This is a genomic window from Vescimonas sanitatis (assembly GCF_049060325.1).
Taxonomy (GTDB): Bacteria; Bacillota; Clostridia; order Oscillospirales; family Oscillospiraceae; genus Vescimonas; species Vescimonas sanitatis.
The window spans coordinates 111382-226080 of the sequence record NZ_JBMGPW010000001.1; the positions used below are offsets into that span (position 1 = coordinate 111382).

113 protein-coding genes, 1 other RNA gene, 1 riboswitch and 2 other annotated features (2 of these 117 cut by a window edge) are annotated in these 114699 nt (G+C 62.0%); of the genes, 86 read left to right on the forward strand and 28 right to left on the reverse strand.

Annotation, left to right across the window (positions count from 1 at the left end):
* Positions 1-426 carry the 5' end (the start) of an ASKHA domain-containing protein gene (locus ACOMDU_RS00630; protein ID WP_421128574.1) on the reverse strand. It extends 1083 nt beyond the left edge of the window, so only the first 426 of its 1509 coding nucleotides appear in the window; it begins with the start codon at positions 424-426; the stop codon falls past the left edge of the window.
* 75 nt (positions 427-501) lie between these two features.
* Here ACOMDU_RS00630 and ACOMDU_RS00635 point away from each other — a divergent pair, with 75 nt between their 5' ends.
* Both ACOMDU_RS00635 and ACOMDU_RS00640 read left to right on the forward strand, forming a co-directional pair.
* Positions 502-1047 (forward strand): DUF2284 domain-containing protein, encoded by a 546-nt coding sequence (locus ACOMDU_RS00635; protein WP_421128575.1) that lies wholly within the window; start codon positions 502-504, stop codon positions 1045-1047.
* 1 nt (position 1048) lies between these two features.
* Positions 1049-2755 (forward strand): cobalamin-dependent protein, encoded by a 1707-nt coding sequence (locus ACOMDU_RS00640; RefSeq protein WP_421128576.1) that lies wholly within the window; start codon positions 1049-1051, stop codon positions 2753-2755.
* A 211-nt stretch (positions 2756-2966) separates the two neighbouring features.
* Here the strand turns inward: ACOMDU_RS00640 and ACOMDU_RS00645 are convergent, their stop codons facing one another.
* On the reverse strand, positions 2967-3152 hold the full coding sequence (locus tag ACOMDU_RS00645) for a hypothetical protein (RefSeq protein WP_022135810.1): 186 nt from the start codon (positions 3150-3152) through the stop codon (positions 2967-2969).
* A gap of 225 nt (positions 3153-3377) precedes the next feature.
* Here ACOMDU_RS00645 and ACOMDU_RS00650 point away from each other — a divergent pair, with 225 nt between their 5' ends.
* The 25 genes from ACOMDU_RS00650 to rpsU all read left to right on the forward strand — a co-directional run bounded on the left by ACOMDU_RS00650 (position 3378) and on the right by rpsU (position 27890).
* Positions 3378-4043, forward strand: coding sequence for a site-2 protease family protein (locus ACOMDU_RS00650; protein ID WP_421128577.1), 666 nt, complete (start codon positions 3378-3380; stop codon positions 4041-4043).
* Positions 4044-4045: 2 nt separating this feature from the next.
* Positions 4046-4828: a segregation and condensation protein A gene (locus ACOMDU_RS00655; RefSeq protein WP_022135812.1), complete on the forward strand. Its 783-nt coding sequence runs from the start codon at positions 4046-4048 to the stop codon at positions 4826-4828.
* Between the two features lie 19 nt (positions 4829-4847).
* Complete coding sequence (scpB, locus tag ACOMDU_RS00660) at positions 4848-5432, forward strand: SMC-Scp complex subunit ScpB (protein ID WP_421128937.1); 585 nt, start codon at positions 4848-4850, stop codon at positions 5430-5432.
* Between the two features lie 36 nt (positions 5433-5468).
* Positions 5469-6212: a DUF2953 domain-containing protein gene (locus tag ACOMDU_RS00665; RefSeq protein ID WP_421128578.1), complete on the forward strand. Its 744-nt coding sequence runs from the start codon at positions 5469-5471 to the stop codon at positions 6210-6212.
* Between the two features lie 2 nt (positions 6213-6214).
* Positions 6215-6604 (forward strand): spore germination protein GerW family protein, encoded by a 390-nt coding sequence (locus tag ACOMDU_RS00670; protein ID WP_421128579.1) that lies wholly within the window; start codon positions 6215-6217, stop codon positions 6602-6604.
* Between the two features lie 66 nt (positions 6605-6670).
* Positions 6671-7513, forward strand: a complete 843-nt coding sequence (locus ACOMDU_RS00675; RefSeq protein ID WP_421128580.1) for a D-alanyl-D-alanine carboxypeptidase family protein — start codon at positions 6671-6673, stop codon at positions 7511-7513.
* Positions 7510-8229, forward strand: coding sequence for a pseudouridine synthase (locus tag ACOMDU_RS00680; RefSeq protein ID WP_421128581.1), 720 nt, complete (start codon positions 7510-7512; stop codon positions 8227-8229). Before ACOMDU_RS00675 ends, ACOMDU_RS00680 begins: the two co-directional genes overlap by 4 nt.
* The gene (locus ACOMDU_RS00685) at positions 8222-9085 is read left to right on the forward strand and encodes a MurR/RpiR family transcriptional regulator (protein WP_022135817.1); all 864 of its coding nucleotides are present in this window, start codon (positions 8222-8224) and stop codon (positions 9083-9085) included. Before ACOMDU_RS00680 ends, ACOMDU_RS00685 begins: the two co-directional genes overlap by 8 nt.
* 1 nt (position 9086) lies before the next feature.
* Positions 9087-10331 (forward strand): BaiN/RdsA family NAD(P)/FAD-dependent oxidoreductase, encoded by a 1245-nt coding sequence (locus ACOMDU_RS00690; RefSeq protein WP_421128582.1) that lies wholly within the window; start codon positions 9087-9089, stop codon positions 10329-10331.
* On the forward strand, positions 10328-11011 hold the full coding sequence (cmk, locus tag ACOMDU_RS00695; RefSeq protein WP_022135819.1) for a (d)CMP kinase: 684 nt from the start codon (positions 10328-10330) through the stop codon (positions 11009-11011). Before ACOMDU_RS00690 ends, cmk begins: the two co-directional genes overlap by 4 nt.
* The gene (locus ACOMDU_RS00700) at positions 11008-11610 is read left to right on the forward strand and encodes a lysophospholipid acyltransferase family protein (RefSeq protein ID WP_421128583.1); all 603 of its coding nucleotides are present in this window, start codon (positions 11008-11010) and stop codon (positions 11608-11610) included. The genes cmk and ACOMDU_RS00700 overlap by 4 nt, the downstream gene beginning before the upstream one ends.
* Positions 11601-13547: a bifunctional 4-hydroxy-3-methylbut-2-enyl diphosphate reductase/30S ribosomal protein S1 gene (locus ACOMDU_RS00705; protein WP_421128584.1), complete on the forward strand. Its 1947-nt coding sequence runs from the start codon at positions 11601-11603 to the stop codon at positions 13545-13547. Before ACOMDU_RS00700 ends, ACOMDU_RS00705 begins: the two co-directional genes overlap by 10 nt.
* Before the next feature lie 195 nt (positions 13548-13742).
* Positions 13743-14060 (forward strand): lipoprotein, encoded by a 318-nt coding sequence (locus ACOMDU_RS00710; RefSeq protein WP_022135822.1) that lies wholly within the window; start codon positions 13743-13745, stop codon positions 14058-14060.
* 175 nt (positions 14061-14235) lie between these two features.
* The gene (locus ACOMDU_RS00715; RefSeq protein WP_421128585.1) at positions 14236-14637 is read left to right on the forward strand and encodes a hypothetical protein; all 402 of its coding nucleotides are present in this window, start codon (positions 14236-14238) and stop codon (positions 14635-14637) included.
* 154 nt (positions 14638-14791) lie between these two features.
* Positions 14792-16141: a butyryl-CoA:acetate CoA-transferase gene (locus tag ACOMDU_RS00720; protein ID WP_421128586.1), complete on the forward strand. Its 1350-nt coding sequence runs from the start codon at positions 14792-14794 to the stop codon at positions 16139-16141.
* An 81-nt stretch (positions 16142-16222) separates the two neighbouring features.
* Positions 16223-16918, forward strand: coding sequence for a ClpP family protease (locus tag ACOMDU_RS00725; RefSeq protein ID WP_421128587.1), 696 nt, complete (start codon positions 16223-16225; stop codon positions 16916-16918).
* Between the two features lie 115 nt (positions 16919-17033).
* On the forward strand, positions 17034-20612 hold the full coding sequence (gene smc / locus ACOMDU_RS00730) for a chromosome segregation protein SMC (protein ID WP_421128588.1): 3579 nt from the start codon (positions 17034-17036) through the stop codon (positions 20610-20612).
* An 18-nt stretch (positions 20613-20630) separates the two neighbouring features.
* Entirely contained in the window at positions 20631-21500 is an 870-nt protein-coding gene (ftsY, locus tag ACOMDU_RS00735) for a signal recognition particle-docking protein FtsY (protein WP_421128938.1), read from the forward strand.
* Positions 21501-21512: 12 nt separating this feature from the next.
* On the forward strand, positions 21513-22235 hold the full coding sequence (gene rph / locus ACOMDU_RS00740) for a ribonuclease PH (RefSeq protein WP_421128589.1): 723 nt from the start codon (positions 21513-21515) through the stop codon (positions 22233-22235).
* Complete coding sequence (locus tag ACOMDU_RS00745; protein ID WP_022135830.1) at positions 22232-22822, forward strand: XTP/dITP diphosphatase; 591 nt, start codon at positions 22232-22234, stop codon at positions 22820-22822. The genes rph and ACOMDU_RS00745 overlap by 4 nt, the downstream gene beginning before the upstream one ends.
* Before the next feature lies 1 nt (position 22823).
* The gene (gene yhbY, locus ACOMDU_RS00750) at positions 22824-23141 is read left to right on the forward strand and encodes a ribosome assembly RNA-binding protein YhbY (protein ID WP_022135831.1); all 318 of its coding nucleotides are present in this window, start codon (positions 22824-22826) and stop codon (positions 23139-23141) included.
* A complete protein-coding gene (gene nadD, locus ACOMDU_RS00755) occupies positions 23138-24331 on the forward strand; it encodes a nicotinate (nicotinamide) nucleotide adenylyltransferase (RefSeq protein WP_421128590.1) in 1194 nt (397 codons plus the stop codon). Before yhbY ends, nadD begins: the two co-directional genes overlap by 4 nt.
* Positions 24328-24696 carry a ribosome silencing factor gene (gene rsfS, locus ACOMDU_RS00760; protein WP_421128591.1) on the forward strand — a complete coding sequence of 123 codons (369 nt, stop codon included), beginning with the start codon at positions 24328-24330 and terminating at the stop codon, positions 24694-24696. The genes nadD and rsfS overlap by 4 nt, the downstream gene beginning before the upstream one ends.
* Before the next feature lie 90 nt (positions 24697-24786).
* Positions 24787-25013: a binding site (T-box leader), on the forward strand.
* A gap of 64 nt (positions 25014-25077) precedes the next feature.
* Positions 25078-27504 (forward strand): leucine--tRNA ligase, encoded by a 2427-nt coding sequence (gene leuS / locus ACOMDU_RS00765; RefSeq protein ID WP_421128592.1) that lies wholly within the window; start codon positions 25078-25080, stop codon positions 27502-27504.
* Positions 27505-27704: 200 nt separating this feature from the next.
* Positions 27705-27890 carry a 30S ribosomal protein S21 gene (rpsU, locus tag ACOMDU_RS00770; protein ID WP_022135835.1) on the forward strand — a complete coding sequence of 62 codons (186 nt, stop codon included), beginning with the start codon at positions 27705-27707 and terminating at the stop codon, positions 27888-27890.
* Positions 27891-27936: 46 nt separating this feature from the next.
* On the opposite strand, the gene ACOMDU_RS00775 is transcribed toward rpsU, so the two are convergent.
* The gene (locus ACOMDU_RS00775) at positions 27937-28662 is read right to left on the reverse strand and encodes a glycoside hydrolase family 18 protein (protein ID WP_421128593.1); all 726 of its coding nucleotides are present in this window, start codon (positions 28660-28662) and stop codon (positions 27937-27939) included.
* Between the two features lie 74 nt (positions 28663-28736).
* Between ACOMDU_RS00775 and ACOMDU_RS00780 the strand changes: the two genes are divergently transcribed.
* The 7 genes from ACOMDU_RS00780 (at position 28737) to ACOMDU_RS00810 (ending at position 34809) form a co-directional block, all read left to right on the forward strand.
* Positions 28737-29246, forward strand: coding sequence for a YqeG family HAD IIIA-type phosphatase (locus ACOMDU_RS00780; RefSeq protein ID WP_421128594.1), 510 nt, complete (start codon positions 28737-28739; stop codon positions 29244-29246).
* Positions 29247-29375: 129 nt separating this feature from the next.
* A complete protein-coding gene (efp, locus tag ACOMDU_RS00785) occupies positions 29376-29942 on the forward strand; it encodes an elongation factor P (protein ID WP_022135838.1) in 567 nt (188 codons plus the stop codon).
* 37 nt (positions 29943-29979) lie between these two features.
* Positions 29980-30405 (forward strand): CD1247 N-terminal domain-containing protein, encoded by a 426-nt coding sequence (locus tag ACOMDU_RS00790; RefSeq protein WP_421128595.1) that lies wholly within the window; start codon positions 29980-29982, stop codon positions 30403-30405.
* A gap of 173 nt (positions 30406-30578) precedes the next feature.
* Positions 30579-32030: a nicotinate phosphoribosyltransferase gene (locus ACOMDU_RS00795; RefSeq protein WP_421128596.1), complete on the forward strand. Its 1452-nt coding sequence runs from the start codon at positions 30579-30581 to the stop codon at positions 32028-32030.
* A 48-nt stretch (positions 32031-32078) separates the two neighbouring features.
* The gene (gene cls / locus ACOMDU_RS00800) at positions 32079-33632 is read left to right on the forward strand and encodes a cardiolipin synthase (protein ID WP_421128597.1); all 1554 of its coding nucleotides are present in this window, start codon (positions 32079-32081) and stop codon (positions 33630-33632) included.
* A gap of 58 nt (positions 33633-33690) precedes the next feature.
* Positions 33691-34311 carry a thiamine diphosphokinase gene (locus ACOMDU_RS00805; protein ID WP_421128598.1) on the forward strand — a complete coding sequence of 207 codons (621 nt, stop codon included), beginning with the start codon at positions 33691-33693 and terminating at the stop codon, positions 34309-34311.
* A gap of 6 nt (positions 34312-34317) precedes the next feature.
* Positions 34318-34809 (forward strand): DUF4430 domain-containing protein, encoded by a 492-nt coding sequence (locus ACOMDU_RS00810; protein ID WP_022135843.1) that lies wholly within the window; start codon positions 34318-34320, stop codon positions 34807-34809.
* A 36-nt stretch (positions 34810-34845) separates the two neighbouring features.
* Here ACOMDU_RS00810 and ACOMDU_RS00815 read toward each other — a convergent pair whose 3' ends face one another.
* A complete protein-coding gene (locus ACOMDU_RS00815) occupies positions 34846-36114 on the reverse strand; it encodes a bifunctional folylpolyglutamate synthase/dihydrofolate synthase (RefSeq protein WP_421128599.1) in 1269 nt (422 codons plus the stop codon).
* The gene (locus ACOMDU_RS00820; RefSeq protein WP_421128600.1) at positions 36101-36694 is read right to left on the reverse strand and encodes a folate family ECF transporter S component; all 594 of its coding nucleotides are present in this window, start codon (positions 36692-36694) and stop codon (positions 36101-36103) included. The genes ACOMDU_RS00815 and ACOMDU_RS00820 overlap by 14 nt, the downstream gene beginning before the upstream one ends.
* A gap of 62 nt (positions 36695-36756) precedes the next feature.
* A riboswitch (THF riboswitch) is annotated at positions 36757-36854 on the reverse strand.
* A gap of 141 nt (positions 36855-36995) precedes the next feature.
* Between ACOMDU_RS00820 and ACOMDU_RS00825 the strand changes: the two genes are divergently transcribed.
* The 6 genes from ACOMDU_RS00825 to ACOMDU_RS00850 are packed head-to-tail and all read left to right on the forward strand — an operon-like array spanning position 36996 to position 42473.
* Positions 36996-38807 carry a formate--tetrahydrofolate ligase gene (locus ACOMDU_RS00825; protein WP_421128601.1) on the forward strand — a complete coding sequence of 604 codons (1812 nt, stop codon included), beginning with the start codon at positions 36996-36998 and terminating at the stop codon, positions 38805-38807.
* A 10-nt stretch (positions 38808-38817) separates the two neighbouring features.
* On the forward strand, positions 38818-39435 hold the full coding sequence (locus ACOMDU_RS00830) for a cyclodeaminase/cyclohydrolase family protein (RefSeq protein WP_421128602.1): 618 nt from the start codon (positions 38818-38820) through the stop codon (positions 39433-39435).
* A gap of 15 nt (positions 39436-39450) precedes the next feature.
* Complete coding sequence (locus ACOMDU_RS00835; protein WP_421128603.1) at positions 39451-40317, forward strand: bifunctional 5,10-methylenetetrahydrofolate dehydrogenase/5,10-methenyltetrahydrofolate cyclohydrolase; 867 nt, start codon at positions 39451-39453, stop codon at positions 40315-40317.
* Positions 40314-41132 carry a formate/nitrite transporter family protein gene (locus ACOMDU_RS00840; RefSeq protein WP_421128604.1) on the forward strand — a complete coding sequence of 273 codons (819 nt, stop codon included), beginning with the start codon at positions 40314-40316 and terminating at the stop codon, positions 41130-41132. Before ACOMDU_RS00835 ends, ACOMDU_RS00840 begins: the two co-directional genes overlap by 4 nt.
* Positions 41133-41138: 6 nt before the next feature.
* On the forward strand, positions 41139-41867 hold the full coding sequence (locus tag ACOMDU_RS00845) for a putative ABC transporter permease (RefSeq protein ID WP_421128605.1): 729 nt from the start codon (positions 41139-41141) through the stop codon (positions 41865-41867).
* Between the two features lie 24 nt (positions 41868-41891).
* Entirely contained in the window at positions 41892-42473 is a 582-nt protein-coding gene (locus ACOMDU_RS00850; RefSeq protein ID WP_421128606.1) for a flavodoxin family protein, read from the forward strand.
* Positions 42474-42512: 39 nt separating this feature from the next.
* Here ACOMDU_RS00850 and ACOMDU_RS00855 read toward each other — a convergent pair whose 3' ends face one another.
* Positions 42513-43286: an SDR family NAD(P)-dependent oxidoreductase gene (locus ACOMDU_RS00855; RefSeq protein WP_421128607.1), complete on the reverse strand. Its 774-nt coding sequence runs from the start codon at positions 43284-43286 to the stop codon at positions 42513-42515.
* Between the two features lie 127 nt (positions 43287-43413).
* A complete protein-coding gene (locus ACOMDU_RS00860) occupies positions 43414-43638 on the reverse strand; it encodes a hypothetical protein (protein ID WP_421128608.1) in 225 nt (74 codons plus the stop codon).
* Positions 43639-43803: 165 nt separating this feature from the next.
* Between ACOMDU_RS00860 and ACOMDU_RS00865 the strand changes: the two genes are divergently transcribed.
* Together ACOMDU_RS00865 and buk are read left to right on the forward strand one after the other, a co-directional pair.
* A complete protein-coding gene (locus ACOMDU_RS00865) occupies positions 43804-44682 on the forward strand; it encodes a LysR family transcriptional regulator (RefSeq protein ID WP_022135854.1) in 879 nt (292 codons plus the stop codon).
* A 102-nt stretch (positions 44683-44784) separates the two neighbouring features.
* Positions 44785-45867 (forward strand): butyrate kinase, encoded by a 1083-nt coding sequence (gene buk / locus ACOMDU_RS00870; RefSeq protein ID WP_421128609.1) that lies wholly within the window; start codon positions 44785-44787, stop codon positions 45865-45867.
* A gap of 34 nt (positions 45868-45901) precedes the next feature.
* Here the strand turns inward: buk and ACOMDU_RS00875 are convergent, their stop codons facing one another.
* The 4 genes from ACOMDU_RS00875 to ACOMDU_RS00890 are packed head-to-tail and all read right to left on the reverse strand — an operon-like array spanning position 45902 to position 49490.
* Positions 45902-46501: a class I SAM-dependent methyltransferase gene (locus ACOMDU_RS00875; RefSeq protein ID WP_421128610.1), complete on the reverse strand. Its 600-nt coding sequence runs from the start codon at positions 46499-46501 to the stop codon at positions 45902-45904.
* Positions 46502-46511: 10 nt separating this feature from the next.
* Positions 46512-47681 (reverse strand): ABC transporter substrate-binding protein, encoded by a 1170-nt coding sequence (locus tag ACOMDU_RS00880; protein ID WP_421128611.1) that lies wholly within the window; start codon positions 47679-47681, stop codon positions 46512-46514.
* Complete coding sequence (locus tag ACOMDU_RS00885; RefSeq protein WP_421128612.1) at positions 47671-48441, reverse strand: ABC transporter ATP-binding protein; 771 nt, start codon at positions 48439-48441, stop codon at positions 47671-47673. The genes ACOMDU_RS00880 and ACOMDU_RS00885 overlap by 11 nt, the downstream gene beginning before the upstream one ends.
* Positions 48435-49490, reverse strand: a complete 1056-nt coding sequence (locus ACOMDU_RS00890) for a FecCD family ABC transporter permease (protein ID WP_421128613.1) — start codon at positions 49488-49490, stop codon at positions 48435-48437. Before ACOMDU_RS00890 ends, ACOMDU_RS00885 begins: the two co-directional genes overlap by 7 nt.
* A gap of 198 nt (positions 49491-49688) precedes the next feature.
* Here ACOMDU_RS00890 and ACOMDU_RS00895 point away from each other — a divergent pair, with 198 nt between their 5' ends.
* A complete protein-coding gene (locus ACOMDU_RS00895) occupies positions 49689-50564 on the forward strand; it encodes a LysR family transcriptional regulator (RefSeq protein ID WP_421128614.1) in 876 nt (291 codons plus the stop codon).
* Between the two features lie 37 nt (positions 50565-50601).
* Here the strand turns inward: ACOMDU_RS00895 and ACOMDU_RS00900 are convergent, their stop codons facing one another.
* The 12 genes from ACOMDU_RS00900 to ACOMDU_RS00955 all read right to left on the reverse strand — a co-directional run bounded on the left by ACOMDU_RS00900 (position 50602) and on the right by ACOMDU_RS00955 (position 59966).
* Positions 50602-51315 (reverse strand): B3/B4 domain-containing protein, encoded by a 714-nt coding sequence (locus ACOMDU_RS00900; RefSeq protein ID WP_421128615.1) that lies wholly within the window; start codon positions 51313-51315, stop codon positions 50602-50604.
* Positions 51316-51426: 111 nt separating this feature from the next.
* On the reverse strand, positions 51427-51972 hold the full coding sequence (locus ACOMDU_RS00905) for a 2-oxoacid:acceptor oxidoreductase family protein (protein ID WP_421128616.1): 546 nt from the start codon (positions 51970-51972) through the stop codon (positions 51427-51429).
* Positions 51972-52724: a thiamine pyrophosphate-dependent enzyme gene (locus ACOMDU_RS00910; RefSeq protein WP_421128617.1), complete on the reverse strand. Its 753-nt coding sequence runs from the start codon at positions 52722-52724 to the stop codon at positions 51972-51974. Before ACOMDU_RS00910 ends, ACOMDU_RS00905 begins: the two co-directional genes overlap by 1 nt.
* Positions 52724-53800 carry a 3-methyl-2-oxobutanoate dehydrogenase subunit VorB gene (gene vorB / locus ACOMDU_RS00915; RefSeq protein ID WP_421128618.1) on the reverse strand — a complete coding sequence of 359 codons (1077 nt, stop codon included), beginning with the start codon at positions 53798-53800 and terminating at the stop codon, positions 52724-52726. The genes ACOMDU_RS00910 and vorB overlap by 1 nt, the downstream gene beginning before the upstream one ends.
* Before the next feature lie 12 nt (positions 53801-53812).
* On the reverse strand, positions 53813-54016 hold the full coding sequence (locus ACOMDU_RS00920) for a 4Fe-4S binding protein (RefSeq protein ID WP_022135865.1): 204 nt from the start codon (positions 54014-54016) through the stop codon (positions 53813-53815).
* A 12-nt stretch (positions 54017-54028) separates the two neighbouring features.
* Positions 54029-54712, reverse strand: coding sequence for a hypothetical protein (locus ACOMDU_RS00925; RefSeq protein WP_421128619.1), 684 nt, complete (start codon positions 54710-54712; stop codon positions 54029-54031).
* A 161-nt stretch (positions 54713-54873) separates the two neighbouring features.
* Positions 54874-55581 carry an ABC transporter ATP-binding protein gene (locus ACOMDU_RS00930; RefSeq protein ID WP_421128620.1) on the reverse strand — a complete coding sequence of 236 codons (708 nt, stop codon included), beginning with the start codon at positions 55579-55581 and terminating at the stop codon, positions 54874-54876.
* A complete protein-coding gene (locus ACOMDU_RS00935) occupies positions 55578-56378 on the reverse strand; it encodes an ABC transporter ATP-binding protein (RefSeq protein ID WP_421128939.1) in 801 nt (266 codons plus the stop codon). Before ACOMDU_RS00935 ends, ACOMDU_RS00930 begins: the two co-directional genes overlap by 4 nt.
* A gap of 41 nt (positions 56379-56419) precedes the next feature.
* Positions 56420-57415, reverse strand: coding sequence for a branched-chain amino acid ABC transporter permease (locus ACOMDU_RS00940; protein WP_421128940.1), 996 nt, complete (start codon positions 57413-57415; stop codon positions 56420-56422).
* Between the two features lie 10 nt (positions 57416-57425).
* Complete coding sequence (locus tag ACOMDU_RS00945; protein ID WP_421128621.1) at positions 57426-58304, reverse strand: branched-chain amino acid ABC transporter permease; 879 nt, start codon at positions 58302-58304, stop codon at positions 57426-57428.
* A gap of 97 nt (positions 58305-58401) precedes the next feature.
* Complete coding sequence (locus ACOMDU_RS00950) at positions 58402-59631, reverse strand: ABC transporter substrate-binding protein (RefSeq protein ID WP_421128622.1); 1230 nt, start codon at positions 59629-59631, stop codon at positions 58402-58404.
* Between the two features lie 122 nt (positions 59632-59753).
* Positions 59754-59966 (reverse strand): hypothetical protein, encoded by a 213-nt coding sequence (locus tag ACOMDU_RS00955; RefSeq protein WP_421128623.1) that lies wholly within the window; start codon positions 59964-59966, stop codon positions 59754-59756.
* A 340-nt stretch (positions 59967-60306) separates the two neighbouring features.
* Between ACOMDU_RS00955 and ACOMDU_RS00960 the strand changes: the two genes are divergently transcribed.
* The 33 genes from ACOMDU_RS00960 to rnpB all read left to right on the forward strand — a co-directional run bounded on the left by ACOMDU_RS00960 (position 60307) and on the right by rnpB (position 94832).
* On the forward strand, positions 60307-61320 hold the full coding sequence (locus tag ACOMDU_RS00960; RefSeq protein WP_421128624.1) for a FecCD family ABC transporter permease: 1014 nt from the start codon (positions 60307-60309) through the stop codon (positions 61318-61320).
* The gene (locus tag ACOMDU_RS00965; RefSeq protein ID WP_421128625.1) at positions 61317-62102 is read left to right on the forward strand and encodes an ABC transporter ATP-binding protein; all 786 of its coding nucleotides are present in this window, start codon (positions 61317-61319) and stop codon (positions 62100-62102) included. The genes ACOMDU_RS00960 and ACOMDU_RS00965 overlap by 4 nt, the downstream gene beginning before the upstream one ends.
* Entirely contained in the window at positions 62095-62805 is a 711-nt protein-coding gene (locus ACOMDU_RS00970; RefSeq protein WP_421128626.1) for a class I SAM-dependent methyltransferase, read from the forward strand. Before ACOMDU_RS00965 ends, ACOMDU_RS00970 begins: the two co-directional genes overlap by 8 nt.
* Positions 62802-63905 carry an ABC transporter substrate-binding protein gene (locus ACOMDU_RS00975; protein WP_421128627.1) on the forward strand — a complete coding sequence of 368 codons (1104 nt, stop codon included), beginning with the start codon at positions 62802-62804 and terminating at the stop codon, positions 63903-63905. Before ACOMDU_RS00970 ends, ACOMDU_RS00975 begins: the two co-directional genes overlap by 4 nt.
* 56 nt (positions 63906-63961) lie before the next feature.
* Positions 63962-64930, forward strand: coding sequence for an XdhC family protein (locus ACOMDU_RS00980; RefSeq protein ID WP_421128628.1), 969 nt, complete (start codon positions 63962-63964; stop codon positions 64928-64930).
* Positions 64911-65396, forward strand: a complete 486-nt coding sequence (locus ACOMDU_RS00985) for a nucleoside-triphosphatase (protein WP_421128629.1) — start codon at positions 64911-64913, stop codon at positions 65394-65396. Before ACOMDU_RS00980 ends, ACOMDU_RS00985 begins: the two co-directional genes overlap by 20 nt.
* A 206-nt stretch (positions 65397-65602) precedes the next feature.
* On the forward strand, positions 65603-68914 hold the full coding sequence (locus ACOMDU_RS00990) for a PD-(D/E)XK nuclease family protein (RefSeq protein WP_421128630.1): 3312 nt from the start codon (positions 65603-65605) through the stop codon (positions 68912-68914).
* On the forward strand, positions 68907-72467 hold the full coding sequence (gene addA, locus ACOMDU_RS00995; RefSeq protein WP_421128631.1) for a helicase-exonuclease AddAB subunit AddA: 3561 nt from the start codon (positions 68907-68909) through the stop codon (positions 72465-72467). Before ACOMDU_RS00990 ends, addA begins: the two co-directional genes overlap by 8 nt.
* A gap of 107 nt (positions 72468-72574) precedes the next feature.
* Complete coding sequence (rpmE, locus tag ACOMDU_RS01000) at positions 72575-72778, forward strand: 50S ribosomal protein L31 (protein ID WP_021859148.1); 204 nt, start codon at positions 72575-72577, stop codon at positions 72776-72778.
* Positions 72779-72888: 110 nt separating this feature from the next.
* A complete protein-coding gene (gene hflX, locus ACOMDU_RS01005) occupies positions 72889-74196 on the forward strand; it encodes a GTPase HflX (RefSeq protein ID WP_421128632.1) in 1308 nt (435 codons plus the stop codon).
* Positions 74193-74825, forward strand: a complete 633-nt coding sequence (locus ACOMDU_RS01010; RefSeq protein ID WP_421128633.1) for a YigZ family protein — start codon at positions 74193-74195, stop codon at positions 74823-74825. The genes hflX and ACOMDU_RS01010 overlap by 4 nt, the downstream gene beginning before the upstream one ends.
* 92 nt (positions 74826-74917) lie before the next feature.
* Positions 74918-75172 carry a putative Se/S carrier protein gene (locus tag ACOMDU_RS01015; RefSeq protein WP_421128634.1) on the forward strand — a complete coding sequence of 85 codons (255 nt, stop codon included), beginning with the start codon at positions 74918-74920 and terminating at the stop codon, positions 75170-75172.
* Positions 75169-76290, forward strand: coding sequence for an aminotransferase class V-fold PLP-dependent enzyme (locus ACOMDU_RS01020; protein ID WP_421128635.1), 1122 nt, complete (start codon positions 75169-75171; stop codon positions 76288-76290). The genes ACOMDU_RS01015 and ACOMDU_RS01020 overlap by 4 nt, the downstream gene beginning before the upstream one ends.
* A gap of 99 nt (positions 76291-76389) precedes the next feature.
* The gene (cdaA, locus tag ACOMDU_RS01025; protein ID WP_421128636.1) at positions 76390-77286 is read left to right on the forward strand and encodes a diadenylate cyclase CdaA; all 897 of its coding nucleotides are present in this window, start codon (positions 76390-76392) and stop codon (positions 77284-77286) included.
* Positions 77267-78622, forward strand: a complete 1356-nt coding sequence (locus tag ACOMDU_RS01030; protein WP_421128637.1) for a CdaR family protein — start codon at positions 77267-77269, stop codon at positions 78620-78622. The genes cdaA and ACOMDU_RS01030 overlap by 20 nt, the downstream gene beginning before the upstream one ends.
* Before the next feature lie 21 nt (positions 78623-78643).
* A complete protein-coding gene (locus tag ACOMDU_RS01035) occupies positions 78644-79048 on the forward strand; it encodes a SoxR reducing system RseC family protein (protein WP_421128638.1) in 405 nt (134 codons plus the stop codon).
* Between the two features lie 3 nt (positions 79049-79051).
* Positions 79052-79951 carry a DUF5685 family protein gene (locus ACOMDU_RS01040; RefSeq protein ID WP_421128639.1) on the forward strand — a complete coding sequence of 300 codons (900 nt, stop codon included), beginning with the start codon at positions 79052-79054 and terminating at the stop codon, positions 79949-79951.
* On the forward strand, positions 79944-80609 hold the full coding sequence (locus ACOMDU_RS01045; RefSeq protein ID WP_421128640.1) for a J domain-containing protein: 666 nt from the start codon (positions 79944-79946) through the stop codon (positions 80607-80609). The genes ACOMDU_RS01040 and ACOMDU_RS01045 overlap by 8 nt, the downstream gene beginning before the upstream one ends.
* A gap of 57 nt (positions 80610-80666) precedes the next feature.
* Positions 80667-81545: a YicC/YloC family endoribonuclease gene (locus ACOMDU_RS01050; RefSeq protein WP_421128641.1), complete on the forward strand. Its 879-nt coding sequence runs from the start codon at positions 80667-80669 to the stop codon at positions 81543-81545.
* 10 nt (positions 81546-81555) lie between these two features.
* Positions 81556-81819, forward strand: coding sequence for a DUF370 domain-containing protein (locus ACOMDU_RS01055; protein WP_022135892.1), 264 nt, complete (start codon positions 81556-81558; stop codon positions 81817-81819).
* Positions 81820-81822: 3 nt separating this feature from the next.
* A complete protein-coding gene (gmk, locus tag ACOMDU_RS01060) occupies positions 81823-82425 on the forward strand; it encodes a guanylate kinase (protein ID WP_022135893.1) in 603 nt (200 codons plus the stop codon).
* A gap of 83 nt (positions 82426-82508) precedes the next feature.
* On the forward strand, positions 82509-82724 hold the full coding sequence (rpoZ, locus tag ACOMDU_RS01065; RefSeq protein ID WP_022135894.1) for a DNA-directed RNA polymerase subunit omega: 216 nt from the start codon (positions 82509-82511) through the stop codon (positions 82722-82724).
* A 1-nt stretch (position 82725) separates the two neighbouring features.
* Positions 82726-85137, forward strand: a complete 2412-nt coding sequence (gene priA / locus ACOMDU_RS01070; protein ID WP_421128642.1) for a replication restart helicase PriA — start codon at positions 82726-82728, stop codon at positions 85135-85137.
* A gap of 24 nt (positions 85138-85161) precedes the next feature.
* Positions 85162-85683, forward strand: a complete 522-nt coding sequence (gene def / locus ACOMDU_RS01075; RefSeq protein ID WP_421128643.1) for a peptide deformylase — start codon at positions 85162-85164, stop codon at positions 85681-85683.
* Positions 85683-86603 carry a methionyl-tRNA formyltransferase gene (gene fmt / locus ACOMDU_RS01080; RefSeq protein ID WP_421128644.1) on the forward strand — a complete coding sequence of 307 codons (921 nt, stop codon included), beginning with the start codon at positions 85683-85685 and terminating at the stop codon, positions 86601-86603. The genes def and fmt overlap by 1 nt, the downstream gene beginning before the upstream one ends.
* A complete protein-coding gene (rsmB, locus tag ACOMDU_RS01085) occupies positions 86600-87928 on the forward strand; it encodes a 16S rRNA (cytosine(967)-C(5))-methyltransferase RsmB (RefSeq protein ID WP_421128645.1) in 1329 nt (442 codons plus the stop codon). The genes fmt and rsmB overlap by 4 nt, the downstream gene beginning before the upstream one ends.
* Positions 87929-87946: 18 nt before the next feature.
* Positions 87947-88978 (forward strand): dual-specificity RNA methyltransferase RlmN, encoded by a 1032-nt coding sequence (rlmN, locus tag ACOMDU_RS01090; protein ID WP_022135899.1) that lies wholly within the window; start codon positions 87947-87949, stop codon positions 88976-88978.
* Between the two features lie 38 nt (positions 88979-89016).
* Complete coding sequence (locus tag ACOMDU_RS01095) at positions 89017-89757, forward strand: Stp1/IreP family PP2C-type Ser/Thr phosphatase (protein ID WP_421128646.1); 741 nt, start codon at positions 89017-89019, stop codon at positions 89755-89757.
* A 4-nt stretch (positions 89758-89761) separates the two neighbouring features.
* Positions 89762-91720, forward strand: coding sequence for a Stk1 family PASTA domain-containing Ser/Thr kinase (pknB, locus tag ACOMDU_RS01100; protein ID WP_421128647.1), 1959 nt, complete (start codon positions 89762-89764; stop codon positions 91718-91720).
* Complete coding sequence (gene rsgA / locus ACOMDU_RS01105; RefSeq protein ID WP_421128648.1) at positions 91717-92598, forward strand: ribosome small subunit-dependent GTPase A; 882 nt, start codon at positions 91717-91719, stop codon at positions 92596-92598. Before pknB ends, rsgA begins: the two co-directional genes overlap by 4 nt.
* A gap of 66 nt (positions 92599-92664) precedes the next feature.
* Positions 92665-92823: a hypothetical protein gene (locus ACOMDU_RS01110; protein ID WP_022135903.1), complete on the forward strand. Its 159-nt coding sequence runs from the start codon at positions 92665-92667 to the stop codon at positions 92821-92823.
* Positions 92824-92971: 148 nt separating this feature from the next.
* Entirely contained in the window at positions 92972-94435 is a 1464-nt protein-coding gene (locus ACOMDU_RS01115) for a DUF3794 and LysM peptidoglycan-binding domain-containing protein (protein WP_421128649.1), read from the forward strand.
* Positions 94436-94479: 44 nt separating this feature from the next.
* Positions 94480-94832, forward strand: an RNA gene (rnpB, locus tag ACOMDU_RS01120) — RNase P RNA component class A.
* 46 nt (positions 94833-94878) lie between these two features.
* On the opposite strand, the gene ACOMDU_RS01125 is transcribed toward rnpB, so the two are convergent.
* The 3 genes from ACOMDU_RS01125 to ACOMDU_RS01135 form a co-directional block, all read right to left on the reverse strand.
* Positions 94879-95649: an amino acid ABC transporter ATP-binding protein gene (locus ACOMDU_RS01125; protein ID WP_421128650.1), complete on the reverse strand. Its 771-nt coding sequence runs from the start codon at positions 95647-95649 to the stop codon at positions 94879-94881.
* A 13-nt stretch (positions 95650-95662) separates the two neighbouring features.
* Complete coding sequence (locus ACOMDU_RS01130) at positions 95663-96319, reverse strand: amino acid ABC transporter permease (protein ID WP_421128651.1); 657 nt, start codon at positions 96317-96319, stop codon at positions 95663-95665.
* 130 nt (positions 96320-96449) lie between these two features.
* Positions 96450-97253, reverse strand: a complete 804-nt coding sequence (locus tag ACOMDU_RS01135; protein WP_421128652.1) for a transporter substrate-binding domain-containing protein — start codon at positions 97251-97253, stop codon at positions 96450-96452.
* A 257-nt stretch (positions 97254-97510) separates the two neighbouring features.
* Between ACOMDU_RS01135 and murD the strand changes: the two genes are divergently transcribed.
* The 10 genes from murD to ACOMDU_RS01185 all read left to right on the forward strand — a co-directional run bounded on the left by murD (position 97511) and on the right by ACOMDU_RS01185 (position 112984).
* Positions 97511-98896, forward strand: a complete 1386-nt coding sequence (murD, locus tag ACOMDU_RS01140) for a UDP-N-acetylmuramoyl-L-alanine--D-glutamate ligase (RefSeq protein WP_421128653.1) — start codon at positions 97511-97513, stop codon at positions 98894-98896.
* A gap of 69 nt (positions 98897-98965) precedes the next feature.
* Positions 98966-99661, forward strand: a complete 696-nt coding sequence (yunB, locus tag ACOMDU_RS01145; protein WP_421128654.1) for a sporulation protein YunB — start codon at positions 98966-98968, stop codon at positions 99659-99661.
* Positions 99662-99671: 10 nt separating this feature from the next.
* Positions 99672-101639 (forward strand): NAD-dependent DNA ligase LigA, encoded by a 1968-nt coding sequence (gene ligA, locus ACOMDU_RS01150; protein ID WP_421128655.1) that lies wholly within the window; start codon positions 99672-99674, stop codon positions 101637-101639.
* Between the two features lie 13 nt (positions 101640-101652).
* Entirely contained in the window at positions 101653-102918 is a 1266-nt protein-coding gene (locus ACOMDU_RS01155) for an alpha-amylase family glycosyl hydrolase (protein WP_421128656.1), read from the forward strand.
* Positions 102919-103081: 163 nt separating this feature from the next.
* A complete protein-coding gene (nifJ, locus tag ACOMDU_RS01160; RefSeq protein ID WP_421128657.1) occupies positions 103082-106594 on the forward strand; it encodes a pyruvate:ferredoxin (flavodoxin) oxidoreductase in 3513 nt (1170 codons plus the stop codon).
* Between the two features lie 234 nt (positions 106595-106828).
* The gene (locus ACOMDU_RS01165) at positions 106829-108178 is read left to right on the forward strand and encodes an acetyl-CoA hydrolase/transferase family protein (protein ID WP_421128658.1); all 1350 of its coding nucleotides are present in this window, start codon (positions 106829-106831) and stop codon (positions 108176-108178) included.
* Positions 108179-108261: 83 nt separating this feature from the next.
* Positions 108262-108490, forward strand: a binding site (T-box leader).
* Positions 108491-108550: 60 nt separating this feature from the next.
* Positions 108551-111181, forward strand: coding sequence for a valine--tRNA ligase (locus tag ACOMDU_RS01170; protein ID WP_421128659.1), 2631 nt, complete (start codon positions 108551-108553; stop codon positions 111179-111181).
* A 333-nt stretch (positions 111182-111514) separates the two neighbouring features.
* The gene (locus tag ACOMDU_RS01175; protein ID WP_421128660.1) at positions 111515-111820 is read left to right on the forward strand and encodes an anti-sigma factor antagonist; all 306 of its coding nucleotides are present in this window, start codon (positions 111515-111517) and stop codon (positions 111818-111820) included.
* A gap of 16 nt (positions 111821-111836) precedes the next feature.
* On the forward strand, positions 111837-112280 hold the full coding sequence (spoIIAB, locus tag ACOMDU_RS01180; protein ID WP_421128661.1) for an anti-sigma F factor: 444 nt from the start codon (positions 111837-111839) through the stop codon (positions 112278-112280).
* Positions 112277-112984, forward strand: coding sequence for a sigma-70 family RNA polymerase sigma factor (locus tag ACOMDU_RS01185; RefSeq protein ID WP_022135919.1), 708 nt, complete (start codon positions 112277-112279; stop codon positions 112982-112984). Before spoIIAB ends, ACOMDU_RS01185 begins: the two co-directional genes overlap by 4 nt.
* 169 nt (positions 112985-113153) lie before the next feature.
* Here the strand turns inward: ACOMDU_RS01185 and ACOMDU_RS01190 are convergent, their stop codons facing one another.
* The gene (locus ACOMDU_RS01190) at positions 113154-113951 is read right to left on the reverse strand and encodes a TIGR03915 family putative DNA repair protein (RefSeq protein WP_421128662.1); all 798 of its coding nucleotides are present in this window, start codon (positions 113949-113951) and stop codon (positions 113154-113156) included.
* Positions 113948-114699 carry the 3' portion of a putative DNA modification/repair radical SAM protein gene (locus ACOMDU_RS01195; RefSeq protein WP_421128663.1) on the reverse strand. Its footprint extends 529 nt past the window's final position, so the window shows 752 of its 1281 coding nt (coding positions 530-1281); its start codon lies beyond the right edge, outside the window — the gene reads right to left on this strand; it ends in the stop codon at positions 113948-113950. The genes ACOMDU_RS01190 and ACOMDU_RS01195 overlap by 4 nt, the downstream gene beginning before the upstream one ends.

Here is a 114699-nt window from a genome sequence, read left to right on the forward strand (position 1 = left end):
ATACTGGATGCGTGTGATGACATCCGCGCCGTAGGGGGCCAGAGCCGTCCAGTCGGCGCAGGTGGCCAGGGCGTGGCCGGTGGCCAGGTCGTACAGCCGCAGCGCCGTGGTGGTGGTGCCCAGGTCGATGGCGGCGGCGCAGCCTGTCTCGCCGGTGGGGACGGCGGGGGGATCCAGCGTCTCGGTGAGGATGCGCCCGCCGGCGGCGGGAGGGAGGACGATCTCGTCGCCGTCCTCCGGCACCACACGGCAGGCCAGACGCGGCACGCCGTTGACGCTGACGCGGCATTTGCCGCAGCGGCCGTGGCCGCCGCAGGCGGCGGGCAGGGTACAGCCGGCGCGGCGCAGCAGAGCCAGCAGGGTATCGGTATCATTGCAGGGGAGGCGAAAAACATCTCCGCCGCGGGTCACGCGGATACTTGACACGGGCAACACCCCTTTTTATAATAATTCCACTACTACTTTTATCAGCCCGGGGCGGCTTTGTCAAGAGGATTTGCCATGAGAACAAAACTGATGACGCTGGCGGCGGAAAACGGGTTCTCCCACGCCGCGCCGGTGGACATGAACGCGCTGACGCCCCGGCGGGAGGTGCGGGAGATGTGCCGGGCGGACCGATGCGGGAAGTGGAACGCCAACTGGGCCTGCCCGCCCGGCTGCGGGACGCTGGAGGATGCCGCGGCGGCCATGGGGCGCTTCGATGCCGGGGTGCTGGTGCAGACCACCGGGACGCTGGCGGATGACTTCGACTACGAGGGGATGGAGGCGATCCAGCGGCGGCACAAGCGGGCCTTTGCGGACTTTGCGCGGCAGGCGCGGCTGCTGCTGCCGGACTGCCTGCCTCTGTCAGCGGGGGCATGCACCGTGTGCCGCCGGTGTACCTGTCCGGACCGACCCTGCCGGTTCCCGGACAAGCGGATGTCCTCCATGGAGGCCTATGGCCTGCTGGTGGGGGACGTGTGCCTGCGGTCCGGGCTGTCGTATAACTACGGACCGCGAACCATGACGTATACATCGTGCCTACTCTATACCGAAGAGGTGAAATGATATGATGACGCCCAAGGAGAACTTTCTGGAGCTGCTGAAGCCAAATGGCCAGCCGGATCGCCAGCTGTGCCAGTACGAGGCGCTGCACATGTGCCTGAACGATCCCATCAACACCTATCTGCGGGGCAACCGGAAGCGGGGGACCGTCAGCAAAGACCGCTGGGGCACCACCATCAGCTTTCCCGCCGACGCGCCGGGGCCTATGCCCGTTACCACGGACGGCCTGGCGGTGTGCCCGGACATCACCCATTGGCGGGAGACGGTGCACGCGCCGGACATCGCCGCCTGCACCGAGGGCTGGGAGGCGTGCCGCGCCGCGGCACGGGCGGCCTGCGGGGAGGAGAAGCTGCTGGCGGGCTTTATGGGTACCGGTATCTTCGAGCAGTGCCACTTCCTGATGGGCTTTGAGGACACGCTGACGAACCTGTATGAGCACCCACAGGAGATGCACGCGCTCATTGACTACATCACCACGTATCGGCTGCTGTACGTGAAGCTGCTCATCGACAATTTGCAGCCGGACGTGATCTTCTCTCACGACGACTGGGGCACCAAGGACGCTTTGTTCATGAAGCCGGAGATGTGGCGGGAATTCTTCAAGGAGCCGTACCGGCGGTTTTACGGCTACATCCGGTCCCGGGGCGTGATCGCCATCCACCACGCGGACTCCTATTTGGTCCCGATCGTGGAGGACATGGTGGAGATCGGCATCCAGGTGTGGCAGGGTGTGCTGCCGGAGAACGATATACCGGCCCTCCAGCAGAAGCTGCACGGGCGTCTGGTGCTGATGGGCGGTATGGGCGCCGCCATCGACCGGACGGATGCCGCGCCGGAGGAGATCTACGGCTATGCCATGGATACCCTGCGGCGGTGCTGCCCGGGTGGGCACTATATCCCCTCCATCACCTATGGCCTGCCGGGGGCGGTGTATCCCCATGTGGACGAGTACATCGACCGGGCCATAGCGGACTACAACCGGGCGCTGCACGTGCCGCGGTTCGATCTGCCGTCGGTGCCACGCCGGGTGCGGGCTGTCGCCGTGCGGCAGGCGGCGGGCGCCGCTGTCGAGAACGGCGACGTACTGGCCCGCCTGGCCGCAGCGCTGGAAAAGGGACAGCAGAAAAAGGTGCTGGCGCTGTGCCGGGAGGCGCTGGAGCAGGGTCGGACGCCGCAGGAGATCCTGTCCGGTGGGCTGATCCGCGGCATGAACGATCTGGGCGAGGCATTCTCCGCCAACCGGGCCTTTGTGCCGGAGATGCTGATGGCCGCCCGGTGCATGACGGCGGCGCTGGGGGAGCTGAAGCCGCTGATGACCGGCGGGAATGCCAAGACGGTGGGCCGCGCCTGCGTCGGCACCGTCCGGGGCGATATGCACGACATCGGCAAGAACCTGGTGAAGATCATGCTGGAGGGCAGCGGCGTAGAGGTCATTGACCTGGGCGTGGATGTGACGCCGGAGCAGTTCGTGGAGACGGCGAAGCGGCAGCGCTGCGGCGTGATCGCCTGCTCATCCCTGCTGACCACCACCATGGGCGAGATGCGCCGGGTGGTGACGCTGGCCCGGGAGGCAGGTATCCGGGACCAGGTGAAGATATTTGTGGGCGGCGCGCCCATCAGCCAGAGCTTCTGCGATGAGATCGGCGCGGACGTATACACCGAGGATGCGGCGGCAGCCGCACGGGCGGCGGTATCGGCGCTGAAGGGATAAATCGGCAGTCATAAAAAGCGACAGACCCGCAGGCAATGCCTGCGGGTCTGCCGCTTTGTTGGTCGTAGTTGGGGAGAAAATAATATGGTACGGAACAGATATGTGCTATGTGCGGTAGGGGGAGATCACATGGCTATGATGGACAGCTTCCTACATACGGTCCGGTTGACTGCTTGCTTTCAATAAACACAGTTGACTTGCGCCCTCTATGTCAAAACGCGCGACGCTGCATCAGCATCCGCACCAGCGTGACAACGGCGAGGACAGCGATAACAGCCGCCGACGCGATGCTCACGAAGGAGAGCAGCGCACCGTGGGCGGGCGGCATCAGGAATGCGGCCACAGCGGAGGCGAGGCACAGGATGACCAGAGAGGTGATGAGCTTCGTTCTATCCATAGTAGTTGTTCTCCTTTCATGGTGTGGGAATGTTCATTTCCTTCTGTGCTTACAGCATACCATATATAGTGGTACGCATCTTTACAGAAAAGCTACGAACCGGTGGAAAGACGGATACAAAATGGTTACAAAGTGGTCGGAACGGTGACAATGGGTGTAGACTTTCCGGCCGGTTTCTGCTATAATGCAGGAAAGCTGTCATTTTATCTCTCGGAGGCGCTGCTGTTGCAATATTTGACAAATCTTTGGAACGCGCTGGACTTTGGCTCGCTGGAGAGCATACTGCTCCGCGTGGCCTCCGTGTTCCTGTGCCTGACCATACATGAGACGTGCCACGGCCTGGCGGCCTATGCGCTGGGCGACCCTACGGCCAAGCGGGCGCATCGGCTGAGCCTGAACCCACTGCGGCACATCGACTGGCTGGGCCTTATTATGATGGTGGCGGCTGGCTTTGGCTGGGCCAAGCCGGTGCCGGTGGATCCGCATTATTTCAAAAAGCCAAAGCAGGGCATGGCGCTGACGGCGCTGGCCGGGCCGGTATCCAACTTCCTGCTGGCGCTTTTGCTGCTGCTGATCGCCCGGGGCGAGTTCCTGCGGGCGGTGACCACGGGGAGCTTCAGCGGCACATGGTTTTCCTTCCTGGTGGATACGGCATCGCTGTCGGTGGGCCTGGGGCTGTTCAACCTGGTGCCTATCCCGCCGCTGGACGGCTCAAAGGTGCTGGCGGTGCTGCTGCCGGACCGGGCGTACAACTGGCTCATGCGCTATGAGCGCTTCGGTATGCTGGTGCTGCTGGTAGTTATCTCCGTGGGTGTCGGCAGCAACGCGCTGAACAGCGCCATACGCTGGACATTTACCCTGCTGTGCAGGCTGGTCGGTTTTGAGGTGTAAATTTGGACGATCCTATTTTTAAACTGGAAAAGGTGGTACAGACGCGGGGCGACGAGCCGCTGGAGGACTTCGAGGGGCCGCTGGATCTGATACTGTACCTGCTGGGAAAAAATAAGATAGAGATACAGGATATCCCCATCGCACTGATATTGGAGCAGTACCAGGATTATCTGGAAAAGCGCAAGCGGATGGATCTGGAGGTGGCCAGCGAGTTTATCACCATGGCTGCCCAGCTGATGTTCATCAAGACCCGTATGCTGCTGAACCTGGAGGACGAGGAAGCCCAGAGTGAGATGGATGCCCTCATCAAGTCGCTGGAGGAGCGCAAGCGGGGCGAGGCCTATGCCCGGGTGCGTATGTTGTCGGAACGGCTGGCACCCCTGAGCGAGTTCGGGCGGAACATTCTGACCAGGCCGCCGGAGCCTATGGAGCGCGGGAAGATCTATGAGTACGACCAGGAGCCGGCGGATCTGGTGCTGACCATGCAGGAGGTCACGGACCGGCAGGGCGCGCCGGAGGCACCGCCTATCCGGGCCTTTGACGAGATCGTGAAGCGGGAGCCGTATCCTGTGGAGACAAAGGCGAAGGAGATCCTGCGGCGGCTGCGGGGTGTGGGCATTACGCGCTTTTTGCTGCTGTTCCGCGGCAGTAAGACACGCAGCGAGCTGGTGGCCACGTTTATGGCGGTTCTGGAGCTGTGCCGGAACAATCTGATCAAGCTGGCCGGCGCGGCCAGCGACTGCACCGTCACCGCAGAGGGCGACGCGCCCGAAGAACTGATGTAAGGGGAGACCTATGGATACACTGGAAATGAAGGATATCGAGGCCGCCGTAGAGGGCATACTGTTTGCCTCCGGCGAGCCTGTGGCGGTGGACCGCATCTGCGTGGCGCTGAACATGGACCGCCCCACGGTGGAGCTGGTACTGCAGCATTTGCAGGACTATTACAGCTATGAGCGACGGGGCGTGCGGCTGCTGCGGATGGAGGACAGCTGGCAGCTGTGCTCCGCGCCGGAGTACGGCGACCAGATCCGCAAGGCGTTTGAGATCCGTAAGCCCGCCAAGCTCAGCCAGCCGGCGCTGGAGGTGCTGACCATCATCGCGTACTATCAGCCCACCACCCGGGCCTATGTGGACCAGATACGGGGCGTGGACAGCTCGTACACGGTGGGCCTGCTGCTGGATCGCCATTTGATCGAGGAGTGCGGACGGCTGCAGGTGCCGGGGCGGCCGCGGCTGTACCGGACGACACAGGCATTTTTGCGGGCATTCCATCTGAATTCGCTGGAGGAGCTGCCCCAGCTGCCGGGAATGGAGGCCGACGGACAGCTGCGGCTGGACGACGATACGATACCGGCGGACGGGGAAAACGGCGCGGAGGCGCTGTAAGCATACGGGAGAGATAACGCGGGAGGAGGGAGCACGATGACGGCAGTGTACATCATACTGGGCATTCTGCTGTTTTTCTTCCTGCTGTCACTGCTGCGTATCGGCGTGCGGGCAGACTTTGCGGGCGACCTTGCGGACACAAGCGTCACGGTGATCGCGGGGCCGGCGCGGATACAGATGCTTCCCAAACCGGATAAACCGGAGAAGCAAAAAAAGCCCAAGAAAGAAAAGAAGAAAAAGACACCGCAGGAGGAGAGCACCAAGGGGAAGGAAAAGAAAAAGCCGTCTCTGTCGGCGCAGGATATCAAGACGCTTCTGCCGGCGGTGTGGGCGTCCCTGAAGGGCGGACTGCGAAAGACGCGGCAGCGGCTGCTGATCGACCCGCTGGAGCTGTCGGCGGTGCTGCCGGGAGCCATGGACCCGGCGGGGGCGGCGGAGCTGTACGGCTATATCAACGCCGGAATGTGGACGGTAATGCCGCAGCTGGAGCAGCTGACGCGGATACCGGACCCCGGCCTCCACGTGGAGGTGGACTTTGACAGCGAGCAGCTGCGGCTCACAGGCCGGCTGGGCGTGAGTTTGCAGATACGGGATCTGTTCGCCATCGGCTGGGCCTTCGCCAAGCCGGTGATACGGTGGCTCCTGGCCATGCGGAAGCGGCAGAGCGCCGCGGAGAAGACGAAGGCGGCGCAGAACGCTGCAAAGCAGCGCGAAACAGTACACACAGCGCCGGACGGCGCGGGACATACGACCACATCAACTTCGACAAAGGAGAGCTGACAATGGAAATGACCGAGAAGAAAAATGACCTCAAGAGCATGATGGTGGAGTCTATGGAGAAGGTCAAGGAGATGGTGGACGCCAACAATATCGTGGGCGAGCCTATCACCACGCCGGACGGCGTGACGCTGATCCCTATCTCTCGGCTGAGCTACGGCTTTGGCTGCGGGGGCGGGGACTACGGCAAAAACAAGGAAAATTCCGGCGCCGGCTGCGGCGCGGGCGTGCGGGTGGAGCCCATGGCCTTCCTGGTGGTCAAGGGCGGCGTGACCCGTATGCTGCCGGTGGGTACGCCGGCCATCACCACCGTGGACCGGGTCATCGAGATGGTGCCGGAGCTGCTGGATCGGGTCGAGGGCTTCGTGGATAAGAAGCGGAACAAGGATTTCTGATACCAGACAAGAAGACAAGCAGCGCGGGAATAGACTGAGAGCATCCTGTGACGAGGAGGGCTTTCTGTGACCCGAGGGATCTTGGCGGCGCTGTGCGCCGCACTGGCCGTGCTGACGTGCATACCCGCTGTGGCGGAGGCTGTGGAGGTCTCCGCCACGGCTTGCGTCCTGATGGACGCGGACACGGGGCAGGTGCTGTATGAAAAGAACGGGGACAAGCGGATGCTCATCGCCAGCACCACCAAGCTGATGACGGCGCTGGTGGCTCTGGAGCTGGGGACGCCGTCGCAGGTCATCACCGTAACTGCCGCCCACATGGCGGAGGGGTCGTCCATGTACCTGCGGCCGGGGGAGAAGCTGACGCTGGAGGAGCTGCTGTACGGGCTGCTGCTGTGCTCGGGCAATGACGCGGCACTGGCGCTGACGGAATGTGCCGGGGGTACGGCGCCTTTTGTGGAACGGATGAACGAAAAAGCCGCCGCGCTGGGCATGAGGAACAGCCATTTTGCCAACCCCAACGGACTGGACGACGAGGCGCACTATTCCACCGCCTATGACATGGCGCTGCTGGGGTGCGCGGCGGTGAATGAGCCGACGCTGCGGCGGACGGCCTCCACACAGACGGCGGTCATCGGCGGGCGGACGCTGACCAACCACAACAAGCTGCTGAGCCGCCTGGACGGGTGCGTGGGGCTGAAGACCGGGTACACGAAGGCGGCAGGGCGGACGCTGGTGTCCTGCGCGGAGCAGGCGGGACATCGGCTGGTGGCGGTAACGCTGCGGGACGGGGACGATTGGAACGACCACGAGGCACTATACCGCTGGGGGTTCCTGCTGACAGGCATACAGGAGACGCTGGAGACGCGCCTGCTCGGCGCACTGGGAAACGGGAGAGAGGTATCGCCATGACCGAGCGCATACAGAAGCTGCTGGCCGCCGCGGGGCTGTGCTCCCGCCGGACGGCGGAAGAGTGGATCGCCGCCGGACGCGTGACCGTCAACGGACGGCGGAGCCGTGTAGGCGACAAGGCGGATCCGGAGACGGACGATATCCGGGTGGATGGACGGCCCCTGCGGGGCGCGGCACAGCACGTGTATCTGATGCTGCACAAGCCGCGGGGCTATGTGACCACCCTCTCTGACGAACGGGGCCGCCCTACGGCGGCATCGCTGGTCAGGGGCTGCGGCGCACGGGTGTATCCCGTGGGACGGCTGGACCTGGACTCGGAGGGATTACTGCTGTTTACCAACGATGGGGCGCTGACCCATGCGCTGCTGCATCCCAGCCATCAGGTGGACAAGACGTATATCGTCACGGTCACTGGCGCGGCGGCGGACAGCGCACGGCAGCTGTCGGCGGTGGACAGACTGGACGGACAGCCCATCGTGCCGGCGGCGGTGACGGAGCTGTATCGGAAGGATGGTACGGCGAAATACCGGGTGGTGATCCACCAGGGTAAGAAGCGGCAGATCCGGCGGATGTGTGCCGCCGCAGGACTGACTGTGACCCGACTGTGCCGGGTGGCGGAGGGCAGTATCGCCCTGGGTGACCTGCCGCCGGGAAAGTGGCGGTATCTGACAGCGGAGGAGCTGCAATCTATCAAAGGAAGCCATCAACATGAATGAAAACGTGCTACAGACCATCCGGGCCGGGATGGATACCTTTTCGAAGGGACAGAAGCGCATCGCAGCGTTTATACTGGACAATTATGACCGCGCGGCATTTATGACCGCCGCGCGGCTGGGCGAGACGGCCTCCGTCAGTGAGTCCACGGTGGTGCGCTTTGCCGCGCAGCTGGGCTACGACGGCTATCCGGAGATGCAGAAGGCCCTGCAGGAGCTGATACGGGGTAAGCTGACCTCCATCCAGCGGATACAGGTATCGCGGGATCAGATGTCCGGCGCGGACATTCTGGGCAGTGTGATGCAGCGGGATATGAACAGCATACACAATGTCATCGAGCAGTTGGACCGGGATGCCTTCAGCCGGGCGGTGGACAAGCTGCTGGGGGCGGAGCACATCTATATCCTGGGTGTGCGGTCCTCCTCATTTCTGGCGGGGTATCTGAACTTCTACCTGCACCTGATCTTCAAGAACGTGACGCTGGTGCAGTCCAGCGCCGCCGGTGAGATCTATGAGCAGCTGGCCCACATCGGCAGGGGCGACGTGCTGGTGGGAATATCCTTCCCGCGGTACTCCAAGATGGCTATCCACGCGGTGGAGTTTGCCTGCCGGCGGGGCGCGGAGGTGGTGGCGATCACCGATTCGGCACTGTCTCCGCTGTACGGCATGGCGGCGGTATCGCTGCTGGCGCCCTGCGACATGATCTCCTTCGTGGACTCCATGGCTGCGCCGCTGAGCCTGCTGAACGCGCTGATCCTGGCGGTGGGGCAGCAGCGGCGGGATGACCTGTCCGCCACGCTGGCGGATATGGAGCAGGTGTGGTCCAGATACAGTATTTTCGGGAAAGATGACGAGTGACATGGCGAAGGAGATCGTGGTGATCGGCGGCGGCGCCGCCGGTCTGATGGCGGCCATCACCGCGGCCCGGCAGGGCGCGGCGGTGACGCTGCTGGAGTCCAACGAACGGCTGGGCAAGAAAGTGAATATCACCGGCAAGGGCCGGTGCAATGTGACCAATGACTGTGACCGGGAGACGCTGCTTGCCAGCATTCCCGGTAATGGGCGATTTTTGTACGGTGCGCTGACACGGTTCACGCCGCGGGACACCATGGCGTTTTTCGAGGCGCTGGGCGTGCCGCTGAAGGTGGAACGGGGAAACCGGGTGTTTCCGGTGTCTGACAGTGCCTTCGACATCACCAACGCGCTGGAACGGGAGCTGAAGCGCCGGAAGGTGCGGTGGGTCCGTGACCGGGCCGTATCAGTGGAGACGGCGGATGGCGCGGTATGCGCCGTGACCGGAGAGAAGGGGACGTACCCCGTGCAGGCGGTCATCCTGGCCACAGGAGGGGTGTCCTATCCCGGCACCGGGTCCACGGGGGACGGCTACCGCATAGCGGAGGCACTGGGACACACCATTGTGCCGCTGCGGGGATCTCTGGTACCGCTGGTGTGCGCGGGCGAGGACTGTCCGGCTATGCAGGGCCTGAGCCTGCGGAACGTGGCAGTGACGGTATACAACGGGAAGAAAAAGACGGTGTTCCGGGATTTCGGCGAGCTGCTGTTTACCCACTTCGGGGTGTCCGGACCGCTGGTGCTGTCCGCCAGCGCCCATCTGCGGCGCTGGGAGGGGGAGCGCTATACGATAGAGATCGACCTGAAGCCGGCGCTGGACGAGCAGAAGCTGGACGCGCGGGTGCTGCGGGACATCGGAGAAAATCCCAACCGGGAGATGGGGACCATCGCCGCGGGGCTGGTGCCCCACAGCATGGCACCGGTGGTGCTGCGCCGGGCGGGGCTGACCGGAAGCGAAAAGGCCAACAGCCTGACAAAGGAACAGCGCCGGGCACTGGTGCAGGTGCTGAAGCACTTTACGCTGGAGCTTACCGGGCCGCGGCCCGTCAGTGAGGCGATCGTCACCGCCGGCGGCGTGAAGGTGGGAGAGGTAACGCCAAACACCATGGCGTCGAAGCGGGTGAGGGGATTGTATTTTGCCGGCGAGGTGCTGGATGTGGACGCCTATACGGGGGGCTTTAATTTACAGATCGCATGGGCGACGGGGTATCTGGCGGGGCTGAGCGCCGCAGAAAGCGAGGAAATGACATGACGGAGAGACAGTACGCAGTGGCCATCGATGGGCCGTCCGGCGCGGGGAAGAGCACGCTGGCCCGGGCGGCGGCGGAGGCGCTGCATATCTTATATGTGGACACCGGGGCCATCTATCGGACCATCGGCGTGTATATGTATCGGCACGACATCGCGCCAACGGACGCGCCGGCGGTGATCGCGGCGCTGCCGGAGATCACGGTGGCCCTGCGGTATGACGAGGAGGGTCTGCAGCGGATGTATCTCAACGGCGAGGACGTGACGAAGGAGATACGCCTGCCGATGATATCGAAGTACGCCTCAGACGTGTCGGCCATACCGGAGGTGCGGGCGTTCCTGATGGAGCTGCAGCGGTCTCTGGCGCGGGAGCACAGCGTCATCATGGACGGACGTGACATCGGGACCGTGGTGCTGCCGGACGCGGAGGTGAAGGTGTTTCTGTGCGCGGATGTGGAGACGCGGGCGCGGCGGCGGTTTTTGGAGCTGGAGCAGCGGGGCACGCCGAAGCCCTTTGACGAGGTGCTGCGGGATATGGAGCAGCGGGATTATAACGACACCCACCGGGCGGCGGCGCCGCTGCGGCCGGCGGATGATGCCATTATGATCGACAACACGGACATGGACTTCGCGGCCAGCCTGGAGCTGCTGCTGGATGTGATACGGGGGCGTGTGGCATCGTGAGAAATAAGTTTTACGCGGCGGCGTGGCGGGTGCTGCGCCCGCTGGTGCTGTTTTTCCTGCCGGTGGACCTGCGAGGGACGGAGCATCTGGAGGGCGGAGAACCGGTGCTGCTGTGCGCCAATCACTCCAGCGCCTGGGACCCCATCCTATTCGTGCTGTCCATGCCCCAGCGGTTCAACGTGCGGATCATGGCTAAGAAGCAGTTGTTCTCCATCCCCATCGTGGGTGGATTCCTGCGGGCGATCGGTGTGTTTCCGGTGGATCGGGGCAACAGTGACATTGGGGCGGTGAAGACCGCCATACAGAGCCTGCGGGACGGGTGGAACCTGTTCCTGTTTCCGGAGGGAACACGGGTGAAGACACCGGGACAGGCGGAGGTCAAGTCCGGCGCGGGCATGATGGCCATCCGTGCCGGCGTGAAGCTGGCGCCGGTATATATCGGCACGAAGAAGCGCATATTCCGCAAGACGCCCATCATAATCGGCGAGCCCTTCGAGCCGGAGTACACCGGCCGCAAGGGTACGGCGGAGGAATATACTGCCAACGCCCATGAGGTCATGCGGCGGGCCTATGCCCTGGGAGGGATCGAATGCAGGTGATACTGGCGAAGACGGCGGGGTTCTGCTACGGCGTGGAACGGGCCGTGCACATGGCGGAGGCGGCTGCCCGGGAAGGCGGCTGCGTTATGCTGGGCAGTATCATACACAATGACCGGGTCATCACAGCGCTGGAGGCGTTGGGTGCGCGGCAGGCGGACAGCCCTCAGCAGGTGCGGCCGGGAGAGACGGTGATCATCCGTGCCCACGGCGAGACACGGGAGGCTTTGCGGCTGCTGGAGGAGCGGGGCGCACAGATCATGGATGCCACCTGTCCCCATGTGCTGCGGATCCACCGGCTGGTGGAACGGGCAGCCCGTGCGGGCCGGACACCCATCATTATCGGAGAAGCGCACCATCCGGAGGTGATGGCCGCCGCAAGCCGCTGTGAGCGCAGCGTGGTGCTGGAAAACACGGCAGAGCTGGCTGATTGGGTGGCGGCGGACCCGGCGCGGAAGGACATGGATTTGCTGGTTACCGCACAGACGACCTGTATTCGTTCGATATGGGAAGAGTGTGTAAAATTTTTAAAAAAACAGTGTACAAACGCCGAAATCTTTGATACAATATGTGATGCTACGCAAAAACGTCAATCCGAGGCGGCGAATATCGCCGGACGGGCGGACGTTATGGTCGTGGTCGGAGATCGTAAAAGTGCCAACACCAGACATTTAGCGGAGATCTGCAGCACACGCTGCGCCCGGGTCTATCAGATCGAAGGGCCGGAGGAGCTGCGGGTCGGGTCCCTTAACGGATGTTCTGTGGCGGGGCTTACAGCCGGCGCGTCCACGCCTGCGGGCATCATTAAGGAGGTATATGCAACGATGAGCGAAGAGATCAAGAACATGGAAGCTACGGAAGAGAGCTTCGAGGAAATGCTGGAAAAATCTTTTAAGACTTTGAATACAGGAGAGAAGGTAACCGGTATTGTAACGGCGATCGGCCCCACCGAGGTGCAGGTCGATCTGGGCTGCAAGCAGGCGGGCTATATCTCTGTGGACGAGCTGTCCGCAGATCCCAATGTGAAGCCTGAGGACGTCGTCAAGGTCGGCGACGAGATCGAGACCTATATCATCCGCGTCAACGACGTGGAGGGTTATGCCATGCTGTCCAAGAAGCGTCTGGACGCTGTCAAGGTCTGGGAGGATATCGAGAAGGCCCGCGAGGACAAGACCACTCTCGAAGGTAAAGTCACCGAGGAGAACAAGGGCGGTATCGTCGTTAATGTCAAGGGCGTGCGCGTGTTCGTGCCCGCTTCCCAGTCCGGTCTGCCCCGCGGCGCTGAGCTGAGCACCATGATCGGCCAGACCGTGTCCCTGCGGATCACTGAGGTCAACCGTGCCCGCCGCCGCGTCGTCGGCTCCATCAAGGCCGTGACCTATGAGGCCCGTCAGGCCGCCCAGGCGGAGATCTGGAACAACATCGAGGTCGGCAAGCGCTACACCGGCACCGTGAAGTCCATGACTTCCTACGGTGTGTTCGTGGACATCGGCGGCGTGGATGGTATGGTACATATCTCCGAGCTGTCCTGGAGCCGTATCAAGAACCCCGCCGAGGTCGTCTCCGTGGGCGATACCCTGGACGTGTACGTTATCTCCTTCGATCCCGAGAAGCACAAGATCTCTCTGGGCGTGAAGGATCGCAGCATGAATCCCTGGGATAAGTTCATGGCTACCTACCATGTGGGCGATGTGGCCAACGTGCGTATCGTGAAGCTGATGACCTTCGGCGCGTTCGCCGAGGTCGTGCCCGGTGTGGACGGCCTGATCCACATCTCCCAGATCGCGGATCGCCGCATCGAGAAGCCCGGCGACGTGCTGACCGAGGGCGAGATGGTGGATGCCAAGATCACCGCCATCGACGAGGAGAAGCAGAAGATCTCCCTGTCCATCCGCGCGCTGCTGGCTCCCGCCGCTGACGAGGACGCCGACGAGGAGTAATTAGATCGTAAAACACCTCCGCTGCCCCACAGGCAGCGGAGGTGTTTTTGGTTGTTTTCACAATGGCGTGCAGGGGAAAATATCTTGCGACCTTGCGGAGAGGCATGGTACAATCGAGGTGGGCAAGAGAATTTAAGAGCATTGTGCTGAAGATAGAACGGATCAATTGGAATTTGACAGGGGGAGCGTGATCGTATGAAAAAGTTGATGGCATCAGTGTTAGCGTTGGTTTGCGTTGTTGCTATGGCGGGCTGCGGAAAGTCGAATGTTGGGGACTATCCTGCGACGATAATGGTAAATGGGATAAATTACTATTCGACCGATAATGCTGTTCCCGTTGAAGTAGACGAGAGTGTTATTCAGTACACCACGTCGTATGCGGAGGATGGCGTTCCCCGAAAAGATGGTGAGGCAAACTTCAACAGAGACCTGGGGACTCCGTATGCTGTTATTGAGGAAGACTTGGTAGTTGTCCTTATGGACAATGAGTGGATAGAGTTCAAGGCAAAGTAAGAGCGATCTCGGGTCGCGAAAGAGCGGGACGATGGGAGAAGCGTGCCGTACGAAAGGGACGGGGGATGAAGCGGGGGAAAAGAAAAATAATTTTGGGAGAGTTGCCTGTTTGTGGGCAACTTTCCCGGTTTTTGGCATAGGGGCAGAACCGGATCGCAGGAAGGGGGGAGCGCATATGAAAAGAGCAGACGTGAACTGGGGAGAGGTAAGGCGTAAGTATGAGTCGGGAATGTATACCTATCAGCGATTGGCAAGGGAGTACCATGTGTGCACACAGACGGTGTGGAGACATGCGATCAAGGGACAGTGGCAGATCGGCCGGGAGGAGGCGGAAAAGCAGATACTCCGGCGATGCCTGATGGCTACGGCAAAGCTGCTGGAGACGGCGGCTGCCGGAGCAACGGAACGGCTGGAAAGCGGAGAGGGCAGCCTGAAGGAGGTCAAGGAGCTGGGAGGTATCTTGCAGGCGCTGGTGGGGACAGCGGCAAAGATGTGTCAGAGCGAAAAGAACAAGGACACGGCGGTCAACGAGATACGGGTGATCATGTCGGAGGAGGTAGAGGCGTTGAGCGGATGATATCCATGCCGGACCTGTTCATTTTTGCACAAGCATTCCCGGGAATTCTTGTGGGTTTCGTCAATTTCCCCGCGGGCTGCATTGTGGTAAAATTAACAATTAGAAAATTCAGCCTTCGTCGGAAGGGATAGGAAAGAACAGGGAGGAACAGGACATGGCTTTTGCTGATTTTCAGGCGCTGTACAAGCAGAAACTGACCACCGCGGACGAGGCGGTGAAGGTCATCAAGTCCGGTGATTGGGTGGACTACGGCTTCTGCGCCATTCATCCCCGGGTGCTGGACGAGGCGCTGGCCCGCCGTGCACCGGAGCTGGAGGATGTGAAGGTCCGGGGCGGTATCAGCCTGTGGAAGCCGGCGATCTTCGACATCGAGGATCCGGTGCACCATATCATCTTCAACTCCCACCACATGAGCAGCGTGGAGCGCCATCATATCGCCAGCGGCGCCGGGTTCCACGAGCCCATGCGGTACTCCGAGCTGCCCCGGTACTACTACGACCACATCACGCCGCCGGACGTGGCCATGTTCCAGGTGGCCCCGATGGATAAGCATGGGTACTTCAACTTCGGACTGTCGGCTTCGCATGTGAAGGCGGTGTGCGAGATGGCCAAGGTGGTCATCGTGGAGGTCAACGAAAATATGCCCCGGTGCCTGGGCGGCTTTGACAACTGTATCCACGTCAGCGAGGTGGACATGATCGTGGAGGGGCGCAACGACCCCATGGGCATCCAGCCCAGCGGCACGGCTACGGAGGTGGACCGGGCGGTGGCGAAGCTGATCGTGGAGCAGATACCCGACGGGGCCTGTTTGCAGCTGGGTATCGGCGGTATGCCCAACACCGTGGGCGCCATGCTGTGCGAGTCCGACCTGAAGGATCTGGGCGTACACACGGAGATGTATGTGGACGCCTATGTGGATCTGGCGATGGCGGGGAAGGTCACATGCATGAAGAAGAACATCGACCGGGGCCGGCAGGTGTTCGCCTTTGCCGCCGGTACCCAGAAGCTGTACGACTATCTGGACGACAACCCGGCGTGCATGGCCGCGCCCATCAGCTACACCAACGACATCCGTACCATCGCGGCCATCGATAACTTTATCTCCATCAACAACGCGGTGGATGTGGACCTGTACGGGCAGGTGAACGGTGAGACGGCGGGCACCAAGCAGATCAGCGGCGCCGGCGGTCAGCAGGACTTTGTGCTGGGCGCGTATCTGTCCAAGGGCGGTAAGAGCTTTATCTGTCTCAGCTCCACTCACGCAGACAAGGACGGCACGCTGCATTCCCGCATACGGCCTACCCTGCAGAACGGTTCCGTGGTGACGGATACCCGCGTGAACACCATGTATGTGGTGACGGAGTACGGCTGCGTGTGCCTGAAGGGACTGACGGTGTGGGAGCGCGCGGAGAAGCTGATCTCCATCGCGCACCCGGACTTCCGGGAGGAACTGATCCGCGAGGCGGAGAAGCAGAAGATCTGGTATCCCCACAACAGAAGATAACGAAAAAGAGCGCCGGAAGGCGCTCTTTTTGCATGAAAGAGGCGGTATCCGCGCAAGCTACGGCAAAAAGGAGGCGCGGATATGAGCAACGACGAAAACCGGGAAAAGAACGAGGAAAAAGCGGCGGTGCCGGTACAGCCGATCATTGATATGGGCAGCACTGTGGTGAAAAACAGCCGGGGGACGGTGCACTGCCTGACCATCGTGGGGCAGGTGGAGGGACACACGCTGCTGCCGGACAATCTGAAGAGTACAAAGTATGAGCACGTACTGCCGCTGCTGGCGGCGCTGGAGCAGAACGAACAGGTGGACGGGGTGCTGCTGCTTCTGAACACCGTGGGCGGCGACATCGAGGCGGGACTGGCCATCGCGGAGCTGGCAGCGGGCATGACGAAGCCGGTGGTGACGCTGGTGCTGGGCGGCGGGCACTCCATCGGCGTACCGCTGGCGGTGTGCGGAAAGGAGACGTTCATCGCGCCCACGGCGTCCATGACGGTGCACCCGGTGCGGATGTCCGGGACGGTCATTGCCGCGCCGGAGACGTACAGGTATTTTGAACGCCTCCAGGAGCGCATCATTCAGTTCGTGGCGGCTAACAGCCGCGTGACCGCGGAACGGTTCCGGGAGCTGATGCTCTCCAGCGGCGACATGGCCAATGACGTGGGGACGGTGCTGTACGGCGAGCAGGCGGTGGCAGAGGGTATCATCGACCGGATCGGTACACTGGGCGACGCGCTGGAGGCACTGTACGGACAGATCGAACGGCGGCATGGATAGACATTGGCGGAGGGCGGGGGCTCTCCGCTTTTTTCATGCCGGCGCGCGGTTTTTCTTGAAAAACGGGGACTTCCATAGTATACTATCTTAGTTAAGGTATGCCAAAGTATAAGAGGTGACGCAGTTGTACTTAAAAGCACTTGAGATACAGGGGTTCAAGAGCTTCCCCGACAAGACGGTATTGAATTTCGGCGAGGACATCACCGCCATCGTGGGACCAAACGGGTCCGGCAAGTCCAACATCTCCGACGCCATACGCTGGGTCATGGGCGAGCAGAACAGCCGCCAGCTCCGCGGCGCCAAGATGGAGGACGTGATCTTCGGCGGTACGGAGAAGCGGAACCAGATGGGTTTTGCCCAGGTGACGCTGGTCATCGACAACACCGAGCATATCTTCCCTACCCGGGAGGAGGCAGAGGTGGCCGTGACACGGCGGTATTACCGCAGCGGTGAGTCGGAGTACTATATCAATAAGCAGTCCGTGCGGCTGAAGGACGTGAACGAGCTGTTCATGGACACCGGTATGGGCCGGGAGGGCTATTCCATTATCGGACAGGGCAAGATCGACGAGATACTGTCCGTGAAAAGCGGCGAGCGCCGGGAGATCTTCGAGGAGGCCGCCGGTATCAGCAAATACCGGCACCGCAAGGAGGAGTCCGAGCGTAAGCTGGAGCGCACCGAGGAAAACCTGGTGCGTATCAACGACAAGATCGCCGAGCTGGAATTGCAGGTGGAGCCGCTGCGGGCGCAGGCGGAGACGGCGAAGAAGTATCTGGTGCTGCGGGATGAGCTGCGGGTGCTGGAGATCTCCGTGTGGCTGGAGCAGCTGCAAAACCTGCGGACTGCCAAGCTGAAGCTGGAGAGCGATACGGCTCAGGCCAAGGAGGCCTGTGACCAGGCCCAGGCGGCGCTGGACGAGGCCTACGCCCAGGGAGAGCGTTTTACCGAGGAGATGCGGCAGAACGACGTGGCGGCTGATGCGCTGCGCGGTCAGGTGACCGAGGCGGAGTCCGCCGCCGGCGAGGAGTCTGCGGCCATCGCGGTGCTGCAGACCTCTGTGGAGCACAACAACGAGTCTCTGCGCCGGCTGGAACAGGAACTGACCAGCACAGACCAGCGGCGAGAGAATTTACAGGGACAGATCGACGGACAGCTGGCGCGTATCGCGGACATCGACCGCGACGCGGCGGTATTGGAGACGGCGCTGAGTGAGCTGCTCTCTCGGGCGCAGGCGCTGGCTGACAGCGCAAAGGGCGCGGCGGACGAGGCCGAGGCCCTGCGGGCGCAGGAGGCCATTGCTGTGGCCGAGGCCGCAGACGGGCGCGCCGCGCTGTCCGCCCTGCAGGCGGGCCTGGACGAGGCCGGACAGCGGCGGATTACGGTACGGCAGGAGCTGTCCGAGGCACAGCGTAAGCTGGAGGAGAGCGAAAAGGACGCAAAGACCAATCGCCGGGCGCTGAACGATGCCAGGGAGGAGGCCCAGGCGGCGGAGAATATCATTCAGGGTCACAGCCTGCGAATGGACAGCCGCCGCCAGAAGGCGCAGAGCACCCAGGACGCAAAACAGGAGCTGACCCGGCAGGTGAACGCCCAGGAGGACCGCATCCGTCTGCTGACGGAGATGGAGAAGGAGTATGAGGGCTTCAACAAAGCGGTAAAGACCGTGATGCAGGCAGCGGAGAAGAACACACTGCGGGGCATTCACGGGCCGGTGGCCGGACTGATGACCACAGAGCAGGCCTATGCCGTGGCGCTGGAGACGGCGCTGGGCGCGGCACTGCAGAACATTGTGGTGGAACGGGAGGAGGACGCCAAGGCGGCCATCCAGTTCCTGAAGCAGCGGGACGGCGGCCGCGCTACCTTCCTGCCGCTGACGGCCATCCGGGGCGACGAGCTGCGGGAGAACGCTGCGGGAGAGTATGGTTTTGTAGGCATCGCCAGCCGTCTGGTGCGGTACGACGCGCGATACGACCATATTTTTAAAAATCTGCTGGGCCGGACGGTGGTAGTGGAGGACCTGGACAGCGGTATCGCCATGGCGCGTAAGTTCCGCAATGCCTTCCGCATCGTGACGCTGGACGGACAGATCATCAACCGGGGCGGCTCCATGACCGGCGGCTCCGCCAGCCGATCCTCCGGCGTGCTGTCCCGGGCCAATGAGTTGGAACGGCTGAAGGCGGCACAGGGTGCCCTGCACGGTAAGCTGAACGAGGCCGCGCAGCAGGCCGAGGCGGCCCAGAGGGAGCTACAGAAGGCTGAGTATGAATTGCAGGTGGCCAAGGACCAGCAGCGCAAGGCGGCGGACGAGGTGCTGACCCTACAGGGCCGGCAGGACCACTATGACCTCCTGCTGGAGAGCCTGCGCCTGAGCTGCGAGACTATGGAGCAGGAGTTGTCCGGCCTGGACCGCCGGGAGACGGACGGCCGCGGGCGCATGGCCGGGATACAGGCGGACATCACTGCGGCAGAGGACCGCGCGGCCGCGCTGCGGCAGGAGATGCGGGACAAGCTGGCCGGCCAGACCGATCTGACGGAGCAGACCAACCGGCTGGCACAGGCCGTCAGCGACAAGAAGGCCGATCAGGCGGCACTGAGCGCGGAGAAGGACAGCGTTCTGCGGAGCGTGGAGGACCTGCGGGGCTTGCAGGCGGATATGGTATCCGACCGCGCTGAGCGCGACCGGCGGGTGCAGGAATACCGGCAGGCCAACGAGAAGGCGCTGGCCGATATGGCGGGCCATCAGGCGGCGCTGGAGGAGAAGAACGCCCGTGTGATACAGCTGCGGCAGCGGCTGGAGGATCTGGCCCAGGCCAAACTGGCGCTGGAGCAGCAGCGTGACCAGCATAGCCGTGACAGCCGCGCCTGCAACGATACGCTTTTGCAGACCATGCAGGCGTACAACAAACTACAGCAGAAGCTGGAAAACAGCGGCATGGAGGAGAGCCAGATCCTGGAGAAGCTGTGGGAGCGCTACGAACTGAGCCACAGCGACGCCATGGAGCAGCGCATCGAGCTGGAGAGCGTACCCAAGGCCACGCGGCGCATTGCCGAACTGAACCGGGAGATCAAGGCGCTGGGTACGCCCAACATCGGCGCCATCGAGGAGTTCGACCGGGTGAACACCCGATATACCTACCTGTCCGAACAGCGCAGCGATGTGGAGCAGGCCAAGGAGGAGCTGCTGGGCATTATCGACCAGATCACCCAGCAGATGACCAGCATTTTTGCCGAGCAGTTCCAGCTGCTGAACGAGAGCTTCCAGGAGACGTTTTTGGAGCTGTTCGGCGGCGGCAAGGCGCGGCTGGAGCTGGAGGACGAGAGCGATATCCTCAACTGCGGCATCGAGATCAAGGTACAGCCCCCTGGCAAGCAGCTGAAGACCATCACGCTGCTGTCCGGCGGTGAGAAGGCATTTGTGGCCATCGCGCTGTACTTCGCCATTCTGAAAGTACATCCCACGCCGTTCTGCGTGATGGACGAGATCGAGGCGGCGCTGGACGAGGCCAATGTGGTGCGCTACGCCCGGTATATGCGGCGGATCGCCGGAAAGACGCAGTTTATCGTCATTACCCACCGGCGGGGCACCATGGAGGAGGCGGACGTGCTGTATGGCGTGACCATGCAGGAAAAGGGCGTCAGCCGGATACTGACCATCAATCTCAACGATATGGCCAAGGAGCTGCATATCAAATAAGGAGGGCTTGTTATGGCAATGGGCTTATTTCAAATACTGAAGGAGGCGTTCACCGCCGTCCCCACCTTCGACGACCTGAACGACGAGTTCTACGACGGACTGGAGGAAGCGCTGATCCTGGCCGATGTGGGTGCTGACACCGCCGCTGATACCGTGGCCCAGCTGCGGAAGCGGGTGAAGGAACGCTTTATCGGCCGGATGGACGAGGTAAAGGACGCCCTGCGGGACATTCTGAAGAGCAAGCTGGAGGTGGGTGACAGCGCGTTGGTGCTGGAGGGCAAGCCCGCCGTGGTGCTGGTCATCGGCGTCAACGGCGTGGGCAAGACCACATCCATCGGCAAGCTGGCCAAGCAGCTGAAGGACCAGGGCAAAAAGGTCCTGCTGTGCGCCGGCGATACGTTCCGTGCGGCGGCCGCCGACCAGCTGGAGATCTGGGCGGGCCGCGCCGGTGTGGATATCGTGCGGCAGCATGAGGGCGCGGATCCCGGCGCGGTACTGTTTGATGCTTTGCAGGCGGCCAAGGCACGGAGCGTGGACGTGGTGCTGTGCGACACCGCCGGACGGCTGCACAACAAACAGAACCTGATGAACGAGCTGGCCAAGCTGCGGAAGATCATCGACCGGGAGTGCCCCAATTCCAGCTGCGAGACGCTGCTGGTGCTGGACGCCACCACCGGGCAGAACGGACTGATCCAGGCACGGACCTTCAAGGAGACGGCAGGGTTGACGGGTATTATCCTGACGAAGCTGGATGGTACCGCCAAGGGCGGCATCGTCATCGCCATCGCCCAGGAGCTGGGTGTGCCGGTAAAGTTCGTGGGTGTGGGCGAGGGCATCGACGACCTGAAGCCCTTTGACCCGACCGCCTTCGTGCAGGACATGATATAAGGAGGGCACACCATGACGAGAGCAGACGGACGGGCATTTGACCAGCTGCGCCCGGTGGAGATGACACCCGGCTTTACGAAATTCGCCGAGGGCAGCGTGCTGATCCGCTGCGGCGAGACGGTGGTGCTGTGCAACGCCTCGGTGGAGGAGAAGACGCCGCCCCATGTGGCGGAGGGCTGCGGCTGGGTGACGGCGGAGTATTCCATGCTGCCCCGGGCCAACCGGGAGCGCAGCCGCCGGGATGTGGACAAGCTGAAGCTGTCCGGCCGCAGTGCGGAGATACAGCGGCTCATCGGCCGCAGCCTGCGTGCGGCGGTGGATATGGCAGCCCTGGGGCCCCGGACCATCACCGTGGACTGCGACGTATTGCAGGGCGACGGCGGGACGCGGACGGCATCCGTGACCGGCGGGTTCGCGGCGCTGGCGCTGGCCTGCAAAAAGCTGGTGACCGACGGCGTGATCGAGAGACTGCCGCTGCTGCACTATGTCACCGGTGTGTCGGCGGGCATTGTGGATGACACACCCCTGCTGGATCTGCAGTACAGCGAGGACAGCCGGGCGCAGGTGGACCTGAACTGCATGATGACGGAGCAGGGACAGCTGATCGAGATACAGGGCACAGGTGAGGGCCGGCCCTTTACCGTGGCCGAGCAGCAGGCACTGGTGGCGCTGTGCGCCAAGGGGTGCGGCGAGCTGCTGGCGAAGCAGAAGGAGATACTGGGAGAGATACTATGAGATTTGTACTGGCATCCCACAACAAGGGAAAGCTGGCCGAGATGCAGGCCATTCTGGGCGAGCTGGGCGTGGAGGTGGTCATGCCCTCCGACGTGGGCGTGGACGTCGACGTGGAGGAGACGGGGACCACCTTCGCGGAGAACGCAGCGCTGAAGGCCAACGCCATCATGGCGGCCAGCGGCCTGCCGGCTATCGCGGATGACTCGGGACTGTGCGTGGACTGGCTTCAGGGCGCGCCGGGGGTGTATTCCGCCCGGTACGGCGGGCTGGACAGCGACCCGGAGCGCTGCCGGCTGCTGCTGAGCAATATGCGCGGCGCCACGAACCGGGCGGCGCATTTCCACACGGCCATCGTCTGCGCCTTCCCCAACGGGGACACGCTGACGGCGGAGGGGGACTGCGCCGGGACCATTGCCTTTGCGCCTATGGGCGACGGCGGGTTCGGGTACGATCCTGTGTTCTTCGTGCCGTCCCTGCGAAAGACCTTCGCCCAGCTGACGGCGGAGGAGAAGAACGCCATTTCCCACCGGGGCAGTGCCCTGCGGGCCTTTGCCGCGGAACTGAAAACGTATTTGGAGAAGCAATGATATGGAACTGACAAGCAAGCAACGCGCACAGCTGCGGTCCCTGGCCACCAATCTGGACACCATCGTCCATGTGGGCAAGGACGGCATCGGCGACAATCTGATCAAGCAGGTCAACGACGCGCTGGAGGCCCGGGAGCTCATCAAGGGCCGGGTGCTGGAGAACTCGCTGCTGACCGCCCGTGAGGCGGCGGAGGAACTGGCGGTGGCTGCCCGCTGCGAGGTGGTGCAGGTCATCGGCAGCAAGTTCGTGCTCTACCGGATGCAGCACGACAAGAGCAAGCGGAAGATCGAATTGGTCAAGGCGAAGAGAAGCGTATGAACATCGGTATTTACGGCGGCACCTTTGATCCGCCCCATATCGGCCATGTGACGGCGGCCAAGGCCGCCATGGAGGTCCTGGGGCTGGACAAGCTGGTGCTGGTCCCGGACGCGCAGCCGCCCCACAAGGTGCTGCCGGAGGGCGGCGCCGCGCCGCGGCAGCGGTACGACATGGCGGTGCTGGCCACAGCGGCGCTGGGGAAGCGGGCGGAGGTCAGTGACATGGAGCTGCGCCGCAGCGGCGTCAGCTATACCGCGGACACGCTGGCGGCGCTGCGGGAGCAGTATCCGGATGACACGCTGTATTTGCTGATGGGGTCGGATATGTTTCTGAGCCTGCACAACTGGCGCAGGCCGGAGGCGATCATGGCCATGGCCCACATCGCGCCCTTCAGCCGGGAGGCGGAGGATGAGTCCGCCGCCTTTGCCGCGCAGAGCGTGCGCCTGGAACGGGAGTTCGGCGCGCAGGTGACCGTGGTGCCCAATCCGCAGGTGGTGGAGCTTTCCTCCACCGAGGTCCGCACCGCGCTGGCACAGGGCGGGGGAGAGGACCTGCTGCCGCCGCCGGTGTGGGGCTATATCCAGCGGGAGCGTCTGTACGGTACCCATACGGACCTGACGCACCTGACCCCGGAGAAGCTGCTGCCCATCGCGCTGAGTTATCTTAAGCCCAAGCGTATGCCCCATGTGCTGGGCACGGAACAGGAGGCGGTGCGCCTGGCGGAGCGTTACGGCGCGGACGTGACAAAGGCGCGCATCGCCGCGCTGCTGCACGACTGCACCAAGAAGCTGGATATGGACGAGCAGCTGGCGCTGTGCAGACACTATGGCATCCCGCTGGATGAGCTGGAGCAGAAGGCGCTGAAGCTGCTGCACAGTAAGACCGGCGCGGCCATCGCACGGGATGTGTTTGCCGTGGACGACGATGTGTATAACGCGATCATGTACCACACCACCGGTAAGCCGGATATGACGCTGCTGGAGAAGATCATCTATCTGGCGGATTATATCGAGCCCACCCGGGACTTTCCAGGGGTGGAGGCGCTGCGAAGGACGGTATACGAGGATCTGGACCGGGGCCTGCTCATGGGTCTGACCATGACCATTGATGAGATGGAGGAGATGGGTAACCCCGTCCACCACATGACCCGCGACGCGCGGGACTATCTGATGAAAAGAGGGATATCATGAAAACACCGAAAGAACTGGCGCTGCTGGCCGCCCGTGCCCTGTCCGATAAGAAGGGCAAGGAGATCCGCGTGATGGAGATCGCCGAGCTAACCACGCTGGCGGACTATTTCGTTCTGGCCACCGGTGCCAGCAATACCCAGATCAACGCACTGGTGGACAATGTGGAAAAGGTACTGGCAGAGGAGGCCGGTGAGCAGCCCCTGCACCGGGAGGGCTATCGCGGCGGCACGTGGGTCCTGCTGGACTACGGCTGCATCGCCATCCATGTGTTCAATCAAGAGGCTCGGGCCTTCTACGGTCTGGAACGTCTGTGGCAGGACGGCAAGAGCGTGGACATCAGCGGCATTGTGGAGGAGCACGACTGAGTTTCCGCGCTGAGTGGCGCGTACAGGTGTTTTTCCCGGAAAACGGGGTTGACATTCGGCAAAAATGCGCTAAAATAGACTTCGATATTGTCAGAAGCGATGAAGGGAAAAAGACGGAGATCATCCACCCGAAGAGAGCCGGCGTATGGTGCGAGCCGGCGGGGACGCTCTGTTGTACTGGTCCCGGAGCTTTCCGCCTGAACAGGGCGGGACGGGTACGCGCCGTTACAGCGTCGTCTCTCGTAAGAAAGACACGGAGCGCCGCGGAGCGATCTGCGACGGAAGCAGGGTGGTAACACGTCTATAACGTCCCTGGCTGCGTAAAGCAGCCGGGGATTTTTATTTGCGGAAAACAAAATTCACATACAAGGAGAAGCGAGCATGAATTACGATTTTGCGGCCATTGAGAAGAAATGGCAAGCTAACTGGGAGAAGACAAAGCCCTATGCCGCCATTACCGGCGACAAACGACCCAAGTTCTACGGGCTCATCGAGTTTCCTTATCCCTCCGGCCAGGGCCTGCACGTGGGGCATCCCCGCCCCTTTACGGCTATGGATATCGTCACCCGCAAAAAGCGGATGCAGGGCTATAATGTATTGTTCCCCATCGGCTTCGATGCTTTCGGTCTGCCCACGGAGAACTATGCCATCAAGAACCACATCCATCCTGCCATCGTCACGAAGAACAACATCGAGAATTTCACCAAGCAGCTGAAGATGCTGGGATACGGCTTTGACTGGGACCGCTGCGTGGACACCACCGACCCCAAGTACTACAGGTGGACCCAGTGGATATTCCTGCAGATGTTCAAGCACGGCTTGGCCTACAAGTCCACCATGCCCGTCAACTGGTGCACAAGCTGCAAGTGCGTGCTGGCTAACGAGGAAGTGGTCAACGGCGTGTGCGAGCGCTGCGGCAGCGAGGTCATCCGCAAGGAGAAGAGCCAGTGGATGCTGAAGATCACCGAGTATGCCCAGCGGCTGATCGACGATCTGGATGATGTGGACTATATTGAGCGCGTGAAGATCCAGCAACGCAACTGGATCGGCCGTTCCACCGGCGCAGAGATCACCTTCGACACCAATGTGGGCGACCAGGTGACGGTCTATACCACTCGTGCCGACACCCTGTTCGGCACCACGTATATGGTCATCTCTCCCGAGCACCCGCTGCTGAAGAAGTGGCAGCCCCTCATTAAGAACTGGGATGCTGTGGCGGCCTATCAGGAGGAAGCGGCCCATAAGTCCGACTTTGAGCGCGGCGAGCTGAACAAGGAAAAAACCGGCGTGCGGCTGGAGGGTATCGAGGTCATGAACCCGGTGACCCACAAGCCCCTGCCCATGTTCGTCTCCGACTATGTCCTCATGGGCTACGGCACCGGCATCGTCATGGGCGTGCCCGGCCACGACCAGCGCGACTGGGAGTTCGCCAAGAAGTTCGGCCTCCCCATCATCGAGGTGGTGGCCGGCGGCGACGTGACCAAGGAGGCCTTTGTCGCCAAGGACGACAGCGCTGTCATGGTCAACTCCGGCTTCCTGAACGGCCTGACCGTCAAGGAGGCCATCCCCGCCATGAAGAAATACGTGGTGGAGCAGGGCTTCGGCAAGGAGAAGGTCAACTACAAGCTGCGCGACTGGGTGTTCTCCCGCCAGCGCTACTGGGGCGAGCCTATCCCCCTGGTGAACTGCGAGAAGTGCGGCTGGGTGGCCCTGCCGGAGGAGCAGCTGCCCCTGGTGCTGCCCCAGGTGGAGAGCTATGAGCCCACCGACGACGGCGAGAGCCCCCTCAGCAAGATGACCGACTGGGTCAACACCACCTGCCCCTGCTGCGGCGGCCCGGCCAAGCGCGAGACGGACACCATGCCCCAGTGGGCCGGCTCCAGCTGGTACTTCCTGCGGTATATGGATCCCCACAACGACAAGGCACTGGCCAGCAAGGAGGCGTTGGACTACTGGTCCCCCGTGGACTGGTACAACGGCGGCATGGAGCACACCACGCTGCACCTGCTGTACTCCCGCTTCTGGCATAAGTTCCTGTACGACATCGGCGTGGTGCCCACCAAGGAGCCCTACGCCAAGCGCACCAGCCACGGCATGATCCTGGGCGAGGGTGGCGAGAAGATGTCCAAGTCCCGCGGCAACGTGGTCAACCCCAACGACATCGTAGCCCAGTACGGCGCGGACACCATGCGCCTGCACATCATGTTCATCGGCGACTTCGAGAAGGCCGTCAGCTGGAGCAACGAGGCTGTCAAGGGCAGCAAGCGCTTCCTGGACCGCTGCTTCAATCTGCAGGATATCGCCACCGCTGAGGAGTCCATCTCCGCCAAGAACGAGTCCATCGTCCACAAGACTATCAAGAAGGTCAGCCAGGATATCGACGAGCTGAAGATGAACACCGCTATCGCCGCCATGATGACCATGGTCAACGAGTTCTACGCCAATGGCTGCTCCAAGGGCGACGTGGAGATGCTCTGCCTGCTGCTCAGCCCCTTTGCCCCCCACATGGTGGAGGAGATGTGGGAGAACATGGGCTTTGCCGCCAAGTACGGCAAGATGGCCATGCAGATGGATTGGCCCGAGCACGACGAGGCCAAGACTGTGGACAGCCACGTGGAGATGGCCGTGCAGGTCAACGGCAAGCTGAAGGGTACCGTCACCGTCCCCGTGGACAGCGACGAGGCTGCTGTGGTGGCCGCCGCTATGGAGAGCGACAAGGTGAAAAAGGCCACGGAGGGCATGAGTGTTGTCAAGACCATTTTGGTCAGGAACAAGCTGGTGAACCTGATCGTGAAGCCCGCGAAATAAAGCGTTGTATCCCCCGGTGCAGCCGGGGGATACTTTTTCTGGAGGGCGGACCGCCGGGACGCACACTTTTTTGCCGTTTTTGTAAAAAAACGACTTGACAAGCTGTGTTATCCCCGGTATAATACACCCGTTAGTCATGTAAATGGCTCTTAAAGAGCACCCAGGATCGAGCCGGGTGTATCGGAGGGAGGGAAACATAAATGTCCGAAGTCCATGTTAAGGAAGGCGAGTCCCTGGACAGCGCTCTGAAGCGTTTTAAGAGAAGCTGCGCCAAGGCGGGCGTCCTGGCCGAGGTGCGCCGCAGAGAGTGCTACGAAAGCCCCAGCGTTAAGCGCCGCAAGAAGTCCGAGGCTGCGCGCAAGAACCGCAACAAGCGTTACTATTAAGTGACAAAGAAGCCTGAGAACATAGGTTCTCAGGCTTCTCTTTTATCTATCCTGTCAGGTCCCGCAGTATGTCGGCGCACTCCGGCAGGGTCAGCAGACCCCGGTGTATGCCCAGGCGCTCTCCCAGAGCGATTTTTCTATGCAGGGTGTCACCGTCGTCCAGCAGGACGAACCGTGTCTCGCCGCCCCGGCGGTACGTGAAATACCGGGCGCCCAGCTCCCGGGAAAAGAATATCTGGCGGCCTGTTTGCAGGGCGGCTAGCTGTTCATCTGTCAGCGGTATGCCCTCACCAGTGGGACAGGGGAGAGGGAAGTCCATCCGCAGGCGCTGGAGGTCCAGCACGATACGGTCCGGCCCGAAGGCACGGCAGCAGGCGGACAACCGGTTTTCGATATCCCCGCCGGACAGGGCGGTGCATACCAGTACCCGCGCGCCGGGAGCCGTGTGGGCGCATTTCTCGTGGACCCACAGGGCGATGCCGGACCGGTGCAGGGGCTGGGCCAGCGCCTCCGTCAGTTCTGCGGCGGGGAAGGGGACGATCACTGTGCCGTATCTCCGGCGGCGGCACTCCTGCACCACGCCGGCTGCCGTTTCCGGGCTGAAGGGTCCCGCCGCGCCGGTGAGCAGCATGGCACCGCCCCGCAGGGCAGGCGGCATGGGCAGGGCACACAGCACTCCGTTTTCTATCCGGTAGGCCGCGTTGGCGATGGGCAGCTGTGTGCCGCAGGCCATCTGGCGAAGCGGCGGTGCGGCGGCGATCATCAGCTGCATAGGCGTACCCCCTTGCGAGACCACGATGTCCGTGGTACAATACTGCTGTACTTTATGAGAGGAGTCGGATACCTATGCCCATTTCCATGACGCCCTACCGGGTGTTTGACAGCTACCGCAGCATCACGCCCGCGTTTTTTATGCGGCACGGCATCCGGCTGCTGCTGTGCGATCTGGACTATACCCTGGCGCCCAAGTCCCAGCCGGAGCCGGACGCGGACCTGCGCCGCTGGCTCTCCGATGTGCGGGCGGAGGGTGTGGAGGTCATGATCCTGTCCAACAACCGCAGCCCCGTGCGAGTGGAGCGATTCTGCCGCGATCTGGGAATCACCTACGAGGGCCATGCGGGCAAGCCGTCCGTAAAGGGCTTTCGCCGGGCCATGGTGCGCTGCGGCGTCACCCCGCGGGAGACAGCCATGCTGGGCGACAAACTGCTGACGGATATGCTGGGTGCCAACCGGGCTGGCGTGCTGCCGCTGATGGTGGAGCCGCTGGGCGGGCCGCGCGGCGCGTGGAATAAGGTGCTGCATGGCCTGCAGAGGCCGTGGAAGGCCGCCAGTTTGAAAAAACATCCGGAACGGTGACTTTTTTGCGCGGAAACACTTGCCAAACAGCAGGTTATCATGTAAAATATATAAGGCCGATTTTGGCTGATATTATTTATTCAGAGGGAATGGAGATATTCCCTCATACACAATGGGAGGAATATCAATATGGCAACTATTACCGCCGGTGATTTCAGAAACGGCAAGACCTTCGAGATGGACGGCAAGGTCATGCAGGTCGTGGAGTTCCAGCACGTCAAGCCCGGCAAGGGCGCGGCTTTCGTCCGCACCAAGATGCGTAACGTGGTGACCGGTGCTGTGACCGAGACGTCCTTCAACCCCACCGCCAAGTTTGAAGAGGCCTTTGTGGACCGCCGCGATATGGCCTACAGCTACAACGACGGTGATTTGTACTACTTCATGGATCAGGAGACCTTTGACATGGTACCCCTGAACAAGGAGCTGCTGGGCGATGCGTTCCGCTTCATCACTGAGAACACCGTGTGCAAGGTGCTGAGCTATAAGGGCAGCGTCTTTGGCCTGGAGTGCCCCAACTTCATGGATCTGGAGGTCACCGAGACTGAGCCCGGTCTGGCCGGCAATACCGCCACCAACACCCTGAAGCCCGCCACCGTGGAGACCGGTGCCGAGGTGAAGGTGCCCCTGTTCATCAACATCGGCGACAAGATCACTATTGACACTCGTACCGGTGAGTATCTGAGCCGCTGCAAGTAATTTGACAACCAACCGACCGTACAGAAAGGAGCCGAACATGGAGATTTCTGAAAAGGTAGCATATCTGAAGGGTCTGGCCGAGGGCCTGAACCTGGACACCGACAGCAAGGAAGGCAAGCTGATCGCCGCCATCATCGATGTGCTGGACGACATGGCCGAGAAGTTCGCGGAAGTGGACGACGAGCTGTGCGATGTGGAGGACGGCCTGGATGCCGTCAGCGACGACCTGAGCGATGTGGAGGAGACGCTGTACTTTGCTCTGGACGACGATGAGGATGACGACGAAGACGACGAGGAAGAGGAGTGCTTTGTGACCACCTGCCCCGAGTGCGAGGAGGAGGTCTACTTCGACGAGACTGTTCTGGAGGACGGCGAGGTCGTCTGCCCCAACTGCGGCGCCAAGCTGGAGTTTGATCTGAGCGATTTGGCCGCCGCCGCTGAGGATGGCGAGGACGAGGAGTAATTCCCATATATAAGCATATCCCCCGGCATTGCCGGGGGATATTTCTTTCTATTTACGCATTTGCTCAAAAATGCCGGGAAATGGCGGCGGGGCTTGCCTTAACGGGAGAAAAGCGGTATAATAAAAAATACTACACTTTGCGCCACGCGCAAAGACCGATTTGAGGTATACGAATGAAAACTCAGGAAAAGCTGAACATGACCATGCTCTGTGACTTCTATGAGCTGACCATGGGCAACGGCTACTTTGAGGCCGGCTGCAAGGAGCGCATCACCTATTTCGACGTGTTCTTCCGCAAGGTGCCCGATGGCGGCGGCTTCGCCATCGCGGCAGGTCTGGAGCAGCTGATCGACTACATCGAGAACCTGCACTTCACCGAGGAGGACATCGCCTATCTCCGCGGGCGAAATCTGTTCTGCGAGGAATTCCTGGACTATCTGCGGAACTTCCGCTTCACCGGCGATATCTACGCCATTCCGGAGGGTACGCCTGTGTTCCCCAAGGAGCCGCTGGTGGTGGTCCGCGCACCGGCCATCGAGGCGCAGCTGATCGAAACGTTCACCCTGCTGACCATCAACCACCAAAGTCTGATCGCCACCAAGGCCAACCGTATCGTCCGGGCCGCCAAGGGCCGCACGGTGCTGGAGTTCGGCTCCCGCCGTGCCCAGGGGGCCGACGCGGCCATTGTCGGTGCGCGGGCGGCCTATATCGGCGGCTGTGCCGGTACGGCCTGCACCATCTCTGACGAGGTGTACGGCGTGCCCGCCGGCGGCACCATGGCCCACGCCTGGGTACAGATGTTCGACAACGAGTACGAGGCATTCAAGACCTACTGCCAGACCTATCCCACCAACGCGACCCTGCTGGTGGACACCTATAACACGCTGAAGTCCGGTATCCCCAACGCCATCAAAGCGTTCAACGAGGTGCTCAAGCCTCTGGGCATCACCAAGTGCGGCATCCGTCTGGATTCCGGCGACTTGGCGTACCTGACCCGCAAGGCGCGGGAGATGCTGGATGAGGCCGGCTGGACCGAGTGCAAGATCTCCGTGTCCAACTCGCTGGACGAGTACCTCATTCAGGATATGCTGCTGCAGGGCGCGCAGATCGACCTGTTCGGCGTAGGCGAGCGGATGATCACCGCCAAGTCCGAGCCGGTGTTCGGCGGCGTGTACAAGCTGGTGGCCATCGAGGAGCCGGACGGCACCGTGATCCCCAAGATCAAGGTCAGCGAGAACGTGGAGAAGATCACCATTCCCCACTTCAAGAAGGTGTATCGCCTGTACGGGCGCGACACCGGCAAGGCCATCGCGGACTACATCACCGTGCATGACGAGACGGTGGACGACACGAAGGGCCTGACCATCTTTGACCCCATGGCCACCTGGAAGCGAAAGGCCGTGTATAACTTCGAGGCCCGGGAGCTGCTGGTGCCGATCTTCAAGAACGGCAAGCGGGTGTACGATTGCCCGCCGCTGGAGGAGATCAAGGCATACTGCGCCCAGCAGGTGGATACTCTGTGGGACGAGGTCAAGCGCTTCGACTATCCCCACAAGTACTATGTGGATCTGTCCGACAAGCTGTGGGACATCCAGCAGTGCCTGCTGCGCACGTCCCAGATGTAATCAGAAAGAAAATCAGCAATAGAACCGCCGAGGAGAGGAGGAGCCCCCGTGAGAAAGCCGAAGGTACAGCAGAGAACAGAGCGCCGTATATCCGCCGCCCTGCGGTTGGTGATGGTGGCGGTGCTGCTTTTGGCGCAGATCGCGCTGGTGGTCGGCCTCAGCGACCTTTTGAAGCAGCGCATGGCGCTGGCCTACACCGCGCTGCAGCTGCTGGCCGGTGTGGTGGCCATGCGTATCTGGTCCCGCCCCGGGGCCACCAGCTATAAGATGGGCTGGATCATTCTGGTGCTGTTCGTGCCGGTGGTGGGGCTGATCCTCTATCTGCTGTGGAACGGCGACCGGCCGTCCAAGCGCCTGAGCCTGAAGAAGCCGGTGCCCATCGAGGAGCCGCTGGCGCAGCAGGAGCTCGCCCGCACCAATCTGGAAAAGCTGCGGCAGACCGCGCCCCAGTGGTATCCGCTGGCAGCGTATCTCAGCGGCAAGGGCTTTGACCTGTACCGCAACACGGCGCTGCGCTATCTGCCCACCGGCGAGGCGTATCTGGAGGATATGCTCACCACACTGGATACGGCTCAGCGGTTCATCTTCCTGGAGTACTTTATCATGGCCGAAGGCGAGATATGGGATCGGTTGTCTGATATCCTCTGCCGCAAGAGCCGTCAGGGCGTAGAGGTCAAGCTGATCTTTGACGATTTCGGCAGCATGATGCGTATGCCCAACGAAAAAATAGACGCGCTGCAGGACGCCGGGGTGGAGGTCAGGGTATTCAACCCCGTGCACCACTACGTCAACCGGCTGTACTTCAACTACCGCGACCACCGGAAGATCACCTGCGTGGATGGAGATATTGCCTACACCGGCGGCGCCAATATCGCCGACGAGTACGCCAACCTGATCGAACGCTTCGGCTATTGGAAGGACTGCGGTCTCCGGCTGGAGGGCGAGGGCGCCTGGGGCCTGACCCGGGAGTTCCTGCAGATGTGGCAGCGGATGGACGGTCAGCTGTACCATGAGTACGACTATTATCGCCCCCTGCACCACCCCCTGGAGCAAGGCTTCTGCCAGACTGTGGTGGACGGCCCCGACGACAACCCCAACAACGCAGCGGAGGATCTGTTCCTCCAGATGATCGGCCGCGCCCGGCGGGAGGTGTATATCACCACACCCTACCTGGCTATCGACGAGCCCATGCTCAAGGCGCTGTGTCTGGCCGCGGAAAGCGGTGTGGATGTCCGCCTCATCATGCCCGGCATCCCGGACCACAAGTTTGCCTATCTGGTGGCGGAGAGCTACTTCGACCAGCTCATGGCGCATGATGTTAAGATATATACCTTTACACCTGGCCTTGTCCATGGAAAAACCGTCCTGACTGACCGCGAGGCGGCCTTTGTAGGCTCCGTCAATATGGACTACCGCAGCTTCCAGCTGCACTTCGAATGCGGCGAGGTGTTCTATGGCACGCCCGCCATCGAGACGCTGCTGGAGGATATGGACACCACCATGGCCCACTGTGCGCCCATGACGCCGGAGCGTATGGCGGAGCGCCCGTTTTGGCGGCGGGCGATAGGGACGATATTACGGCTCTTCGCCATGTGGATGTAACCCCCGTCTGGTATATTTCCGCCCCGGCTGCGTCGAATATCCAAGAAAGGAATTATCCATGGCCTGCTTTATCATCGGCGCGGGCAGCTTTTACGGCCTGCCTGTGTCTGTTCAAAGGACCGATATGGTCATCGCCGCCGACGGCGGCTGGCATACCTGTCGGGAAAACGGCATAACACCCACGCTGCTGGTGGCGGATTTCGACTCGCTGGACGCCGCGCCGGCGTTTGACCACATCCTCCGCTTGCCGGTGGAGAAGGATGACACCGACATGATCCGGGCAGTCAAGGAGGGCTTCGACCGTGGTGAGAGGGAGTTCCATCTCCTGGGCGGCATGGGCGGCCACCGGACAGACCACACGGTGGCCAATATGCAGACGCTGGCCTACATTGCCCGCCGGGGCGGGCAGGGCTGGCTGTACGGAAACGGTGAGCGCTTCACCGCCATCTGCGACGGGGGCGAGATCACACTCACCGCAGGGCAGAACAGCGTTTTCTCCGTGTTCTGCCTGGGCGCAGACGCGGAGGGCGTTACCATCGAGAACGCCAAGTATCCGCTGACCGACGCCGTGCTGACGGCGGATTTCCCTCTGGGGGTCAGCAATCATTTTATAGGACAGGCGGTGCGCGTCGCGGTACGGTGTGGCTGCCTGCTTATAGGGATAACAGATAAGGAGTAACGAAACATGAAAAACACCATGAAAAAGCTGCTGGCGCTGTTGTTGGCACTGGTGCTGACCCTGGCCCTGGCGGCCTGCGGCCAGAAGGAGGAAAACAAAACTGATGACCAGACCAACGACCCCGCGATCACCGATCAGGACAACGCCGCTGATGAAAAGGTGACGCTGCCGGTGGCGGACGGCGCGGTCATCGGTCAGGGTGCCGTGGCCTTCACTGTGGAGGTGCAGGGTGCGGACGGCAAGACCGTCACCTTTACCGTCAACACCGATGAGGAGACGGTGGGCGCGGCGCTGCTGAAGCTGGGCGTTATCGCCGGCGATGACTCCGAGTACGGCCTGTACGTCAAGACCGTCAACGGCGAGACTGCCGACTACGATGCCGATGGCACCTACTGGGGCCTCTACATCAACGGCGAGTACGCCATGACCGGTGTGGACGCCACTACGCTGGAGGCTGGCACGACCTACGCCTTCCGTGTGGAGAAGGTCGAGGGCTGACAGGTATAAAAAAGAGACGGCGCAGCCGTCTCTTTTTTATACCTTTTCCAGTGACTGCACCACATCGCCCAGCAGATACAGGGAGCCGCAGCAGACGGCTGTGCCATCGGGCGGCGTGTCCGCCAGCATTCGGGACACACCCTCCCGGATGGTGTCGCAGGCCGTTACCGGCTTGCCATATCGCCGCAGGAAGGCCGCCAGCTCTCCGGCGTCCAGCGCACGGGGATTGTGGGGGGTTACAGTGATAAACCGCGCGGCCAGCGGAGCCAGCTGGTCGTACATTTTTCCGTAGTCCTTGTCCGCCAGTACACCGGTCAGCACCGTTACCGGCTGGCCCGGCAGATACTCCCGGATGGCCGCCGCCAGCGAGACCATGCACTGGGGGTTGTGCCCTCCGTCCAGAATGATCGTGGGCTGCCGCCGCACCACCTGAAACCGTCCCGGCCACGCGGTCTGGGCCAAGCCCTGACGGACGGCACTTTCATCAATGTGCCAGCCACGCTGCCGCAGAACATCAATGGTCGTCAGCGCCACGGCGGCGTTTCGCAGCTGGTGGCCGCCCAGCAGGGGCAGCCGCAGGCCCTTATATGGGCCGTAGTTGAATATCTGCCCCTCCAGCGTGTCGCAGACTGAGGAGAGGGCATCGAAGTCCGCCACAGTCAGCGGTACGCCTGCCGCGCGGCAGCGCACGGCCACCACCTCCTGTACGGAGGGGGCACAGGGGTACAGGACGGCATGACAGCCGGGCTTGATGATGCCCGCCTTGGTGGCGGCGATGGCCTCCACCGTATTCCCCAGCACTTTGGTGTGGTCCAGACCGATGTTGGTGAGCACGGCGGCCTCCGGCGCGGGGATCACATTGGTGGCATCGAATTCACCGCCCATGCCTACCTCGCATACCACAATATCGCACATCTCCCGGGCAAACCAGGTCAGGCCGATGGCCGTTACCAGCTCAAACTCCGTGGGGGGATCCGCCATGCGGTCAGCCAGTGGGCGCAGTTCCTCCACCAAGGCGCACAGGGTATCGTCGGGGATAGGTGCGCCGTTGATCTGCATACGCTCATTGAAGCGGAAGATGTACGGCGAGGTGTACAGTCCCGTTTTATATCCGGCGGCACGCAGCACGGAGGCCAGCATGGCGCAGGTGCTGCCCTTGCCGTTGGTGCCGGTGACGTGGACATACTTTACGTGCCGCTCCGGATGGCCAAGCAGGCCCAGCAGCGTATCGATACGGCTGAGCCCGGGCACACTGCCCCGCCAGTCCACCTTGTGGATGTACGCCAGCACCTCATCCAGCGTCATGGCTGTCACCGCCCTTCGTCTTTATCCGCCGCAGTACCGGGGAGAGTGCGTTCCGCCGCATCAGCAGCCACACCAGCAGCGCGTCGATACAGCCGGTGATGGCGAACTGCACGCTGCGGGCCGCCAGCCGGGTGAGGAAATAGGGCCATTTGGCTGCACCACCGTACACCAGCGCCAGAGCCATGCTCTGCCAGAGCACGGAGCCGCATACCGCCGCAGGAAATACCGCCAGCGCCACCCGCCAGAGGGTAGGCCTGCGCCAGACATACCGGCGCACCAGCCCCGCCCACAGGCCGTACAGAATGGGCGGCAGGCAAAAGATCGGGTTGTAGCCAAAGGGGGAAAACAGGCAGCCGATAAAGTCGGCGGCAAAGCCCACCGCGGCGCCGGGCAGCGGCCCGAACAGCAGTCCGGCCAGGAGAATGGGCACTGCCTCCAGAGAGAAGCGGCTTACTTCGCTGGGAATGATGGTCAGCAATCGGGCCAGCACCACGCTCAGCGCGGTCAGCAGAGCGCAGACCGTCAGGGCATAGGTATCGAGGACCGGTGCGGGAACGGCGCATAGTTCTTTTTTCTGCATAAAAAAATACCTCCTTATCCTTGGGATGGGAGGTATCACCATATAGATAACGACACAAACTGCCCCGTGGAAGCTGGAATGGTATCGCGGCGCAGATGCACCTTCGTCCGGCGGCAGCCTCCCATCCGTCCGGCACTTAACGCACCATCCCTACACGGAACTGTTCACAGTATATACGCATTCCCGCGGAAATGCAAGAAAAATAATCCCACAAGATATAGACCCGACAGTTGACTACATTCCACAGGATGATGTATAATGATCGTGAATACATACCGAGATGCGGCAAGGAGGGCACAGCATGGCTTTTGACTTTAAAAACGGTTCCTACACCGACGATGCCGGGCGCACGGTCCTTGATCCTGCTGTTTACAAGGACTGGCAGATCGGTGCGGCGGCGGAGCAGGCCCTGCCCCCGGTGGACTGGTTCCGCCAGAAGCTGGGTCTGCTGCCAGAGGAGCTGCTGCCCTATGGCAAGACCCCCAAGCTGGACTTTCTGCGGATCATGGAGCGCCTGAAGGACCGGCCGGACGGCAAGTATATTGAGGTAACGGCCATTACCCCAACGCCCCTGGGCGAGGGGAAGTCTACTACGTCTTTGGGCCTGATCGAGGGACTGGGACGTCTGGGCGCCAACGTGGGCGGCTGTCTGCGCCAGCCTTCCGGCGGCCCCACCATGAACGTAAAGGGCACTGCCGCCGGCGGCGGGAACGCCCTGCTCATTCCCATGACGGAGTTCTCCCTGGGCCTGACCGGCGATATCAACGACATCATGAACGCCCACAATCTGGCTATGACCGCCCTGAATGCCCGTATGCAGCATGAGCGCAATTATGACGACGAGACGTTGGCCAAACGCGGCCTGCGGCGGCTGGATATCGATCCGGAGCGCGTACAGTGGAGCTTTGTGCTGGATTTCTGCTGCCAGGCCCTGCGGAAAATGCGTATCGGCCTTGGTGAGGGGAAGATGGACGGCTATCCCATGGACACCTGCGCCAACATCGCCGTCAGCTCTGAGCTGATGGCTATCCTCTCCGTGGCCCGGGATCTGGAGGACCTGCGCCGGCGCATCGGCAGCATCGTGCTGGCCTATGACAAGCAGGGAAGGCCCGTTACCACCGAAGACCTGGAGGTGGCCGGGGCCATGACTGCCTGGATGCGGAACACCATCAACCCCACGCTGTGCTACACGGTGGAGCATCAGCCGGTGCTGGTCCACGCGGGGCCCTTTGCCAACATCGCCATCGGCCAGTCCTCGGTCATCGGCGACCGCCTGGGGCTGAAGCTGTTTGATTACCATGTCACCGAGTCCGGCTTCGCCGCCGACATCGGCTTCGAAAAGTTCTGGAATGTCAAGTGCCGCCTGTCCGGGCTGAAGCCGGACGTGTCGGTGCTGGTGGCTACCGTCCGCGCCCTGAAGATGCACGGCGGCGGCCCGGAGGTAGTGCCCGGCCGCCCCCTGCCGGAGGCGTATACACGGGAGGATCTCGCCCTGCTGGAGGCAGGCTGCGCCAATCTGCTGCACCACGCGGCCACCATCCGCAAATCCGGCGTCACCCCTGTGGTGTGCATCAACAAGTTCTGTACCGATACCGACGCGGAGCTGGAGTTGGTGCGCCGTATCTGCGCGGAGAACGGCCTGCGCTGCGCCGTGTCCGATCACTGGCGCTATGGCGGTGCTGGCGCCGAAGAGCTGGCCCGCGCGGTCATGGCTGCCTGCGACGAGCCCTCGGCGCTGCAATTCCTCTACCCGGACGATATGCCTCTGCGTGAGAGGGTGGAGCGCATCGCCCGGGAGGTCTACGGTGCCGACGGGGTGGACTGGTCGCCGCTGGCGCTGGAAAAGGCGGTGCGGTTCGAGTCCGACCCCAGGTACGCCGACTACTGCACCATGATGGTCAAGACGCACCTGTCCCTGTCCCACGACCCGGCCCGAAAGGGCGTGCCTACCGGATGGCGTCTGCCGGTGCGGGATGTGCTGGAGTACAGCGGCGCCCGGTTCCTTTGCCCCGTGGCCGGCAGCATCTCTATGATGCCCGGTACCGGCTCCGACCCGGCCTACCGCCGCATCGACGTGGACACCGCCACCGGCGCTGTCCGCGGTCTGTTTTAAGGAGGGCGCTATGGACGATACCAACAAGACCTGCCGCGAATTTGTGGCCGCGCTTGCCTCGTCAGCACCGACGCCCGGCGGCGGCGGTGCCGCCGCACTGTGCGGCGCTGTCGGCGCGGCCCTGTGCGGCATGGTAGCCAGCCTGACCACCGGAAAAAAGAAGTACGCCGACGTGGAAAGCGAGATACAGCAATTGCTGAAAAGCACAAACACTTTACATGACAAACTGCTGGACCAGGTCCGCGCGGACGCGGAGGGCTTTCAGCCTCTCAGCCGCGCCTACGCCATTCCCAGGGAGGATCCCACCCGTGCGGCGGTGCTGCAAAGCGCTGCTGAGACGGCCTGCACCGCGCCGCTGGAGATCATGGCTCTGTGTGCCGCGGCCCTGTCCGCCGCCGGACGTCTGGCGGAGATCGGATCCCGGCTGGCGGTGTCCGATGCCGGCTGTGCCGCCGCCATACTGCGCGGTGCGCTGGAGGCCGCGGCCCTGAACGTGCTGGTCAATACAAAGACTATGACTGATCGGTCGGCGGCCGACCATCTGAACGCCCGGTGCTTCGCCCTGCTGGATCAGGGCAGGATCGACGGCGAACGTGTTTTCTGCGCGGTGCGCGATCAACTTGTCTGATAAGGAGGGACGTGCATGGCCGTTCTGCTGACCGGAAAGCCTGTGGCGGATGCGATCTCCGCCGATATCCGTGCCCGGGCCGAGGCGCTGCTGTCAAAGGGTGTCCAGCCCCGTTTGGTTCTCCTGCGCTGCGGCGATAACGAGGCCGACGGTGCGTACATACGCGGCGCCGTGAAGCGCGCTGCGCTTTGCGGTGTGGCCGCGGAGCTACGCACCCTGCCCGCGGATGCCTCCGCCGATGTGGTGGCGGAAGCTATCGACGCCGTCAACCGTGACCCTGCCGTTCACGGCTGCCTGCTGCTGCGGCCTCTGCCGCCCCATCTGCGAGGGGAGGAGAGCGATCTCTGTGCCCGCCTGGCGCCGGACAAGGACGTGGACGGTATGACGCCCGAGAGCGCTGCCGCCGTGTTCACCGGACAGGGGAGAGGTTTCGCCCCCTGCACCGCCCAGGCCTGTATGGCGCTGCTGCGCCACTACGGCATTGCCCCCTGCGGCAGGCACGCTGTGGTCATCGGCCGTTCCCCGGTGGTAGGCCGTCCGGTGTCCATGCTGCTCCTGCGGGAGAACGCCACCGTCACCGTTTGCCATACAAAGACACCGGATACGGCGGCGCTGACCCGCCAGGCGGATATTATCATCACCGCCGCCGGTGCGGTCAACAGCCTGACCGCCGCCCATGTCCGACCAGGCCAGACCGTGCTGGATGTGTCCATGAACTGGAACGGTACCGCCCTCTGCGGCGACGCGGACTTTCCGGCGGTGTCGTCCATCGTGGATGCCATCACGCCTGTGCCCGGCGGCGTAGGGGCTGTCACCTCCGCGGTGCTGATGGCCCATACCGTCCGCGCGGCGGAATATCTGACAGGGGAGGGCGGCGCATGAACGTCTTTACTCCCGCCGAGACAGCGGCCAACTATGCTGCCGCCGGTGTCCTCAAGACCCGGCAGCCCTTTTTGAAGCTACTGCTTTTGGGCATTGCCGCCGGAGCGCTGATCGGGTTTCCGGTCTGCGTCACCAATATGGCTACCTATGCCATCACCAACGCCAGCGCGGTCCGTATCATCGCCGGCATCCTATTTGCCTTCGGCCTGGGCATCGTGGTGCTCACCGGTGCCGAGCTGTTTACCGGCAATACCCTCCTGGTCATCAGTCTGCTGGACAGGCGTGTGACCTGGGGTGCCATGCTCCGTAACTGGGGCATTGTGTATCTGGGCAATTTCCTCGGCGCGCTGGCCCTGAGCTGGGTCTGCGCCCGCTTCGGCTGGCTGGACGCGGGAGACGGCGCGCTGGGCGCTTATACCGTGCAGCTGGCGGTAGGGAAGATGACCATGCCCTTCGGCAAGGCCTTCTTCATGGGCGTGCTGTGCAACATTCTCGTCACGGTCGCCGTGCTGGCGAGCCTGTCCGCCAAGGATGCCGCCGGCCGTATTCTGGGCGCGTGGGCGCCAGTGATGTTCTTTGTGGTGGCCGGCTTCAGCCACTCCATCGCCGACATGACCTACTGTGCGCTGGCCCTGTTCGGTAAGTCCGCGCCTGCCTGCGCCGCAGCGGCGCAGGCCGCCGGCGCGGACCTGTCCGTCCTGACCTGGGGGCACTATTTCCTGGGGAATATGCTCCCCGTCACGCTGGGAAACACGGCGGGCGGCGGGCTGGTGGGCCTTGCGGCCTGGTACTGCTATCTCCGCAAGAAAGGATAACGTTCCATGAATATGTTTTTGACCCTGGCTTACTTATTCTTCATTGGCTCCACCCTTGGATGGGTGGCTGAGCTGCTGTACCGCCGGTTTCTCTCCGGCGCAAACCCGGAGCGTAAGTGGATCAACCCCGGCTTCTGCGTGGGGCCCTATGTGCCCCTGTACGGTTCGGGCCTCTGTATTCTTTATCTGTTGGCCTCCATCGGTGAAAAAAACGGTGTGGATACGGTGGGGGAGAAGCTGCTGCTCTTTGCGGGCATGGCCCTGAGCATGACAGCTATCGAATATATCGCCGGTATCGTCAGCCTGAAGTTCATGCACATCCGCCTTTGGGATTACAGCAAGCAGTGGGGCAATATCCAGGGCCTGATCTGCCCGGCCTTCTCCGTCCTTTGGGCGGCGGTCAGCGCCGTGTACTACTTCTGCGTCCATCCCTATATCCTGGACGCGCTGGATTGGCTGTCCCGCAACCTGGCCTTCTCATTTGTCATCGGCTTTTTCTTTGGCGTGTTTACCATCGATCTGGTCTATTCCGCCAAGCTGGTGTCCCGCATCCGCAAGTTCGCCGACGAGCACGACGTGGTCATCAAGGTGGAGAACCTGAAGGCCCACATTCGCCAGCGGCAGGAGGAGCGCCGCGAGAAGTACAGCTTCCTCTTTGCCTACCGCTCCCGCAGCGAGCTGCTGGAGCATCTGCGCGAGGCGCAGGAGACTTGGGAGGAAAGGCGCCGCAAGTGATATTGCTTTACAGGAGACTGCCCGATGCATATGACTGTCTTGTTTGCAAGTCCCCGTGCGGCGCATAGCAACACCCGCGCCCTGCTGGTGCCTTTTCTGGAGACGTGGCGTGCCGCCGGCCACACGGCGGAGGTGTTTTCGCTCTTTGATCTGCACATTGAGCCCTGCCGCGCCTGCCGCGGCTGTCAGGTGGACTGGGAGCATCCTGCCTGCGTTCTGGCGGATGATATGCCTGCCATATTTGATGCCGCCCTCCGCAGCGATATCCTGCTGCTGGCCGCGCCCATCCACTCCTGGTTCTGCCCCGCGCCCATGAAGGCCGCGCTGGACCGCTTCGTCTATGCGCTGAATAAGTACTACGGTCCCCGCGGCCGCGGTCCGTCTCTGCTCTCCGGCAAGTCTCTGGCCATTCTGACCACCTGCGGCTACCGGCCGGAGAAGGGCGCAGACCTGTTCATCGAGGGGATGCGCCGCTGGTGCAGGCACACCGATATGCGCTATGTAGACGCATTGACCGAGCGCCACCTGGGCTACGATCACACGTTCATGGACGCGGAAAAGGAAGCCCGCGCCCGCGCCTTTGCCCGGTCGCTCATGCAGGCATAAAAAACGGCCTTCGGTACAATACCGAAGGCCGTTTTTGCGTCAATGCAGGTCCTGCTGCTTCATCCATACATCCATGACCACGCTGTGGGGCAGCAGCTTCGTCAGCCCTGCCTGTACCCGCGCCACAAAGCCGTACTTGCACACGTCCTTGCCCCGCTTGGCGTCCCGCCAGGTGCGTGCTACAATGTCGTCCGGATCGTACATGGCCGCGTATTTCTTCACAATGGGCGTCTCATCCGACTTGATGGCCCGGTCAAAGAACGCCGTCTTTGTCCAGAAGGGGCACACCGCCATAACGCCGATGCCGCGGCTTTTCAGCTCCCGGTTCAGCGCCCGGCTGAAGCTCAGCACAAAGGCCTTTGTGGCACCGTAGATATCGATATAGGGGATGGGTTGAAAGGCCGCCACGGAGGCGATGTTGATGATCTGGCTGCCCCGGGGCATATAGGGTGCGGTGATCTGGCACATGGCCACCACCGCCTGGCAGTTCAGGTCCGTCATGTTCAGATTTACCGCCAGCGGCGTGTCAAGCACGGCGCTGAACTTGCCGTAGCCGCTGCAATTCATCAGCAGGCCCACCTCCACCGGTGTCTCGGCCAGTGCCGCGGCATATACATCGAAGCTGCTGCGGTCCGTCAGGTCCAGCGCCAGCACGCGGACGGGGAAGGGGACCGTGGCGCGCAGGGCCTCCAGCTGTGCCTCATGCCGCGCGATGACCCACACCTCGTCAAAGGTGCCGTACCGGTCCACCGTCTCGGCGAACCGTTTGCCCATGCCGCTGGACGCGCCTGTGATCACTGCGATCTTCTTCATACGATAGCCCTCCCGGTCTTGTTATATCCCTACTGTATCCCATTTTTTGGCTGCCGTCAACCGGTTTTCCCCGCCCGCGGCACAAAAAAAGAACACGCCTTACGGCGTGTTCTCTCGGCGCTTTCGGTTACGCGGCGGCGTGTGCGGGCTTGTTCTCGTGCTTCTCCTCGCGGCTGCGCTCCAGCAGCAGCGCGCGGGTGGTGGAAGCGGTGAACACCACAGCCCAGAACAGGGTGACATACTCGCCGATCAGGCGCATACCCGCCTCGGGAGCCGTCATCAAAAAGGCGGACGCGATGACCAGCACCAGGGAAACAACGGCGATAGCGACGTGCGTAGAAATGTTTTTCATGGTAACATCCTCCTTGAAAAATTTTATGTGAGTTTTGTTGTTTTTTTGGTTTCAGGCTCTTGCCTTCCTGTTGATGCTATAGTAGAATATTTCACAGGAAAAGTAAAGCTGTACTTTGTTATAGTGCTTGTTAGAAATACTAATAGCTTGGAAGGAGGAAAAACCATGGAGACCGCCCGCTGCCGCGCCTTTCTGGCCGCTGCCGAGACCGGCAGCTTTTCCCGTGCCGCCGAGATGCTGCGCTACACGCCCTCCGGCGTCAACCAGCTGGTCACCGCACTGGAGAAGGAGATCGGATTCTCTCTGTTCAGCCGCAGCACCAAGGGCGTGGCGCTCACGGCCAACGGTCAGCTGCTGCTGCCCGTTATCCGCGAGATACTTCACCAGGAGGATAAGCTTTTCGAGCTGTCCGCCCAGATGAACGGCCTGCTGATCGGCACCGTCACCATCGCCGCCTATTCCAGCATCGCCACCCATTGGCTGCCCGCTGTCATCCGGGATTTTCAGGAGAACTACCCCCACGTGGAGATCAAGCTGATGGAGGGTATCTGGCAGGAGGTGTCCCAGTGGCTGGAGGAGCGTACCGCCGATATCGGCTTCCTCAGCTATCAGGAGAATATGCCCTTCGAGTGGATCCCACTGGCCGAGGACCCCATGCTGGCGCTGCTGCCCCGGAATCATCCTCTGGCCGGTGCCGACTGCTACCCGCTGAAGCGGTGCGAGCAGGACAGCTTCATCATGCCCGCCCTGGGCTGTGATGACGACGTGGAGGCGCTGTTTGCACGCAATCACGTTGATCCCAACATCCGCTATACCACCATCGAGAACTTTTCCGCCATGTCCATGGTGGAGCAGGGCCTGGGTGTCAGCGTGATGAACAAGCTCATCACCGAAAAGCGTATCTGCGATGTCGCCATGATCCCCATCGACCCGCCGGCCAGCATCACGTTGGGCGCGGCACTCCACTCCCGGGCGGACGCCTCGCCGGCCGTAAAGATGTTCCTGAAATACGCCGTCCGTATGCTGACAAAGAGCGCCGTCTGAGCCTATCGGAAAATCTTATATCCATTCAGTGTTCCCCGCTTGCGGATACCCTGTGGAATAGGGTATACTTACTTTAAATAACAAAAGGGAAGGAGTGCCCCTATGGATAAGCGCATTCTCGTCATCAACCCCGGCTCCACCTCTACCAAGCTGGCCCTCTTTCAGGGTGAGCAAAAGCTGTTTGACGCCGCCGTGCGTCACAGCAAAGAGGACCTGAGCCCCTTCTCCTGGGTCATGGAACAGGCGGATTTCCGCCAGACCGCCATTGAAAAGGAACTGTCCGCCCACAATGTGGACCTGACCACGCTGGACGCCGTCTGTGCCCGGGGCGGTCAGCTGCCCTACTGTGCCGCCGGTACCTACCTGGTGGATCAGGACATGGTGGACTTCATGTACACGGTCCGCGATGCGGCCCATGCCTCCAATCTGGGCTGCGTGCTGGCCCTGCGTATCGCCCGTCCGCTGGGTATCCCCGCCTTCATCTGCGACCCCGTCACCGTGGACGAGATGACCGATGAGGCCCGGATATCCGGACACCCGGTGCTGCCGCGTATGATGACCGGCCACGCCCTTAACTGCCGCGCCATGGCTCTGCGCTGCGCCGAGACCGCCCTCCACAAGCCCCTGGCCGATTGCCGACTGATCGTCCTGCACCTGGGCGGCGGCGGGTCCGCCCGCCTGTTTATCGGCGGCAAGATGGTGGACGGCGTCCGCGATGACGAGTGGATGTTCGCCCCGGAGCGCATGGGCGGCGTCAGCCTTCAGCCCCTGGTGGCCATGTGCTATTCCGGCGCGTACACCAAGCAGGACATCATGGACCTCATCCGCGGCAAGGGCGGCCTGATGGCCCACCTGGGCACCGCCAATGCCCAGGAGGTGGAGCAGCGCATCGCCGACGGCGACGCGCACGCCAAGCTGGTCTATGACGGTATGCTGTACAGCTGCGCCCGGGCCATCGGCGGCCTTGCCGCCGCGGCGGATGGCCGCGTGGACCGCATCATCCTCACCGGCGGGCTGGCCCACTCCCACTATGTGACCGGCTACCTGACGCAAAAGCTCTCCTTCATCGCCCCGGTGGAGGTCATGGCCGGCGAGTTTGAGTTGGAGGCTCTGGCCGCCGGCGCAAGCCGTGTCCTCAATGGGCAGGAGCAGCCACGCCGCTTCGCCGACATCCCGCAGGCATAAAAAAACAGCCCCGGCCATCGCCGGGACTGTTTTTTTATGCTCTTTTTCTTCCGCAGACCTGGTACATCTCCCCATTGGAGATCACCGTGTCTACGTCCAGATACGGCGCCATCAGCGCCCGGACTTCGTCCTCGTGCAGCAGACCCAGGGATACCGGCTTCGCGCTGCCGCTGTGGTGGGCATCCAGCGCCGCCCGGCTCATGCCGTGGGCGATGGACAGATGCCCGCCGGGCCGGACCAGCTCTGCCAGCGTCCGGATCAGCCCCGCCGGATCGGGAAAGTGCGGGAAGGCGTTATAGACCATCACCACGTCATAGGGCCCGCTGTCCCGCACGGCGGCGCTATCCTCCACATCGCCGCATACCACCGTGATCTGCGTCCCGGCGGCCTTTTCCGCCGCCCGCGCCGCCATCTCCGGCGACAGGTCGACAGCCGTTACCCGCGCCGCGCCGCGCTTTACATAGTCGCCGAACAGCACGCCGGTACCGCAGGCCACGTCCAGCACCGTGCAGCCCTCGCATACCCCGGCGTTATCCAGTATCCGGGCGATGACCGCCTCATTCCGCACCATGCCCGCGTCCCAGTCCGGTGCCAGCCGGTCAAAGAACGCCTGTACATCCCGTTTGTCGATCATGCCGCCGCCCTCAGCTGAAGAAGGTGGCCGTGTCGATCTGCTGATAGCCGCCGAAGCTGTTGGGCATCCGATAGATCTCCTCCGCAATGCCCTTGCCCAGGAAAGCGCCGGTGATCTCGTTGAGCTTCTCGGTCATGTCAATGTCCGTGAACTGCTCCGGATAGACGCACTTGGCGGAGAACCAGGCATTGGCCAGCGCGATCTCATAGTTGGTGTAGTAGGCGTTGTACGCCATTTGCAGATACACCTTGCCCTCCTGCCACGCCTTGCAGCTGTCAAACAGGCCGTTGTCCTCCGCGTACAGGGGCTTGATGTTTTTCACCGCCGCCGCGTCGATGAGCATGATGTCCATGTCCGGTCCCAGTGCCGTGAACTTCTCGGCCTCGATGGGCTGTACGCCCTTGGCGCTCAGTCCGCTGACGGTGTTCTTGATGTTCGCCACGGTAAACGTGCTGTAGCTCTCTATGGTCATCAGGTGGTTGGTGGTGCCCCAGTTGCCCAGCCCGCAGATGTACACCGCCGGCTTGCTGTCCTCGGCGATATCCGCCGTCCGGGCCTGAATGTCCGCGGTCTCCGTGCTGACAAAGGCCAGCAGCTCCGAAGCGCGGGTCTCCTTGCCGAACACCTGACCCAGCAGGGTAATGGAGCCGCTGAAATCCTCGCTGAACACGCCGTCCACGCCGGTCCGCAGGGTGATGACCGGCACACCCACCTGCTGCTGCAGGGCTTCGGCCTTATCTGTGTCCTCATACTCGGAGACAATGATATCCGGCGTACAGGACAGGATCTTCTCCGCCTCCGCCGCCTGAGCGTTGGGGCCGCCCACGCCGCAGGAGGGCAGGGCGGCGAAGGTATCGCCGTACACCATCACATAGGGACGCGCCACACCGTCGAACATCTTGGGACGCTCCTCCAGCGTGGTGTTGTCGATGTCCTCCACACCGCACAGCAGGCTCACGTCACCCACATAGCTGTATAGCCGCAGCGCGCCTGCGCCGATGCACACCACCCGCTGGTAGCTGCCCGGCACGATCTCCACCTGGCGGCCGATCATATCCGTTATCGTCACGGTTTTCGGTGCGTCATCTGTGCCATCCTCCGCGGGCTTCTCGCCGCAGCCGAACAGCGTTAGGGTCATCATCAGCGCCAGCACCAGGGCCAAAACTCTCTTAGTAATCATCTTCGTTTACTCCTATCAGTATTTTCTGTCCGTCGATCTCCGCCGCGCGCACCCGCGCACCGAATATATCCCACACCGTCTCCGGGGTCAGTATGTCCCCGTTTCCGGCGTATCGTACCTGTCCGTCCCGCATGAGGAACAGCCTGTCACCATAGGCCATGGCCTGGTTCAGGTCGTGCAGGGTGCACAGCACCGTCATGCCCCGTGTCCGGGCCAGCCGCCGTGCCTGCCGCAGGATCCGCTGCTCGTTGGCCACGTCCAGGTTGCCTGTGGGCTCGTCGAATACCAGCAGCTTCGGCTCCTGGGCCAGCGCCCGGGCAATGGCCACCTTCTGCCTCTCGCCGCCGGACAGCGTCTGCACATTCCGTTCCGCCAGCGCCGTCAGGTCCATGTCCGCCAGCGCGGCCTCCGCCGCCGTACGGTCCGCCGCACCGGGCTGTATGCCGAAGCGGCTCACCCGCCCGGCCAGCACCGCGTCGTATACACGCAGCGCGCCGAATTGCAGCTCCTGGGGCACGTAGGCCGCCACCTGGGCCCGCTGCTGCCGTTTCATGGCGCCCAGCGCCTGTCCGTCAAAGAGGATCTGCCCCTGCTCCGGTGTACACAGCCCCAGCGTTGTTTTCAGCAATGTGGTTTTGCCGCAGCCGTTGCGGCCCAGCAGCACACCTACCTGTCCTGTTTCCAGTGACAGACTGGCGTCCCGCAGTACCGGTGCGCCCCGCCGTTCATAGCGGAAGGTCACGTGTTCCACCTTCAGCATACACCGCCCTCCTTTTTTCCAAAGATCAGCGTCAGGAAAAACGGCGCGCCCAACAGGGAGGTGATGGCCCCCACCGGCAGGGCGGAGCCGCTGCCGATACTGCGGCTCACCGCGTCCGCCGCCAGCAGCAGCGCGCCGCCGCACAGGGTCGCCGCCGGCAGCGCCCACCGGTGGTCGTGGCCCACCAGTCGCTTGACCGCGTGGGGACAGATGATACCCACAAAGCCGATCATCCCCAGGAACGACACGCACACCGCCGTGATGAGCGATGCCAGCAGCAGGGATACCCACCGCAGCAGCGCCACGTTCACGCCCATGCTGCCCGCGGCATCCCCGCCGCTGAGCAGCGCATTGTACCGCCAGGCCAGCGCCGCAAAGACCGCGATCCCCGCCGCCGTCACCGCCAGCATGATCCAGTCAGCCCGGTATGTAGCGCGGCCCAGGTCGCCGAAGCTCCAGATCACCGCGGCGGACAGCCCCACATCCGTGGCGTAGAACTGCAAGATCGTGGTGGCCGCCGTCCACACAGAGCCAAGTGCGATACCCGCCAGCACCACCACGTTGGGGGAGAAGTCCCGCAGCCGGCACAGCGCCAGCACCACCAGCACAGAGCCCGCCGCAAACACAAAGGCCAGCGCCGACGTGGCAAAGGGATCTGCTCCCGCCGTATAGCTGGTCAGGTTGTTGCCGGTGGACAGAAACCCGCCCGACAGTGCGATGATGGACAGGTTCGCGCCGAACACCGCCGCGTTGGACACGCCCAGCGTGGCGGGGGAGGCCATGGGATTGCCCAGCACCGTCTGCATGATAAGTCCGGATACGGATAATCCCGCCCCGGCAATAACGGCGGCCAGCAGCCGCGGCAGACGAATGTGCTGCATGATCCGCACCGCCGCGCTGTCCCCGCTGCCGAACAGCGCCGAAACGCACTGCCGCACCGACATCCCGGAGGACCCCACCAGCAGCTCCAGCAGGACCAGCAGCACCACCGCCGCAGCCAGCGCCGCGACCACCGCTATTTTTCTTTTCCGTGCCCCGTCAGCGCCCATGTCCTGCCTCCCGCGATTATATATAGTGTATCATACCTCAATTTTCTCCACGGCGCAACCCGGGTAGGGGGTTCCGATCATGCCGATATCTCATATTTCTCACCGAATTCGTCCACCCAAACCGTGCGGTCCCTCTTGACAAACCACCTGCCCTGCGCCATAGTATACCTATCAGTTTTCTTTATAGGTGGTGCCGCCATGGATATCCAGAAATTACAGGCCCTGGCCGTCATTCAGGAGGCCGGCAGCTTCTCCCGCGCCGCAGAGACGCTGGGCTACTCCCAGGCGGGATTGACCTACATGATGAACAGCCTGGAAAACGAGATCGGCCTGCGCCTGCTGGACCGCAGCTACAGCGGCGTCCGCCTCAGCGAGACAGGCAAGACCCTCATACCCAAGATCCACCGGTTGCTGCAGGTCTACGATGCCCTGAACGGCGAGATCAACGCCTGCAAGCGTGCCCAGCAGGCCACGCTGCGCCTGGCGGCGCTGGACACCGTCTCCACCCGCTGGGTGCCCCGGGCCGTGGCGGCGCTGAAGTCCGAGTATCCTCAGATCACCGTCAGCGTTATCTCCGGCAGTCCCATGCAGGTAGACAACTGGCTCCGCGACGGCAGTGTGGAGCTGGGCGTTACCGACAAGCGCTTCACCGGCACGGATATGGACTGGATCAGGCTCTGTGACGATCCCTTCCTGGCCGTTCTGCCGCCGGACAGCGATGTACCGGACCCCGTGCCCGTGACCTGGTTTGCCGGCCGTGCCGTTATCATCCCCGACTACGGCACCAACACCGACACCACCCGCGTGTTCACCCGTGCCGGCGTGGAGCCCGTCTACACCGATGACCGTATGAACAACCGTTCTGTCCTGGCCGCCGTGGCCGCCGGATTGGGCAGCACCGTTTTTTCCCGGCTGGAACTGGACTATTACGCCCGCCAGGATCTGACCGTCCGCGCCATGGACCCGCCCTGCTGCCGCGAACTGGGCGTGGCCCTGCGCCCCGGCGTCAAGGGCGACGCGGTGGTCCGTTCCTTCCTCCGTGCCCTTCGTGCCGCCGCCGACGCGGACCAATAAGCAAAAAAAGAAACGCCCATAGGCGTTTCTTTTTTGCTTATTTGAAGAATTCGAACCGCGGCTGCTCCTTCGTTACGGTGCCGGTCTCGATCTCCAGCCCCTCGCCGAAGTATTTTTTCAGCAGCGCCACCAGCTCGTCCGCCGCGGCCTGCACCTCCGCCGCGTTCACATCGGAGAAACCGTCGATGGGGAACAGGATGGCCTTGGTGTTCTCGGTGATCTTGCCGCGCTCGGACTGCCGCCAGGTCCACCGCCGGGTCCGTATCTCGTGGCCGCAGGCATATACCGCCTCGCCTACGTCCGGAGCCTCCTCCTCGGTGGAGCCGAAGGGAATGAATGTGTCGCCCTCCTCCGCCAGCCGGACGTCCAGCCCGCCTGCGATGGTGTCCAGATCGTGGGCGCCCATGGGCAGCCTATGCTTGATGGACACCGCGTTGCCCAGGTCCACCGCCGCGTTGATGTGGGGGAAGCCCTTGCCCTTGGCGATACGGGTCAGCAGCGCCTCGATGGAGCACATAAACTTATTGGGGTTGATGCCCAGGGCGGTGAACGCCGCCCGATAGGGCAGGATATCCTCCGTCTCCTTGGGCTTTTTGCCGGTGAAATAGGCCTCGCACTCCGCCACATTCCCGGCCAGCATTTTCTCCAGCTCCGGAATGTCATGGGTGTTGTCCAGCCCGCGCGCCGCCACCGCGCCGAAGCAGGCGTTGGGCAGCTTATCGAAGAATTCCTTTGATACCTGGTAATACACAGCGTTTCCTCCTTGTCTGAAGTATGTGTCCGCGGCCTCCCCGGCAGGGAGGCCGCCTGTTTTTGCCGATGGCATATTCTAACGCTTTAAAGGGTAAAAATCAAGCCCTTTTTATAGCTGCTCCCGGCCCAGCTTCAGTCCAAGATCAAAGGCCTGCCGGTTCAGCGGCAGCAGCGCCGGCTTTTTGCTCAGCTTGTGTTCTATGGTGCGCCACACCACGTCCTCCGGCACCACCTGGGTATAGCCCACGTACACGCCCAGCATGATGATGTTCAGCACCTTGGCACTGCCCATCTCCAGCGCCAGCTCCGTCACCGGAGCCTTTACCACCTTGATATCCGTGCGCGTGATCTCGCTCTTGACGATGGAGCTGTTGATGAACAGCGTGCCGCCGGGCACAAGCTTATAGAGGAACTTGCTGAGGCTGGGATCGTTCATGACGATGAGGTCATCCATATGATCGCCCAGGGGCGCGCCGATGTCATCGTCGGAGATCACCACATAGCAGTTGGCGGTGCCGCCCCGCTGCTCCGCGCCGTAGGAGGGGAAGAACGTCACATTTTTGTCGGTGCTCTCGCAGGTGGCCTCCGCCAGGAACTTGCCCAGCGTCATCACGCCCTGTCCGCCGAACCCGGCGACCATCAGATTTCGTTCCATCACGCGCCCTCCTTATCCTTGTCCCGGATGACCCCCAGGGGGAACTCCTTGAACATTTTTTCCTCCAGAAAGCCCAGCGCCTCCAGCGGCTCCAGTCCCCAGTTGGTGGGACAGCTGGTGACGATCTCCACCATAGAGAAGCCCTTGCCCGCCAGCTGGTTCTGGAACGCCTTTCGGATGGCCGCCTTTGTCCTGACCACATTGGCGGGGTTGTTGCAGCTGGTGCGCTCCAGATAATAAGGCGCGGTCAGCTGGTTCAGGATCTCACACATGTGCATGGGGTAGCCGTGCTCCCTGGGATCACGCCCCTTAGGCGCGGTGGTGGCCTTCATGCCCACCAGCGTTGTCGGAGCCATCTGGCCGCCGGTCATGCCGTAGATGCCGTTGTTAACGAAGATTACGGTGAAATTCTCGCCCCGGTTGGCGGCGGACATGGTCTCGGCCAAGCCGATGGAGGCCAGATCGCCGTCGCCCTGATAGGTGAACACCAGCTTATCGGGGTTGGCGCGCTTGACACCGGTGGCTACCGCGCAGGCACGGCCGTGGGGACTGGTGGTGCAGTCATAGGTGACATACTCCATTGCAAGGCCGCAGCAGCCCACACCGTGGACGGTGATGGCCTTTTCCAGCACGCCCAGCTCCTCCAGTACCTCGCCGATCAGCTTAAAGACCGTACCGTGCATGCAGCCGGGGCAGAAGCCCACCACCATATCGTCACGGATGCCCTTTGTTCTCGCGTATACCTTTTCCATCATGCACCCTCCTTGTCCAGAATGGCCTTGGCCGCCGCTACCGCCTGATCGCGGCTCATGATCTCGCCGCCGCTGCGCAGGCAGGTATAGATGGGGCAGCGCTCCTTCACCGCCAGCGTCACATCCAGCACCAGCTGGGCGGGGATGGACATTTCCACATCCAGCACCGCTTTGACGCGGCTGTAATCCAGCTTGTCGAAGCTGGCATAGGGCCACGGGCTGACGGTTTTGGGGCGGATCAGGCCCACCTGATAGCCCTGAGCGCGCAGGATACGGACGGCAGACTTGGCGATACGGCCGCAGACGCCGTAGGCAGTCAGGATCAGCTCCGCGTCCTCGGTCATGAATTCCTCCACCTGCACGTCCTTTTCCCATGTGTCGTACATGGCGGCGTTGGCCTTGCAGCGATCCTCCTGACCGGTCCAGCCGCCGGGCAGGATCAGCGCCTTTTTGTCGGCGGGATGTCCCACCAGCGCCCAGTCGCTCAGTTCGTCCTTCAGGCGCTTGACCTCCTCGTCAGAGCGCATCTCCGGCAGGCTGACCGGCTCCATGATGGTGCCCAGCACGCCGTCCGTCAGAATGAGGACGGGATTGCGGTCACGCTGGGCGTAATCGAAGGCGGCATAGGTCATGTCCACCGCCTCCTGCACCGTGGCGGGGGCGAATACCATCATCCGGAAGCCGCCGTTGCCGCTGGCACGGGTGGCCTGCAAATAATCCTGCTGGGCGGGCTGGATCGCGCCGATTCCGGGGCCGCCCCGCTGTACGTTGACGTATACCATGGGGATGCGGGCGCTGGCGCAGAAGCTGATGCCCTCGCTCTTGAGACTGATGCCGCAGGAGGAGGAGCTGGTCATGGCGCGGGTGCCGCTCTGAGCAGCGCCATAGACCATATTGACGGAGGCTACCTCACTCTCGCCCTGCACGAACACGCCGCCCACCTCCGGCAGCCGCCGTGCCAGATATTCCGGTATCTCGTTTTGCGGCGTGATAGGATAGCCGGCGAAGAACCGGCAGCCGCTGCGCACCGCGGCCTCAGCGATGGCCTCAGTGCCCTTCATAAATACTCTTGCCATGCTCCCGCCTCCTTATTTATACACTTCGATGGCCGCGTCCGGGCACATACGCCCGCAGATGGCACAGCCGATGCAGTTTTCCGGGTGTGCGGCCACCACAAAGGGGTAGCCCTTGGAGTTGACCTCGTGTCCCACGGCCAGCACGCCCTTGGGACAGAACTTCACGCAGTAGCCGCAGCTCTTGCAGCTCTCCGCGCGGATGGTGACTTGCGCCATTTCAATGCCTCCTTATCCTTCATCAAGTCCCGTCTCCGGGACGGTCATTCGCGGTGTGAGGGGCAGCAGCGGCAGCTCCGTCCGGCCCTCGACCTCCGGCAGCAGCGTTTCCGACACCGCCGCCGCCTCCACCTTTACATAGGGCGTCAGCAGCCGGAGCCCCTGCTCCACGCCCACTAAGAATTCCTCCGCCGTGGTGCCGATGCCCAGCGTGGGGTTCAGCAAAAAACGCGGCAGGCCCAGCCGCGCCGCCTTCAGCACGGCGCTCAGGGTCCCGTCGATGTGCTCCACCGTCCCCGACCAGGGCCGGTATGGATTTACCACGAACCATGCGTCCGCACTCTTCAGCAGGTGTGCGTATCCGCCGATGAGCCTTGCCCCCGTGTCGTTGCCGCCCACGTCCAGAATGACGCTTTTGTTCTTGTCCAGCAGCAGCGGCACCAGTCCGCCCACCTGCGTGGGCGCGTCGGCACACTGCTGCTCGAAGTGCACCGTCACCCCCGCGCCCTCCAAAAGGGCCGCCGCGTCCCTTGACCGCAGCAGTGGCTTTGTCTGGTCCAGATCGAAGAAATGCACATCCCGTCCACGCTCCGCCGCCGTCAGCGCCCACTGCACCGCCAGCTCAGATTTGCCGCACCCGGCCTCGCCCAGAAATACCGTCACCCGCTGCGCTGGGTCCGGCGCATACCGTGCCATACCATCCCTCCTTTAGCCCTTCAAAGTGCTGTATATTTACGAATACCATTATACCCGCCCGCTTTGCCCCTGCGAAGCGTAAATGCCCGTTATCCTATAAAGTTTTCTTATATCTAACGGCGTAAAAAAAGACCGGCACCCGCCGGTCTTTTTTCATATGCTTATCCGCCCAGATACGCCTTCTTGATGGCGTCGCTCTCCAGAAGCGCCGCGCCGGTGCCCTCCGTGACGATGCGCCCCGTTTCCAGCACATAGCCCCGGTCGGCCACCGCCAGCGCCGCCTGTGCGTTCTGCTCCACCAGAAGAATAGTGGTGCCGTCGGCGTGGAGCTGACGGATGATGTCGAATATCTGCTCCACCAGCAGCGGCGCCAGACCCATGGACGGCTCGTCCAGCATCAGCAGCTTGGGATGGCTCATCAACGCCCGGCCCATGGCCAGCATCTGCTGCTCGCCGCCGGACAGCGTCCCGGCCACCTGCTTCCGCCGTTCCTTCAGCCGCGGGAAGCGCTCGTACACGCTCTCGATGTCTGCGTTCAGGTCACCGCTCCGGCAATAGCCGCCCATGTCCAGGTTTTCCTGCACCGTCATGTGCTGGAAAATGCGCCGTCCCTCCGGCACAAGAGCCATGCCGCGCCCCACCAGCTTGTGGTTGGGCACGTGCCGCAGCTCCTCGTCCATGAAGCGCACGCTGCCCATGCGGCTGCGGAGCAGCCCTGCCACGGTGTTCAGCGTGGTGGATTTTCCCGCGCCGTTGGCGCCGATCAGCGTCACCACCTCGCCCTGCTCCACGTGGAAGGACACGTCCTTCACCGCGTGGATGCTGCCGTAGTACACATTGATGTTCTCCACCTGCAGCACGCTGCTCATGCGCTCGCCTCCTTCTTCCGTCCCAGATACGCCTCAATGACCGCCGGGTCCGCCTGGATGTCCGCCGGCGTGCCCTTGGCGATGATGTGCCCGAAGTTCAGCACGCAGATACCCTCGCAGATGTTCATCACCAGGTTCATGTCGTGCTCGATCAGCAGCACCGCGATCTGGAACGTATCCCGTATCTTCCGGATGTTCTCCATCAGCTCCGCCGTCTCCGACGGGTTCATGCCCGCCGCCGGCTCGTCCAGCAGCAGCAGACACGGGTTCGATGCCAGCGCCCGCAGGATCTCCAGCCGCCGCTGCGCGCCGTAGGGCAGCGAGCCCGCCCGTTCATCGGCATGACTCTCCATGTGGAAGATGCTCAGCAGCTCCTCCGTCCGTTCCCGGGCGATGTGCTCCTCCCTCGCATACCTGGGGAAATGCAGGATACTGCCCGCCAGCCCGTAGCGCACCGAGTCGTTCATGGCCACCATCAGGTTCTCCGCCACCGTCAGATCATTGAACAGCCGGATGTTCTGGAACGTCCGGGCGATACCGGCCTTGTTTACCTGTGCGGTGGTCATGCTGTGGGTGTCCTTGCCATCCAGCAGGATAGCGCCCGCTGTGGGCTGATACACCTTCGTCAGCAGGTTGAACACCGTGGTCTTGCCCGCGCCGTTGGGGCCGATCAGCCCCGCGATCTCCGTCCGGCCGATGGTCAGATCGAAGTCCTCCACCGCCTTCAGCCCGCCGAAGGTCACGCCCAGCCCCACGCACTCCAGCACCGGGGACTTGTCGATGTCCCGTTCCGGCAGCAGCACGGAGGACTGGCGCTTCACCAATTTCGTTTTCGTCGTCACAGCGCCGCACGCTCCTTTCGCCCGGGGGTCAGTTTTTCCTTAGCAGAGGCAAAAAACCGCTTCATCGTGGGGTTGTTCGTGGCCTGCATCACCAGGATCAGCACGATGGCATACACCAGCATGCGGTAGTCCGCCACCTCGCGCAGCGCCTCCGGCAGCACCGTCAGCACGATGGCCGAGATCACGGAGCCCGGCACGCTGCCCATGCCGCCCAGCACCACGATGACCAGGATCTCGATGGACATATTGTAATCAAAGGCAGCTGCCTTGATGTTGGCCAGTGAGTGGCCGTACAGCACGCCGGCACAGCCTGCGAAGAAGGCTGCGATGACGAACACCGCCAGCTTGTACCATGTGACGTTCAATCCCACGGACTCCGCCGCGATGCGGTTGTCCCGGATGGCCATGATGGCCCGGCCGTACTTGGACCGCTTCAGGTTCAGCATCACCGCCACCGTCAGCAGCACCAGCACCGCGCCGTAGGGGAGAAGGTCCTTCGCCCCGGCGTAGATGGAGGAGGTGTCCAGACCCAGCGCGCCGCCGGTGATGTTCAGGTTTGTGATGATGTTCTTGATGATCTCGCCGCAGGCCAGCGTCACGATAGCCAGATAGTCGCCCCGCAGCCGCAGGGCCGGCAGTCCCACCAGCAGCCCGAAGACCGCCGCCATCAGGCCGCCCGCCAGCATACTCACCGGCAGGCGCACGCCCAGCGGCAGGGCGGTGGTGTGCAGCGCGATCGCCACCAGACACCCGGAGAACAGTCCCACGGACATGAAGCCCGCGTGGCCCAGGCTCAGCTCGCCCAGCAGGCCCACCACCAGGTTCAGCGACACCGCCATCACGATGTACACCGCAACGGGCACCAGCATATTCGTTACCTGCCGGGTCAGATGCCCGGTATACAGCAGCGTCGCCATTACCACAAACAGTGCGGCCACCACCGCCACGGTCAGCAGGTCCGTGCGCTGTCTTTTTTTCTGTGTCAGCTGCATTTCCTTCACCTCACACCTTCTCCTGCATGGGCTTGCCCAGCAGGCCCGTGGGCTTGACCACCAGCACGACCACCAGCACGGCGAACACGATGGCGTCCGCCCACAGGGTGGAGATATACGTCTTGGACAGCTGCTCGATCAATCCCAGCAGGATACCGCCCAGCATGGCGCCGGGGATGGAGCCGATACCGCCGAATACCGCCGCCGTAAAGGCCTTGATGCCGGGCATGGCGCCGGTGGTGGGCTTGATGTACACATAGGTCATGCCGTAGAACATACTGGCGAAGGCCGCCAGCGCCGAGCCGATGGCAAACGTCAGCGTGATGGTCCTGTCCACGCTGATGCCCATCAGCGTGGCGGCGTCCTTGTCCTCGGACACGGCCCGCATGGCTTTGCCCAGCTTCGTTTTGTCGATGAACAGCGTCAGCGCTGCCATCAGCACCGCTGTCACCGCCAGCGTCAGCACGGTGATGCCGTCCACCTGCACGCCGCCCACGGAGAAGCTGCCCAGCTTTACCAATGTGGGGTAGGCCATCTGCTGCGAGCCGAAGAGCAGCAGCGCCGCGTTCTGCAAAAGATAGCTGACGCCGATGGCCGTGATGAGCACACTCAGCGGTGCCGCCTGCCGCAGGGGCTTATAGGCGCAGAACTCAATGACCACGCCCAACACCGCGCATACCACGATGCTGACGATCACCGTCACCCACGGAGACAGTCCCAGCTGCGCCACCGCCACAATGCCGCTGTATGCGCCCACCATGATCACGTCGCCGTGGGCGAAGTTCAGCATTTTGGCGATACCGTAGACCATGGTGTAGCCCAGTGCGATCAGCGCGTAGATGCTCCCCAGGCTCAGCCCGCTTATCAAGGTTTGTATCAAATTCGTCATAGTCGTCATTCCTTTGCATGGCGCCCGTTCCGCCCTCCCGGCACAGCGCCGGGAGGGCGTATGGGCTTATTGTGAGGAAGATAGGTAGCTTACTTGCTTACGCCTCCGCGTCGGCTGCAGTATCCGCAGCGTCCCCGCTCTCCGCGCCGGCGGCGTCATTGGCGTTGCCTTGACCGAACAGGGTGCCCACGCCGTTCTTGTAGAGGATGGCGCTGGCGGCCTTGTTGGTGTTGCCGTCGGCACTCCAGGTCATAGTGCCGGTCACGCCCTCCACGGTGATGGTGGGCATCACAGCGGCCAGGTCAGCGCCGGAGGTGCTGCCGTTGGCGGCCTCCACAGCGGCCTTGACGGCGTACACCGCGTCATAGGCATCCGCGGCGAACTGGTCGGGGGTGGCGTTGTAGGCGTCCTGGTATGCCTTCACAAAGGCCTGGACCTTGGGGTCAGCGGAATCCGCGGCGAAGGGGGTCATCATCAGCACGTTATCCGCGATGGTCACATCCTGGCTCACCTTGCCCAGGATGCCGTCCAGACCGTCAGCGCCGAAGAAGTACACATCATCGGCAAACTTACCCTTGGCCTGGGTCAGGAAGGTGGAGGCCCCCTCCGCGTAGATGGGGATGAACACGACCTTCACGCCGGAGGAAGCAAGGGCGTTCACCTGGGTGGAGAAGTCGGTGCTGGTGGCGGTGGTGAAGGTCTGCGTCTCCTTGATGGTCACGCCGTTGTTCTGGCACTCGGCCACGAAGGCATTGTACAGACCCACAGAGTAGTCGTTGTCGCTCTGATAGAACACGCCTACCTCGGTGGCCAGGGCGTTGTCGGTGAGGTAGTCTGCTGCCGCGGTGCCCTGATAGGAATCGTAGAAGCAGATACGGAAGGCCTTGTCGTTGCCGTCGATGCACTTGTCGGCGGAGCCGGTGGTCTCCATCACCAGCACGTCGTCGGCTTTGGCCGCCGCCACCACGGAGGCCGTCTCACCGGACAGCACCGCGCCCAGACTGACGTTCATGCCCCAGTCCATCAGCTTGCCGTAGGCCGCCACGGCGCTCTCCGGGTCGCCCTGAGAGTCCTGGAAGCTCAGCTCCAGCTGCTTGCCGTTCACGCCGCCGGCGGCGTTGATCTCCTTGACGGCCAGCTCCGCGCCGTGCTGTACGGACAGACCATAGTTGGCATAGCCGCCGGTCAGGGGGCCGACGCCGCCCAGCTTAATGGTCTCGGCGCCGCTGGCGTCGCCGCTGCCGCCGTTATCGCTCTTGCTGCCGCAGGCCACCAGGCTCAACGCCATCACAGCGGCTAAAAACATTGCAACTACTTTCTTTTTCATGGTTTTGTTCTCCTTTACGTTGGTTTTCTTAGGAACTATGCACCGGCGGCGTCTGCCGCAGGTATACAAAAAAGCGGCTCCGCCAATGGCGGAGCCGCTTCGCTGTATCAGGTGTCAGCGCGTCATGCGGTTATCCGTGCCAATGGCGTATGTGCAGAGGCGGCCAGTACCAGCAGTACCAGCACCAGAGCGCAAATAATAATGGACGCCATAATAATGGCGCCCAGCACGGACAGGATGACAGTATGAGAAGCGGCGCAGGCGCAGCAGAAAGCAGCACCGGCGCAGGCGGCGGTCATCATGGTATTCATGGCTTTCTTCGTGGTCCTGGTCATCACGGCCGCCTCCTTTCGCTTCGGAAATGTTGGGCCTATTGTAGCAAAGCAAAATTCCAAAGTCAACGGTGTTTTCACAAAAAATGCCATCATATCGCACAATCAGCCACAATATGCATTATGCAATATGCATAAAAACGAACCACTTTCTCCCAGAAACTGGAAATTCCACGGCCGCAGCCGGTCTGCCGCTCCGAACACAAAAAACGATATAGACGGACAAACATACGACAATACCGAACAACACCCCTTGCATTTTCTGCGTTATCCTGTAAAATAGACAGCGACCCTTCGCGCGGTACGCGCGGAAGCGGAACAGACTGAAAAGGGAGGCCCGTCCATGCATACGCCCCGGCACCCCACACGCAGCATAACGATCATGGCGTCAGCGCTGCTGGCGCTGTTTCTGCTGTCCTTCGTGCTGGGCCGCTACGGCGTCCCTCTGGGCGAGGTGGTAAAGATACTCCTCTCCCGCGTATTTCCCATTGGACAGACCTGGACGGACAACATGGCCATCGCCGTGTGGAACGTCCGCCTGCCCCGCATCCTGCTGGCCTGTCTGGTGGGCTGCGGCCTCTCCGCCGCCGGCACCGCCTACCAGACCGTGTTCCAGAACCCCATGGCCGCACCGGATATCCTGGGCGCGTCCTCCGGTGCCTGCTTCGGTGCGGCGCTGGCGATCCTGACGGGCCAGAGCACCGTGATGGTCACCGTTTTCGCCTTCCTAGCCAGCCTGCTGTCCGTGGCCCTGGTCTATCTGGTGGGCCGCCGATCCCGGGGCAGCCGTGTGGTGAGCCTCCTGCTGGCCGGTATCATGGTAGGCTCGCTGTTCTCGGCCTGTACCTCCTATATCAAGCTGGTGGCCGATCCCTCCAACCAGCTGCCCCAGATCACCTACTGGCTCATGGGCAGCCTCTCCGGCACCCGTATGCACACCGTCGCCTTTGCCGCCGTCTGTATGGCGGCAGGGCTGACGCCCCTGCTGCTGCTCCGCTGGCGCATGAACCTGCTGACCCTCTCGCCGGATGAAGCCCGCGCCATGGGCGTCCACACGGACCGCCTGCGTCTGGCGGTGATCCTCTGCGCCACGGTGCTGACGGCCTCCGCCGTCTCCGTCTCCGGCATGATCGGCTGGGTGGGTCTGGTGATCCCCCATCTCAGCCGCCGCCTCGTGGGTAACGACTGCCGCAGGCTCCTGCCCATGGCCTGCCTGTTCGGCGCGGCCTTTCTGCTGCTGGTGGACGACCTGGCCCGCACCCTTGCGGCGACGGAGATCCCCATCGGTATCCTGACGGCCTTCGTGGGCGCGCCGTTCTTTATCTACCTCATGGTGAAGGGAGGCGACCGCCTGTGACCCTCACGGTATCGCACCTGACCTTCGCTTATCCCAAGGCCCCGCCGGTGCTGGAGGATGTCTCCTTCACCGTGCCCGCCGGTGATTTCCTCTCCGTGCTGGGTGCCAACGGTGCCGGCAAGAGCACCCTCTTCCGCTGCCTGCTGGGCGGCCTGGAGGGCTACACCGGCGCCATCTCGCTGGACGGCCGCGACGTGCGGACCTTCTCCCGCCGGGAGCTGGCGGCCCGCATCGCCTACATCCCGCAGATACACCGTCCCACCTTCGGCTATTCCGTGCTGGACACTGCCCTCATGGGCCTGACCCGGCACTTGTCCCCGTTCCAGAGCCCCTCCAAGGCCCTGGAGCAGCAGGCTCTGACCGCCCTGGAGCAGCTGGGTGTGGCCCACCTGGCGCAGCGGAACTTCGCCGCCCTCTCCGGCGGCGAGCAGCAGCTGGTGCTCATTGCCCGCGCCCTGTGCCAGCAGTCGGATCTCCTCATCATGGACGAGCCCACCGCCTCTCTGGATTACGGCAACCAGCTCCGTGTGCTGGAGCAGGTGCGTTCCCTGTCGGAGCAGGGCTACACCGTCCTGCTCTCCACCCACGATCCCCAGCACGCCCTGCGTTTTTCCCGCCGCGTCCTGGCCCTGCAAGGGGGCCGCGTGGCGGCGGAGGGCGATACCCGGGACGTGCTGACGCCGGACCTGATCCGACAGCTCTACGGTGTGGAGTCCGTGCTGCTGGATACGCCCGACGGCGCGGCCCTGCTGCCGGTGCGGGGAGGTGACCGCCATGTTTAGCTGGTCGGCGGACACTGTCCGCTTCATGGCCGATGCCTGCCGCCGCACCGACTTCCACGAAAAGCTGACGGCGCTGCTGCTGCCGTACCTGAAGCCCACGGATCATATCTGCGACGCCGGCTGCGGCCTGGGATACCTGTCCCTGGCCCTGTCGCCCTATGCGGCCCGTGTCACGGCGGCGGAGCGCGACGCCGCGGCCCTGTCCGTCCTGCGGCAGGAGCTGGACGCCCGGGGCGTTGCCAATGTGACGCCCCTGTGCGCCGATGTGCTGGCCTATACGCCGCCGGTGCCCTTCGACGCCATGGTGTTCTGCTTTTTCGGCAGCATGGAGGAGATACTGGCCGCCGCCCTCCGCCAATGCCGTGGCACGGTGCTGGCCGTGGTGCGTGACGACGTGTGCCACCGCTTTTCCGGGGCACCCCGTGCGCCGGGCTGTCATAGCTTCGATGCCGCCTGCGGTGTGCTGGACGCCCACGGTATCCCCTATACGGCGCAGCGTGCAGCGCTGGACTTTCCCCAGCCCTTCCGTACTCTGGAGGATGCCCGGACATTTCTGACCCTCTACGGCGGGGGAGCGCCTGCGGAGGACGATCTCCGCGCCAAACTTATTTCCACCGGCGATCCGAACTTCCCGTGGCAGCTGCCCGGCGTCCGCCGCTTTGGAATGATTGCATTTTCAACAGAAGAAGGAGAACACATATGAACAAGACAAAACGATTGCTGGCGCTGGTCCTGGCGCTGGTGATGAGCCTGACCCTGTTTGCCTGCGGCCGGAAGGCCCAGGACGACAAGACCGACGACAGCACCCGGACGGAGGACACCACCCGCGTGTTCACCGACTCCTGCGGCCGCGAGGTCAAGGTGCCCGCCGATATCCAGAAGGTCGCCGTCTCCGGCCCTCTGGCCCAGATGGTGGTCTTTGCCATCGCCCCGGACAAGATGGTGGGTGTGGCCAATGCCTGGGACGAGACCGCTGAGAATTACTTTGACCAGAAGTATCTGGACCTGCCCCTGCTGGGCCAGCTGTACGGCGGCAAGGGCGAGCTGAACCTGGAGACGCTGCTGGCGGCCGAGCCCGACGTGGTCATCGATGTGGGCGAGCCCAAGAGCACCATGGCGGAGGACCTGGACGGCCTGCAGGAACAGACCGGAATCCCCTTTGTCCACATTGACGCCTACCTGGCCTCCATGGACGATACCTATGCCATGCTCAGCGACCTGCTGGCTATGCCCAACGAGGGTCAGGCCCTGGCCGACTACTGCCGCAATGCCTATGACACCGTCAAGGCCATCGTGGACGGCGTGGAGAAGGCCGATGTCCTGTATATCACCGGTGAAGAGGGCCTGAACGTCATCGCCAGGGACTCCTATCACGCCGAGGTCGTCGATATGCTGTGCAATAATCTGGCTGTGGTGGACGAGCCCTCCTCCAAGGGTACCGGCAACGAGGTGGACATGGAGCAGATCCTGAACTGGGACCCCTCTATCGTGTTCTTCGCCCCCGGCAGCATTTACAGCACCGTGGCCGATAACGAGAACTGGCAGACCATACCTGCCATCAAGGACGGCAAGTATTACGAGGTGCCCTTCGGCCCCTACAACTGGATGGGCTTCCCACCAAGCGTCCAGCGCATCCTGGGTATGCAGTGGATGGCCAAGGTCCTGTACCCCGAGGCTGCCGATTACGATATGTACGAGGTCACCCAGACCTATTTCCAACTGTTCTACCACTGCGACCTGACCATCGACCAGTACAACGCGCTGGTGGCCAATTCTCTCCCCGCTGTGAAGGCCGCCGGCTGAATAAACGAACAGGGAGCGGCACCGCCGCTCCCTATGGCCCTTGAAAGGAGACGCATATGAACAACATCTTCCAGACCCTGCTCTACCAGCGGGAAAAGCAGAAGGACACCGTGCTGGCCACCATCGTGTGGGATGACGGCTCTGCCCCCCGCGGCGCGGGCAGCCAGATGCTGGTGGGGGCGGAGGGTCTGCTCTCCGGCACCATCGGCGGCGGCGCGGTGGAGCTGCGGTCCATTCAGCTGGCCCGGGCGCTGCTGGCCGGTCAGCACGTGGACGCCCTGTATGACTTCAAGCTCTCCCGTGACGGTGAGCTGGGCATGGCCTGCGGCGGCGATGTGACGGTGCTGTTCACTCCCGCCCGGTTGTCGGATCGCGTCTGGGACGCGTTGGCGGCGGAGGTGCTGCGCCGCGTGCGTGACCGTGTGCCCGGTTGGCTGGTGCTGCCGCTGGACGGCGCCGCACCCCATATCGCCGAGACGGCGGAGACAGGCGAGGGCGTGTTCTCCCTGCCGCTGCCGGTGGGGGAGCGCGCGGTCATTTTCGGCGCGGGACATATCGCTCGTGCGCTGACGCCTCTGCTGCGGACGGTTGGCTTCCGTCCCGTGGTGGTGGATGATCGGCCGGGCTTTGCCACGGCGGAGCATTTTCCCCAGGCGGACCGGACCATCTGCGGCGACTTTGACCGCATCAGCGACTATCTGACGCTGACGCCGGAGGACTATGTGGTCATCATGACCAACGGCCATGAGCACGACTTTCAGGCGGAGGTGCAGGTGCTGCGGGGCGAGACGGCCTATGTGGGCGTCATCGGCTCCCGGAAGAAAACGGCCTTCGTGAACCAGCGCCTGCGGGAGGCGGGCATTCCCGAGGAGAAGATCGCCTTTGTCCACACGCCGGTGGGCACACCCATCAAGGCCGTGACGCCGGAGGAGATCGCCGTGTCCATCGCCGGTGAGATGATCTGTGTCCGTGCCGCGCGGCGCGAAGCGGCAGGGGAGGTACACCATGGCTGCCCCATGCACTGACCATCTGTTCCTCACCGGAGAGAAAGGCGTGGGCAAGTCCACGCTGGCGCACTGCCTGCTGGCCGGGCATACACCCTGCGGCTTCCGCACGGTGCGGGTAACAGGCGTGCTGGACCGGCCCTCTGTGCATCTGCTGCCCGCGGCAGGCGGAACGCCCTCGGCGGAGAATTTGCTGTTCTACTGCGGCGCTTATTCCTGCGATAGGTTCGACACGCTGGGCACGGCGGCCCTGCGTGACCGTGACGGGGACGTCCTGCTGATGGACGAGCTGGGCCCGGCGGAGTCCGGTGCCAAAAAATTCTGCGAAGCGGTGCTCGCGGCTCTGGACGGTGACCTTCCCGTTCTGGGCGTCCTGCAAAAGGCGGACACGGAATTTCTCCGGGCGGTGGCGGGTCATCCCCGGGTGCGTCTGGTGACCGTCACCGTGGAAAACCGGGACGAGCTGCGCCGTACCATGACCCTTTAACAAACGCTGCGCTATGGTGTACCACAGGTGACAAAAAGGTATAAATAAGAGCGCAGGAGAGCGCCAACAAAAGCAGCCTAAAGTAAACAAAAGTATCATACACCGTCAAAGGACGCGGGAAGATCCCGCGTCTTTTTTCGACTTTTACTTCCCATAAGGGACGGTTTGCGGTATACTATGGGGGAGAAAACAGGGGAGGTGACGCGGTGAAGCTGCGTATCATCACCGGCCGCGCCGGTGCGGGAAAAAGTAAGCTGGTGCTCGAAACCATTGCGGCACAACGGTTTGAGCGCCCGCAGATTTTGCTGGTACCGGAGCACGCCACCCACGAGGCGGAGCTGGATCTCTGCCGCGCGCTGGGGGATACCGCCAGCCGTGACGGGGAGGTGCTGAGCTTCCAGAGCCTTGCCACCCGTGTACTGTCACAAACCGGAGGTATATCCGATATAACGTTAGATAATGGTGGTAAAATACTGATAATGCGCCGCGCCTTGCAGGAAGTTTCATCATATTTGACGGTGTTTTCCAAGCCATCACAGCGCCCGGCCTTTCTGCGGGAGCTGGTGGCCCTGGCCGATGAGTTGTACGCCTATAAAATCGCGCCGTCCCTTCTGCTGCAACAGGTTCAGGACATTCCGGGCGCCGCCGGAGATAAGCTGCGCTCTACGGCGCTGCTGTTCGGCGCTTATGACGCGCGACTCCACGGCGGCGACTTTGATGCCCGGTCAAAAGTGCAGAAACTCTGCGATAAACTTCCGAATTCGGACTATTTGTGCGGAAAAGATATCTATATTGATGGGTTTTCCTATTTCAACCGAACGGAGGAGGATATCATTGCCGCCGCGCTGAAACAGGCCAACTCTGTTACAGTGACTCTGCTGGGCGATGACAGTGACCCGCAGCTCTTCCGCAACGGCATACAGCAGCGGGAACGCCTGCGCAGACTGGCAAAGGACGCCGGTTGTAGTTGTGAAGTAGAAAACCTTGTCAGGAACAGCGACACAGCGTTTTCGCACCTGGAGCGATACTTTCTCGGCGCGGAAAAAGCGTGGACGGGCAGCACGCCGTCCATCACCTTGTACCAGGCCAATACCGCCTATTCTGAGGTGGAATATGTGTCCGCGCAGCTGCGGGCGCTGGCACAAAAGGGCGTTCGCTGGCGTGAGATGGCCGTGGCGGCGCGGAACATGGAGGTATATGGCCCGTTGCTGGAGGCCGTGTTCCGCCGGGACGATGTTCCCGCCTATATCAGCCGCCGGAGCGACATTTTGCAGCAGCCGGTCCTGACGCTGCTGCTGTCCGCCGTCGACGCAGTGACAGGCGGCTTCGAGTATGAGGACGTGTTCCGGTGCCTGAAGACCGGCATGACGGCACTGACGGCGGCGGAATGCGATCTTCTGGAAAACTATGTGATCCGTTGGGAAATTCGGGGCAATATGTGGCTGCGGGACGCCGACTGGACGGCGGATCCGGATGGATACAGCGGAGAGATAACTGATTATCGCCGGGAACAGCTGGCCGAGATAAACGCGGTCAGAAGAAAAGTCAGAAAACTGTTTCTTACCCTGAGTGATGGGATAAAATCCAATAAAACGGTAAGAGGTAAAGCTGAAGCACTTTACAGATTTGCGGAGGACGCCGGTACACCGGCCGTGTTGGAACAGCGGGAGAAAGAATTGCTGGAGCAGGGGCAGATGCAGGCGGCAGAGGAGTATGCCCAGCTGTGGCGGATATTCTGTGATGTGCTGGATCAGTTCGTGGCGCTTTTGGGTGACACGGAGGTGGACGGCGATGAGTTTGCGCGGCTGCTGCGGCTGACGCTGAGCCAGTATGCCGTGGCCACCATACCCGCTGCACTGGACCAGGTAAAGGTAAGCCCCTTGACGCGCAATGACCGCCATACAGTGCGGCATCTTTTCCTGCTGGGCGCCAATGACCATGTGCTGCCCACGGTGGAGAAGGGCGGCGGTATATTGGACGAACAGGAGCGTGAGCTTTTGCAGCAGCAGGGAATCTTGCTGTCCGACGCCACGTTCGACCCGCTGAGCAATGAGCTGCAGAATATCTATGCCGCCCTGGCCCAGCCAACGGAGACACTGACCGTGTCCTGGTGCGCCGGCGATGAGTCGGGGGCGAAGCTGCTGCCGTCCTTTGTGGTAGAGCGTATCCGCAAGCTGTTTCCGCAAGTGGAAATACAACGGGAAGACGGCGCGTACCGCTGCGGACTGCCTGCGGCAGCGCTGGCACTGGCGGGACAGCGGCCCGGCGGTGCGCTGTGGCGTTATTTTGAGATGCATGGACAGGGCGGTACGCTGGAGAAGATGGCAGCGGCCCGGGCTATGGGCCGGGGAAGGCTGTCACCCGGGGCGGTACGCAGCCTGTACGGCAGTACGCTGGCCATGTCCGCCTCGCGGCTGGACCAGGTGAAGAGCTGTCACTTTGGCTATTTCATGGAGTACGGCCTGCGGGCCAGGCAACGGACAAAGGCGGATTTCCAGGCGCCGGAGGTGGGGACGTTTATCCACTATCTGCTGGAGAATGTCCTGCGGGAGGTGGAGCAGCAGGGGAAGCGGCCGGAAAGACCGGCGCTGGCGGCGTTGGTGCGGCGGTATACGGATGAGTATGTCCGGACGGTCATCGACGGTTACGGTGAGAAGAGCGCACGGTTCCGGTATCTGTTTTCCCGGCTGCGGGAGACGGCGTTGGTCATTGTTGAGAACGTGCTGGATGAGCTGGAGCATTCGGATTTCCGGCCTGTGGCCTTTGAATTGGGCTTTGGCGGCAAAAACGGACAGCTGCCTGCCGTCACGGTGACGGCGGGAGATACCACGCTGTCCGTCACCGGTAAGGTGGATCGGGTGGACGGCTGGCTGAAGAACGGGAAGCTATATCTGCGAGTAGTGGACTACAAAACCGGGAAAAAGGCTTTTGATCTGGCGGATGTGCGCTACGGCCTGGGTATTCAGATGCTGCTGTATCTTTTCGCACTGCAGCGGTACGGCGGGGACTATTTTGGGGCGGCGGTGGAGCCGGCGGGAGTGCTGTACCTGCCGGCGAGGGACGTCGTTAAAAAGGCGGATCGGGCCATCGCGCCGGACAAGCTGGCCGCGCTGCTGCGGGGCGAGCTGCGTCGGACGGGCATGGTGCTGTCCGACCCAGAGGTGCTGACAGCCATGGAGCACAGTGCGCTGGAGTCACCCTGCTATTTGCCTATTGCAGTGAAAAAGGACGGTTCGGTCAGCGGTCTGGCGGCCAGTGTGTTGGCGGATGCAGCTCAGATGGGCAAAATGGGTCGGTATGTGGACGAGCTGCTGCGGAAGGTAGCCCGGGAGCTGGGCGATGGCAATATTGACGCAGATCCATGCCGCAGGGGGCCTCAGGAAAGTGCCTGCGACTGGTGTCCCTTCGCGTCGGCCTGCTGGTTTGACGAGAAGCGGGACAAGCCCCATTATCTGCAAAAGACCACGCCGGAAGAATTCTGGCAGCTGGTGGACGAGGAGGTGACGCGCCGTGGCTGACATCCAACTGACGGCACAGCAGCGTGGGGCAGTGGAGGACCGGGGCGGCAGCCTGCTGGTGTCCGCCGCCGCCGGATCCGGCAAGACGAAGGTGCTGGTAGAGCGTGTGTTCGCCTATCTAACGGAGGAACACTGCCACATAGACGATTTCCTTATTATCACATTTACCCGCGCCGCTGCCGCCGAACTGCGGACAAAGCTGGCCGCAGAGCTGGCGAAGCGGGTGGCACAGGACCCGGAGAACAGTCACCTGCGGCAGCAGATGTTCCGGGTGTATCAGGCGGACATCAAGACGGTGGACGGCTTCTGTGCAGGGCTGCTGCGGGAGCATATCCATCTGCTGGAGCCGGTGGATGGGCGGAGTCTGACGCCGGACTTCCGTATCCTGGATGAGACGGAGGCCGGCGTGCTGAAGCAGCGGGCACTGGAGGATGCACTGGAGGCGTTCTATCAGCGGATCGAGCAGGGGGACGAAGGCTGCCGGGCTTTGGCGGAGACGCTGGGCTTCGGCCGGGATGACCGGGCGTTGGCGGCGCTGGTGCCGGAGCTGCACGGAAAATTGCAGAGCCATCCCTACCCGGACAAGTGGTTGGAGAAGGCTGCGGAGAGCTGGGCGAACCTGCCGGAACGGCTGGGCGACAGCGTGTACGGCCGGACGATCATGGAGGACACGGTGCGCCGCGCCAGTTACTGGGCGGGGCGGCTGGAACGCGCCGTGAAGGATATGGAAGACTGCGAGAGCGTGTATAACGCCTATGGAGATCGGTTTTTGGAAACGGCGGCGCAGCTGCGGGAATACGCGGCCGCGGCCCGGGAAGGCTGGGATGCCATGGGCCGTGTGCAGCCGGCCTTCCGGCGGATGGGCGTGGTGAAGGGGGACGAATGCGCCGGGGCGAAGGACGCGGCGCGGGCGGTGCTGGAAAAGTGCCGTGACGCATTGAAGAAGCTGTCCGCGCCGTATCAGACGGCGGAGACGGAGTTGCTGGGCGATCTGCAGGTCATCGCGCCCGCTATGCGGGCGCTGCTGGCACTGACAGGGGACTTCGACAAGCGGTTCCGGGCAGAGAAAGTGCGGCGGAACGCTATGGATTTCTCTGACCAGGAACACTACGCCGTGCAGATGCTGTGCCGCCAGGACGGAACGCCCACGGAGCTTGGCGAGCAGGTGTCCCGGCGGTACCGGGAGATCATGGTGGACGAGTATCAGGACACTAATGAAGTGCAGAACTGTATCTTCCGGGCGGTATCGCGGCAGGGAGAGAATATCTTTGCCGTGGGCGATGTGAAGCAGAGCATCTACCGGTTCCGGCTGGCGGAACCGGGGATATTCCTGGAAAAATACAGGACCTATGCCGATGCGGACCACGCTGCGCCAGGTGCGCCGCGGCGGCGGGTACTGAGCCGGAACTTCCGGTCACGCCGGGAGGTGCTGGCGGCTGCGAACTTTGTGTTTGCGGCGCTGATGTCCCGGGAAATGGGCGAGCTTGATTATACAGAGGAGCAGTATCTTCACTTTGGGGCGGAATACTATCCGGAGGTGCCGCGGGAGACGGAGTTCCACTATCTGGCTGTGGAGGACACACCGGAGCAGCGGTTCGACCGGGCGGAGGCCGAGGCGCGGTTTGTGGCAAAGCGTATTCGCTGTATGCTGGACGAAGGGTTCACTGTCCGGGGTGAGGACGGCACCATGCGTCCGGCAGCACCGGAGGATATCGTGATACTGATGCGCTCACCCAGCGCCCGGCAGACGGTATTCGCCGCCGCCTTGGCACGGGAGGGGATCCCCTGCGACGGCGGGGAAAGTGAGGATTTCTTCTCGGCGATGGAGGTCGCAGTGGTATTGTCACTGCTGGAGGTGGTGGATAACCCACGGCAGGATGTGCCGCTGATCGCGGTGCTGCGTTCGCCACTGGTAGGCATGAGCGCCGACCGGCTGGCGGAGATACGGGCCGTACAGCGTGAGGGGGATTATTACGAGGCGCTGCGGCAGGATGAGGGTGAGGACGCGCAGGCGTTCCTGTCGCTGCTGCATGAGCTGCGGCAGGTGGCGCGGGAACTGTCCGCCGATAAGCTGCTGTGGTATATCTATGACCGCTGCCGGGTGCAGGCGATCTTCGGTGCCATGGAGGACGGTACAGCCCGCCAGGCGCGTCTGAGGGCACTGTATGACTATATACGGCGGCTTGTGCAGGGCGGCAGAACGAGCCTGTTTGACTGTGTGCGGCAGGTACGGCAGCTGCTGGAAAGCGGCGATGCGCCGGCCATTACCGCTTCAGGTGCAGCGGGCGGTGTGCGCTTGATGAGCGTGCATAAGTCCAAAGGCCTGGAGTTTCCGGTGGTGTTTCTGGCTGACTTGAACAGGAGCTTCAACCGACAGGACCTGGATCGACCGGTGCTGGTCCATCCCCAGCTGGGCGTTGGTGCGGAGCGCGTGGAGGTGGAACGCCGGCTGCGGTACGACACCGTCTCCAAAACGGCGCTGGCGCTGACGCTGGAACGGGAAGCCAAGGCGGAGGAGCTGCGGATACTGTATGTAGCCATGACCCGTGCACAGGAGAAGCTCATTATGGTATGTTCGCGGAAAAACCCGGAGAAGCACCTGAAGGAGCTGTGTGCATTGGCGGAGCTGCCGGCGCCGCCGGAGGCGGTGGCCGCGGTAAACTGCCCGGGCGATTGGCTGCTGCTGGCGCTGCTGAGCACATATCAGGCAGGGGTGTTCCACGATTACACCGGGGTACGTCCCGCGGTACTGTACGACGGGCCGGAGGGCTTGGCGCTGCGGCTGCACCGCATCGGCGGTGAGGAGGACGGCGGTGCGGCGATGCCGGCGGAGGAGCCGGAAGCGCAGGCACCGGATCCGCAGCCGGACGAGGCGGCGCTGGCGTTCCGGTACAGTCACAGAGCGGCGACAGTGACGCCCTCCAAGGTGACGGCTACCCAGCTGAAGGGGCGGGCCATCGATCAGGAGATCGCCGAGGGGACACTGCCGGCGCGGCGGACCGCCGCACCGGAGAAGCCGCGGTTTTTGCAGGAAAAGCGCGGACTGACCGGGGCAGAGCGCGGCACAGCCATGCACCTGGCGATGCAGTTTCTGCCGCTGGATACTCCTGCGGCACCAAAGGCAGTGACGGCTTTTGCGGAAAGACTGACGGCCCGACGGCTGCTGACGCCGGAGCAGGCGGCGGCGCTGGACATCCCGGCGCTGGCGCGGTTTTTGGCGTCGCCGCTGGCAGAGAGGATACGGACTGCACCGCAGGTGTGGCGGGAGTACCGCTTCGCGTTGCTCACCGATGCGGGTATTTATGACGTCGCGGCAGCAGGGGAGGAGATACTCCTGCAGGGCGTGGCAGACTGCGTGTTTGAGACGACGGCGGGTTTGACGGTGGTGGATTTCAAGACTGATCGGGTGACAGCGGCAGAGGCGTCCCAGCGGGCGGAGGCCTATCGGCCGCAGCTGGACGCTTACGCCGGAGCGCTGTCGCGGATACTGGAAAAGCCGGTGACGGAGCGCATTCTGTATTTCTTCGCCTGCGGAGAAGAAATTTCTTTGTGAAAATAGCGAAAAATGCTTGCATTTGCGGGAAGAGTGTGCTATTATCACAGTTGCGTTTGCGGCGATGCCGCGGCGACGAGTGAACCAGAAAGGGGTGAACAAGAGCAATGAAGGAAGGAATCCATCCCAATTATCAGCAGACTACTATCAAATGCGCCTGCGGTAATGTGATTGAGACAGGTTCTACGAAGAAGGATATTCGCGTGGAAGTCTGCTCTAAGTGTCACCCCTTCTTCACCGGCAAGCAGAAGCTGGTGGATACCGGCGGACGCGTTGCCAAGTTCAACAAGCGTTTCGGCCTGGACAAGTAAGGATACACCACTTTGCAAGACCCGTACCAATGGTGCGGGTCTTGTTTTTTATTTTACTTTTGCGCCGGGATGGGGTATAATCGTGGAAAATCATCATAACGAGGACGACTATGGAACGAAAAACCATTGAAGAAAATAAAAACGGTGTGAGGGATTACGCGGTGCTGGTGGGGCTGCGGTCCCCGGTACTTGGTGCAGACAGCGCCGACGAGGAGAGTCTGGCGGAGTTGGCGGCCTTAGTGGAGACGGCGGGCGGTGAGTCCGTGGGTATGATCCTGCAGAGCCGGGAGAAACCAGACCCCCATAGCTTCATCGGCGAGGGAAAAGTGGAGGAGGTCAAGCGCATGGTGGAGAACAGTGAGGCCACCATGGTGATCTTCGACAACGATCTGTCCCCGTCGCAGGTGCGGGTGCTCACGGAGCTGTGCGGTGTGCAGGTGCTGGACCGCAGCGGCCTGATCTTGGATATCTTCGCCCAGCGAGCCCGGACAAAGGAGGGCTGCCTACAGGTAGAGCTGGCGCAGTATCAGTATCTGCTGCCCCGGCTGATCGGTATGTGGTCTCATCTGGAACGGCAGGGCGGCACCGGCGGCTCGCCCATCGGCACGAAGGGCCCCGGTGAGACGCAGCTGGAGACGGACCGGCGGCACATCCGGCGGAAGATCGACAAGCTGAAGGAGGAACTGGAGGAGGTGCGGCGCGTCCGCGCCACCCAACGTCAGCGGCGGCGGAAGAACGAGATACCCGTGGTGGCCATCGTGGGCTATACCAACGCGGGCAAGTCCACACTGCTCAATGCCATCACCGGCGCGGACATACCGGCCAACAACCGGCTTTTCGACACGCTGGACACCACCACGCGGCTGCTGACCGTCAGCGATACGCTGGATGTAGTCATCTCCGACACGGTGGGATTTATCCGCAAGCTGCCCCATCAGTTGGTCGAGGCCTTCAAGGCTACGCTGGAGGAATTGGAGTACGCCGATCTGCTGCTGCACGTCATCGATGCCAGCAATCCGGAGTGGCAGGAACAGGCGCGGATCGTGGATGATCTGATCCGGGAGCTGGGGGCGGAGAATATCCCTTGCATTCGTGTGTACAATAAGTCCGATTTGGCGTTTGCCTTCCAGCGGGACAAGGAGGGGGACGCGGTCTCCGTGTCCGCCAAGACCGGCGAGGGGTTGGACAGACTGCTCTCCGCCATCGACAAAAAGCTGGACAAGGGTACGAAGCGGGTGACGCTGCACCTGCCCTATGACAAGGCCGGAGCGCTGGACAGCCTGTACCGGGAGGCCAAGGTGGAGTCCGTGGAGTACGGCGAGACGGTGGACGTGGTGGCGGTGTGTACGCCCCGAATCATCGGCCAGCTGAAGGACTATATCGAAGGTTGGACGGAGCCGAAGGAGGAGTGGGAATGAGCGATTTCCGCGTACCCTTTGGCCCGTCAGAGACGGAGTTCACCGAAAAACGATCCCGTTTTATCGGCCATCTGCTGCCGGTGGAGACGGAGGAGCAGGCGCGGGAATTTATCGCGCAGATGAAGAAAAAATACTATGATGCGCGGCACAACTGCTGGTGTTATCTCATCGGCGGTGATACGATGCGCTACGGTGACGATGGCGAGCCTCAGGGTACAGCGGGACAGCCTATGCTGAACGTGTTTCAGCGGGAAAACGTCACCAACGTGGTGTGCGTGGTCACGCGGTACTTCGGCGGGATCTTGCTGGGGGCCGGCGGGTTGACGCGGGCGTATTCCAAAAGCGCCCGCGATGCGCTGGTGGCGGCAGGCGTGTCGGAGATGGGCCTGTGGGCCATAGCGGACATTCCGTGCCCCTACGCGCTGTTCGAGCGTGTGCGTGGTGAGGTAACGGCCCTGGGCGGCACGGTGGACAGCGCCGATTACGGCGCGGACATTCGGCTGACGGTTTCGCTGCCGGCAGAGAACACTGCGGCGCTGCGGGAACGGCTAACGGAGCTGTCAGCAGGCGGCATCGCACTGACGGTAACGGCGGAGGCATACCGTCCGGGACCAAAGGTGGAAATATAAAGACAGCGACCCCGGAGGCAGGGACCTCCGGGGTCTTTCACGTTTTGCGCTGGGGTATCATACGATGGCATGAGTACAAAGGAGGTGCCAGCATGGAGGAATATCTCATCACCGCCCGGTCCGTGACCCAGGCGCAGCGTATGGCGCAGCTGCTGGAGCGCCGGGGTGTGCGTGCCGTGGTGGGCCGTGTGCCCATGGGCCTGACCGGCAAGGGGTGCGGCTATGTGCTGCGGCTGCGGGGACAGACCCGCACGGTAGCGGCTCTGCGGCTGCTGCGGGAGGCGGGCTTTGCACCCGCGCAGGTATTTGTTCGTCAGGATGACGAGTATAGTGAGGTAGAGTTATGATCTATTTTGATGCGGGGGCCACGACGCTGCAAAAGCCGGAGACGGTGGCACGGGCTATGTACCGGGCGGTGGGGCAGCTATCCTCGCCGGGGCGGGGGAGTTATCCGGCCACGCGGGCGGCGGAGGAAACAGACCTGCAATGCCGCACACTGGCAGCAAAGCTGTTTGGCGTGGCTGATCCGGCGCGAGTGGTGTTCACCTCCTGCGCTACACATGGGCTGAACATTGCCGTGCATACGCTGGTGAAGCCCGGCGGACGTGTGATCATTTCGGGATATGAGCACAACGCTGTTACCCGGCCGCTGCACGCCATATCGGGTGTGGAGATCACGGTAGCGGATGGGCCTTTGTTTGATGGGGAGGAGATGGTACGGCAGTTCGCCGCTGCGCTGGCGTGTCCGGCGGACGCGGTGATCTGCACACACGTGTCCAACGTGTTTGGCTTCCGACTGCCGGTAGAGCGCATCGCGGCGCTGTGTCGGGAGAAGGGTGTGCCATTCGTGCTGGATGCGTCGCAGTCTGCGGGGATGCTGCCGGTGGACATGGATGCGCTGGGCGCGGCGTTTATCGCCATGCCGGGGCATAAAGGACTGTACGGGCCGCAGGGCACGGGGCTGCTGCTGTGCGGCGCGGAGCCGGAGCCACTGCTGCGGGGCGGCACGGGGTCGCAGTCGATCCTGCAGGAGATGCCGGAGGAGCTGCCGGACCGGCTGGAGGCCGGGACGCACAATATGCCGGGGATTGCAGGACTTCTGGAGGGCCTGCGGTTTGTGGAGCAGCAGGGCGTGGGACGTATTGCAGGGCACGAGAGACACCTGACGCGACATATGGCGGCACGGCTGCGGGATATTCCCGGTGCGGAGGTGTTCTATACCCCGGAGGATGGGGCACAGACAGGTGTGCTGAGCTTTCGCCTGGACGGTTGGGACTGCGAGGCGCTGGGCGAAGCTCTTGCGGCGCAGGGCGCGGCGGTGCGGGCGGGACTCCACTGTGCGCCTCTGGCGCACCGCACGGCGGGAACGCTGGAGACGGGCACCGTGCGGTGCAGCTTTTCGGCCTTTAACACCACCGCGCAGGTGGAGCACTTTGCCCATATTTTGCGGCAAATCGTTCGTTAAACTGCAAAACTGTTCACATAATTTTTTGTTGCATTTTCCCAATATTTTTTATATAATGTTAGTATCTATTTTTATGCCCGCAACAGGAAGGGTGGTAACGTGGATAAGGTACTTTCGTTATTAGAAAATATTGGGAATTACTTATTGCTGATACGGATATCGGATATACTGGACATCGCCATTATCGCGTTTCTGGTATACAACCTGCTCCGTATGGTCAAAAGTACCCGCGCCGAGAATATCCTCAAGGGCGTGGTGGCGTTTCTGCTGGTGCTTTGGCTGGTTGATATATTGCAGCTCAACGCCATATCGTACCTCATGCGGAACCTGGTGCAGGTGGGGATCCTGTCCATTATCGTCCTGTTCCAGCCGGAGATCCGCCAGATACTGGAGAAGGTGGGCAGCCGGAACATCAAACTGCTGCGGGCCTTCAACGATCCCAAGCAGCAGTCGGAGCTGGAGGCGGCCATCGATCAGACCGTGATGGCCTGCAAGGAGATGTCCCTGAGCAAGACCGGCGTGCTGATCGTCTTTGAGCGCGACATCCATCTGGATGACATGGTGCGAAGCGGTACGACGCTGGACGCCGCCGTGTCCTCCGAGCTGCTGAAAAACATCTTTTTCGTCAAGGCGCCCATGCACGACGGCGCGGTCATCATCCGCCGCGGACGGATCTTGGGCGCGGGCTGCATGCTGCCTTTGAGCAAAAACGTGAACCTGAGCCGCGACCTGGGCATGCGGCACCGGGCCGGTATCGGCATGAGCGAGAACTCCGACGCGGTGGTGGTCATCGTTTCGGAGGAAACGGGTTCCATCTCCGTGGCTATCGGCGGTATGCTCAAGCGGCACCTGAAGCCGGAGACGCTGGGCAAGCTGCTGCGTAATGAGCTGATACCGCCGGAGGAGGAAACGGAGGACAAGTCCCGCCGTACACTGGCAGAGCTGCTGGGACTGAACAGAAAGGGGGCGGACGACCATGTCGGAACGGATCTCTGATACAAACAACGGGACGGCCAACAGCGAGGCGCGCACGCCCCGCTTTAACCGCAGCAAGACCGTGCAGATCATCATCTCCATCCTGGTGGCTCTGGCGCTGTGGGTATATGTAGATGTGGAGAAGGCGCCGGAGAGGACGAAGACCATCCGGGATGTCCCGGTGGAGTTCTCCGGCGAGAACACCACGTTGGCAGACAAAAATCTGATGCTGCTGTCCGGATATGACACCACCATTGATTTGACGATACGCGGTCCTAAGCGGGAACTGGTGAAGATGAGCCGGGACAATGTGCGGGTCATTGCCAGTACATCCAGCATCGATTCCGTGGGCGTACACCAGTTGGATTGGACCGTCAGCTTCCCTGATGGAGTGGTACGCACGAATGTCAGCGTGGAGAAGGCCAGCCTGAGCCAGATCACGGTGACGGTGGGCGAGTTGTATACGAAGGAAGTGCCGGTGGAGTGTCAGGTCATCGGCGAGGTGGCTGAGGGATATTTTACCGGCGATGTAGTGCTGGATCCCGAGGTGCTGACGCTGCGCGCCCAACGGGACGATCTGCTGAATGTCAGCTGCGCCAAGCTGACGGTGGATATCAGCGGCGCGACCCGATCGGTGGTGCAGACGGTGGACGTACAGCTGTACGACTACGACGGCAATCTGGTGGAGAACAGCAACATACGCACCAGCGCCAGCCTGATACAGGCCAAGGTGCCGGTGCTGACCACCAAGGAGGTGGCCCTGGCCATAGAGTTCGAGGGCGTGCCCGGTGCGGCGGCAGACAGCATCGTCTGTGATATCGCGCCCAAGACGGTGCGGCTGAACGGAGAGGCCGACGTGTTGGCGTCTATTGACAAGCTCGTGCTTGCCACGCTGCATGTGGACGATCTGGGGCTGCACCAGCAGAATAGCTATGTGGTCACGCCGCCGGACGGCACCTGGCTGGTCAACGGCAACGAGGTGGCCACGGCGGACATCACCCTGGACGGTATCAGCGAGACGACGCTGACGGTGACGGATCTGTCCTTCACCGATCTGCCAGCGGGGCTGTATGCCGTCGTGCCAGAGGGCGGATTGACGGTGCGGCTGTGGGGACTCAGCGAGGAGATCGAGGCCATTACCGCCGAGAACCTGCGGGCCACGGCGGACATGAGCACCGTGACCGGACAGGGGAGCTTCACCGTGCCGGTGACCGTGACGGTCAGCGGGTTCAGCGATGTGACGGTGCGCGGCACCTATGAGCTGACGCTGACCATTACCGACACGCCGCCGCAGACGGAGCCGGCGGTACCTGCCGGCGGAGAGGACCAGACGGTCCCCGAGGCGCCGGAGACATGAGTATTCCCGAGAGGTGAGATAATGACACAGATCGCAACGGTTGAAAAGCTATTGCCCGGCGGGTATGCGGAGATATCCGTACCGCGGAAGACCGCCTGCGGCCACGACTGCGAGGAATGTGCCGGCTGCGGCATGACCGGCGCGGCTATCAAGGCCCGTGCCAAGAACGATCCCAACGCGCAGCCGGGAGAAAAGGTCGTGGTGGAAAGCAGCACGAAAAAGCTGCTGGGTGTGGTGGCGCTGGTGTATGTGCTGCCTGTGGTCGGGTTCCTGCTGGGGTATTTCCTCAGCGAAGGGCTGCTCGAGGGCTGGCGGTACGGGATCGCCGTGGCTGCGGCGGTGCTGGCATTTTTGCCCAGCGTGGCCTATGACCGCTACGCACGGCGGAAAGAGCTGCTGACCTACACCATATTACGGGTGTTCTGAGAGATGTTCGGCTATGTGCGGCCTTCGGATGACCGGCTGACGCCGGCGGACCGTGAGACGTTCCGCGCCGCCTACTGCGGGCTGTGCCACGCGCTGGGTGCGCGGTACGGCTTGGTGGGGCGGATGATCCTGAACTATGATCTGACTTTTTTGGCGATGGTGCTGTCGGACGGAGCAGGGGAAATGTGCGCCAAGCGCTGCGCGGTGCATCCGATGCGGAGACGCTGCTGCGTTGCGGGCGATCCGGCACTGGACGCGGCGGCGGACATGAGCGTGATACTGACCTACTGGCAGCTGCGGGACGGCGTGGCCGACCACGGCTTCTGGTGTGGGCTGAAGTACCGCATTGCGTCGGTGCTGTTGCGTCCGGCGTACCGAAAGGCACGGGAACGGCGGCTTCAGTTTGACGCGGGGACCAAGGCGCATCTGTCGGAGCTGGCGGCGCTGGAACGGGAGAGATGTTCCTCCCTGGATGCGCCGGCGGACGCCTTTGCACAGCTGCTGGCGTTGGCGGCGGAGGAGGTCAACGATCCGGTGCGGCGGCGGGTGACAGCGCAGCTGCTGTACCATCTGGGCCGATGGGTCTATCTGGTAGACGCGGCGGACGACCTGCGGGCGGATATAAAAAGCGGCGGGTACAACCCACTGGCCCTGCGCTTTACGCCGAAGGACGGCGCGCTGGCACCGGCCGACAGTGAAGTGCTGGCCCTGACGCTGGATGGTTCTGTCCGGGCCATGGCGGCGGCCTTTGAGCTGCTGCCGGAGACAAAGTACACACCGGTCCTGCGTGCTGCGGTGTACGAAGGACTGTATGCCGTTGGGGCGGCCGTGCTGCACGGTACGTTCCGTAAGCGGCAGAGACGAGAAGAACCTATACGAAAGGCGGACACGGACTATGCGTGATCCCTATCAAGTGTTGGGGGTGCCCAGCACCGCCACAGACGAAGAGGTGAAGAAGGCTTACCGCGACCTGGCGCGGAAGTATCACCCGGACAATTATCACGACAACCCGCTGGCTGATCTGGCGCAGGAGCGCATGAAGGAGATCAACGAGGCCTATGAGGCGGTGCAGTCCCAGCGGAAGGCCCAGCGCAGCGGCGGGTATTCTGCCTCCGGTGCGGGCTACGGCACCGGATACGGCGGGTATCAGTCGGCATATCAGGGGCCCTATCAGGGGTCCTATCAGGGGTCCTATCAGGGCAGCAGCCGCTATCAGCGGGTGCGTATGGCCATCAGCAGCGGCGATCTGAACCTGGCGGAGGAGCTGCTGAACGCCCAGACTAACCACGACGCCGAGTGGAATTTCCTCAAGGGTGCGATCTGTTATCGCCGGGGCTGGCTGGACGAGGCGCGGCGGTATTATCAGACTGCCGTTACTATGGCGCCGGACAACCCGGAGTACCAGCGGGCGCTGGATATTCTGGAGGGACGTGGTGCGGCCTACCGACCCGATGGCTATGGCAGTGTGACCACCGGCACCTGCGGAAACAGCGACTGTCTGCGCCTGTGCGGCGCCACGCTGTGCTGCAACGCGCTGGGCGTGCCCGTTTGCTTCTGCTGAATTTCTACACAACAGGGGAGGGTTTCCCTGTTCTACTAAAATGAAGGAGTTGATCCCGTGGTCAAGAGTATGACCGGTTACGGCCGCGCCCGCGAGATGCGAAGCGGCAGAGATATCACCGTGGAGGTGCGGTCCGTCAACAACCGCTATCTGGACTGCACTGTGAAGCTGCCCCGCGCCTATATTTTTGCGGAGGACGCCATCAAGACACGCGTACAGAAAGCGATCTCCCGCGGCAAGGTGGATGTGTTCGTCACCATCGACACCTCTGCGGCGGATGTGGCGGTGGTGCAGGTGAACGAAGGGCTGGCGAAAGGGTACTATGACGCGCTGATGCATCTGAAGAACAGCTTTGCGCTGTCCGGCGATGTGACGCCGGAGGTGCTGGCCAGGTTCCCAGATGTACTGACGGTCACCAAGGCGGAGGATGATGTGGAGGCTATCGCCGCCGATATCTGCGCCGTGCTGGATGATGCGCTGGCGGCCTATAACGCCATGCGTGCCGTGGAGGGTGAAAAGCTGGCGCTGGATGTGTCCTCCCGGGTGGATACCATCGAGGAGACCGTGAGCAAGGTGGAGGCGCAGTCGCCCCAGACGGTAGCGGCCTATCGCCAGCGGCTGGAAGCCAAGATGCAGGAGGTACTGCAGTCCACCACCATCGACGAGAGTCGTATCCTTACCGAGGCGGCCATTTTTGCGGATAAGGTGGCTGTGGATGAAGAAACGGTGCGCCTGCGGAGCCATATCGCCCAGTTGCGGGACATGCTGCAGAGCGGCGAGCCCGTGGGCCGAAAGCTGGATTTCCTGATCCAGGAGGTCAACCGCGAGTGCAACACCATCGGCTCCAAGTGCAACGATCTGACTGTGGCACGGGATGTGGTGAACATGAAGGCCGAGGTAGAGAAGATCCGCGAGCAGGTACAGAATATGGAGTAAGGAGGCCGGTATGCAGTTTATCAACATCGGCTTCGGCAACCTGGTGTCCGTCCAGCGGCTCATCGCCGTGGTCAGCCCGGACTCTGCCCCGGTAAAGCGCCTGGTGCAGGAATCCCGTGACCGTGGGATGCTTATTGATGCTACCTACGGCCGCAAGACGGCCTCGGTGCTCATTATGGACAGCGACCATGTGGTGCTTTCTGCCCTGGCGGCGGAGCGTCTGGCGCCGCGCCTGGGATTGTCGGTGGAAGAATTGACAGAGGAGGATGAATGACCCTTGCATAAGATAGGAAAGACCTTTATTGTCTCCGGGCCCTCCGGTGTGGGTAAAAGCACCGTGCTGCACGCCCTGTTCCAGGGCCGTGATGACCTGTATTTCTCCGTATCCGCCACTACCCGCGCGCCCCGCGAGGGTGAGCAGGACGGCGTGGATTATCACTTCATCCAGGCGGATGCCTTCCGCGATATGATCGCCGCCGATGCCTTTCTGGAGTATGCCGAGTATGTGGGCAACTTCTATGGTACGCCCAAGATGTACGTGGACGATGCCATGGCCCGGGGCAAGGACGTGATATTGGATATCGAGCGCCAGGGCGCCGTGCAGGTGTGTGCCAAGCGGCCGGAGACGGTGCGTATTTTCATCGCCCCACCCAGCTGGGATGAACTGGAGCGCCGCCTGACTGCCAGGGGGACCGATACGCCGGAGAAAATACAGAAGCGTCTGATCCGCGCCCAGGTGGAACTGGAGATGGCCGGCGACTATGACTATTTTGTGGTCAACGATACGGTAGAGAATGCCGTGAATGAGCTGCGGGCCATTATGTGCGCCGAGCACTGTAAACCAGCTGAGCGTATGTGCGCCATCCTCAGCGAAAAGTAAGTGTGTGAACCGACGCGGCCTGTCCGCGTATTTGGGCCGCCCCGCCTGGGCGCAGCCATACAAAACGAAAGGAATTGATCGTTATGTCTATGCTTTATCCCGCTATGAACAAGCTGACCGAGTACATCCCCAATCGCTACATGATGGTGAACGTGGTGGCACGCCGCGCCCGTCAGATCGCCGCCGAGGCCGAGGTCACCGGCGAGCCTCTGCCGGAGAAACCCGTGACGATGGCCATCGGCGAGGTGGCCGAGGGCAAGTACGTCAGCGACCCCGTTATCGAGGAAGACGAGGCCTGAGGTGGCGGTGATCGCCAAGGTGGCCGTACAGGCGGCTACCTACGCTATCGACAAGGCCTATGATTACCTGCTGCCGGAGGAAGTCGGCGGACAGGCAGGCTGCCGGGTGCTGGTGCCCTTCGGCCGCGGCAACCGACTCACAGAGGCGATGATCCTCTCCCTGCATCAGGCGGTGCCGGACAAGCCGCTGAAGGCGGTCCGATCCCTGCTGGATGAAGAGCCGGTCATCACGGAAAGGGAGCTGCGGCTGGCGCTGTGGATGACACGCCGGTACTTCTGCACATTTTATGACGCGCTGCGTACCGTGTTGCCTGCCGCCGTATGGTACCATTACCGGGAGACTTGGTCCCTGGCACAGCCGCCGCTGGTGCCCACACGACAGGAGGCAGCGGTATGCCGCCTTTTGCAGGATGGCCCGCTGACCACGGATAAGCTGCGTCAGGCGCTGGGCGACGATGTTGAGCCGCTGCTGCGCCGCATGGCCAAATCGGGTGCACTGCACTGCAAAAAGGAGCAGAGCCGCAAGGTACGCGACAAGGTGGTACTGTTCGCCCGTCTCGCTGTTCCTGCTGAAGAGGCGTTGGCTCTGGCCGGTAAGTCCCAGCGGCGGCGTGAGGCGGTGACATTCCTTGCCCAGAACGGCGAGACGGCACTGCACGATGTGACGTATTTCACCGGCGTATCCCGCCAGACACTGAACGCTCTGGAGAAGCTGGGGACGGTGGCGTACCGGGAGCAAGAGGAATACCGAATATCTGAAAAACAATACACTGTAAAGGCGGATAGCTTGACGTTGAATTCCCAACAGCAGCGCGTCTGTGACACGCTGCTGGCCCAGGTGCGGACGGAGACGCCCGGCGTCACGCTGTTGTGCGGCGTAACCGGCAGCGGCAAGACGGTGGTGTATATCCGGCTGGCGCAGGAACTGCTGAAAATAGGCAGATCTGTGATGATCCTGGTGCCGGAGATCGCCCTGACGCCCCAGATGATGGCGCGGTTCACCGCGTATTTCGGCCACGAGGTGGCGCTGCTGCACAGCGGTTTGCGGATGACGGAACGCTATGATCAGTTCAAGCGGCTGCGGCGGGGCGAGGCCCATATCGTGCTGGGTACCCGGTCGGCGGTGTTTGCACCGCTGGAAAATTTGGGCCTCATCATCATGGATGAGGAGCAGGAGGGGTCCTATCAATCGGAAAACGCCCCTTGTTATCATGCACGGGATGTGGCAAAATACCGCTGCGCCGCCGAGGGTGCGCGGCTGCTGCTGGGCTCTGCCACGCCCACGGTGGAGACGTTTTACCACGCGCAGCAGGGTGAGTACGATCTGCTGGAGTTGACGGAGCGTTACAACCGCCGCGCTCTGCCCGAGGTCCGCATCGCCGATCTGCGGCAGGAGCTGCGTGCCGGAAACAGCACCGTTATCAGCCGCCCACTGCAGGAGGAACTGGCAAAAAACATCGCTGCGGGGGAGCAGAGCATCCTATTCCTGAACCGCAGGGGCAGCAGCCGACAGCTGCTGTGTCCCCAGTGCGGCTATGTGCCGGAGTGCCCGCGGTGCAGTGTATACCTGACATACCACAGCGCCAATGACCGGCTGATGTGCCACTACTGCGGTTATTCACACGCTGCGCCGACGGTGTGCCCGGAGTGCGGCGGCACACTGAAGCATATCGGCTTTGGTACCCAGCGGGTAGAGGAGGAGCTGCATGAGCTGTTCCCGGGAGTCGAGGTGCTGCGGATGGATGCGGACACCGTATCCGTGGGACATGAGGCACTGCTGAAGGAATTTGAGGAGAGGCAGATCCCCATTCTGCTGGGCACCCAGATGGTGGCCAAGGGGCTGGATTTTGCCAATGTGACGCTGGTGGGTGTGCTCAGCGCCGACCTGTCCCTATATGTGGATCACTACCGGGCGGCGGAGAGGACCTTCAATCTGTTGACACAGGTGGTTGGCCGTGCGGGTCGAGGCGACAAGGCCGGGCGGGCTGTGATACAGACCTACACACCGGAGAATGATGTGATACAGGCGGCGGCCGCCCAGGACTATCAGAGGTTTTACGACGCCGAGATCGCGCTGCGCCGCCTGCGGCAGGACCCGCCCTTTGCGGATCAGTTCACCGTTACGGTGACGGGACCGGAGGAGGCGTCGGTACGTCACTCCATCGAGCTGCTGCGGCAGGGGATCGGAAATGCGGCGGAGAAGCCGCCCTACGACACGCTGGGGATACAGGTCATCGGGCCTGCGCCTGCGCCGGTGGTGAAGGTCAACGGCGTATACCGTTACCGCCTGCTGGTGCTGGGGCAGAATATCGCGCCAGTGCGGGAGCTGCTGGCGGGTTTCATGCGGGCTTTTGTCCAACGGCCGGAAAACCGGCGACTGCATATCTATACGGATTGTGACAAAATGGATTAGATCCAGGAAATATGAGGTAAGATTATGGCTTTACGAAAGATCGCGTTGGAGGGCGAGGCGTGCCTGAGCAAGGTGTGCCGCCCGGTTACAGATTTTAACAGCCGGCTGCATACGCTGCTGGACGACCTGGCAGATACACTGGCCGACTCCGGCGGCGTGGGCCTGGCCGCGCCCCAGGTGGGCGTACTGCGCCGGGTGTGCGTGGTGCTGGACGAGGAGGATCAGCTGATCGAGCTGGTGAACCCGGAGATCATCTACACCGAAGGGGAGCAGACTGGCCTGGAGGGCTGCTTGAGCGTTCCCGGGAAATACGGCGTGGTAACGCGGCCTGAGGTGGTGCGTGTCCGTGCCCAGGACCGGGACGGTCAGTGGTTCGAGGTCGAAGACGAGGGCCTGACGGCCCGGTGCTTCTGCCATGAGATCGAGCACCTGGATGGTCATCTGTTCGTGGAGCATACCGACCGGCTCATGGAGGGCGAGGAGCTGCAGAAGTGGCTGGAGGCGCACGCCGACGAGTACGAGATCGAGGAAGAAGAGGACAAGTAATGCGTATTCTGTTTATGGGAACGCCGGATTTTGCCGTGGCGTCCCTCAAACGGCTGGTGGCCGACGGACACGACATCTGCGGCGTGTTCACCCAGCCGGACAAGCCGAAGAACCGCGGCATGAAGCTGATCGCGCCGCCGGTGAAGGAATATGCTCTGACGCAGGGACTGCACGTATACCAGCCGTTGAAAATGAAGGACGGTACGGCGTTGGAGCTGGTGCGGTCCCTTGCTCCCGAGCTGATCGTGGTGGCAGCCTACGGCCGTATCCTGCCGGAGGACATCCTGAACACGCCAAAGTACGGTGCCATCAACGTACACTCCTCCATCCTGCCGAAGTACCGGGGCGCGGCGCCCATCAACTGGGCGATTCTCAACGGCGACGCTGTGACAGGCGTGTCCATTATGTATATGGCGCCGGAGCTGGATGCGGGAGATGTGATACTGTGCCGCGAGACGGCCATCGATCCGGACGAGGACGCGGTGGCGCTGACGGCGCGGCTGGCGGAGCTTGGCGCGGAAGCGCTGCATGAGGCCATCGGGCAGATCGAACGCGGCACCGTTACCCGGACGGCGCAGGATCACGCGGCGCACACCTACGCGCCCATGCTGGATAAAAGCCTCTCGCCGATGGATTTCTCCCGGTCGGCGCAGCAGCTGCACGATCAGGTGCGGGGCCTGGTGCCCTGGCCCAGTGCGTCCATGGTGCTGGCAGGCAAGCCGGTCAAGGTCCACCGCACCGCGGTAGGCGGAGAGACCTCCGCCCCGGCGGGCAGCGTGGTGGAGGCGGACAAAAACGGCCTGGCCATTGCCTGCGGCGACGGCAGGTTGCTGCGTGTTCTTGAATTGCAGGGCGAGGGCGGCAAGCGCATGGCAGCGGCGGATTATCTGCGGGGCCATCCGGTCCCGCTGGGCCTGTGACGCCCCGTGACGCGCGGGACGCGGCGCTGGAGGCGCTGCTGCAGATGGAGCGCCGGGGCGCGTGGTCTGACGGCAGCCTGAAGCGTATCGCGGCCCAGTCCGGGCTGGAGGCCCGGGACGCGGCGCTGTGTACCCGGATGACCTACGGCGTGGTGCAGAACCGGACACTGCTGGACTACTATATCGACCATTGGTGTACGCAGAAGGCCGCCCGGCTGGAACCGGTGGTGGCCTGCCTGCTGCGTTTGGGTATATATCAGATACTGTTCATGGACAAGGTGCCCGACCGGGCTGCTGTTCATGAGACGGTGGAGCTGACAAAACGCCGGGGCAAGACCCGTGCCGCGGGCATGATCAATGCGGTGCTGCGGAAATGTGCGTCAAGCAAAAACACTTTACCGCCATTGCCGCAGAATAGTTTTATTTCCAAAGCAGCGGTGCAGTACAGCCATCCCAGGTGGTTGGTGGAGCGCTTGACGGCTTTGGCCGGCGAGCAGGAGGCCGAGGCGTTCCTGCGGTTGGATAACGAGCCTGTTCCCACGGTGATACAAGCCAATCCGCTGAAGACCACGCCGGCGGAGCTGGAAAATGAGCTGCGATCGGACGGTGTCCGTCTGACGCCCCATCCCTGGCTGGAGGGCTGCTTTGAAGTCACCGGTACCGGTGATTTGGAGCGTCTGTCCGCCTTTGCGTCGGGACGCTGCACGGTGCAGGATGCCGCGGCGCGTTTGGCGGCCATTGCCGCCGGACCGAAGCCCGGCGACCGGGTGCTGGATGTGTGCGCCGCCCCTGGCGGCAAATCCTTTGCCATGGCCATGCAGATGGAGAACCGGGGCGATATCCTCTCCTGTGACATTCACCCCCACAAGCTGAAGCTCATCGAAAACGGTGCGGCACGGCTGGGGACCACTATCATCCGCACAGCGCTGGCCGATGGGCGGGAGCGTCACGCCGGCTGGGTGGAGCAGGCCGATGTGGTTCTGGCCGATGTGCCGTGCTCCGGCCTTGGCATCATCCGCAAGAAACCGGATATCCGCTGGAAGGATCCGGCGCAGCTGGCACAGCTGCCCGCCGTCCAGCTGTCGATATTGAACAACGTGTCCGCCTACGTCCGTCCCGGCGGCGTGTTGGTGTATGCCACCTGCACCGTCCTGCCGGAGGAAAACGGCGGCGTGGTGTCGGCCTTTTTGGACGTACACCCGGACTTTGCGAAAGAGGAATTTACCCTGCCCGGTATCGGAAGCTGTCCCGGTGATGTGACACTGTGGCCCCAGCGGACCGGCACCGATGGATTTTACATCTGCCGTATGCGCCGCAGGGGATAACGTCAAGGAGCGAATTGCATGACCGACATCAAATCCATGACCGAGCGTCAGCTGGCCGACTTTTTTAAGAATATGGGACAGCCGGCTTTCCGTGCCAAGCAGGTATTCACCTGGCTGCACCGTGGCGTGCGCTCCTTTGACGAGATGACCGACTTGTCCAAGCCTCTGCGTGCCCAGCTGGCCGAGACGTGCTTCATTACAGCGCCGACCGTGGCCCGGAAGCAGACCTCAAAGCTGGACGGGACCGTTAAATATTTGTGGGAGTTGGCCGACGGCAACTGCATCGAGACAGTCCTCATGCAATACCACCACGGCAACACCGTGTGTATCTCCTCTCAGGTGGGCTGCCGCATGGGCTGCGCCTTTTGCGCCAGCACCATCGCCGGCAAGGTCCGGGACCTGCGGCCCTCTGAGCTGCTGGACCAGGTGCTGTTTACCCAGCTGGACAGCGGCCTGCCTGTCTCCAACATCGTGCTCATGGGTATCGGCGAGCCGTTGGACAACATGGACAATGTGCTGCGCTTTTTGGAGCTGGTCAACAGCCCTCATGGGATGAACATCGGTATGCGGCATATCAGCCTGTCCACCTGCGGCGTAGTGCCGGGGATCGACGCGCTGGCGGATCGGCAGCTTCAATTAACGCTGTCTGTATCCCTTCACGCACCGGACAGCGAGACCCGCAGCCGCATTATGCCGGTGAACCGGGCGTATGATGTAGAGACGCTGTTTGCCGCCTGCCACAGATACTTCCAAAAGACCGGACGGCGCATCAGCTTTGAGTATGCCATGATCGACGGCGTCAACGACCACGACTGGCAGGCGGAGCTGATCGCGAAAAAGCTGAAGGGTATGCCGGGCCACGTGAACCTGATACCCCTGAACGACGTGGTGGAGAGCCCGTATAAGCCCAGCAGACGCATCGGCGCATTCCAGCAGAAGTTGGAGAGTTTGGGCGTTACCGCCACGGTCCGCAGAAGCCTGGGCGGCGATATCGACGCCTCCTGCGGCCAGCTGCGGCGGAAGGAAATGCAGGAACGCGGCCAACTGTGAGACATGGACTCTTTACGGAATAAAGGATGTGAGCGACTATGAAAATGTGGGGGATCACCAATACCGGGTTGGTGCGGAGCGAGAATCAGGACGCCTACGCCGTGTTCGAGGCCGGCGCATTCCATGCGGCCGTGGTGTGCGACGGTATGGGCGGCACCAACGGCGGACAGGTGGCCAGCGCCATCGCCGTAGCCCGGTTCGAAAAGGAGCTGCGCGACAGCCTGCGGGACGATATGGACATCCCGCAGCTGCGGCAGGCAATGCTCAGCGCTATCGCCTGCGCCAATGACGCCATCCGGCAGGAGGCGGCGCGGAACGCAGAGTACCAGCACATGGGTACCACGCTGGTGTGCGCCGTGACCCGGTCCGACATGGCCGTCATCGGCAACATTGGCGACAGCCGTGCCTATCACATCACGCCGGAGGGGATTTTCCAGATATCCCGTGACCACTCGGTGGTGGAGAATATGGTGGCCAAGGGTGACCTGACGCCGCTGGAGGCCCGAACGCACCCCAACCGCAATCTCATCACACGGGCACTTGGCCCGGATATCCACGCCAAGGCGGACGCTTTCGAACTGCCCTGGCACAAGGACGAGTTCCTGCTGCTCTGTTCCGACGGACTGGTGAACACCGTGTCGGATCAGGAGATGCTGTTTGAGGTCCTCCACGACGGGGACGTAAATGAATGTCTTGACCATTTGCTGCAAATATCGCTTCAGCGGGGCGCGCCGGACAACATCACGGCGGTGCTGCTGCTGAACGGGGAAGGGAGATGACCACATGGATCAGTATATCGGAAAAATGCTGGACGATCGCTACGAAATACTGGAGCTGATCGGCTCCGGCGGTATGGCCAATGTCTATAAGGCCCGGTGCCACCGGCTGAATCGCCTTGTGGCCATAAAGATACTGAAAAGCGACCTGGCGGACAACGCGGATTTCCGCCGCCGGTTCCACGATGAGTCCCAGGCGGTAGCGCAGCTGAGCCACGCCAACATCGTGTCGGTGTATGACGTATCCACCAATCCGGACCGGGAATACATCGTCATGGAGCTGATCGATGGCATCACGCTGAAGCAGTATATGGAGCGCCGTGGCCGCATGGACTGGCGGGAGTCGCTGCATTTCATCACCCAGATCATGCGTGGCCTGAGCCACGCCCACAGCCGCGGCATCATCCACCGTGATATCAAGCCCCAGAACATCATGGTCCTGCGGGACGGCAGCGTGAAGGTGGCTGATTTCGGCATTGCCTGCCTTGCCAACCAGGGGCAGACACTGACCCAGGAGGCGCTTGGCTCAGTGCACTACATCTCGCCGGAGCAGGCCCGGGGCGACCGTATCGACGCGCGCTCGGATATCTATTCCGCCGGTGTTGTGCTGTATGAGATGCTCACCGGACGCCTGCCCTTTGAGGGCGACAGCGCCGTATCCGTGGCCATCCAGCACCTGAGCTCCGTGCCTCTGGCGCCCCGGGATATCGATCCCAGTATCCCCGAGCCGCTGGAGCTGATCTGCATGAAGGCTATGAACAGCGACCCCAACAAGCGCTACGCCTCGGCGGACGCCATGATCGAGGATCTGGAGAAGTTCCGCCGGGACCCCTCTGTGGATATGGACTATATCCGGCAGGAGCTGACTGCCCCTGCCGCGGATACCGAGCCTACCATGCCCCTGCCCACGGCGCAGGTGGCCTCCGCCGTAAAAAAGCACACCGGCGAGCTGCGCCGGGAGCGCGAGGCGGAAGAGGAGCCGCCCCGCCGGGATAAGAAGTCTATTGCTATCATCGCCGGGATCTTTGCCGCGGCGGTGCTGCTGGTTGTGCTGCTGTTCAAGCTGATACTGGGCGATTTCGGCCCTGCCGGCAGCAACAAGAGCTACCCTGTGCCCGATATCCGCGGCAAGACTGTGGAGGAGGCCCAGGAGATGGAGGGCGTAAAGGATATCTTCCTGATCGAGGTACAGGGTACCCGCACTACGGAGGAATACCAGCCGGGGCAGATCGTCGAGCAGGATCCCGCTGCCGGCCGCACCCGAAAGAGCAATCTGGTCATTCAGGTCTATGTGGCCGCTGAGCCGGAGAAGGTGCCGATGAAGGACCTGGTGGGCATGGAGTACCGGCAGGCGCGCGTGCTTCTGACCGATATGGGTCTGGATCTGAAGATCACCACGGAAACCGTGTCCTCCGACAAATACGGCGCGGACGCCGTGATCGAGACAGTCCCTGCCGCCGACGAACCGCTGGTGGCCGGACAGACGGTGATCCTGCGGGTCAGCACCGGGCCGGAAACGGTGACGGTGCCTACCTTCACCGGTCAGGATATCGCCAACGCAGTGCAGAATGCTCAGGACCTGGGCCTTACCGTGGGCGAGATCACCTATGACACATTCAGCTTTGCGCCCCAGGGTCAGGTGATCGAGCAGAGCATCAAGCCCACCAGCGAGGTTCCCGGCGGTACAAAAATCAGCTTTACCGTCAGCGGGCAGAAGAACAGCGACGACGCCACAGCGGCCCGGGTGGTGGAGTTTACCATGCCCAGCGATATGGAGGGTATGATCAAGGTGGAGTTCGAGCAGGACAGCGTGACTCTGGACAGCCAGTACATCAACGCCTCCATGGGGACGGTGACATATACCTTCACCGGCAAGACTGGGACCAGTTCTAACGTCTGTGCCGTCTTTACCAGCATGAACACCGGGGCCACCAAGGTCTCCGCTATTCAGGAGATACGCTTTTGAGCCGGGGCCGCATCGAGAAGGCACTCAGCGGTTTTTACTATGTAAATACCGGAGCCGAGACGCTGCAATGCCGCGCCCGTGGAAAGTTCCGCCGGGAGGGCATGAGCCCGCTGGTGGGCGACTGGGTCCAGGTCCGTGACCTGGGCGGGGGCGAGGGCTTTGTGGAGGCTGTGGAGCCGCGCCGCAATGTGTTTTCCCGTCCCGCCGCCGCCAATATCGATCAGCTGGTCATCCTGGCCTCCGCCGCCATCCCTGTGACGGAGCCGTATCTCATTGACCGCATTGCCGCCATCGCCGCCCTGAAGGGCTGTCAGGTGCTGCTGTGTCTGAACAAGTGCGATCTGAACACGGCGGACGAGCTGTATGACATCTATAGTCATTCCGCCCTGCCGGTGCTGCGTATCAGCGCCGAGACAGGGGAGGGACTGGAGACGCTTCGCGCCGCCATCGCCGGAAAGCTGAATGCCTTTACCGGGAACTCCGGCGTGGGGAAGTCCAGCGTGCTGAATCGGCTGCTGCCGGAATTGCATTTGCCGGTGGGCGAGGTCAGCAAGGCCCTTGGCCGCGGCCGCCATACCACGCGCCATGTGGAGCTGTTTGCTCTGGGCGGCGGCACCTATGTGATCGACACACCGGGTTTTTCCTCCTTTGATACAGAGGAAATGGACCTGGAACTGAAGGCGCGCCTGCCGGAGACGTTCCCAGAATTTGCGCCCTATGTGGACCAGTGCCGCTTTACCGGCTGCACCCACACAAAGGAAAAGGGCTGCCGTGTGCTGCAGGCTGTGCAGGACGGCGATATCCCTGCCAGCCGCCACAGGAGCTACCTGCGGCTCTATGATGAACTGAAGGACCTGCGGGCCTGGCAGAAGAAGTGAAAAAGCGGAGTGCGATGCACTCCGCTTTTTGCGTTTCATATACTGGAGCAGGGGGAGGGATATACGGTGCGAAGATGGGGCGGCTGCTGCTGGTTGGGCATTTGTGCGCTGGGATTGGGACTGGGTATCCTGATCGCGGCGGTGTTCCCGGTGGGCTGCTTAATGTTCCTGGTGTCGTTTTTGCTGATCGCCTGCGGCATCGCGTGTTTGAGGGACAGGAGGTGAAGGCATGAGGATCATCGTCTGGCGGGCGCCCCGTGGGATGCGGGGACTGCTGCGCCGGCTGTTCGGCGTGGCGGCATAACCGCCGGAGTTCACACATAGAATGGTCACAAACCATAGGAATGTGAGGGCTGGAACGATGGAATGTGGCTTGCAATGGAAAGATATCACCTGCTGGGATGAGGTGCCCCGGCTGACGCTGACCCATGAGGAGACGCTGGAGGCAGCCATCCCCGATTACTGCCCGGACATGGGGCGTGTGGTGGAGGCCTCGGGCACACTGTGTCTGCGGTCCATCACCGCCCGCAGCGGCAATCTGGAACTGAAGGGTACTGTTCGGGTCACGGTGCTGTATACATCAGAGGAGAGCGTGGGACTGCGGAGCCTGACCCAGGCGGTGCCCTTTGTCTGCACGGCGGAGAACCGTCCCCTGGCGGTCTGCCAGGTGCTGTGGGCCGCCGGAAGGCTACTGCTGTGCGAGGCCCAGGCACTGACGCCCCGCCGTTTGTCCCTGCGTCTGATGCCGGAGTGGACGGTCTGCGGCTATACCTGCACCACCGTACAGCTGTGCTGCGGCGTGGAGGAGGACCCCGCCCTGCGGCTGCGCCGCCGGGAGCATGAGCTGTACATGACCGCCGCCATGGCGGAGCGTGAGTGTGCCGTCGCCGGTGAGGTCACGGTACCGGCCGGCCAGCCGGCACCGGAGGACCTGCTCATCTGCCGCCTGTACCCCCAGGTCGCCTCCTGCCAGCTGGTGGGCGCCAAGCTGCTGGTAAAGGGCGAACTGACCCTCTGTGCCCTGTATCGCTGCCAGCAGCAGAAGCTGCATACATACACCGCCGCTGTGCCCTTCTCCCAGATCGTGGACAGCCCGGCCGGCGGTGAGGAGGGGGATGTTGCCGCCCGGGTGCAGCTGATCTGTGGCGAGGCGCGTCTGCTGCGGACCGAGGAGAGCAGCGGATTCTCCGTCTCGGCGGAGCTTCGGCTGCTGCTGCGTATCACGCGTAAGGAGACGGTATCCTGCGTTACGGATCTGTACAGCACCCACTGCGGCACCAAGCTGGAAACGACAGAACGGTCCCTGCCCCTGGCGCCGGAGCGCCCCGTGCGGCAGGAGGCGGTCCAGCATCTGGATTTCGGCCGTCAGCGGCCCTTCGTGTTCGTTACGGATACCGCCTGCGCGCCCTCCGCCGGAGAAGACGGTACGCCCTGCGCCGACGTGCGTATGCGTCTGCTGTATCTGGACGAGGAGGATGCCCCGGCCGTCACCGAAAAAATGGCGCAGCTGCCGCTGGGAGAGGGAGAGGTCTGTACCCTGTGCGGCGCACCGGAGGTAGCCTTCACCGGCAGCGGTTGTGATCTGCGGCAGGCGGTGGCGGTATCGCCCGCCGCCGCGCCCCGTGAAACGCTGTCAACCGTCAGTGCGGTGCAGTGTCTGCCTGAGCAGGAAAATGCCCGCCGGCCATCTCTGGTCATGCGCCGTCTGGCGCCGGGAGAGACTCTGTGGGATGCGGCAAAGCAGTACCGCACCGACGAGGAGCTGATTCGCGCGGTGAACCAGTTGGAGGAGGGAACGGTACCGGATAAAATGCTGCTGATCCCCCGCGTTCGGTAAATTTTCGTTGACTTTCCGCCGCCGTTTGGGTAGAATTGATCCTGCGAGTACGCTGGATAGTCGCGGGGGCAGGGCGAAAGCCCGTCCATGAGGAAAGTCCGGGCTCCACAGGGCAAGGATAGCGGGTAACGCCCGCCGAAGGCGACTTCAGGAAAAGTGCAACAGAGATATACCGCCCGTCGGCTTTGCGTCGATGAGGTAAGGGTGGAAAGGCGAGGTAAGAGCTCACCCGACGGCGTGTGAAAGCGACCGTCGCTGTAAACTCTATCCGGAGCAACACCGGTATGGGAGCATAGGCCGGCCCGGCTGCTCCCGAGGTGGCTTGAGCGTACCGGCGACGGCACGCGTAGATAGATGACTATCAAAACAGAACCCGGCTTATAGGCATACTCGCACGATATGAAAGCCCCCACGCGAAGGCGTGGGGGCTTTCTTTCCATCTGTTAAATTTCGGAATAGCGGGACAGGAACTGCTTAGTGCGCTCCTGCCGTGGGTGGTCGATGACCTCCCGCGCCGCGCCCTGCTCCACAATCACGCCGCCATCCATGAAGATGACCTGATCCGCCACGTCTCTGGCAAACGCCATCTCGTGGGTGACGATGATCATGGTGGTGTGCTGCTGGGCGAGACCGCGTATCACCCGGAGCACCTCGCCGGTCAGCTCCGGGTCGAGGGCGGAGGTCGGCTCGTCGAAGCAGAGAATGTCGGGCTTCATCGCCAGTGCGCGGGCAATCGCCACGCGCTGCTGCTGCCCGCCGGACAGCTGGTGGGGGTAGTTGCTCATGCGGTCAGCCAGACCGATGTCCGCCAAAAGCCGTTTGCCTTCGGCAAGGATGTCGTCGTGACTCTCTCCGGTTTTCTCCGACTTAGCCATCAACTCACGCGCCAGCGTCACGTTTTCCAAGGCGGTGTACTGGGGAAAGAGGTTAAAGCTCTGGAATACCATGCCGAAGTGGAGACGCTTTTTACGGATCTCGCTCTCGGAAAGGGTGGCGGGGTCGTCGGCGTCGAAGAGCTTTTCACCGCGTACGGTGATCACGCCCTTATCCGGCGTTTCCAGAAAATTCAGGCAGCGCAGCAACGTGGTTTTGCCGCTGCCGGAGGAGCCGATGATGGACAGAGCCTGCCCCTCCTCCAGAGAGAAGCTGATGTCCTCCAGCACGTGGGTGTCGCCAAAGTGCTTTTCGATGTGCTGTACGTCTAAGATCGCCATGTGCGGCACCTCCTTAGCGGAAATAACTGAGCTTGCGCTCGGCGTAGTTGAACAGCAGTGTCAGAACGCCTACCAGAGCCAGATAGAACACAGCCGTGTAGAACAGCGGCCATGTGATACCGGAGGACTTCATGTAGGACTCGCCGGTCATGATCAGCTCCATGATGGCGATGGTCTTGGCGAGGGAGGTGTCCTTCACCAGCGTGATGACCTCATTGGACATGGGGGGCAGGATGCGCTTGACCATTTGCAACAGCGTGATCTTAAAAAAAATCTGGCTTTTCGTCATGCCCAGCACCTGTCCCGCCTCCTGCTGCCCCACGGGGACGCTCTCGATGCCGCCCCGGTAGATCACGGCGAAGTAGCAGGCATAGTTGATGACGAAGGCGATGACGCACGCCGCCATACGGGGGTCGCTGAAGCTCGCCCAGATATTGTTGTTGAACCATTTGCCGGGACCGTAGAAGATGATGATAAGCTGGAGCATCAGCGGCGTGCCACGGATGATCCAGACAATCACGTTAAAAAGCCAGCTTACCGGCTTGCAGCGGCTGCGTAGGGCAAAGGCGATCAAAAGCCCCAGAGGAAGGGAGAACAGCAACGTCAGAAAGAACAGCTTCAGCAGCTGTCCCATGCCGCCTAACAGGGAGAGGGTGACAGTCCAGAACATGAAAAAACTCCTTCGTGGTTACTTCGCGGGGAGGGGAAACCCTTTACGAATATTCCGCCCAAAGGCAGAGGACGCTGTACGCCCTCTGCCATGGGTAAGTATCATATCACAAATCAGACGGTTTGGCAACTCACTTGGTAATGACCACCTGTGCGTTGTTGCAGTAAGCGTTGCTGCACTCCATGGCGTTCATCACGGCGTCGGTCAAAGTCATGCCGTTCCACACGCAGTCGATGGTCTTGCCGTCCAGCTCCTCGATCTTGGTGTCCCAGTTGATGACCTGGAACTCAACCTCCACGCCCAGCTTCTCGGCGACCAGCTTCGCCATGTCCGCATCGAAGCCGATCCACTGCCCGTTGGCGTCCTGATAGTCCATAGGCTCAAACTCGGTGATACCGACGATCAGCTTGCCCTTGTCCTTGATGTACTGTACATCGCTGTCACTCTCGGAGGCGGTGTACTCACAGGGGGACTGCTCCACCAGAGACTCCTGCACACCGTAGGTAGTGGCGACCTCCTGCATCTTGCCGCTGGCGTAGGTCTCCGCCAGAACGCTATTGATGAAGGACGCCAGATCGCTGCCCTTGCGGCAGCCGATGCCGTACAGCTCAGAGGTCAGCTTCTGATCCGTGACCTTCAGATTGGGGTAGCTGGTGTTCTCGCCCACCATGGCACCTGCCATCAGCAGGTCAATGATCGCGGCGTCGGCGGTGCCGGCGTCCGCCTCCATCAGAGCCTTTGCCTGAGTGTCCACGGACACGGTCTTAAAGCCCTTCTCGGCGGCGGCAGCCTCACCGGCGGAGCCGGCTTCCACTGCGTAGGTCAGCTCCTTGGTGTCGGAATTGGCGTCGTCCTTGGTGTCGTTCTTCTGCCCGCAGGCCGCCAGACTCAGAGTCATGACCAACGCCAGCAGCATGGCAACAAATTTCTTCATGGGATGTTCCTCCGTTTTCTGCGGCTCTGTTCACCGCTTGATTTACTACGCTATCATATTAGCACTTTAGAACGATAGTGTAAAGAAGTAAAACGTCCGACATTTACACAAATTTTCCTTCCGGATTTGTGCAATATGACAGCTGTGCTCTGCCACAGGGGATTTTCCGGGTTTCCGAAGGAAAAAGCTAATTGAAAATCCCGCCGATTGCGGTATAATATATTAGTTAAATAAAAAATTTGGGGAGGGAGACACCTATGACCCTGCGGGAATATGTGGACTCTATTAGAAATAAGCTTGTGGCGGTCATCGGCATCGGCGTCAGCAACACGCCGCTGCTGAAGCTGCTTGCGGCGGAAGGGCTGCGCGTTGCCGCCTGCGATAAGCGTACCCGCGAGCAGATGGGGCAGCAGGCCGAAGACCTGGAGCGTCTTGGCTGCGAGCTGCACCTGGGTCCGGATTATTTGAAGGATCTGGAGGCGGACGTGATCTTCCGCACACCGGGGCTGCGCCCGGATGTGCCGGAGATATCGGCCTGTGTTCAAAAAGGCGCCGTTTTGACCAGTGAAATGGAGGTTTTCTTCCGGATCTGCCCGTGTCCGATCATCGCTGTCACCGGCTCTGACGGAAAGACGACGACCACCACCATCATTGCCGAGCTGCTGAAAAAGGCCGGAAAGCGTGTGTGGGTGGGCGGCAATATCGGCCACCCGCTGCTGTGCGAGGCGGACGGAATGCTGAGCACGGATTTTGCGGTGTTGGAGCTGTCCAGCTTCCAGCTGATGACCATGACGCAGAGTCCGCACATTGCGGTCGTCACCAATCTGGCGCCCAACCATCTGGATGTGCACCGGGACATGGCGGAGTATGTGGCGGCCAAGGAGAATATTTTTACCCATCAGAGTCGGGAGGACATTGCCATTTTTAATGCGGATAATGCCATCACAGCAGAGCAGTCCACCCGCGCGCCCGGCCGCGCCCGCCTCTTCAGCAGGCAGGGTGAGGTTGCCGACGGCGTGTTCCTGCGGGGCGAGGACGTTGTCTGCCGCAGCGGAGGGCACGAGCGGGTCGTTATGACCGCCGGGGACATCAAAATTCCCGGCGTACACAACGTGGAGAACTACATGGCGGCCATCGCCGCCGTGGACGGCCTGGTGCCGGACCAGGTCATCCGGACCTTTGCCCGGGAATTCGGCGGTGTGGAGCACCGCATCGAGCTGGTACGAACCTATAAGGGCGTGCGGTATTATAATGACTCCATTGCCTCCAGTCCCTCCCGTGCCATCGCGGGGCTGCGGTCGTTCAGCGAGAAGGTAATCATGATCGCCGGCGGCTATGACAAACACATTCCCTTTGATGTGCTGGGGCCGGAGATCGTGGCGCATGTGAAGTTGCTGGTGCTCTGCGGTGCCACAGCGGATAAAATACGCGCCGCCGTGGAGAATGCGTCGGGGTACCGGCCCGGCCACCCGGAGATCATCGACGCCGCGCCTCTGGCAGCGGCGGTGCAGGCCGCCCGCGATCGGGCACAGCCCGGTGATGTGGTGACGCTGTCGCCGGCCTGTGCATCTTTTGACCAATTCAAGAACTTTGCCGAGCGCGGCGACTTTTTCAAAGCCATCGTGAACGGCTGGGAGGAATGAGGAAAAGCCGTGGTGTCATAGACTTCCGTAGTAAGCGCGTCATACAGCGCGTCTATGGGAGGTGACGGCATGGGCCGGCTGCGGTATATACGATTGACCCGGCGGCAGCGGGTGCGTGTGTGGCTGGCGATCATCCTGCTGGCGCTGACGGCGCTGCTGGCGGCGATCCTGCTGCACCTGCGGCCCATGCTGGAAAATCTGGCAACAGCCCGGTGCGCCAATACTGTCAGCCGCATCGTGGTGGCGGCGGTGAACGACGCCGTGGAAAACGGCTGGATGGAATACGACCGGCTGGTAAAGTTCGACAAGGACAGCGACGGCCGCGTGACGGCGCTGAGCAGCAATATGGCGGAGTTCAACCGCCTGCAGACCGCGGTGGCGGATGACGTACTGGCGCGGCTGAGTCAGGTATCCGCCAGTGAACTGGCGGTGCCGCTGGGCACACTGACCGGTTCGCCGTTGCTGGCGGGCCGAGGGCCGAAGCTGACGGTAAAAATGGAGACCATCGGCACGGCTACCGCCAAATTCCGGGATAAATTCACGGCGGCGGGCATCAACCAGACAAAGCACCAGATCCTGCTGGATGTAGACGTACGCGTGAGTATCCTGCTGCCGGGGATCACCACCTACACAAAAGTGAGCAACGAGATATCCGTGGCGGAGACGGTGATCGTGGGCGGCGTGCCCCAGACGTACACCTATTTCAGCACCACGGAGGATAAGATCGAGGATTACGCCGACGAGTACATTATGAACAATGGATGAGGGCTTGGATATGGACTATCGCAAGGAGATACAGGAGCTGCGCCGCACGCTGACGGAGAACGGATACCTCTACTACGTGCTGGATGCGCCCACCATGTCAGATTATGAATATGACCATCTGCTGCGGCGGCTGGAGGACTTGGAGGCAGCGCATCCGGAGGAGATCACGCCGGATTCTCCCACCCAGCGGGTGGGCGGACAGACGCTGACGGAGTTTCAGCAGGTGACCCACGCCGTGCCGCTGGAAAGCCTGCAGGATGTGTTCGACGACGAGGAGGTCTGCCGCTTCCTGGAGAAGATACCCCTGGAGCACCCCGCCTACAGCGTGGAACCGAAGGTGGACGGCCTCTCCGTGGCTCTGGAATACCGTGACGGCGTGTTCGTCCGCGGTGCCACCCGGGGTGACGGACGGGTGGGGGAGGACGTGACCGAAAATCTGCGGACGATCCGGTCCATCCCCATGACTCTGCCGGAGAAGCTGCCCCGCCTCATCGTGCGGGGCGAGGTGTACATGGCCCGCAGTGTGTTTGAGGAGATCAACGCCCGGCGTGAGATCGAGGGCAAGCCACTGATGGCCAATCCCCGCAACGCCGCCGCCGGCTCCCTGCGGCAGCTGGACCCCAAGATCGCCGCCCAGCGGCGGCTGGACATCGCGGTCTTTAATTTGCAGCTGGCGGAGGGCCGGGAATTTTCCACCCACACAGAGACGATCGACTATCTGGCCAGTCAGCATTTCAAGGTGATTCCCCACAAGCGGCTGTCTGCGCCGTCGGATATCCTGGCGGAGATCGCGGCGCTGGGCGATGGCCGTGAGCAGTTTCCTTTCGATATCGACGGTGCGGTGGTGAAGCTGGACGACCTGCATGACCGCGAGGTTATCGGCAGTACGGCAAAGTTCCCCAAATGGGCCATTGCATACAAATATCCGCCGGAGGTCAAGCCGTCGGTGGTGAAGGATATCGTGGTACAGGTGGGCCGCACCGGTGTGCTGACGCCCAAGGCGGAGCTGGAGCCGGTACGGCTGGCGGGCACGACGGTCGCCTTTGCCACGCTGCATAACCAGGATTATATTACCCAGAAGGATATCCGGGTGGGGGATACGGTGTTGGTGCGGAAGGCCGGCGAGATCATCCCGGAGATCGTTGAGGTGGTGGCGGACAAGCGTCCCGCCGGGACGAAGCCCTATACCCTGCCCGAGACGTGCCCCGTGTGCGGCGCACCGGTGGTGCGGGACGAGGACGGCGCGGCGCTGCGCTGCACCGGCGCGGAGTGCCCCGCCCAGCTGCTGCAGTACCTGACCCACTTTGCCAGCAGGGGCGCTATGGACATTGACGGGCTGGGACCTGCGGTGATGCAGCAGCTGATCGACAGCGGACTTGTCCGGACCGCCGCGGACCTGTACAGCCTAACGCCGAAGCAGCTGGAGCCGCTGGAGCGCATGGGCAAAAAATCGGCGCAGAATGCGGTGGACGCTATCGCCAGAAGCCGGGACAACGACCTGTGGCGGCTCATCAACGCGCTGGGCATACGGCAGGTGGGGGAGAAGGCTGCCAAGACGCTGGCGCAGCGGTTCGGCACTATGGACGCACTGGCAGCGGCTCCGGAGGAGGAGCTGACTGCCGTGGACGACGTGGGCCCCATTACCGCGCGGTATCTCTGCCAGTGGATGAAAAGCCCCCAGTCCCGCGATCTGCTGGCGCGGCTGAAGGCCGTCGGCGTCAATATGACCTGTAAAGAGAAAACGGTTGACAGTCGTTTTGCCGGAATGACTTTTGTGCTGACAGGCACGCTGGAAAAGTTTACCCGAGACGCGGCGGCGGAGATGATCGAAAAGCGGGGCGGCAAGGCCGCCGGCTCCGTGTCAAAAAAGACCACCTATGTGGTGGCCGGAGAAAATGCCGGCAGCAAGCTGCAAAAAGCAGAGGCGCTGGGCATTCCCGTGCTGACGGAGGACGAATTTTTAGCACTTCTGGACTGAGGAGGCAATCAATATGGCAGTGAATACGGATAAGACATTGCAGCATCAGCTGATCTACAGCGTGTTCGTGCGAAACCACACACCGGAGGGCACCTTCCGTGCGCTGGAACGTGATCTGGACCGATTGAGCGCCTTGGGTACGGATATTGTATGGCTGATGCCTATCCATCCTATTGGCGAGGTGGGCCGCAAGGGCACGCTGGGCAGTCCCTACGCCATCCGTGACTACCGGGGCGTGAACCCGGAGTACGGCACCGTGGAGGATTTCCGCCATCTGGTGGGCGCCATCCATGTCCGGGGCATGAAGTGCATCATCGACGTGGTGTACAACCACACGTCGCCGGACTCGGTGCTGGCCCAGACCCACCCGGAGTGGTTTTTCCGGGACGAGCAGGGTCGGCCCAGCCGCCATGTGGCGGATTGGTGGGATGTAGTAGACCTGGATTATACCCACAAGGAACTGTGGCGCTACCAGATCGATACGCTGAAAATGTGGGCGGAGATCGTGGATGGCTTCCGCTGCGATGTGGCCAGCAGCGTGCCCCTGGACTTCTGGGCCCGGGCGCGGCAGGAGGTGGAAGTGGTCCGCCCCGGCTGCATCTGGCTGGCGGAGAGCGTACACGGCGCCCATGTGCTGGGTCTGCGGCGGCAGGGTGCCTATTGCGCCACGGATACGGAGCTGTACCGGGCCTTCGACATGACCTACGACTATGATATCTGGCCGTGGTTCGAAGGGTACCTGTCCGGGGAAAACAGCCTGCGGCAGTACATCGATATGCTGAACTACCAGGAGCTGACATATCCCGCGGGTTTTATCAAGATGCGCTGCGGTGAGAACCACGACACACCGCGTCTGGCCCACTGGGTGCAGGACGAACGGCGGCTGCGGCACTGGCTGGCATTTTTGTACTTCTGTCGGGGCAGTATGCTGCTCTACGGCGGCACGGAGTTTGCACCGCGCCGTCAGGTAGGGCTATTTGATGCGGACGATAATTTCGGCGACAAGCGGTCTGACCTGTCGGACTTCCTGCGCCGGTGCAAGGCCATGAAGCAGACGCTGCCGCTGGAGGGTGCGGTGTGGTACGAGGTCAGCGGCGGCGCTGTTATCGGGCACTATAAGTCCCCGGCAGGGGAGCGCACCGGCGTATTTGATCTGTCCGGCTGCGGCGGCCGCGTATCGGTGGCGCTGGCCGACGGCATGTACAAAAATCAACTGGGCGGTGATTTGACCGTCACCGATGGGCAGGTCGATATCAGCGGCGAGCCGATGGTCATCTGAGTTGTACTTTTCACCAAAACAGGGAGCGATTTTGTAGCAGTTGTTACAGAATCGCTCCCCCTGCATTGATTATTGCGCGCGTGAATGGTATAATTAACACTGTTTTAATGCGCCCGCCCGAAAAGCGGGATACTTCTATGTTTATAGAGGAGGAAAGAAAAGAATGAGCAAAATCATGAAGATCTGCGACGGCAACGAAGCGGCGGCGTATGTGGCATACGCCTTTTCCGAGGTCGCTGCCATCTATCCCATTACGCCGTCCAGCCCCATGGCGGAGCACGCCGATGCCTGGTCGGCCAACGGCAGGAAAAACATCTTCGGCCAGCCGGTGCGTCTGGTTGAGATGCAGTCCGAAGCCGGTGCCTGCGGCGCCTGTCACGGTGCGTTGGAGGCCGGTGCTTTGGCCACCAGCTTCACCGCGTCCCAGGGCCTGATGCTGATGATCCCCACCATGCACCGCATCTCCGGCGAGCGCCTGCCCGGCGTGCTGCACGTGGCGTCCCGTACCGTGGGCACCCATGCGTTCTCCATCTTCGGCGACCACTCCGACGTGATGAACTGCCGGCAGACGGGCTTTGCCATGCTGTCCAGCGGCAGCGTCCAGCAGGCGGCAGATCTGGCTGCTGTGGCGCATCTGAGTGCCATCAAGGCGCGTATCCCGTTCCTGCACTTCTTCGACGGCTTCCGTACCAGCCACGAGATCCAGAAGATCGACGTGCTGACCTACGACGAGTACGCCAAGCTGGTGGACTACAACGCGCTGGCCGCCTTCCGCGCCAACGCCCTGAACCCGGAGGATCCCCGGATGCGTTCTCTGGTGGATAACCCCGATATCTACTTCCAGCTGCGCGAGTCCAACAACACGGCCTATGCCGAGCTGCCGGAAATCGTAGAAGACTATATGGCCCAGATCAGCAAGCTCACCGGCCGCGAGTACCACCTCTTCAACTACTACGGCGCACCGGACGCCGAGCGTGTTATCGTGGCTATGGGCTCTGTGGGCGGCTGCGCCCAGGAGGTCGTCAATTACCTGAACGCCAAGGGCGAGAAGGTGGGCTTCCTGCAGGTACACCTGTTCCGTCCCTTCTCCCGCAAGCATCTGATGGCCGCTATGCCCAAGACGGTGAAGAAAATCGCCGTTCTGGACCGCGTCAAGGAGATCGGCTCCATCGGCGAGCCGCTGTACGAGGACATCTGCGCCGCCTACATCAACGAGAGCGACCGCCCCGCCATCTACGCCGGACGCTACGGCCTGTCCAGCAAGGACACCACCCCCGCCCAGATCAAGGCCGTGTTCGACAATCTGCTGTTGGGCGAGCCGAAGAACCACTTTACCATCGGCATCGTGGACGACGTGACTCATCTGTCCCTGCCTGTGGGCGCGCCGCTGCTGACCGAACCGGAGGGCACCATCTCCTGCAAGTTCTGGGGTCTGGGCTCCGACGGTACCGTGGGCGCCAACAAGAACTCCATCAAGATCATCGGTGAGACGACAGATATGTACTGTCAGGCGTACTTTGAGTATGACACCAAGAAGTCCTTTGGTATCACCAAGAGCCACCTGCGCTTCGGCAAGCACCCCATCAGCTCTACCTATTATGTGAGCAGCGCGGACTTCATCGCCTGCCACAACCAGACGTACCTGACCAAGTACGACATTATCCATGAGCTGAAGCCCCACGGCAGCTTCCTGCTGAACTGCGAGTGGACGGAGAACGAGCTGGAGCAGCATGTTCCCGGCGAGATCCTCAAGTACATCGCCGACAACGACATCAAGTTCTACATCATCGACGCCAACAAGGAGTCTCAGGCGCTGGGTCTGGGCAACCGCTCCAACATGGTGCTGCAGGCCGCCTTCTTCAAGCTGGCCAACGTTATCCCCGTGGAGGACGCCGTGGCCCACATGAAGGACGCCGTCAAAAAGACCTACGGACTCAAGGGCGAGAAGGTCGTCAACATGAACATCGCCGCCGTGGATGCCGGTATCAACGCCCTGGTGGAGGTCAAGGTGAAGCCCGAATGGACGAACCTCACCGGCAAGGCGTTGAAGCCCGCCGACGAGAGCCTGCCCTACGTCATCAAGAACATTCTGGTGCCCATCAACGCCCAGAAGGGCGATGACCTGCCCGTTTCCGCCTTCAAGGGCATGGAGGACGGCACCATGCCGCTGGGCACTTCCAAGTATGAAAAGCGCGGCATCGCCACCCATCTGCCTGTGTGGGACGCTGCCGAGTGCCTCCAGTGCAATATGTGCTCCTTCGTCTGCCCCCACGCCGTCATCCGACCCTTCCTGCTGGACGAGGGCGAGGTAAAGGCCGCACCGGTGGATATGACGCTGGTGGATGCCAAGGGCCCCGGCCTGGCCGGCCTGAAGTACACCATGGGCGTCTCCACGCTGGACTGCACCAGCTGCGGCAGCTGCGTAGCCTCCTGCCCCAAGTCCGGCAAGGCACTGAAGATGGTCCCCACCCACGAGGTGTCTCTGGACCAGACCGACTGGAACTTCCTGACCACCGTGAAGGAAAAGACCTCCCGCGTGGACAAATTTACCCTGAAGGGTAGCCAGTTCAAGCAGCCCCTGGTGGAGTTCAACGGGGCCTGTGCCGGCTGCGGTGAGACGCCCTACATCAAGCTGCTGACCCAGATGTTCGGCGACAAGATGTATCTGGCCAACGCCACCGGCTGTACCCAGGCCTGGGGCGCGGCTATGCCCTGCGTACCGTACTGCAAGAACGCCGAGGGCAAGGGCGTGGCGTGGTCCAACTCCCTGTTCGAGAACAACGCCGAGTTCTCCTACGGTATGTGCCTGGCCGTCAAGCAGCTGCGTGATTGCGTCACCGGCTACGTTAAGGAGCTGGATGCCCTGACCAAGGACGAGGCCGTCAAGGCCGCCATCGCCAAGTATATGGAGACGTATGATGACCTGGACGCCTCCACCCCCGCCACTGCTGAGCTGGTGGCACTGCTGGAGAAGGGCAAGTTCTCCGCCGACGAGCAGAAGCTGGTGGATGAGATCCTAAAGCGCAAGAAAGATCTCTCCAAGAAGACCATGTGGATGTACGGCGGCGACGGCTGGGCCTACGATATCGGCTACGGCGGTCTGGATCACGTGTTCGCCATGGGCGAGGACGTGAATGTCCTGCTGGTGGATACCGAGGTCTACTCCAACACCGGCGGCCAGTCCTCCAAGGCCACGCCTGTGGGTGCTGTTGCCCAATTCCAGGCCAGCGGCAAGAAGACCAAGAAGAAAGACCTTGGCATGCTGATGATGACCTACGACAACGTCTATGTGGCCCAGTGCTCCATGGGCGCCAATCCCAATCAGCTGATCAAGGCCATCAAGGAGGCCGAGGCCCACAAGGGTCCGTCCATCGTCATCTGTTACGCGCCCTGCATCAACCACGGCATCAAGAAGGGCATGAACAACGTCCAGCAGGAGATGAAGGACGCCGTCAACTCCGGTTATTGGAACCTGTACCGGTACAGCCCGGAGACCAAGACCTTTACCCTGGACAGCAAGGAGCCCACCATGCCCCTGTACGACTTCATGAAGGGCGAGGTTCGTTACGCCTCTCTGGAGCTGAGCTTCCCGGAGAACGCCAAGGTGCTGTTCGCCGAGGCGGAGGAAGCCGCCAAGGAGAAGTACGAATCCTATAAGCGCCGCGCGGAGAAGTAAGCCTTCGCAGCAAACGCCCCGGCCATTAGGTCGGGGCGTTTTTTCCTGTATCTGCGGCTTCCGGATGCGGAAAAGGGAGGGGGTAGCCGTGCACCGGGCAGACGGGGGATCCAGGGAGGAAATAACTTATTCCGATAAGAAAAAATTGTTAAACTGTTGACAGACAGATGGGCAAGTGATAAAATTAACAAAGTAAAAAATGCAGCAGCACAGGATGCGGAAAGGGAGAACACTATGGCGAGACCGTTTGACTACACAGCGGAATACAAGCGTAAGCTATGCACCGCCGATGAAGCGGCACGGGTGGTAAAAAGCGGCGACTGGATCGACATCTCCATGGGCACGGGTTTTCCGTCTCTGATGGACGCCGCCATTGCCAAGAGAAAGGATGAGCTCCGCGAGGTCAAGATCCGCGGCTATCTGATCTTCGACCCGATCCAGATGGTGGAGTGCGACCCCGAGCGCAGGCACTTTGTCTACAACAGCTGGCATATGTCCGGCTATGAGCGCAAGCTCTGCGACCGTGGACTGTGTAATTTTAATCCCATGGTGTTCCGCAACCTCAGCTGGTATTACAGCCAGTTCCTCACCGTCAACGTGGCCATGATGGCTGTGACCCCCATGAACGAGCACGGCTACTTCAACTTTGCCGGTGCCACGGCCTCCGCTCGTTCTACGCTGGACAAGGCAGACGTAGTCATTCTGGAGATCAACGAGAATCTGCCCTGGGTCTACGGCGGTCTGGACGAGTGCATCCATATCAGCGATGTGGACATGATCGTAGAGGGGCCCCATGGCCCGCTGCCCAGCGTCAAGTCTCCCGCCGCCAATGAGGCGGAGATGAAGATCGCCGAATACGTGGTGCAGAACATGGTGGACGGCTCCACCTTACAACTGGGCATCGGTTCTCTGCCCAACGCGGTGGGCCAGATGATCGCCAAGAGTGATCTGCGGGACCTGGGCATCCATACCGAGATGCTGTGCGACAGCTATCTGGATATGTACAAGGCTGGCAAGATCACCAACAACCAGAAGAAGCTGGATCGCTACAAGAGCATCTTCGGCCTGGCCATCGGCTCGCCGGATCTGTATGATTGGATACGGGAAAACCCCGGCGTGGTCACCTATCCCATCAGCTACTGCAACGACCCGGCCAACGTGGGCAAGCAGGATAATTTTGTTTCCATCAACAACTGTATCTCCGTCGATCTGTACGGACAGATCTGCGCCGAAAGCTCCGGCACCCGCCAGATCAGTGGCACCGGCGGTCAGCTGGACTTCCTTGAGGGTGCGGCGTTGTCTCACGGCGGCAAGGCCTTTATCTGTCTGACGTCCTCGTTTACGGATAAGCAGGGAAATGTGAAGTCCCGCATCAACCCGCTGCTGACCCCCGGCGACATCGTCACCGACCCCCGCAGCCAGGCGTACTACATCGTCACCGAGTACGGCGGCGTGAACCTGGTGGGCTGTTCTACCTGGGAACGGGCGGAGAAGCTGATCTCCATTGCCCACCCCATGTTCCGCGATGACCTGATCGCCAACGCGGAGAAGCAGGGCATCTGGATCAAGTCCAACAAGCGCTGAAAGGTACATAGCAAGAGGGAGATGGCCCTACGCCGTCTCCCTCTTGACATTTTCCTGCGGATATAGTATACTTCCTGCATATGAAATCGGCGATGACGGGAAGCAGTAGGCGGTCAGCGGATGCCAAGAGAGGGCGCGGCAGGTGTAAGCGCCCGTGATGCCCCGCCCAAGTCGTCCCTGAGCTTCGCGCTGAACTGACAGTAGGCTGCGGCGGTTTGCCCTCCGTTACCGGGGCGGGGTGTTGCTGCACCCATGAGCGCGGGAGCGATCCCGAATACAGGTGGTACCACGGACGTTATGTTCGCCCTGTTTTGCACTGGCAAAACGGAGCGGACTTTTTGTTTTGCCAAATACCGAAAAAGGAGTACAGATATGAAAGAACTGCCCAAGGTCTATGACCCGCGGGACGTGGAATCCCGCATCTACAAGCTTTGGATGGACGGCGACTGCTTCAAGGCGGAGCCGAACCCGGACAAGAAGCCTTTTTCCATCGTCATGCCGCCCCCCAACGTCACCGGCCAGCTGCACATGGGCCACGCCCTGGACTGCACCCTACAGGACATCCTGACCCGCTTTAAGCGGATGCAGGGCTACGAGGCACTGTGGCTGCCCGGCAGCGACCACGCCGGCATCGCCACCCAGATTAAGGTGGAGGAGGAACTGCGGAAGAACGAGGGCTTGACCCGTTACGATCTGGGCCGCGAGAAGTTCCTTGAGCGTGTGTGGGCCTGGAAGGAAAAATACGGCAGCCGTATCGTGGAGCAGCAGAAAAAGATGGGCGCCTCCTGCGACTGGAGCCGTGACCGCTTCACCATGGACGAGGGCTGCTCCCGCGCCGTGCGCGAGACCTTCTGCGAGCTGTACGAAAAGGGCCTGATCTACAAGGGCAGCCGCATCATCAACTGGTGCCCCCACTGCCTGACGGCCCTGTCCGACGCCGAGGTGGAGTACACCGATAAGCCCGGCAATCTGTGGTATATCCGTTACCCCCTGGCGGACGGCAGCGGTGACATCGTGATCGCCACCACCCGGCCTGAGACCATGTTCGGCGATACCGGCGTGGCGGTGAACCCGGAGGACGAGAAGTTCAAGCACCTGATCGGCAAGACCTGCATCCTGCCCATTATGAACCGCGAGATCCCCATCGTGGGCGACGATTACTGCGAGATCGGCTTCGGTACCGGTGCCGTGAAGATGACCCCCGCCCATGACCCCAACGACTTCGAGGTGGGCCTGCGGCACAATCTGGAGGTCATCCGCTGCATCAGCGACGACGGCACCATGAACGAGAACGCCGGCAAATATGAGGGAATGGACCGCTACGCCTGCCGCAAGGCGGTGGTGGCCGATCTGGAGGCGCAGGGCTACCTGGTCAAGACCGAACCGTACAGCCACAACGTGGGCACCTGCTACCGCTGCCACAACGATGTGGAGCCCCTGATCTCCGCCCAGTGGTTCGTGAAGATGGCGCCCCTGGCCAAGGAGGCCATCCGTGTGGTGGAGGACGGCACCATCAAGTTCGTGCCTGAGCGCTTCACCAAGACCTATATCAACTGGATGGAGAACGTCCATGACTGGTGTATCTCCCGCCAGCTGTGGTGGGGCCACCAGATTCCCGCCTGGTATTGCGATGAGTGCGGCCATATCAATGTCAGCCGTGAGGATCCCACCAAGTGTGAAAAGTGCGGCTGCACACACCTGACCCGCGAGGAGGACGTGCTGGACACCTGGTTCAGCTCCGCCTTGTGGCCCTTCTCCACCCTGGGTTGGCCCGACACGGATGCCGCCGACCTGAAGTACTGGTATCCCACCTCCGTTATGGTCACCGGCTACGACATTATCTTCTTCTGGGTGGCCCGCATGATCTTCTCCGGCATGGAGCAGATGAAGAAGGAGCCCTTCAAGACGGTATTCATCCACGGTCTTGTCCGTGATGACAAGGGCCGCAAGATGTCCAAGTCCCTGGGCAACGGAATCGACCCCCTGGAGATGGCCGAGAAGTACGGCGCAGACGCCTTGCGCTTCAACCTGATCACCGGTAACAGCCCCGGCAATGATATGCGCTTCTTCGTGGAGAAGTGCGAAGCCATGCGTAACTTTGCCAATAAAATCTGGAATGCCAGCCGCTTCGTCATGATGAACTTGTCCATCGACAAGGTCGAACTGCCCGAGAAGTTGGAGCTGGAGGACAAATGGATCCTCAGCAAGCTGAATACCCTGATCCGCGAGGTCACCGACAATCTGGAGGCCTACGAGCTGGGCGTTGCCTCCGCCAAGATCTACGACTTCATCTGGGACACCTACTGCGACTGGTATATCGAGCTGACCAAGACCCGCCTGAACGGCGAGGATGCGCAGGCAAAGCAGGCCGCCGAGAATGTGCTGTGCTATGTGCTGCTGCGTATCCTGGAGCTGCTGCACCCGTTCATGCCCTTCATCACCGAGGAGATCTGGCAGGCGCTGCCCCACGAGGGCCGGTACCTCATCTCCGCCAAGTGGCCGGAGTATCAGGATGCGCTGCACTTCCCGGAGGCCGAGGCCGCTATGGAGGCCGTCAAGGACGCCATCTCCGCCATCCGCGCCCGCCGCGCCGAGATGAACGTGCCGCCCAGCCGCAAGGCTCAGGTCATCCTTGTGACGGCGCAGCCGGAGAACTATCAGTTGGGCGCACACTTCATCACCCGCATGGCCTACGCCAGCGAGCTGACGGTGCTGACCGCCGCGCCTGCCGACCTGACCGGCATGGTGACCGTCGCCACCCACGACGCCACGGTGTATATGCCCATGGCGGAGCTGGTGGACATCGCCAAGGAGCTGGAGCGCATCGCCACCGAGCGCAAAAAGGCGGAGGAGAACCTCCAGCGCATCGAGGCCAAGCTGGCCAACGAGTCCTTCACCTCTCGTGCCCCGGAGAACGTGGTCAACGCAGAGCGCGAAAAGGCCGAAAAGGCCCGGGCGCTTATCACCAAGCTGGACGCCTCCGCTGCAGCAATGAAGCTGTAAAGCTATAGTGCTTCACAGTTATTCTGATGTAAAAACGAAAGCAAAGCCCAGCCCGCCGTGTGCAGGACCGGACAAACAAAAAAGACGCCTTTCGGCGTCTTTTTTGTTTGTCCGCAAACGGGAATATGCGCTATATACGCGGCCCGCTGTGCCAGATTGACCGCCGTTCCGGCGCCGAAAAACATGGTGCTTTCCAAAATTTTTCGCCCTTCTGACGGGTTTCGACAAATTCCGCGCGTCGGATAGTCTATAATCAACGCAGAACATCGAACCGCGGAGTTTTTTCTGGCAGGCACGGCCTGCGGCACACACCAAAGAAAAAGGAGCGTTCAAATGGAAGTATCGGCAAAACACGAGGGCAAAACGCTGACATTCTTTCTGGTCGGCGAGTTGGACCACCATGGGGCAAAAGGACTGCTGGAAAATCTGGAGCGCGAGATCGAGCGGACGCTGCCACTGTCGCTGGTGCTGGATTTTTCCGGCGTCACATTTATGGACAGCTCCGGCATCGCCGTGGCGCTGCGGGGTTGGCAGCGGATGCGGGAGCTGGGCGGCGCCGTAACGCTGTATCATGTGGCGCAGCAGCCAAGAAAGGTGTTCGAAGCGTCAGGCGTCGGACGCATGGTGACGATCGTTTGAGGAGGGAGTACATACTATGACGCGAGCTGAAAACTACGTGACACTGGAATTCCTGAGCCGCAGCAGCAACGAGGGGTTTGCGCGGGTGGCGGCGGCAGGCTTTGCCGCCCAACTGGACCCCACACTGGATGAGCTGGGGGACATCAAGACCGCCGTCAGCGAGGCGGTGACCAACGCCATCGTCCACGCCTATCCGGATCAGTTGGGTAAGGTGGTGATGAAGCTGAAGATATTGAAAGGGGGGATGCTGGAGATCACGATCCGCGACTGGGGGCGCGGTATCGAAAATGTGGAGCAGGCCCGCCGTCCCATGTATACCACCGGCGGCAGCGAGCGCAGCGGCATGGGCTTTACGATTATGGAGAGCTTCACGGATCGGTTGGTAGTGCGGTCTGTTCCGGGAAAGGGGACCACAGTGCAGATGCGTAAACGGATCGCGCCGCGGCTGGCGATACGATGAGCGACCGGCTGGCACTGCTGGAACGGGCCCAGCAGGGCGATGACCGGGCGGAGGCGCAGCTGCTGACGGAGAACGCGGGATTGATCTGGTCCATCGTCCGTCGTTACAATGGTTGCGGTGTGGAGACGGATGACCTGTATCAGTTGGGGTGCATCGGCTTTGTAAAGGCTGTAAAGGGGTTTGACCTCACATACGGGACGCAGTTTTCCACCTATGCCGTGCCGAAAATCGCCGGCGAGATACGTCGGTTCCTCCGGGATGACGGTCCGGTAAAAGTGGGCCGCACCATGCGGGAAAAGGGGCAGACACTTTGGGCGGCACGGGAACGGCTGCAAGGGCGTCTGGGCTGTGAGCCAAAGCTGTCACAGCTGGCAGCGGAGACCGGCATGACACCGGAGGAGATCGCCGCCGTGGATCTGGCGCTGATCGCACCGGACTCTCTGCAGCAGGAGACCGCGGAGGGCCTGACGCTGGAGTCCACACTATGTGCCGAGGAGCCCAGCGTCTCTCTGGTGGAGCGTATCGCTCTGCGGGACGCCATCGACGCACTGCCGGAGAAAGAACGGAAGACCATTCTCCTGCGTTTTTTCAAGGGGTTGACGCAGGAGCAGACCGCCCGCATCTTACAGGTATCGCAGGTCCAGGTCTCGCGGCTGGAGCGCCGCAGCCTGCAAAAGCTGCGGGACCTGCTGGCAGAGGAGTGACTTCGGGCAGAGACGGCGTAAAAAGGGAGGCGTCTCGACAGCAGCGCGATTTCGAATGTAAAATGGATCAGGACAGAGGGGGCTCTATTGCGGAACGCTCATCCCGTTATCGGCGGGATGGGCGTTCCCTCGTAACGGAAAGGTGAAACGCTTTCCCGGTATCTGTCTCTCAGCCGTCCGTTCCGGAGGCACCCGGCAGCTTCGGCGAGGCGCCCTGCTCTTTTTCGTATTCCAAAGGCAAAAACTCCGTCATGGTCCCCCGATACCGTTTCGGCATAAACGTGTTCTGACACCGGGGATTTTCGCGCTCCCGAATGGCGACGCTTTGGAAAAACTGCTTCCACAGCGAGCGAAAGTACAACTCGTCCTCTCCGGGCAGCGTGGGCTGAAAGTGCTCCATCCGCATAATGCGGGAACGGCCTCCGGCATACAGCAGCAGCTCTCGATGGGTGCGGTCATAGATAAAGAATTGCTCGTTGGCATAGCGCTGGCAGAAATGGCCGCGCAGCAGCGGCAGCACACGGTTTTTGGGCTCGATCTCCGCGCCCAGTGTACCGCCGTAGTCCGAAAACCGCACAAAACCGCGCAGTTTTTCCAGCTCGCCGTTCATATGGCGGATGGCGCGATACAGCGGATAGCAGGCCGGGTCGGACAGATCGCGCATAAAGCCGGGTCCCTCTGCCAACAGCTTCCGGATAAAGGCGTACAAACGGGCTTCCTTGTCCGGCAGACACGTTAAAAAGCCGCGGCGCACCACGGCCAGCGCTTTGCCGGACCGGGCGGCGATACCGCGGCTGACCCGCTGACTGTACGCCGGCTGGGTGATCACGGTGCGAACCTCATAGAGGGAGAGGGGGTCTTCGTCGCAGCAGAAGGCGGCGGGGGCCTCCTTGTACACATAGCTCTCATATACGCAGCACAGAAAACCATCCAGGCTGCCATCATATTGATAAATCACGTCATTCATACGGCTTCTCCTACCGGATCAAAGAGAGACAACTGTGCAGCCTGGTCCGAAGGCAGCGTATCGCGCTCCAGTCGTTCCAGCTGCAAGGGCAGCGTAGCAGGGGAGAAGTGCAGTCCCTCCGGTATCCGCCCGCCGCAGGTAATAAAGTACTGCGCCCGTTTCAGCACCACGCCCAGCTTTTTCAGGTCCTCAAAGCGTAGGGTACCGCCGCAGCGCCGTGCCGATACGATGCGCCGCGCACTGGTGGGGCCGATTCCGGGAACGCGCAGCAGCGTCTCCAGATCCGCCCGCATGACCTCGACAGGGAACTGGTCCAGATGCTGCAGTGCCCAGCTGCATTTTGGATCCAGCCGCGGGTCAAAGTCCGGGTGGGCGTCATCCAGCAGCTCGGCGGCCCGAAAACCGTAAAACCGCAGGAGCCAGTCCGCCTGGTACAGGCGATGCTCCCGCAGCAGCGGCGGTTTGGTGTCCAGGGATGGCAGCAGGCTATTTTCCACCACCGGTACATACGCGGAGTAGAACACGCGCTTCAGCCTGTACTTGCGATATAGTGACTCCGTCAGGTGCAGAATGCGCCGGTCGCTGTCGTCGGTAGCGCCCACGATCAGCTGTGTGCTCTGCCCCGCCGGGGCAAACACCGGTGCGTGCCGGTACTTCACCAGCTCCGCCTTACTCTGTGCCGCGCCGTCGCGGATCAGTCCCATCGGGCGCAGGATCGCCTCCCTGGTCTTATCCGGGGCCAGCGCCT

Bases quoted from the DNA above. Each gene is read 5' to 3' on its own strand.
- ACOMDU_RS00635 (WP_421128575.1), top strand. From the start codon at position 502: ATGAGAACAAAACTGATGACGCTGGCGGCGGAAAACGGGTTCTCCCAC.
- ACOMDU_RS00640 (WP_421128576.1), top strand. From the start codon at position 1,049: ATGATGACGCCCAAGGAGAACTTTCTGGAGCTGCTGAAGCCAAATGGC.
- ACOMDU_RS00645 (WP_022135810.1), bottom strand. From the start codon at position 3,152: ATGGATAGAACGAAGCTCATCACCTCTCTGGTCATCCTGTGCCTCGCC.
- ACOMDU_RS00665 (WP_421128578.1), top strand. From the start codon at position 5,469: ATGACGGCAGTGTACATCATACTGGGCATTCTGCTGTTTTTCTTCCTG.
- ACOMDU_RS00670 (WP_421128579.1), top strand. From the start codon at position 6,215: ATGGAAATGACCGAGAAGAAAAATGACCTCAAGAGCATGATGGTGGAG.
- ACOMDU_RS00680 (WP_421128581.1), top strand. From the start codon at position 7,510: ATGACCGAGCGCATACAGAAGCTGCTGGCCGCCGCGGGGCTGTGCTCC.
- ACOMDU_RS00685 (WP_022135817.1), top strand. From the start codon at position 8,222: ATGAATGAAAACGTGCTACAGACCATCCGGGCCGGGATGGATACCTTT.
- ACOMDU_RS00690 (WP_421128582.1), top strand. From the start codon at position 9,087: ATGGCGAAGGAGATCGTGGTGATCGGCGGCGGCGCCGCCGGTCTGATG.
- cmk (WP_022135819.1), top strand. From the start codon at position 10,328: ATGACGGAGAGACAGTACGCAGTGGCCATCGATGGGCCGTCCGGCGCG.
- ACOMDU_RS00705 (WP_421128584.1), top strand. From the start codon at position 11,601: ATGCAGGTGATACTGGCGAAGACGGCGGGGTTCTGCTACGGCGTGGAA.
- ACOMDU_RS00710 (WP_022135822.1), top strand. From the start codon at position 13,743: ATGAAAAAGTTGATGGCATCAGTGTTAGCGTTGGTTTGCGTTGTTGCT.
- ACOMDU_RS00715 (WP_421128585.1), top strand. From the start codon at position 14,236: ATGAAAAGAGCAGACGTGAACTGGGGAGAGGTAAGGCGTAAGTATGAG.
- ACOMDU_RS00720 (WP_421128586.1), top strand. From the start codon at position 14,792: ATGGCTTTTGCTGATTTTCAGGCGCTGTACAAGCAGAAACTGACCACC.
- ACOMDU_RS00725 (WP_421128587.1), top strand. From the start codon at position 16,223: ATGAGCAACGACGAAAACCGGGAAAAGAACGAGGAAAAAGCGGCGGTG.
- ftsY (WP_421128938.1), top strand. From the start codon at position 20,631: ATGGGCTTATTTCAAATACTGAAGGAGGCGTTCACCGCCGTCCCCACC.
- rph (WP_421128589.1), top strand. From the start codon at position 21,513: ATGACGAGAGCAGACGGACGGGCATTTGACCAGCTGCGCCCGGTGGAG.
- ACOMDU_RS00745 (WP_022135830.1), top strand. From the start codon at position 22,232: ATGAGATTTGTACTGGCATCCCACAACAAGGGAAAGCTGGCCGAGATG.
- yhbY (WP_022135831.1), top strand. From the start codon at position 22,824: ATGGAACTGACAAGCAAGCAACGCGCACAGCTGCGGTCCCTGGCCACC.
- nadD (WP_421128590.1), top strand. From the start codon at position 23,138: ATGAACATCGGTATTTACGGCGGCACCTTTGATCCGCCCCATATCGGC.
- rsfS (WP_421128591.1), top strand. From the start codon at position 24,328: ATGAAAACACCGAAAGAACTGGCGCTGCTGGCCGCCCGTGCCCTGTCC.
- leuS (WP_421128592.1), top strand. From the start codon at position 25,078: ATGAATTACGATTTTGCGGCCATTGAGAAGAAATGGCAAGCTAACTGG.
- rpsU (WP_022135835.1), top strand. From the start codon at position 27,705: ATGTCCGAAGTCCATGTTAAGGAAGGCGAGTCCCTGGACAGCGCTCTG.
- ACOMDU_RS00775 (WP_421128593.1), bottom strand. From the start codon at position 28,662: ATGCAGCTGATGATCGCCGCCGCACCGCCGCTTCGCCAGATGGCCTGC.
- ACOMDU_RS00780 (WP_421128594.1), top strand. From the start codon at position 28,737: ATGCCCATTTCCATGACGCCCTACCGGGTGTTTGACAGCTACCGCAGC.
- efp (WP_022135838.1), top strand. From the start codon at position 29,376: ATGGCAACTATTACCGCCGGTGATTTCAGAAACGGCAAGACCTTCGAG.
- ACOMDU_RS00790 (WP_421128595.1), top strand. From the start codon at position 29,980: ATGGAGATTTCTGAAAAGGTAGCATATCTGAAGGGTCTGGCCGAGGGC.
- ACOMDU_RS00795 (WP_421128596.1), top strand. From the start codon at position 30,579: ATGAAAACTCAGGAAAAGCTGAACATGACCATGCTCTGTGACTTCTAT.
- ACOMDU_RS00805 (WP_421128598.1), top strand. From the start codon at position 33,691: ATGGCCTGCTTTATCATCGGCGCGGGCAGCTTTTACGGCCTGCCTGTG.
- ACOMDU_RS00810 (WP_022135843.1), top strand. From the start codon at position 34,318: ATGAAAAACACCATGAAAAAGCTGCTGGCGCTGTTGTTGGCACTGGTG.
- ACOMDU_RS00815 (WP_421128599.1), bottom strand. From the start codon at position 36,114: ATGACGCTGGATGAGGTGCTGGCGTACATCCACAAGGTGGACTGGCGG.
- ACOMDU_RS00820 (WP_421128600.1), bottom strand. From the start codon at position 36,694: ATGCAGAAAAAAGAACTATGCGCCGTTCCCGCACCGGTCCTCGATACC.
- ACOMDU_RS00825 (WP_421128601.1), top strand. From the start codon at position 36,996: ATGGCTTTTGACTTTAAAAACGGTTCCTACACCGACGATGCCGGGCGC.
- ACOMDU_RS00830 (WP_421128602.1), top strand. From the start codon at position 38,818: ATGGACGATACCAACAAGACCTGCCGCGAATTTGTGGCCGCGCTTGCC.
- ACOMDU_RS00835 (WP_421128603.1), top strand. From the start codon at position 39,451: ATGGCCGTTCTGCTGACCGGAAAGCCTGTGGCGGATGCGATCTCCGCC.
- ACOMDU_RS00840 (WP_421128604.1), top strand. From the start codon at position 40,314: ATGAACGTCTTTACTCCCGCCGAGACAGCGGCCAACTATGCTGCCGCC.
- ACOMDU_RS00845 (WP_421128605.1), top strand. From the start codon at position 41,139: ATGAATATGTTTTTGACCCTGGCTTACTTATTCTTCATTGGCTCCACC.
- ACOMDU_RS00850 (WP_421128606.1), top strand. From the start codon at position 41,892: ATGCATATGACTGTCTTGTTTGCAAGTCCCCGTGCGGCGCATAGCAAC.
- ACOMDU_RS00855 (WP_421128607.1), bottom strand. From the start codon at position 43,286: ATGAAGAAGATCGCAGTGATCACAGGCGCGTCCAGCGGCATGGGCAAA.
- ACOMDU_RS00860 (WP_421128608.1), bottom strand. From the start codon at position 43,638: ATGAAAAACATTTCTACGCACGTCGCTATCGCCGTTGTTTCCCTGGTG.
- ACOMDU_RS00865 (WP_022135854.1), top strand. From the start codon at position 43,804: ATGGAGACCGCCCGCTGCCGCGCCTTTCTGGCCGCTGCCGAGACCGGC.
- buk (WP_421128609.1), top strand. From the start codon at position 44,785: ATGGATAAGCGCATTCTCGTCATCAACCCCGGCTCCACCTCTACCAAG.
- ACOMDU_RS00875 (WP_421128610.1), bottom strand. From the start codon at position 46,501: ATGATCGACAAACGGGATGTACAGGCGTTCTTTGACCGGCTGGCACCG.
- ACOMDU_RS00880 (WP_421128611.1), bottom strand. From the start codon at position 47,681: ATGATTACTAAGAGAGTTTTGGCCCTGGTGCTGGCGCTGATGATGACC.
- ACOMDU_RS00885 (WP_421128612.1), bottom strand. From the start codon at position 48,441: ATGCTGAAGGTGGAACACGTGACCTTCCGCTATGAACGGCGGGGCGCA.
- ACOMDU_RS00890 (WP_421128613.1), bottom strand. From the start codon at position 49,490: ATGGGCGCTGACGGGGCACGGAAAAGAAAAATAGCGGTGGTCGCGGCG.
- ACOMDU_RS00895 (WP_421128614.1), top strand. From the start codon at position 49,689: ATGGATATCCAGAAATTACAGGCCCTGGCCGTCATTCAGGAGGCCGGC.
- ACOMDU_RS00905 (WP_421128616.1), bottom strand. From the start codon at position 51,972: ATGGAACGAAATCTGATGGTCGCCGGGTTCGGCGGACAGGGCGTGATG.
- ACOMDU_RS00910 (WP_421128617.1), bottom strand. From the start codon at position 52,724: ATGGAAAAGGTATACGCGAGAACAAAGGGCATCCGTGACGATATGGTG.
- vorB (WP_421128618.1), bottom strand. From the start codon at position 53,800: ATGGCAAGAGTATTTATGAAGGGCACTGAGGCCATCGCTGAGGCCGCG.
- ACOMDU_RS00920 (WP_022135865.1), bottom strand. From the start codon at position 54,016: ATGGCGCAAGTCACCATCCGCGCGGAGAGCTGCAAGAGCTGCGGCTAC.
- ACOMDU_RS00925 (WP_421128619.1), bottom strand. From the start codon at position 54,712: ATGGCACGGTATGCGCCGGACCCAGCGCAGCGGGTGACGGTATTTCTG.
- ACOMDU_RS00930 (WP_421128620.1), bottom strand. From the start codon at position 55,581: ATGAGCAGCGTGCTGCAGGTGGAGAACATCAATGTGTACTACGGCAGC.
- ACOMDU_RS00940 (WP_421128940.1), bottom strand. From the start codon at position 57,415: ATGCAGCTGACACAGAAAAAAAGACAGCGCACGGACCTGCTGACCGTG.
- ACOMDU_RS00945 (WP_421128621.1), bottom strand. From the start codon at position 58,304: ATGACGAATTTGATACAAACCTTGATAAGCGGGCTGAGCCTGGGGAGC.
- ACOMDU_RS00950 (WP_421128622.1), bottom strand. From the start codon at position 59,631: ATGAAAAAGAAAGTAGTTGCAATGTTTTTAGCCGCTGTGATGGCGTTG.
- ACOMDU_RS00955 (WP_421128623.1), bottom strand. From the start codon at position 59,966: ATGACCAGGACCACGAAGAAAGCCATGAATACCATGATGACCGCCGCC.
- ACOMDU_RS00960 (WP_421128624.1), top strand. From the start codon at position 60,307: ATGCATACGCCCCGGCACCCCACACGCAGCATAACGATCATGGCGTCA.
- ACOMDU_RS00970 (WP_421128626.1), top strand. From the start codon at position 62,095: ATGTTTAGCTGGTCGGCGGACACTGTCCGCTTCATGGCCGATGCCTGC.
- ACOMDU_RS00975 (WP_421128627.1), top strand. From the start codon at position 62,802: ATGAACAAGACAAAACGATTGCTGGCGCTGGTCCTGGCGCTGGTGATG.
- ACOMDU_RS00980 (WP_421128628.1), top strand. From the start codon at position 63,962: ATGAACAACATCTTCCAGACCCTGCTCTACCAGCGGGAAAAGCAGAAG.
- ACOMDU_RS00985 (WP_421128629.1), top strand. From the start codon at position 64,911: ATGGCTGCCCCATGCACTGACCATCTGTTCCTCACCGGAGAGAAAGGC.
- rpmE (WP_021859148.1), top strand. From the start codon at position 72,575: ATGAAGGAAGGAATCCATCCCAATTATCAGCAGACTACTATCAAATGC.
- hflX (WP_421128632.1), top strand. From the start codon at position 72,889: ATGGAACGAAAAACCATTGAAGAAAATAAAAACGGTGTGAGGGATTAC.
- ACOMDU_RS01010 (WP_421128633.1), top strand. From the start codon at position 74,193: ATGAGCGATTTCCGCGTACCCTTTGGCCCGTCAGAGACGGAGTTCACC.
- ACOMDU_RS01015 (WP_421128634.1), top strand. From the start codon at position 74,918: ATGGAGGAATATCTCATCACCGCCCGGTCCGTGACCCAGGCGCAGCGT.
- ACOMDU_RS01020 (WP_421128635.1), top strand. From the start codon at position 75,169: ATGATCTATTTTGATGCGGGGGCCACGACGCTGCAAAAGCCGGAGACG.
- ACOMDU_RS01030 (WP_421128637.1), top strand. From the start codon at position 77,267: ATGTCGGAACGGATCTCTGATACAAACAACGGGACGGCCAACAGCGAG.
- ACOMDU_RS01035 (WP_421128638.1), top strand. From the start codon at position 78,644: ATGACACAGATCGCAACGGTTGAAAAGCTATTGCCCGGCGGGTATGCG.
- ACOMDU_RS01040 (WP_421128639.1), top strand. From the start codon at position 79,052: ATGTTCGGCTATGTGCGGCCTTCGGATGACCGGCTGACGCCGGCGGAC.
- ACOMDU_RS01045 (WP_421128640.1), top strand. From the start codon at position 79,944: ATGCGTGATCCCTATCAAGTGTTGGGGGTGCCCAGCACCGCCACAGAC.
- ACOMDU_RS01055 (WP_022135892.1), top strand. From the start codon at position 81,556: ATGCAGTTTATCAACATCGGCTTCGGCAACCTGGTGTCCGTCCAGCGG.
- rpoZ (WP_022135894.1), top strand. From the start codon at position 82,509: ATGTCTATGCTTTATCCCGCTATGAACAAGCTGACCGAGTACATCCCC.
- def (WP_421128643.1), top strand. From the start codon at position 85,162: ATGGCTTTACGAAAGATCGCGTTGGAGGGCGAGGCGTGCCTGAGCAAG.
- fmt (WP_421128644.1), top strand. From the start codon at position 85,683: ATGCGTATTCTGTTTATGGGAACGCCGGATTTTGCCGTGGCGTCCCTC.
- rlmN (WP_022135899.1), top strand. From the start codon at position 87,947: ATGACCGACATCAAATCCATGACCGAGCGTCAGCTGGCCGACTTTTTT.
- ACOMDU_RS01095 (WP_421128646.1), top strand. From the start codon at position 89,017: ATGAAAATGTGGGGGATCACCAATACCGGGTTGGTGCGGAGCGAGAAT.
- pknB (WP_421128647.1), top strand. From the start codon at position 89,762: ATGGATCAGTATATCGGAAAAATGCTGGACGATCGCTACGAAATACTG.
- ACOMDU_RS01125 (WP_421128650.1), bottom strand. From the start codon at position 95,649: ATGGCGATCTTAGACGTACAGCACATCGAAAAGCACTTTGGCGACACC.
- ACOMDU_RS01130 (WP_421128651.1), bottom strand. From the start codon at position 96,319: ATGTTCTGGACTGTCACCCTCTCCCTGTTAGGCGGCATGGGACAGCTG.
- ACOMDU_RS01135 (WP_421128652.1), bottom strand. From the start codon at position 97,253: ATGAAGAAATTTGTTGCCATGCTGCTGGCGTTGGTCATGACTCTGAGT.
- murD (WP_421128653.1), top strand. From the start codon at position 97,511: ATGACCCTGCGGGAATATGTGGACTCTATTAGAAATAAGCTTGTGGCG.
- yunB (WP_421128654.1), top strand. From the start codon at position 98,966: ATGGGCCGGCTGCGGTATATACGATTGACCCGGCGGCAGCGGGTGCGT.
- ligA (WP_421128655.1), top strand. From the start codon at position 99,672: ATGGACTATCGCAAGGAGATACAGGAGCTGCGCCGCACGCTGACGGAG.
- ACOMDU_RS01155 (WP_421128656.1), top strand. From the start codon at position 101,653: ATGGCAGTGAATACGGATAAGACATTGCAGCATCAGCTGATCTACAGC.
- nifJ (WP_421128657.1), top strand. From the start codon at position 103,082: ATGAGCAAAATCATGAAGATCTGCGACGGCAACGAAGCGGCGGCGTAT.
- ACOMDU_RS01165 (WP_421128658.1), top strand. From the start codon at position 106,829: ATGGCGAGACCGTTTGACTACACAGCGGAATACAAGCGTAAGCTATGC.
- ACOMDU_RS01170 (WP_421128659.1), top strand. From the start codon at position 108,551: ATGAAAGAACTGCCCAAGGTCTATGACCCGCGGGACGTGGAATCCCGC.
- ACOMDU_RS01175 (WP_421128660.1), top strand. From the start codon at position 111,515: ATGGAAGTATCGGCAAAACACGAGGGCAAAACGCTGACATTCTTTCTG.
- spoIIAB (WP_421128661.1), top strand. From the start codon at position 111,837: ATGACGCGAGCTGAAAACTACGTGACACTGGAATTCCTGAGCCGCAGC.
- ACOMDU_RS01185 (WP_022135919.1), top strand. From the start codon at position 112,277: ATGAGCGACCGGCTGGCACTGCTGGAACGGGCCCAGCAGGGCGATGAC.
- ACOMDU_RS01190 (WP_421128662.1), bottom strand. From the start codon at position 113,951: ATGAATGACGTGATTTATCAATATGATGGCAGCCTGGATGGTTTTCTG.